The organism is Agrobacterium salinitolerans, assembly GCF_002008225.1.
GTDB classification, from domain to species: Bacteria; Pseudomonadota; Alphaproteobacteria; order Rhizobiales; family Rhizobiaceae; genus Agrobacterium; species Agrobacterium salinitolerans.
On sequence record NZ_MRDH01000005.1, the window covers coordinates 171,199 to 259,577 of the forward strand.

Sequence of the window (88,379 nt, forward strand, 5' to 3'; positions counted from 1 at the left end):
GGATGGCCAAGGCTGGGCTGCCCGTGATCTGCATCGAGACACGACACACCAAGGCGTTTCTCAAGGCCCATACGCCGAACAAGAGCGATCGCAACGATGCACGAGGCATCGCGCAGATGATGCGCGTCAATCTGTTCCGCCCTGTGCATGTGAAGACGCTGACAAGCCAGAAGCGCCGCGCCTTGCTGACAGCCCGCAAGATGCTTCAGGAGAAGGCGATCGCCATCGAGAACGACATCCGCGGGATTCTGCGCAACTTTGGGCTCAAAGTCGGTGCGGTCGGCACTTTCAAATTCGAGGATCGTATCCGTGAGCTTGTCGAAGGTGCGCCCGATCTCGTCGCCATCATAGAGCCGCTCTTGGCCGGAAGGGGGAAGCTGCGGGAGGAGTTCAAAAAGCTGGACCGCCAGGTGCTGAGAGAAGTGAAGGTGGACCCAGTGTGCAGGAGATTGATGACGGTTCCCGGCGTCGGCCCGATCGTGGCGCTGGCTTATACCTCGACAATCGATATCCCTGCCCGCTTCCGAAGCTCGCGTTCCGTCGGAGCCGTATTGGGGCTGACGCCGATTCTCAATCAATCTGGTGAGAGCCACCGAATAGGCCGGGTCTCGCGATGTGGCGATGCAATGATGCGAGGACTCCTCTACGAGGCCGCGCAGACCCTGCTGACGCGAGTGGCAAAATGGTCATGGCTCAAGGCGTGGGCAATGAGTGTCGCCAAACGACGCGGGGCCAGGAAGGCTATCGTTGCGCTGGCCCGCAGGCTTGGGGTGATCCTGCATCGGATGTGGAGCGACGAATCTGAGTTCCGTTGGTCACGAGAGGAGCTGGCGGCGGTATAAAAAATCTCCGAAACACGAAGTTCTGCCTGACGGCGGAAGACGTCCTTCGCGGACGATGGATGATGCGAGTCCGCTTTCTCTCTTAGTCCGGTGGTGTAGCGCACCATCAGGTTGCGTCAGAGCTTGAACCGCACCATTCTTCTGGTCCCATGGTGGGAGGGCTTAGGGGCCGATCCCGGAGAGAAGCGCGGGCCGCGAAAAGACGTCAAACGCCTCAATATTTGCAAGCTATGAAGTGCTTGACCTCAACACGCCGATTAGAGAAGAGAGATAGCCCACGGCGCCCCCCGGCGCCGTGTCCGTATCCGGCGTCCAGCCGGCCATGCTGTCTATCCTCGGCCTTTGTCATGGAACAGTTGTACGCCGGCCCGACAGCCGCGAGAGCGGGCGTCACCCGAATGGGACGAAACCCGCCAGGGGTTCGGTGAGCGATAGCGAATAGCACCGTCCGCCGCAGGCGGCTCGCCCGTCACGCACAAACCATCATCGCCGTGAATCAATCGACAGCGACCGATTCAAATATGTCGTTGGACGCAAAGTCTCGCCTGTCCGATTCTTGCATCATGATCGCACAGCCCTACCAGCTCTATGTCGAACGCACGGACGCCAGGAAGAACATGGCACGGTTCTATGCGATGTCGATCGAACCGACGCTGTTCGGTGAGATATGTGTCGTGCGCCGATGGGGCCGCATAGGTTCCGGCGGTCAGAGACTGGTCCATCATTTTGAGAGGGAAGAGGAAGCGGTCGGCCTCTTCCTTGAACTTCTGCGGCAGAAGCGGAGGCGCGGCTATGGTCCGAGATCGTATTTAACGCGATTGGCGACTGTCTAACCGATGGCGAAAGGATGTCCGGCGAAGCGATGCTTCGAGCCTGACGCGCCGGTCGACCCGGCGCGTCAGGCTCGGTGACATGGCGAAAGCCGCCCTCAGAAGGGCGGCTCAGCGTCGATTGCGCCCTCCTGTTCGGCCATGATGACCGCCAACTCGGCGCAGGCGAGTTCCAGCTCGACCTCGATCTCGCGGCGTTCGTCGGGATACACGGCATTTCGCAATTCGGCCCGCAGCTCTTCGATGTGTTGTTCCAGAAGCATTGTCGTCTCCTTGACGTTTGTGAAAGACGACGCGCGCGGTCATGGGGGCGTGGCGGGGTCAAGGATCGCGCCAGCGACCGGCGGAGCCGGCGAGTGGGGGAGCCGATTTTGTTGGAGCGCAGGGGACCGGAGCGGAGGCAAAATTGGGGGCACCGCTCGTCCTTGAGACCGGCATGCTCCCATGGCATCCTCGAACGGACTGAGCAGACATTTCCTCTCCGTATCGCACCCGAAGTCGAAGACGGGCTCGATGCCCGTCTTCGGATTATCTTACACCTGACCACGTGAATAACTGTGGAGATCCGGGCTTTCCGCGCCATTTGCCGTAGCGTGTCGATGACAGCGCCGATCGGCAATGGCAGGGATTCTATATCTGACACGATGCGGAGAAGAATATGACGACTACAAACGAAATCGCCGACAAGATCGCAAGCGAGCATGGGCTGACCAAGGTTCAGGGCAAGGCCATCGTCGAGGCGGTAATCGCCTCTATTACCGCAGCCGCGGTTGCCGGCAACGAAACGTCGCTGCCCGGCTTCGGCAAGTTTAAAGTGAAGGAGACGCCTGAGCGCGAAGCGCGTAACCCGGCGACAGGTGCGACGATCAAGGTGGCCGCTGCCAAGAAGCTGGCGTTCACGCCGGCCAAGGCTCTCAAGGACGCGCTGAACAAGTAGCCTGGTCGGCCAGGCAAAAAAATAGCCCGGCGCTGTGCCGGGCTATTTTCGTTTTCGGTGTGCGTTAGCGAGCGGGTGTCCCGTTGATAAGATCCTGAATGATCGTGTCGCTGACGGCGTGATGCGCTTCGCGGCCATGATCGTCCAAGAGCTTGTGAAGAATGCCCGACGCCAAGGGTATGAAGTCGAAACCGCGTGCGATTGCCGCGGTCCGCAGTAGCGACAGTGTTTCGAACTCTCGGACGTTCGTCCCCAGCCAGAGTTCGAGGTCCTCGCCTTCGTCATCAGGAAATGCCCGAAGAAAAAACGTCTGAAGCGGGCGGTCGTATCCGATAATGGCATCCGGGTCAGCGTAGTGGGATGCAGTTCGGGTTGCAGTAATCTTATAGCGGCTCATGGCGGCCTCCTTCGAATTTGGGGAGGCCGGCCCCGATGTCGGGGCCGGCAGTCCGGTTCAGGTCGGGCTGTTCCAGAGGATGACCTTCTTGCCGGGCTCACCGCCGGGCGCCGGAGCAACGTTTCCGAAAATCACGCCGATCTCGGGTGCTTCGATCTTCGTGGAGATGTATTCCTCGCCGGTCTGGCGGGAGATACGGTTCCAGCCTGCGCCGATCTCGAAGCCGGTCTTGCGGTGGATGATGCGGTAGTCAGGGGCTTCTTCGCTCGCCTTGCTGGCGTTCGGGACAAGGGCGATCGGGGCGTTGACCCGGATGGTGGCGAAGACGCCTTCGAGAGTGCCGTCGGTCTTTTCGGTGAGGGTTGCGATCGTGGTAGCCATGGGATTGTCTCCTTCGTTGCATCGGGACCATTCCCGATGGCGCCCGAAGAAGGGGCTGCGCCGCAGGCGTCACCGAAGCTTTAGCGGAGGGGAACCCCCTTGCGGGGTTGACGCTGATCGCGGCCGGTCCCTTAGAAAGGCGACATAGAGAACGGGAATGGTCCTTGATTGCGGCGTCGGCAGGAGACCTCGCCTTGGCTGCACTCGGCGGACCCGCAGAGTGCCGAGCTTTTCGCTTGCGTCGGTGGGTGTTCGGGTCAACGGATGCTGGCCGCCAATTATCTGACGCGACGCCAGAGGTCAGCACCGTCCTGATCCCATAGTCATTGTCAGAAATGGCTTCGCTCGGTGTTGCGCTTGAATTGCCGAACACCGTAGCGCGACTACAGCTCGGTTGAAGTGAGGTCACAACACCGGTTTGATTGCCGGGCGTCGTTCCCGCGCGGTGATGGTCAGGAAAATGAGACCAGCCAAAAACACCCGCCAGTCGGAGAGTTGCCTCTTGAGCCGGCCTCCGACATTAATGGCGCCGACGATGTAGTCGCCGGAGATGTGCCGGATGATGACCGTTTCGATCGCCGCTCAATCGAGGCGGTTGACCCGACCGGATCTGCCGCGTGCTTCTGCGAACAGCCTGGCGATCTTCACCATGAAGGGTTTGCTGAAGCGGCCGAGAATGTCCTGGCCCGGCTCGATGTACCAGGAGCGTTCGACGATGTCGTAATTGTATTCGTCGGCCATGATCCAGCACTGCTTCAGATCGCTCAAGCCCGCACGCTTGCGCTCGATCTCCGGGATCTCCAGGGCGGCCCGACCCGTCTGCGGCGGCTGCGTGGTGATGGCGAGAAGGGCCAGATGGGTATTCCCATCGGAGGCGCTTCGGATGGCGATGACGACGCAGACCGGGCGCTGTTTGCGGCCTTCGGTCTCGCCGCGCTGCTGCTGCCAGGCCCAGAGATATGGATAGGAGATGACTTCGCCGGGCCGGAATTCATGGCTCATCGTCGTAGCCTTCGCCGCGCGCCAGCCGGTCGATCGCTTCATCGAACAGTTCCGCATGCTCGGCGGGCATGTCGGAGATATGATAGGCGCGGCGGGGGTCGCCGCCCGCACGCATACGCTCGTAGTGCTCGTAACTCATCAGCACAAAGCGAGGCTTCTTGTGGCGGGTGAGCATGACCGGTTCGCGGCTTGCCGCATCGGTAATATCGCCGATCTGTTTGTTGAGGTCGCCTGTGGTAAACTGCTTCATCGCTGCTGGTCTCCGCTGGACTTCCCTATATTCCATGTTTTCCATATTTTCAAGGAAAACGGCGCTCACGCGCCGTCTCCTGACGCCTGCCAGACCGGGATTCCGAGGCGACGTGCCTTGTCGGCGAGATTGCCGGTGATGCCGTTTCCGGGAAAGACGATCAAACCGGCGGGCATGACCGACAGCATCTCGTCGTTGCGCCGGAAAGGCGCGGCTTTGGCGTGCCTGGTCCAGTTGGGCTTGAAGGCGATCTGCGTGACCTTGCGGGCCTCCGCCCAGCAGGCGGCGATGCGCTCGGCGCCCTTTGGCGAGCCGCCGTGCAAGAGCACCATGTCGGGATGCTTGGAATAAGCTTGGTCAAGCTTGGCCCAGATCCGCTCATGATCGTTGTAGTCCATGCCGCCGGCGAAGGCGATCTTGGTGCCGGCGGGGATCAGCACCTCGGTTTCGGCGCGCCGACGGGCGGAGAGGAAGTCGCGGCTGTCGATCATCGCCGCCGTCATGTTGGAGTGGTTGACCTTGGAGCCGGTGCGTGGCCGCCAGGACGAACCCGTCTGCGCCTCGAACAGGTCGGCCGCATAATCACGCATGAACTCGAAGGCGTTGCGGCGCTCCAGGAGCGTGATGCCCTCGGAGATGAGGCGTTCGAGCTCGACACTCTTCACCTCCGAGCCATCCTGCTCGCGCTGGCCGGTGCGCTGTGCCTCCTCGTTGCGATCGAGTTCGCGCTGGATGCGCTCACCGGCGCGATGGAAGAGATTGGGGATCGACCAGAACAGGTCTTCGAGATCGGGTTCCAGCCGGGTGTCGCCAAGCATTTCTGCGAGGGCGTCGAAGATGGTGGTGATCGAAGACTGGACCTGGGGCTCCTCCGGCAGTGGCCGCGGATCGGGCTCGTCCTGAAAGGGACGATAGCCGAAGACCTGCATCTCGTAGATGAAGCGATCAGTCGGGGAGGACGTGTGGTGGGGCTCGAAGGTGTCGTCGGGTTGAAGGATCAGGTCCATGATGGTCTCCGTCGGTTTGGGCCGCGCCTCTCGCGGCCTGACGGCGAACCCGATCACGCGGGCCGAGGCCGGAACCGCAAGCGGAGCGCAGCGGCCCAGCGAAGCGCCGGGCGGCGGAGGGAGGGTTTCTTGATCCGCGAGGAATGACGGACCGCACCCGCGGTCTGGCAGGGGAAGAAACCCGACCGACCCGCTGAAGGCCCGGAGGCTCGCGTGGTAAGGGTCGCCTCTCGGCAGGCCCGCGGGCGCGCGTCCATCCTGTGAGACCGATGGACCCGCCCTTCGCCAGTGCCGCCGTCCCCTCCCCAAGCCTTTGCGCCCGGCTTCAAGAGTGCAGGAATGCCATCGCGTCTTCCGGGACGAGTTGCGCCTTAAGGCTTGCGGTCAGCCGGTCCGGCCCCAGCCAGCGGAGATCCTCGTTGAAGTCGCCGAGCTCCGGCGACAGCACCAGCGGCAGGATTCCCTCTTCCTGTGCCCAGCGGCTCAAGCCCTTGATCCCATGCCGGCCGGCGGCATCCGCGTCGGCGGCGATATAGATGCGTCGGCATCCCGGGGGCAAGCGGAGGCCGGCAAGGTGATTGGCCGTGAGCGCCGCCACCATCGGCATGCCGGGCATCACGTGTGAGAGCGACAGCATGGTCTCAAGCCCCTCGCCTGCCGCCATCACCGGGACAGGTGCATTGACCGGAAAGCAGAAGCGGACGCCGTTCCCGAGGAGCCCGCCAAGTGCGCGGCGCGGATCGTCGACCTTCGCCTTGCCGTCGCCCTCGGGATCGAGCCAGCTGCGATGCACGCCGGTGATGGCCCCGGCACGGTCAGTCACGGCGGCAATCAGGGCCGGATAACTAGTGGCCCGGGCGGCCACGAGATCGCGATAGTAGCACGACGGATGGAAACGGAGAGCCGCATGGCCGGATGCCCTCAGGATACCGCGCTCGCGCAGATAGGCATCGGCCAATGTGCCGGCCAGCGGCTGTGTCATTCGAAAGAGGCGCCTGGCCCGCTCAGACGCCGGCCGCTCGACCGTCGCGGAATTTTGGGCGTCTCTCCTGAGAGACGAGACCGGCTCCGGTCGAGGCAGGCTGAGAAAACGGCGCACTTCCTCGGCGACGTCCCGGAAGTCGACCAGACCGCAGGTCTCGCGGATGAGATCAAGCAGATCGCCAAACTGCCCTGTCGCCGCATCCGTCCATCGGCCGGCGCGAGGACCGGCCAGATGCACGTAGAGCGACCGGCCCTTGTTGTTATCGACATCGCCCACGAGCCAGTAGTTGCCAGCACGGCGGCCGGCGGAGAGATAGTGGCGGCAGACCGCTTCCGAGTCTTGCGCGAGACGGTCTGCCAGATCCGAGGCAGCTAGCATGGCAGACCTCCCTCATGACCGGCGCGCGATATCGACAAGGCGATGGCGCTCGATCAGCTTCGACAGGATTTCCGCACTCTCATCTGTGACAGGCACGAAGAAGCGCAGCTTCCAATTGATCATCTCGGAGAACAGGCCGACCGACCGCAACCAGTCGCGCATCCCATCCGTGAAGCCAGTCAGTTCGACGCGGTATTCGTTCATGACACGCACCCGGCGCAGCGTCATGTCGCCGGCAAGCCCGACGATAGAGGAACCGTCGACAAGCGATGGCCACGCCTGGTCGGCGCTCAGCACTTTCGTCTGATCGATCCCGAAGTTGCGGCAAAGGCCGGCGAGCCGATCCGGAGCGATGACCCGGCCGACGATCCGCTCGCCGTCATCCGTCTGCAGACGCCGCACGCGGCAAAAGTCCTGGGGCAGCAATTTCCAGATCGGCAGCAACAACCCGCTAACGATGTGCATCGTCGACGTCGAGAATTCCGGCACCGCGGCGGCTTCGGTATCCCACGCGATGGCGAACGCTTGTTCGTCAACCCCCTCCCAATTGGTCTCCTCAAGTTGCCGGACTTCGAAGCGCAGCTCGTCCATCGGCCGGATTAGCGACACACGCGGCTGAATGGAGCCGTCGTCCAGCATGATCGAGCGGGTCGGGACCATCACCGCCGGCCGGCCCGACTTGCCATTGACCATCAACTTGGCGCGCGGTTCCTGCTGCACAAGCTTCTGAACCTCCTCGAGCTGCATCGGCGCATTGCGATCGCGGCGTTCGATGGTCAGCAGGTGCGACTGCGCGCCGGTGACGGGATGGGTGTAGATCAGCTGGCGCTGGGTGACCGTCAGGCTGTCGGCGGTGATCGTCTCCAGGCCCTTGTCATAGATGTCGGCAGCAATCGCGCCTTCGATGCGGGCGGCGAGCAGTTGCTCGAAAGCCTCGAACAGCACGTTCTGCATGGTGATCGTCAGTGCCAGCATGCGATTGAGGAAGGTCTGGATCGGCGGCAGCTCGTCCTTCAATCCGCCCTCCTCCGATGTCAGTGACAAGCCGGTGATGGTTTCGAACGTTTCCAATGAGCAGCCTTCGATCCTGCCGACATGCAGCAAGCCGTAGAATTGCCGCAGCGCGTCCCGGGCATATTGAGACTCGAGATTGTCCTCGGACCGGAACATGCCCTGCCCGCCGGTCTGGCGTTGACCACGGGTGATGGCGCCAAGCGTGTCGAGACGCCGGGCGATCGTCGAGAGGAAACGCCGTTCTGCCTTGACGTTCGTCGCGATCATCCGAAATCGCGGCGGCTGCTTCTGGTTGGTGCGATGACTGCGCCCGAGACCCTGGATCGCCACGTCGGCGCGCCATCCGGCTTCCAGAAGGTTATGCAAGCGCAGGCGCTGATTTTTGGCGGCTAGATCCGCATGATAGGATCGCCCTGTCCCGCCAGCGTCGCTGAAAACGAGAATGCCCTTCTCGTCGTCCATGAAGGCACGCGCCTCGTCGAGATTGGCGCTGCCAGGCCGGTTCTGAACGGCATAGCGGGCGATCGCGCTGTTGTCCTCGCAGCGGACGATGCGACGCGAGCGACCGGTGATCTCGGCCACCTTCTCGGTACCGAAGTGCTGGACGATCTGGTCGAGGGCCGTCGGGATCGCCGGCAGGCTGCCGAGCGTTTCGACCAGCTCGTCACGGCGACGCTCGGCTTCCCGGCAGATGACAGGGTTGCCGTTCGCGTCATGAACCGGCCGCGAGCTGAGATTGCCCTCGGCGTCGGAAAATTCCTCGAAGAGCTGCACCGGGAAGGAATGCATGAGGTAATCGATGACATATTCCCGCGGCGTCACGTCGACCTGGAGATCGCCCCATTCCTCAGTTGGGATCTGTGCCAGCCGGCGCTCGGTTAGTGCCGCCCCCGTCGAGACGAGCTGGACGATAGCGGCATGCCCATCCTCCAGGTCTGCTGCAGTCACTTTGAGAAGAGCAGGCGTCTTCATCGAGGTCAGGAGATGATTGAAGAAGCGCTGTTTGGAGCTTTCGAAGGCCGAGCGCGCGGCAGCCTTGGCATTTTTGTTCAGCGTGACGGATTTGCCGGCCGCGCTGATCGCACCAGTGATGCCGGAGGCTTCCATCGCGGCATCGAGATGGTTGTGGATTACCTGGAATGCTTCCGCATACGAGTCGTAGATGCGGATCTGTTCCTCGGTCAGTTCGTGTTCTAGAATCTCGTATTCGACACCTTCGAAGGAGAGCGAGCGCGATGCATAGAGGCCCATGGCCTTCAGGTCTCTCGCCAGAACTTCCATCGCAGCGACACCGCCATCTTCGATCGCGCCAATGAACTCGGAACGGGTCGGAAAGGGAAAGTCACTGCTACCCCAGAGGCCGAGGCGTTCGGCATAGGCGAGCGCCTCCACTTCCGACGCGCCGGTGGCCGAGACATAGACGACGCGGGCATCGGGAAGAGCGCGTTGCAGCCGGAGCCCCGCCCTGCCCTGCTGCGATGCCGCTTTGTCGCCGCGCTCGGTCTTGCCGCCGGCGGCGTTGGCCATGGCATGACCTTCATCGAAAATGATAACGCCATCGAAGCTTCTTGCATTCCCAGTCGCGGCTTCTCCGCTCCCCGCCTCTTGACCGAGCCAGTCGACGATCTGCTGCACGCGTGAGCGTCGGCCCTCACGCTCATCGGTACGAAGCGTTGCAAAGGTGGTGAAGAGGATACCTTCTTCCAGCTTGATCGGCTTGCCCTGCCGGAAGCGCGACAGGGGGGTGACCAAGAGCTTCTCTTGGCCCAACGCGCTCCAGTCGCGCTGAGCATCTTCGATCAGCTTGTCGGATTTTGAGATCCAGACATGGCGTCTGCGGCCTTTTAGCCAGTTGTCGAGAATAATCCCGGCGGCTTGGCGACCTTTACCGGCGCCTGTTCCGTCGCCTAGGAACCACCCGCGTCGAAAACGAACAGCGTTTTCCGCGTCGGATGCGACCGCCTTGAGATTGTCAAAGGAGGTGTCGACGCTCCAGTGCCCGGCAAGATAGCCGGAATGGGCTTCACCGGCATAGATGACGCATTCGAGTTGGGCGGCGGAAAGATCGCCGCTTACGACGATGCACTTCGGCAGATGTGGACGATAGCTTGGCTTTGGTGCTGCCACCGAGGCCATCGCGAGAGACTCGACCAGCGTGTCCGGATGCGGTTTTGCGTCAGGGATGTGGATCGACTGGAGCCGGTAGGTTTCGTAGATGCCGTCAGCAGCGCTCGCCTCATCCTTCGGCTGAGCGTCCCGCAGCTCGTAGGAGAGTTCGATGATCTCGTCATCGAAGGCCGCCGAACCGCCCGCAGCTGCCGGCTGCGCCTGCGCGGTGGCCGGGCGTTGCGACGAGGCGACTGCTAGGTAGGCGCGAAGACCACCGTTGGAGCGTTCACCGGTGGGGTTTCGCGCCGGAGAAGGCTGGCGGGGTGCAAGATCGGTGATCCAACCTAGCAACTGGTCGAGATCGTGTGCTGTACCACTCGAAGTTACGAACGTTGACGGATCCTCTGCCGGGATCTTATCGATGACGGTGAGGCGCGTTTCCATCGTCGTTCCATGACGCGCATAGATGCTGCCGTCGATCGCCGCGGTGAACAGCACCGTGCCCTGCCCCTGCAGTCGAACGAAGGCGTCGCGCCACGCGGGATTGTCGGGAGAAAAGCTTGCGCCGGTGATCGTGACCAGCCGGCCACCGGGAGCGAGGCGAGCGAAGGCGGAGGAAAGATGTCGCCAGGCGGCGTCGGCGACACGACCTTCGACGTGGACGCAAGCCGAGAAGGGCGGGTTCATCAAAACGACGCTCGGTCGGATGGAACGTTCGAGGTAATCGTCGACATGCGCGGCGTCGTGCTGCGATACGGGAACGCCGGGGAAGAGCTGCTGCAACAACGAGCGCCGAGCAGCCGCAAATTCGTTGAGCACCAGGCGGGCTCCTGCCAGTTCGGCAAAAATCGCCATAAGGCCGGTTCCAGCCGACGGTTCGAGAACCGTGTCAGCAGGCATGATACCGGCAGCACGAGATGTGACATAGGCAAGCGGGATCGGCGTCGAGAACTGCTGCAGGGCCTGGCTCTCCTCGGATCGGCGCGTGTGGGTCGGCAGGAGCCGCGCCACCTTTGTCAACATCGCGAGCGTCGATTGGGGCGAATGGGTGCGGGAAACGATCGCTGGCCCGAACTTGCGCAGGAACAGGATTTGGGCGGCTTCGGTCGCCTCATAGGCATCCTTCCAGAGCCAGAGACCCTCGGCGTCACTGCCGCCGAAAACTTCGGTCATGATCTGTCGCAGGTCACCTGAAATGACGACTTTGCCTTGCTCCAAAAGCGAGGCGATCCGACCGGCAGCTTCTATAAGTTCGTTATCGCGGCTTTTGGTCTCAAGGCGCGAAGGGGCGGAAACAGTTTGAGGATGCGAGATGATGTTCATCGAAGAATGCTCCAAGAGAGAGGAAAGAACAGCGGAGCCCAACGTCCTGCCGAAGGTTCGGAGGAGCGAAATCGGGCAGCCAAGGTTGGATCGAGGATCGCCAGCTAAAACTCTCAGCGATTGTCAGCGGATTAGGCTGCAGGGCTCGCAATGAAGCCGGTTGGATCGTCGGGATCGGGCGGCAGGTAGGCGCCGTATGGATCGCCGTCGGCCAGATGGCCAAACGGCGTGAAGACATATTCGCCGCCGTTGCGGCCAACGGCACAGAGTACGTAACGCGGCTCGCGTGTAGACGCATCGAGGCATTCCATGAGAGCAAGATTGCCATCGGATGCGGCGCGCAGCAGCGTTTCGAAGTTTGTACGGGCACGATCGGGGATAGCCATTGAGTTCTCCAGACAAAATGACGCCCGGCGCTTGACCGGGCTCTAGGGTGACGAAGAGGGGCTCCGCAGACGCAACCGGGTCTGAGCCAGGCGAATGAACATGTCAGGAGGCACTCTCCAGCAGCTTCTTCGCTTTGCCTTCGAGTTCGAGACGCGTGTCCTGATTGGTCTTGGTGCGCGCCAGCGCGGTGATGCCTTGCACGAAGTCGAAGATCGACTCAGGGGGTCTCCCCTCCTCCGACAGCACCATCTCGATCACCTTGCCGGTCTCGCCTTTCGAGAAGCCTCGCCGACGCAGAAAGGTCTCGCGGTCGTCGTCCTTGCGCGCGACGACGCGCTCGCGTGCCGCCTTGATGCCGGCGATGAACGGAGCGGGTGAGGAATTGGCGAAGCTGGTCAGCGCGGGTGCTGCTTCATGCGCAAAACGCTGGGCCGCGAACTTCGAATGGCGGATGGTGATCTCCTCGAAATTTTCCGTGCCCCAGAGGTTTCTGTTGGCGCAAACTGCCCGCAGATAGAAAGAGGCAATGCCGAGTGTCTTCGATCCAACTTCCGAGTTCCAGGCATAGAAGCCGCGGAAATAGAGGTCGGGCTCGCCGTTCGGCAGTCGCCCTGCTTCGATCGGATGGGTGTCGTCCACCAGGAACAGGAAGACGTCGCGGTCGCTGGCATAAAGCGTCGTCGTATCCTTGGTAATGTCTACAAAGGGATTGTGGGTCATCGTTGCCCAATCCAACACGCCCGGCACTTTCCACATCGTGTCGCCGGTGCCATTGCCAGCGATCTTCATCACCGCTGAGACCAGTTCATGGTCCCAGATCCGACCGTATTCCGGTCCGGTGACAGCTCGCAGTTCGAGCCGGCCATCGTCCATCTCGAGCGTTTTTACCAGCTCGGCACGGTGATTGAGCAGGCCGTGCTGCAGGTTGATCGCCGCAAGCGGCGCCGGCAGTTGCCGCATATAGGTGGCCGGTGCGCCAACGAGGCTGCAGAGCTGGCCATAGCTCCAGTGGGTCGGAGAGATCGGTTGTCGCTGACCGGGAACGAGAAGTTCAAGCCGCTCCGCATTGTCGCGGGTTGCTTCGACACGGATCGCAGCACTTTCGATGGTGCGAGCATGGGCGCGCTCAGCGCGGGATCGAACGGTATCGTAGAGATCGGTGAGTGACAGGAAGCGTTCGTCGTCGGGTCGCGAGAACCATTCCGACGAAACGCGGCCGATCCGCTCACCGCGCGAGATATCGACCTTGAAGCCGGCGGAAGCCGGTTGGGCATTGGAAGCAAGTGAGGTCATTGCGTTGTCTCCATGAAACGGAAACCCGGCGCGATGGCCGGGCGAGGTTGAGGGAAGTGGGAAGAGGAAAGATCAATCGGACGTTAGCCGGTGGTGCGCCGACCGGATCGCCGAGAGCGCTGCCTGGAATTCGGCGCTTCCGAGCACGTCGGAAAAATCCATCGTGGTGGCGATGGAAACGCACGCGGCATGGACCTCGTCGTCGGTCACTGCCTCGGGTGTTAGACCCCTAAAACTCGGGTCCACCTCGAGCACTGCCGCGATTGCGTCGCGCACGCCACCCTCCCCCAGGCTAACTAGGACGTGCGAAGGCTTAGGTGCGTCAATGGGCTCTTCAGGATCCGGATCGCTCGCGAGAATGGCCTCTCCTCGCGCGATCGCCCAGGCAGCTCGGGCGAGCCAATCGGGCGACGGGGGGCGGGTCGCACTGATGTCGTCGAACAACATCTTCAACAGTCCGAGCAGGATCTCGAAATGTCGCGCCCGGCGCTGAACAGGTTCCTCGAACTGCTGCGGGATCTGGAGCGGCGGACCTGCATAGGCAGCTTGTGTGCCGTCCCAGATACCGGTGATATGAACTGGACCGGAGGAATCAAAATCCTTCTCGGCAATATCCCAGCTGTCGTCGTTGATGGCGGCACGGCACGCCGCGTCTAATGTGTCGGCCGTGTAAGTGCGGCGCCGGAAGATCGGAAGATGATAGGTGGTCTCGATGGTGAAGTCAGGCATGGGTGCCTCCTGAAACGAAAAAACCCGGCGCGATGGCCGGGCTGTTTGCATGGAAGACCCGACCGCAACGGCGATCCGGTCAAGCTGATGGGACGCTTTCGACGCTATTCGGCGGCTGCGAGATGCTTGCCGTCGATCCCGCTTTCGGTATCGCCAGTGTCATCGTCCGATGTTTCTGGCTGGTCGAGCAGGAAAGCCGGCAGGTCCTGAGCTTCCCCAGTCTCAGCATGATCGGAACCGACGGTCTCTCCGAGGGCATCGCTTTCGCTGATGCCGTCCTCGACCGTCATGCGAAGCGGTTCCGGTAGCCAGCCGCAGCCTGTCATTAGCCGTTCGGCCTCGCGGGCCATGTCGGTCTTCTTGAGATGGCCGATCAGTTCTGCCGACTGGTCGCCCTTGGCTTCTCGGACCGCCTGCAGGATCCGCGCCTTGGTGACGCGGCCGAGATAGTTTTCGGCTGTCGGCGTCCAGCCGGCTTCCACCATGTCGAAACCAATCGAGCGGGCCAATTGCTCTGCGTGGGCGATTGCACGGGTGCGCTTATTCCAGGGCTCGATCACCGCGTTGAGCGACAATGCGGCACAATGCGCGAACAGAGCCTCCCGGCTGACCTCGTCGAGCGTGATCAGGAAATCCCAGAGATCATTCGGATCCTTGGGAAGATCCTGGCCCCAGCCTTCGTGCCGCTGCTCGATCTCTTTCGCCCAGACCGTATCGCCGAGGCCGGGCGTCTGGGCGAAGCGAGCGCTCTGCAGCGTCACCTCCAGGCATGAATCCGAGCCGTACACGTAGAAGGTCTTCAGCGCGAAGGCATGCAGGACCGCAATGAAGGCGATGACAGGATCGTTCGCGAGCGTATTGCGCAAGGCCACCGTGCGCGCCGCTGTCAGATCGAGAACCAGGCGATCAGGAAGCGGTTTGATCGTTTCGTCCTCGTCGTACGGTTGGGTAGCCTCGCCGCCTGCATTCCCAGTTGCCGGAAACCCGCCGCCATGATCGTCACGTTCGTGACCGACATCAGCCGAGGGATGAGCTTCATCCTTCGGTTCGTCCTCGGGCCGCACGAAGCCACGCTCTATCTTGAGCTCCCCGCCGGCGCCGAGCGAGACGAAGACACCGCCGCGGGCGACCTCCTGCGGATCGAACACATACGGGCGATCGTTCAGGCGGTCGAGCTCGCTGCCGAGTTCCTCGAGCTTTTGTTCGGTCGCTTCCGAGTACTCGTCTGCCTCCGAATATTCTGCGTCGAGCTTATCGTATTCGGCACGCGTGGCATCATAGCGAGCCAGTTCGTCTTCCGTCATTTCCGCCTGCTCGCCGTAGAAGCGGCGCAGGCCGGACGTGTGACCGTAGGGAAAGTCGAAGGCCGCTTCGACCCACTTCCAGCCTTCGTTCAAGCGGATCGTCTCGGCGTCGGCCTTCAGCTTTTCCATCACAAGCTGCTCAACCAGCGCCGGGTCCTGCAGCCATCCGCCCTGATCCTGGTCGAACAGATCACGCATGGTGACGCCTCCCGCCGCCTCGTAAGCTTCGATGCCGATATAGACGACGCGGCGGTCGCTGGCGCGGATCGCAGTTTCGGTCAGCAGCCGGCGAATGTAATAAGGCTCCCGGCTATGGGAGCGCGAGACCGTGTCCCAGACCTGCTCCTGGCGAACACGGTCGTTCGTGATCGAAAACGCCATGATCTGTTCGAGCGTCATCTCGTCCTCGGCATACAGATCGAGAAGCCGCGGCGAGACGGAAGCCAGCCGCAGGCGCTGCCTGACCGTCGCCACAGAAACGAAGAAACGCGCGGCGATCTCCTCCTCACCAAGCCCCTGCTCGCGCAGGGTCTGGAAGGCGCGGAACTGATCGAGCGGATGCAGGGATACGCGCTGGACGTTTTCGGCGAGCGAATCCTCGACTTCGAGCGTTTCGCCCTTGCTGACGATGCAGGGAACGCCTGCCGTCTTGGCCAGGCGCTTCTGCGCAACGAGGCGCTCGAGGGCGCGATACCGGCGCCCGCCGGCCGGAATGCGGTAGATGCCGGTCTCGTTGCCTTCGCCGTCCAGCTCGGGACGGACGTTGAGGCTGGTGAGCAACCCGCGATGGGCGATGTCTTCCGCCAGATCCTCGATAGAGACGCCCGCCTTGATCTTGCGGACGTTCTGCTGGCTCAGCACCAGCTTGTTGAAGGGAATATCCCGGGCTGCACTGAGGGTGATTTTCGATGTGGCCTGAGCCATGTCGTTTCTCCATGACGGACCGGCCGGAGCATCTCTCCAGCCTCCTAACCCGCCACAAATCCTCTGTCCCTCCTCTCCCTCTATTCCGCTGGTTTCGGCCGTAACGTAAATCACCTCTTCCCCTGATTGGGTTAGGTTGTCTATCCTTCTATTTTCCTCCGTGATGCGGATCGATCTGGCCAAGGCATTCTCTCCAAAGTGAAACGCCTCCTCTGTCGAAAACCCGCGCCAGTCGGCGCCTCGTTACTCTCCGCAGATAACGTCGCCCTCATCATCTTGATGACGGTGCTTGTCGTACGCTCCTTAACTGGGACGTTGGCACGGGCTGTGAGCTATAAACGCCGTATAGCGGCGCTCCGATGTCCTAAAGACAGCGATAAGCCGCGAAGGCTCGAAAAACGCCGGTCGACCGGTGGAGCGCTCGGCATGCGCGAGCCTGCAGGTAGGCGGCGTTTCCTGCCCCCTCTCATTCATCCAGAGGGCCGATGGCTGCAAGGGCGCGAGAAGAGCAGGAAAAATCGCCAGCCAGATCCGGCGGGCCTCCCTTGGGGCCAGACTGCTGCAAGCGCCAGATGCGTCAGGGATGCAAGCCTTTCGAAGGGAAAGACGGGCATGACGCCAGCTTCAGCGGAGCCGACAGCCTGGGCGGCCATGCCCGTCTGCTCACCTCATGTCCAACCGGAACCCTAACTTGCGAACTGACTATCGATAAGCGCACTGACTCGGTAGGTGATGCGCCGGCGAGGCAACGATCTTGCGCAGTGCCGGGGGCGGCGACCCAACCTGCATGTCACGGAAACACGGCGGGTTGATGAAGTTGATAAGATGCCCTATATAACTGTCAACCATCAACCTTGATCCGCTCCGGCGGAATGGAGAACCGGCCATGGCAGAAGCTCAGATCGCCGTCGGCATTCCGGAGGATATTAGAGCAGTAGTGGAACACGCGGCCGACCGCGAAGGCCTTCATCTCTCTGAATGGATTCGTCGCGCCCTGCTGCGCGAGGCTTCCGAACGGCCAACGACCCTAAATTGGCACTGGAGGAACATCCTCCTGCATCATTACCCTTCGGCATCCGTAAGTGAAGACATTGCAGGCCTTTTGCGTACCTACAGCGACGAAATATATCCCTCCAATTCCTTCCCAGGCAGTGGATTGAGCAACTTTGAAACGAAGACATTCGGGATCTATGGACTAGCACTCTTTTCGTCCCGGATTGACCAGGGTGCAATCTTGCTCAGTGCGGCTTTGATCGAAGGGTCGATGGGTCATTTCCGGCCTCTTCACGCTCGCACCCGGATCAACCGGCCCCGCTCGTGGCTGGACAGTCTGGTGGTCAGTTGCCGCGACCGGGCCACAGAGGTTCGGCAAGCCTTGCAATTCGAGTGGGAACCGACAGGTCGGGCCGCCGAACTTGCGCTCGATGCGTTCAAAACCTTGAGCGAATTGACGCAGACGAGTTGGGAGCTCCAAAGATTGTGCCAGACCGACCGTCCACGCGCATTCCACGAGTTGGCGCGCCATCTGGAACTTGCGACGCAACAGTTTGAATTGAATGCGCGGCTTGTCGCCGAGGTCGAGGCTATAGACGCCCCTTCGCCTGTGTCGGACCGGCTGAACGACGTCCAGACCAATCTTCTCAACCGAGCCGGCGGCGGCTTGTCGCTAACGGCGGCTGCCGACCGTCTCGGCATCTCGCGACAGGCGCTGCACAAACGGGCCAAGACTGGATCCGCACTTGCCCTCATGCAGGGAGACGAGCTCGTTCTGCCATTGGCGCAATGGGTCAGCACCGGAACGTCTCTGACCTGGATCGACGGCCTGCCCAAAGTCATCAAGCTGTTTAAGACAGCAGGTGGCTGGTCCGCGTTGCAATTCTTGATCGAACAGGATCCGAACCTTGGCACGACGCCGCGACTCGCGTTGATCGATGGAAGGGTGGATGACGTCGTCTCCGCAGCCGAGGCTTACCTGGGAATAGAGGGAGAGGCATAATCGTGATTGCCTCGCGCTTTGTGTCCGGTCTGCGTGCCGTCACGCTTCCGGCCGGCCACGGTCTTGTCCGCGTGCATCCGCTCGCTCGCGGACCGGTTTTCTTTGGACCGGCCCCCGGGAGCCGCCCTCAGAACCGCTTCGATGCGCCAGACCAGGAGTATCGGGTCCTTTATGCCGCTGAACACCTCGAGGGCGCCTTTGTCGAGACCGTATTGCGCCGGCCGGTCGGTCGGATCCTACGGCGTGCCAGCGTCGAGGAGCGCGGATGGAGCATTGTGCGGCCCTCACGGCCTCTTGCCCTTGCCAAGCTCTTCGACGACGGCCTGCAATTTCACCAGATCGATGCCAGCGAAATCAGCGCGGATAATTATGCTCCCTCGCGGGCACTAGCGCTCGCACTTCATACCGAATTCAGCGACCTCGATGGTCTCGCCTACCGGTCACGATACAATAATGGCGAGATCTGTTACGCAATCTTCGACCGCATAGCGCTGGGCGAGTTCGACGCGGAACCTGTCTCGCCTTTCGGAGACCACAAGGACAGGGTCGATGCGATGATGGAGCTTTATGGCGCCGTCTTCGACACCAGCCTGCCCATTCCACCAATCTAGGTCACGATCTCATGGCGTCCGAAATCTCTCGTAGGGCGACAAGGCGCGAAAGCCGCAAGGATTGCCAAAGGCGTGCTAAAGCAAAGCGCGCGCTAGACTGCACCGACGATGACAAGAGACACATAGTCTTCAAACTCTGGTCAGCGGAATAATCCTCGTCGAGCCATCTGAAAGTCGTCATAGGCGGAAGGCCAAGGGATCGCCGACAAGCCGTTCGCCGGTCACAAAATCGGACGAAGTCGTGCTGCTTCCGCTGTCACGATCACACGCTTTTCGGTTGCGACGGTTGCCCGTGGATAAAGCAGGCTGATCGATTCTTCCTCCAATGAATCCAAGATCGATATCGCCATCTCTGGCACTTCAGCGACCGTTGTCGTCGTGTTGCTGAACCCCGGGGCTGCGCATTCCGCTCCTGCTTCTTGACCGGCCGTTGAGATATTCAGCCTCCAAGAGCGCTCCAGACATCCTTGTATGAAGGTTCTTCTTCAGGCTTTCTGCGAAAACCAAGGGCCTCGACATAGTCGAGGTCACGTTGAGGTGCTCGAGCGCCAAGCTCGATCAGTACCAGCCGTTTCGCGAGGAGGTGTTGGACATCAATCGCTTTCGCACCGAGTCCAGAAACGGGAGCGCCGATTGCTGCAAGAGCTGCACCAATGGAAGAATGTCGGTGGCGGGGCTGGACGAGCACCTTTCCTAAAAAGGTAGCCAGATCGATGGATACATCCTCATAGCGCACATTGCATTTCGATTCCGGTAACGTTTGGATCGGTCTACCGGGATTTCGGCGGAGGACCTCCCGTAAAAGCGCCTGGCCTGGAGCTATTGCGAAAGGTCGATGGCGGACGTTTCTTGGATAGATCAGGTAATATCCATCACGGTGTGCAGCGGTCAGCGCCCTGACCTGGTGGTTCGTCCCGAAATTTTCCGAATGGCGATAAATATTTGTGACGAACGGATGCTCCTTGTCTTCCATCTTTCCTTGAACGACGGCGGCGCTGACAATGGGATGTCCGTCTTCCTGTCCCAGATAAGCAACGATGATGAAGTCGGCTCCAGTATTTGGCTCGACGACCGTCTTCTCCGTTTCCAGCACTCCGATCTCGATCGGAAACGAAGCGTCGTATCCGAGCGCCGATGCCATTTTCCTCGCCTCGCTCTTTGCGGCCGACTTTAAGCCTGCAACCACATCGACATTGAAATTCGCCTCCTCTGGTTCGGCGGGCAAATGGGTGATGACGTCATGCTCCACCTTGTGTCCCATCCAGTAGAGGATAGCGGCGGTATTCGGCTGCCACGAAGCGACCCGCCCGGCCGCGTCGAGAGTTTCGCCCATTATGTCAACGGGGCTCTTGCCATGAGGCTCGATGGCAAACCAGCGCCCAATCGTCGCCATGATGGCGGCACTCGGCTCGGCCGAAAACAATGCATACTGGTCCTCCTCACGCAGGTGAAGAATGGACTGGACGCGCTCCTTGAATTCGACCTCGTTGACCTGCCAGCGGCGTGGGATGTTCAGCGCTGTGGCAAGCGCCTCCGCGAAATGCCGACACCTTATCTTTGCTGCAATCTGACGGAGTATCGCCTTGCTCGCGTCGGAGAGCTCTTCGTGAATGCCGTTCCCAACGCCCCAGCTGTTGAGTTCCCTGGCCAGCGTCGTCAATAAGTAGCCTAGCGCTTCAAGTTCATCCTGTGAGGGTAATCCGGGTCTCGGTTTCGGATAGCGTACCCTGCGCTTGGCTTCCCTTAGTTGCTGGGCGGTCAGGCGTTGTTCAATCGCAACGAGTTCTAAAATTTCGTCCATCGGCAGGGGTCCCTTGTGTTGCGGCCTGTCTAAATGCGCGGGACAAGCGCCGCTAGCTTGGAGATCCTGTTCCGATGAAGACGGTCAACTGAGTGTTAATTCGGCCTTGAACCTGACGCGCCAACACAAAGTCGACACGATCGCGCGGGCAAACAGGCGATGTGAAAACTATTGCAACCAAGAGTTATTTATAGGAGATTGTTCTTTAGGGGCTTTGGGGAACAAAAATGCGTGTATTACTTGCGGCATTGATGTTGATTTGCGGCGGCTGCGCTGCTCTTCCCAGTAAAACTGATCTCGACAGCTTCGGTACGGCGACTTCGAACAGTGCAAACACGGTCGCGGCTGCGGTGGCGGCCAGCAGCCAGGTGGCTTCCGATCAGGATGAACAGTTGCAGGCTATGAACTATGTTCGCGGCCGCGCGTATGCGTTGGTCGAGGTGCCGCAGTCGACACGCGTCAAACGGCTAGACCCCGATCAACTCGCAATACGGCTGGCCGCACTCAGAGATCTCCAGGGCTATGCGAAGGCGGTCGCGAAAGCTGCCGATCAGGGCACAGTCGATCAGCTCGAAGCAGCGGCCGAGAAACTCACGACTTCGGTAGCGATGCTCGCCACCGTCGTTAGGGGCGCCCCGGTGGTGGCACCCGCGATCAAACTCGCCGGTCGCGCCGCGACCTATGCAGTTTCAGACAGCTACGTGCGGGAGGTCCTCGGAATTATCCAAAAAACAGATCCCGTCGTGAAGGAACTTGTTGACCTCCTACAGACGGATCTTGGTCCGATGCAGACCGATCTGCAAGTTCAGGCCGCCGGCTACGCAGGACTTCGGGATCAGCAGCTCGCAGTCCTGCGCCAAGATCCGCGCGTGAGCAGGGCCGCGCTCTATGACGCCTACATGAAGGCACGCGCTGACATCAAAGGACGCTACGCGCTGAGCGAAGCTGCAGCTCCGATAACGGAGTTGTTGCAGTCGATATACGACACCCACCATGCCCTGGCGACCGGGGCAGGCGATGTCGGGCTCACGATCAAGCGGCTGAGCGCGCTCGCCCAAGATAGCGCCGCGGTCATTCAAGCAGTGAAGAAGGATTCTGGAGAATGACGCCCGCCGAGGAATTTGATGCCGCCGCACAAACTGCTCAACAGACGCTAGCGCAGTTTCCGCCGAACAAGATCGAGCAGCCTGGCACAATCAGCGAATGGATTGCCAAGCTCAATCCGACACTCTGGAGCGCCGCAGCTGGGGTAAACGCCGCCAAAATCGCAAGAGACATCGCCGCGTCCCTACAGGTTCTGATAGCCACCAAATCTCTGTCCAACGACAGCGAAAAGGCCGAGTTTGCCAATTCGATCCTCGTCCTCCAATCCGCCTACATGGATGCGAGGAACAAGGCTTTGGTTTCGACTTCAGCCCGATATGTCATTACAACGCAGCTTCGCAACCAGACGGCGACGTTGAACAAGGCGTATAAGAAGGTGACCGCGAGCACCGCCGCGATGAACCAAGTCGGTGGTTTGTTAGACGGGTTGTCATCGCTGATCACCGCTTTGAAATAAAATCCGGGTAGGTGTTTTTCTAAAGAGTGGGAAAAGGGAATGGCCAAAAAGACGACTCACAACGACAGTGCGAAGACGCAGTCCGCTGCAAAAGCCGGCCGTTCAAGACAGGTGGCTACGGCAATATCGCAAGATGTTGCGAATATTCCGTCACTCAGCAGCTTGGCGTTCGCTCAGGCGACCCCGTTCATCACCGCCGCAGCCGGCGCCCTTGTCGACCCGATGCTAGCAAAGCTTCTGTCCCGCTTCACCCTGACCGAAGTTTCCCAGATGGCAGAAATGGGACCTAAGGTCGCCAACCTCGTTGAACACGTCCTGCCGCTGTTTCCAATCGATCGCCTCAGTACCCGCGTCAGCGCGGCACTGCCGACGGTCCTCGATCAACTTCGCAAATTGCCGATCACCGTCTAGACCGCACTTGATCCGCGCTTGCAGCTCGCCGTGATCAATCGGATGACCGGCAAGCGCGGACTTGCCCTGACCTCGACCGCCGGTGACGAAGTTGCTGTCATCGCCCGCGTGTCGTCCGTGGACGAATGGACCGATCTCGAAGATGTCATCCCCGGCGCTACACTGGGACAGTCTCAAGATAAGTCGTGGATCGTCACCGGCCGCTTACCAATCGATCGTGTTGAACACGTTCGAAACGCAGACACCATCCTTAGTCTCAAGGCCTCGCAGCCGCTAAGGCCCGCGCTCGCACATACGCTGGCGGCAATGGACCTTCTGCCGCAATTGCTTCCAACAGCAACCAATCCTCAGGGCGGACAAGGCGTCGTGATCGGGATCGTCGATTTCGGCTGCGATTTTGTCCATGCCAATTTCCGAAATCCGGATGGCTCGACGCGTGTCTCGATGATTTGGAACCAGGGCGCTGTCGCACAGCCGGGAAGCCCGTTCGGATATGGCCGCCTCCATGACCGGGCAGCGATCGACGCTGCGCTGCTGCGGCCCGATCCATTTGATGCGCTTGGCTACGGACCACGGCCGGATAATGCCGGGCAAAGCGGCAGCCATGGGACCCATGTCATGGATATCGCCGCGGGCAATGGCAACGGATCGAAGCAGCCAGGGGTCGCGCCCGCGGCGGAGATCATCTTTGTAGAAGCCGACAGCACCGATATCGCCTGGGACGGCCCCAATGTCGTCAATCAATCGTTCGGGGACTCGGTTCAACTGTTGGAAGCTGTGCATTTTATCTTCGAGCAGGCCGGCGACCGTCCATGCGTGGTAAATCTCAGTCTCGGAACCAACGGTGGCCCGCACGACGGGTCGTCACTTGTCGAGCAGGGCCTTGATGCCCTGATTAATGAACGGCCGAATCGGGCGGTCGTGATTGCAGCGAGCAATTCGCAGACTGACAACATCCACATTTCCGGCATCGTTGCGGGAGACACGGCGCTCGATGTCGTAATGCAACAGGTCAACGCCGGCGGCGGTGAGGTCGAATTCTGGTACTCCGGAGAGCGCCGTCTGGAAGTGACATTGATTGCGGATGACGGGACACAATTCGGACCTGTACAGCCCAATGACACGCTGCCGATCGGCGCTGGAAATCAACTCTCGATCTTTATCAGCAACCGCCTCGACGACCCGAACAACCACGACAACGTCATAGCGCTCTGGATCGCCGAGGGCTTGTCCGATGGCGATTGGACTATCCGCCTGCGGTCACTCGATGGTGATAATGCAGAATTCCATGGATGGATCGAACGCGATGACTTAACCCAGGCATCATTTGCCGGCGCCGTTCCGACCCATACCCTTGGATCGATCTCGACTGGGAGGGCATCGATCGTCGTAGGATCCTATGACGCTCACAAGCAGTCGCTCCCACTCTCAAGCTTCTCGAGCTCCGGTCCTACTCGCGATGGCCGCGAAAAGCCCGAGGTTTCGGCACCTGGTCATGCAGTCTTGGCCGCACGCTCCCGGACGGGCAATGGCGTCGTTCGTAAATCCGGAACAAGCATGGCGGCACCCGCAATCACGGGACTGATCGCACTAACTTTTGCGGAGGCAGCCCGCAAAGGCGAAGAGATCTCGATTGATGAGCTGAGAAAACGTCTGGTGGCCACGGCAAAATTGCAGGGTAAAACAGCAGGTTGGGACCCGCGATACGGCCACGGGCGCGCAAATAGCGGCATAATGGCGTAGCTTGGAGCCGCAAGAAGCTCGACGGACGGAGGCTTCTTGTTAAATTGCTGGGGAAAGCATATATTCTACTGGTCACAGGTGCTCGAACGATGAACCTTAAGTCACTTCGCAAGCTAGAAACTCTACCGCCATCGCTGCAGGCTCGCCCTCGCAACGGCGACGAGAACGTGCTCGCCGTCGTGAAGCTGCGCACGGGTTTCAAGGCTCCGCACTATATCGTACCTCGTGCAACATTTGGCGATCGTATGGTGTCTGCCCAGGTCCGCGTCGCTGATCTCGACCGACTTGAAGCCGATCCCGCTGTCGAGTCCATGTCGCTTTCCCGTTCCCTGCCCGTTATCGAATAAAATTCGACTGATGCATGACAGAGATGCTGTGACCCGCAAGGGCGAGGGGGAAACGTGCGAATTCTCGATGACCAGACCAAGAAGGCCGTCGAGCAGGCGATCTCAGACAATCGCGAGCGGCTGGAGCTGATTTCCGGGTTTGTCGACGCCGCTCCAGGTTTTCCGGTCGTCAACGGACAGATCGTGCGTGAACCCGCGATTATTGTTTACGTCGCCCACAAGAAGCCGGAAAGCTATCTCGATCCCACTGAGAAAGCGCCGCGTCAACTTGGCGCCTATCGTGTGTCGGTCATGCAAGCGGATCCCGAACTGCAGCTTAATAAGAAGGCTGAGTTCGAGCCTTTGGCCACAGCCCTTGCCGAAGCGTCCACATCGTCACTGACCTACGAGAAACTGCCCGACAATCCAATCGACCACATCTTCGAGATTGACCAGCCGTTCGTCTGCCACGTTGGTCCGGATGCCGGCTGGCCCACGCTCAAACCGTTTCTCGAAGCGACCGAGAAGACCTTGAGTGTGGCGATGTATGATTTCAACGCCGAATACATCGCACGGACTTTCATCGACACGATCAAGAGCCGCGGCATCAAGGCGATCCTAACCTGGGATAACAGCATGCGGCCGGAGGAGACGGCCATCCGCGGCAAGCTCAAAGTTGCTCTCAAAGAAGAACTAGACGGCTGGGTGGTCAAATGCGGCGCGAATTACCGCTTCGCAACGGCCTATCATGAAAAAGTCGCGGTTCGTGACTCGAAGGCCTTCTGGCTTTCGAGCGGTAACTGGTCCTTGCGCAGCCAGCCGGAAATTGATCCGATCGCCGATCCGAAGTCGGCGAAGGGAATGTACTCGAGAGGCAATCGCGAATGGCATGTGATCGTTGAAAACGACGGCCTGTCTCAGCTCTTCGAGCGCTACATCACCTATGACAGAGATGAAAGCGAGCGTGAAGCCAAAGGCGGAGATGCAACGGCCCTCGATGAGCGCGACACCTTCTCGATGCCCGATCTCTTTGTCTCGGTGGAAGATATGATTGGCGGCCTCGAACTGGCTGCAGCAATTGTCGAACCGCTTGCCCCGTCTATCCTTCCATCTTCACCGCGAAGCGTTCCCGTCCAGCCGGTGCTTACGCCGGACAACTACCTGGAGCGAGTAACAGAACTTCTGTCGAGTGCGCAGCGTTCGCTATATCTCCAGTTTGCCTACATTCACTATAGCGCCACCGCGCGTGACAAGCGATTCACAGACCTACTCTTAATGCTCGCCGACCTCAGTTATCGCCCGGGGCTCGACATGCGCATTATTCTGGGTCGAGATGGCGCCGCCAACTGGATACGCAAACTGGCCGAAAACGGCTTTAATGACAAGGTTTTTCGCCTTCAGGGCAGCGTTCACAACAAGGGCATCATTGTCGATGGCGCGATCGTACTGGTCAGCAGCACCAATTGGTCCTCTGACGGCGTTCTGCGCAATCGTGACGCGGGCCTGATCATCCATGATGCAGAGGTTGCCCAGTATTATCAGTCTGTTTTTGTTGATGATTGGAATGAGCGCGCACGGGCTTATCTGGCCGACGACCCGCCTGTTCTGATTGCCTCCCCAGGCGGCGAGCCGCCACCGGGGATGGTTCGCACAACTTGGCGGGACTATTACGGTTGAAGCAATTTATGTTCGCCATTATGCCGATTTCCGCTGGGGGCCATTCGCCCGCAATTGCGCCATCAGCATCGGACCGATCGCAAACTCGCCACGTTCTGCGCGTCGCGTCAGATCCCGCAGATAACCGCCGGCCGAATTGATCTGCCCTCCCCTCTCGAGGATACAGGCGATCACCGTCGCGGCATTTTCGGGGCCAAGCACCACGGCAGCCTCCTCGTAGGCAGACGGGCTTACCCCAAGCATGGATCGAACGACGACAGCAGCTTGCATGAGGTCACGCCAGGTCTGGACCCTGCCACCGGTCGCATAATCGGGAATTTGCGGGCAGGCTTGAAGCACCAAACCGAGGGGGAAACTTTTCACCGACGTCGCCGCAGTCACGAGCGGGACAGTCTGCTGCACCGTTTGGCGGGCGCCAACACGATCTGGATCTGGACTTCCTGCCACGGCTGTCGGCTGCGGATCTTGCTCCGCCCTTGCCCCCTGCTTCGTTTCGAAAGCTGGTTCAGATTCAAGGATAGAGTCTGGTTTTGAATTCTGTATGTGCCGCTCACTTTGATTGGGATTGCCGCCTAGTTTTTGGCTTTTCAACTGCATTTCCAAGCGATTGAGTGTTTCTTCGCGGAGCATTTCGAGTTCATCGAGAACATCTTCGAGCAAAGCCGGTGGAGCCGTCCGCGGCAACCGCTCCAAGATACCCTGCATGTGGCCCAGAATTGCGAGCCAGCCTTCGCTCGGATCATTTTCATTGGCTGCCTCGACGAGCTTCGTGATGTCGCGCCGGCAAAGCGTCAGACGCTCGCGCAATCGCTGCACACGCAGTCGCTCTGCAATCACTTCAGCTGCCAAAGCTTCGATCTCGTCCGCCCTTGCCAAGAGCGGTGCAAGCGAAAAGCCAAACGCTTCGCTGATTACCCCTCCCCTCCCCTTGTGGGCATAGCGCTTTCCGTTTGGACTATCTTTGCGGATAAGAAGACCTGCTTCGATCAGCGCAGCCAGATGCCGACGGATTGTTTGCTCCGCCATCCCGTGTGCTCGTAACGATAGCTGCGCATTCGAGGGAAAAACAATAAGACCCGTCTCTTCGCAGAGCTCATTCTTCGGATAGAAGCTCAAGAGGGCGTTCAACACCGCGAGTGCCCGGTCTGTAACGCCGAGCTTTGGCCTGGCTTCACAAAGGGCGCGGTAAATCTTCCACTTGTCGACCGCCTTTTCAGCTTCAATATCTCGCGATGCCATCTGGCTTGCCAACATGCCAAACGTCATCGATCGCCGCCCGAAGGGCGTCGTTACACTTCCATTCTCCATTTCTTTCCACCTTCATTCAGGCAAAAGAAATCCGCTCATCAAAACGATGCCAAAGACTCTTGACTAGGATTCGTGGAAATGCGATTCTCGATCTTGCTTAAGGAATTGAGAGAGGCGTCCACGACGGTAACGTTTTGGGGGCCTTTTTCTTTTTGCGACTGCTCCTTGTGTTTTCCTGTCTCGACCGATTGCCCTACTCCGGGCGACGGACCTGATTGTCGAAATCGCGCAGCAGGTCCGGCATCCGATTGGCCAGCCACTGCGCAAAAGCGTCTTCTGTCTTCGAAATGGTGATCGTCGTTCCCGATGGAGCGCTCTTCATCCGACCAAACAGCCGGTCTCCAAGAGTAAGCTCGACGATTTGTCCCTGGGGTTTCGAGGGCGCGCCGATGGCAGCCGAGGTAGCAAGCGCGATGCGTCCGGCGCCATCAGCCTTCCTGAAGGCTTCGGTCGTCAGGACCTTCCGCACAACCTCGATCTTGGTGTCGTCTTTCAACAGATCGGCAAACGCCGTCCATTTCGGACGGCCGACGGCCTTCGCGCGGCCGATCGCATAAATGATATCGCTCGGAATAACTGACGTCACGCGGAAGAGATGTGACACGGCGGCTTCCGACAATCCGAGCACGGGACATATCGCTCGATGTGAAAGCCCAGCTTCCTTGAGCTGCACAGCCCACATGGCAAGTTCAATCCACGTGAGGTTTTCACGCACACCATTTTCAAGTGCCTGCTCTTCGATGAGCTGCCGATCCGACAAATCACGAACATACGCCTTGATCTTGATCAGTTCAGGCCGGTCGGCCTCGGCCATGATTGCCTTGATCGCGCCAAGGCGCCGATGTCCATAGGCGAGTTGGTAATGGTCCGGCTTCGTGGGGTGGGGACGAACCAACACCGGGATCTTCTGCCCTTCGGTGAGGATGGAGAGCTTCAAGATCTCAAGCTCGGACTCCGCATCGTCATCATTGTCGAAACGGTCTTGATAGGGCGATCGATCGACTTTTCCTGGATCGAGCGACAAGATACTGTCTTCCGTCAAATGGCTGAGGGCTCTTCCGACATTGGAAATAACAGGCGACGAATGCCGGCGCGAGAGTCCAACCCTCTCGGGCGTTTCTGTCTCCACGGACTCAACACGGTTTTCGGCCTCTTCAGCCATTCGACGAAGGATGCTTTTCTTCATTTCTCACGACCCCACACACGATGAGCCAATTGCAGGATTTCAAAATTGACCCGGTCAGCGCTTTCAAGTGCGCGTTTGAGAGCTTCCCGGCCGACTTCGCCGGCTTCCAGTTCGTAGAGGCTTTTCTTGGCGACAGCTGCCCCGGCGATTGCCGTTGATTCCAGAGCTTCTGCAACGAGAACATCGTCACCAAAAAGTCGCCGCATCACTCCAGCCATGTACTTCTGCGGTCCATCGTTCGGATTGACGCGCGTGAGCAGAAACCGAAAAAAATCGTGTTCAAAACGGGCGCCGAATTGCTCGAGAACCTCGGAGAGATCCGAGATCATGATCAGGAACTGATTACATGATGCGACGTCGAGCATCGCGGGGTGGACAGTGACGACCAGCGCGGTGGCGGCGTAAAGCGCCGCAAGTGTCGAATAGCCGAGTGACGGCGGCGTATCGAGAATCACAAAATCGTAGCGATCGTCAACGCTGGCGATGGCCCTGCTCATCCGCTCGAAGAAAAGGCCGAGCTCATCTCGCGTCTTTGACGTCAGGAATGTTGGCGTGTCGAATTCGAAGTCCATCAGTTCGAGGTTGCCGGGGACGAGATCGATCCCCGGGAAGTAGGTCGGCCGGATCGCCTCGGAAAACGGCCGCCTTTCATTGTCGTATCGGATCGCCGCATAGGCCGTCTCATTGGCGCCAAGATCGAATTCTGGCTGAATGCCAAAAAGCGCGGTCATCGAGGCTTGCGGATCGAGATCGACACAAAGAACGCGGTAACCTTGAAGGCCCAGGAAATGAGCAAGATGGATCGACGTCGTTGTTTTCGAGCTTCCGCCTTTGAAGTTGACAGTCGCAATAACCTGTAGCTTCTCGCCCTCGCGCCGGAAAGGTAACAGCTCATTCGCTTCGTCAGGGCGAAGTGCAGCGAGGAAACTGCGCAGTTCCCTGACCTGTTCGACCGTGTAGCTGCGTCGGTTGTTATCCGCCCGATCAGGCTGGGGCCCCTTCCCTTCGAGGGTCAACTGACGAAGTGTGCTCTCGGGAACATCCAGGAGACGAGCCAGATCGACGGTGGAGAATGTACGGGAAAATGATTTTCTTGCTTCCGGAGGATAGGCGGCTTCGCGCATGTCACGAAGCTCGGCTGAAAGCTTCGACGTATAGGCCTCTATTTTGGAGGCTGTGTCCTTGACGCTCTTTGATGCGGCCTGCGGCATCCAATCCTCTTGACGGTTATCTTCACTTTAAAAGATCGTTTCCGTCAGTGATGCCATGGAGCATCCGATTCCACAAGGCGTTTTTAGTTAACCACTCGTTAACGCCGCCCGCCGCCGGGCACATCAAAAGCGATTCTGCGCCGGACTCGAAAACTTTACAATTGTAAAGCCCGCGCGGTGGGGACACCCAGAAACTTTACAGTTGTAAAGCCACCTCGTTGCCGAAACGAACAGGGACACTGGGAATCACGAACCAGGTTGTAGACGAAATTTTATTCGCTTGATGGGAATTGTCGATGCTGAAATGATCTCTCCAATGGAGGCCTTCATGACAGTCATCTATATCCACGGCGTTAAAGTGCGTGACGAACGGCAAGGGATCGAACTGGGGAAATCGTTCCGACGGTGGCTTCAGCCCAAACTGGAGGTCGATGGCGCTACCATTGGCTACGAGCCCGTCTACTGGGGCAATAAGGCCGCGAAATTCAGGTGCGATCTGCAATCCCGGCCGCAGACAGCTCTACTGGGGATGGGGGCGGCTGATGGCTATGCCGGCCTCGGATCACTCCGCAGCGCCGGGCCGCAATCGCCACTCGATCGACTCGTCCCGGCTCCGCAGCAGGGCCCTGTGATCGGCGGACCGCAAGGCTCGCTGCCAAACGTCGCACCACCTCTGGCGTCAATTGCGAGATCGAGACGCGCCGATTTTCTTGCTGATCTCTACCTTGCAATTTACCCAGTGCGATCGGGCAGCGATCCGGTTGCAGACGAGCCTGACCTTGGTTCATTGGCCGACGCTGCTGCAAGTGTTGCCGATGCCTGGGACGCTGTCGCAGCTCGAAATCGGACTGACGATGCCCGCATTACCGAAATGATGACGCTGGTCGAGCAACGGCTAAACGGGCCCAATCTTATAGGCATGGGAGGGGCGGTGAACTGGTTGTCAAGAGCAGGTGAAACAATGCGGCGTGCGGCAAGCTGGCCTTTTGACGCCGTCTCGACCGCCTTTGCCGAGCTGCGTCCGACGGTCAATGAATTTGTCGCGTATTTCATTGGCGATGTGCTGACCTACCTCAACGAGCGCGGTACCGCCGAAAATCCGGGCGAGGTTCCACTCGCGGTGCTGCGGGCATTGCGGCTGGCGCAAAATCGAAAGAAGGAAACAGGCGAGAAGATCGTCGCCGTTACCCACTCGATGGGTGGTCAGCTCTTCTACGACGCGATCACCTATTTCGCGAAAGCTGATCCCCTCCTCCAAGATCTGGAAGTTGATCACTGGATATCGTGCGGCTCCCAGGTTTCGTTTTTTGCTGAGCTTCAGCTCCTTCATGGCCAACCCGACCGCTCGTCGCCCGGAAAGCTGGATCGGCCTGATCGCGTCAAAGCCTGGACCAATTTTTACGACACCAATGACTTGGTCGGCTTCGTCATGTCTCCGGTCTTCAACGGAGTGGAGGATCAGGCTTACGACACTGGTTACGGTCTCGCCTTTGCGCATACCGGGTTTCTGGCCCGCCCAAGCTTTTTCCAGGCCATCCACGACGTCCTCTGAGAACGAAATTGAAAGTGACGGAAATTTCACATGCTGCGTATTGACCCAGAAAAGCCTGGTCGTTGGATCGAAAGCGACGCTGTCGACAACGGCGCCCATGTCATGATCGTCGGCATCAGCGCCTACCCGCATCTTGCAGGTGGCGACGCGGTGGAGCTTGCGTCAGACAACGGAGGCCTTGGACAGTTGGAGCTGTCTGCGCTGACCAGTGCGAAGTTGTTTGCTGCGTTGAAGTCAATGGGGTCGATCGCCGGCTGCAGGATCAAGAGTTGCAGGCTCGCGCTAGCGCCGTCAGAAGCCGAGGTGTCTGAGGTCGATGCCTTGACAGACGGCCACTATGCCAGTGCTTGTTTCGAGCCATCGCGGGCGCTGGTTATCGACTGGGCGCGAGACATTCGTCGTGACGGCCGGAAACAAAGCGAAAACGTTGCGTTGTTCTTTTTTTCCGGACATGGCGTCGAACATCTTGGCTCCCCTGCCCTTTTGTCCAGCGACATCCTCAATCCGGACGATCCCAACCGCGCAGATCTGGCTATCTCCCACGACGGTCTGGTTCGCGCCATCAAGACCTACGGGATTGATCGTGGCCTTTTTTTGATCGACGCCTGCCGGAACGCGCCAGAAATCGCGAAGCGGCTCCACATTGTTGGAAGTGAAATACTTCAGCCGGATCCAGATCAGCCCAAATCGCCCGAGGCGATGCTTAGTCTATTGTCGACGCGCCAGCTGTTCCAATCCTACCAGGTGCGCGGCGCAGGCCAGACGATTTTCGGCCAAGCGTTGCTGGAAGCTCTGGACGGAGTTCCACCAGACTACCGCCCATATGACGACACGAGTGATCCGCTCACGCTTCGCTTCGGCAGACTGGAAAGCCATGTCAAGCAACGCGTTCGCGAGCTTCTGCTTGAGCAGACAACAACAAGGTTGCAGCCGGTAACGCCGGCAGGCGACCCTTATGACGGAGAAATGCTTGTCGCCGTCAAGGCACTTCCTGCTGACGGGGCATCTGCCGGAGAACCGTCCGCCGCGAACCGCAGCGTCGAAAATCTTATCGCATCGCGTTCGGCGAACCTGACCGACGAATACGTTCTAACCTCCGAAAGGACCATTTCGGCAATTCGGCAATCCTCGCAAACCAAAGGTCTTCCAGATCTCTCAAACTTTGACATTATGGATCAGATATTAGGCGACGATGACGTTGCTGATACTTGGATCGACAGTGTGCGGGTGTTGAACATCGCATCAGGAAGTGTAACCGATGCCAGCGCGGTCACTGTCACGCAGGCCTGGACCAACGCCTATGAAACCTCCGTCAGCGCATGGATCGATCTCACGATCGCACCAGGGGCAGGCGATGTCGTATGGATCAGCACGACCCGATCTTCGGGTTCAGAATTGTCGGTTGCCATTCCTCGTGATCTGCTGGTAGCTACTCCAATACGCCTTGATATCGATATGCAGGTTCAAGCGGACGAAGGGTGGGTCGTCGAAGGCTTGAGCGCTCGACTTGGCCCTCCTTGCACGGAAGATCATATATGGACGCAGCTGGAAGATATACAGAACGCGGAGATTCTGACTGACCTCGGCAGCGCCGGCCGGATGGCGGTGCGCCGTGATATACTGGGCGAGACACTGCGCGAAAAGCGCCAATCTCCGGTCGCAGCAGCCATAGCGGGTTCGGTACTCCTGCGAAGCGGCCACCTCGAAGATCTACATGATTGGCCCCGTAATCTTGCCGATTGGTATGAATGGCTCCCGGATGGTGCCCTCCTCTGGGCGGAAGCGCTCATCCGCCGTTATCCGATGGACCGGGCGCGAGAAACGCGTGCCGGTTCAGTTGCAGACCTCGCGAACACAGCGGCGTATGCTGAAGCGCGGCGATATTTTTCAAAACTCGGCGAGCGTGGTGTGCCCGTGCTGAGCGCCAATATGTCTCTCGCGATCGGCCAATTGCCATTTTGGCAGAGGCTTCTGGAAAGCGATGCATTGGAAGCACGCGACAGACACGCGCTAGCGAGGAGCTGCCACGTGATCGAGAGCGCCGCGGAAGCTTTCATCTCAGGCGGACTGTTTACCGGTTTCTCCCAGTCACAGCGGATTTTGCCGCCTGGATGGTTGCTAGGACGCCGGCAGCGGCGGCGATACCGTTAGGGAGGCGTTTGGCTAGGCTTTGCGGACTGTACACCCCATGGGAAAACTGAGACGCTGGAATCCGTCCACGAGGGGCGGCGTATAGGTCACTTTCAGGAGATGGGCCGGGACGACCATCTCTGAAGACAGCAACGCCTCAAGATCGGTTGGCCAAAGTGAATAATGATGCTGCTTCCCACTGGATGTCTCCCAAATCTCGCCCTCCTGTCGCAGGACGTTTAATGCGCCGACATAAATAGCTTCAACGAACGTTCGATCGTCTCTTGCTTTCGTCGCTATCGTCACTGCGACCTCATGACCCTTGCCCGGCAAGGCGTAAAAATCTGCTCTGGCAGCAGCGAGAACGTCGGCGATAAACCCGAAACTCGATTTAAGGGGAGGGTGGCGTTGCAGCGCGAACAATTCGCTGAAATACCCCTCCTTGATGTCTTCGCGCAGTTCACCTTTCCCATTGAAGAAGATTTCAAAGAGCATCCCGTCCAGCAACGCTTTACGCTTCTCTGGCGGATACGATGAAGTCCGACTTGCAAAATCACTGATGAATGCGACAGCGCCGTGTGCGTTACCGCATGCCGCCTGGTAGATATTGCGGCCGATCACGAACAGATTGTTCTTGTTGATTTTCGACGTCGTTGTGGCGGTCAACAGGTCGATCGCCGGGTTTTGTGTATAGTAGTTGTGTGAGCGAAGTGCCGTAATGATCTCATGCGATTTCTTCGAGGCATCGATAACGAATAGACCATCGGCGAGCGCGGAGCCATCATACTCGTCAACAAGCTTGGTGACGCTCAGGTTGAAATAAAATTCGTCCGAGAGCGACGTGTGCTCCCAAGACGTCTGCTTGCCCATTGTCGCCGCGGCAATCTCGTTTCTAACGCGCTTGAACATCGTCTCGATCGACGTGTCGGGTATGTCGATATGCTGCAACAGCGCGGCTGTATAAGTGCCATTCCTACCTGTCCCGTCTGATGCGACTTCGCCCGGTGATGTTGCAAAGCCGATGATCGTACCTTTGGGAGCGTAGACTGACGCCAGCCCTCGCGCACCCGGCGCACGGTCCCACCGTCGCTCCCAGGGGTTCTTTCGGCACGCATCAAGGATGATGATCTTGGTCGAGGCCTTGGATTTGGCCATTTTGCTGACGACTAGATCAAGAGACAACGAACTGTGCTGGGCGTCCTCCTCGGTTTCCATGTCGGTATCGTTCGCAAGGAGGTAGTTGACCCCTTCGATTTGCATCCCATGACCAGCAAAGAAAAACAGGCCGACGTCGCTTTCATCCAGCGCGACGCGAAACTTCTTGAGCTCTTTTTTCATTCTGAGCGAGGACGCATCGGTCGCGATGATGGTCTCGAAACCATAGGCGCGCAGCTTCTGTGCCAGATCCATGGCGTCGTTAACGGGGTTAGCCAAGCCATTCCCATCAGGATAATTCGCGTTGCCGATTAAAAGTGCAGTCATTTTTCGCGCCAATTTATCAGCCTCCTTGGGCTTAACATGGTTAATAAAGCATTTTCAGCCACAGCGTGTCCCCAACCGCTGCGGAACTGATCCACCAGGGGAATAGCTGCAAATCGCGGCACTTCATGTGTGTGCTAATCGATTATGATGCAGGCATCGAAACGACGAAACATCGTCTTGAATTCGCTCCCTGCCTTTCCGAGATAACTCCGATACTTGATCGGCCTATGCGCGGTGACGAAAAAATCATCCGGAGTTAAAGGAGACGGGCCGCCCGACCGCTCCTCCTTGTCGCATTATTGTAGTAGCTCGAAGCCTGCTGTACCGATCGATGGCGCGACTGTTCCATTGCTTCGGGGAGGGGGATGCCGCGATTCGCGGCTTCCGTCAGATAGCCCGACCGTAGGCCATGCGCCGAAAACTCCCCAGGCTCCAACCCGGCCATTTTGGCTCGCTGCTTGAGAATGGCATTGATCGACTGCGGGTCGAGCGCCCGCTTCGAAACAGTATTCCACCTGCCAATCGCTCGAAACACGCTGCCCTTTTCAATGCCTGCGACTGCCATCCAGGCATTGAGCGCCTCCACAGGCTGGCCCGTCAGGTAGACGATCTCATCTTGTTCGCCGGTGGCTGTTTTCGTCCGGCCGAGATGGATAGCGAGAGAGGGGAGGGGAGGGCTGTCGGGCACTTCGATGGGAGCCTCGACGGTTAGTTGCTCGACGCGCAATGAGGCAATCTCACTGCGTCGACGACCACCCGAGGCAAAGGCGACCATCAGTATCGCCCTATCACGAACGTCGCGCAGATTGTTATCTGCGCAAGTCGCCAGCAATTTTTGAAGGATATCGCCGGTCACCGCCCTGGCGCTTTTACGACGGCGCGTTCGTGGAACGGCACGAACCGCCAACCGGATCGCCTGTTTGAGGGCAGGGGAGGCGAAAGCGCCGTTAAGACCGCGCCATTTGGTGAGCGTGGACCAACTGGCCAGCCTGCGACGCACCGTATCAGGCGCGTGCGGACCGATGGATTTTAAAAAACCCTGGTGCCTGAGATTCTCGTCAACATCGACGGGCATGCCGTGGTTGGGGTCGCCTGCACGCTTTTCCGGATCCCACAAATGATGGGCGACGAATTTGAGCAATAGTGCCTCGGGTGCTGGCCATGGTAACGACTGTCCGGTCGCGGCCAGGCCCCAGGCTTCAAGATAGGCGAGGTCGGAGGTCAGCGCTCTTAGCGTATTGTCGCCCATTCCCTGGTTGACGAGATGGCGTAGCGTTTCAACGTCCTCATCGGTCAATAGCTCAGCGAGCTCGTCGCGACGCTCAAGTGGCAGGACGGCGGCGATAGTGTCGAGCTCTTCGGCGCGGCGTTCGACGGCGTTTAGCGATGTTTTTGCCACGGGCGCTCCAAAAAACCGGATTCATGCGGCCTTGATGACCGATGTTAACAGCGATTTTCAGTGATTTGCGCCGCGAAATCAACTACCATCGATAAGGGTTACTTATCGATGGTTACACGACCAACTCTCGGCTATACGAAGTATTGCATCCGAAGGCCTCAATAGCTTTCGTTTAAGAACATATTAACCATAATTTCAATGGCTTGCAGTGCCCACGGTTTCGACATCCTTCGGTTCGGCGGTCAAGATCGTGGCAAGCGCCAATGCAGGTGCAGATCTGCATATTGCAAGCGGAATAAATTTTTCGGATCGTGGCGGAATGACAGACGATCAGAAATCACTCTCCGATATCAAGATGAAGCCCACCACAGTCATCATGCTCAACCAGCATGGTTATGAAACGTTGGAGGAAATGGCTCATCTCTCGAGCGCTGAAATCCTGCGAATGCCCGGTATGGGTGGTAGCGATTGGCGCAAGCTCGCGGCAGCATTGGATCGGGGGCCAATTTCTCAACTCTCTCGGCGAAAGAAAGTCTAGTTGGCGTTTGCCACGAGACTTAGGCACTTGCCTTCGTCCGCCATTGCGGATGCGGCCGAAGCTGAGGAGATTATTGGCCTGCGCATGGCCTTTACGGCTCACGTGTCTATTATCAATCTTCCGTATCGCTCAATTTTCGATGCAGCGCCAGCGCGTCTGGACTGGGAAGAGCAGGTTCGTCGCCGTCGTCGACAGCAAGCACCATGCGGATTCGCTCTTCTTCCGCAAGCCGTCTCGCTTCGTCGTAACCGTATTTGCAGATGTTGAACGTCCGAGAGATAGCTTTACGGCGTCTTTTTGTTGCAGAGGCGTTTCCATGATCCTCAACCTGCACCTCAATCCGGGCGATCCATGCGCCGTCTTTATAATGTTTACCGGGCTGGACGTAATAGACGCCAGGCAGATTGCTTCCTCCAGAACGGTTCTTGCGCACCTGCATGCGCATGTCCCTGTTCGTCAAAGGCGGCACGACGCTTAAAACCGCATCTCGATAGGCCTTGGCGACAATTAGTGCCTGTTCATTCCCGCCATAGGTGCCATCACTGAATGTCATCTGAAACGTTTTGCCGCCACGGGAAAAGTTTACCCTCCAGGCATTCTGGCCATGTCGGTCGGCGTCAACCCGGTTGATCGCGTACATTTCGTCTTCGTGGTACTGCGGCGATGCCTCGGAAGACTCGGAGGACTGTATGTTTTTCGTCAAATGGCCACTGCTCATTCTATTGATTATCTATCGGGAAGTTCCAATGCATCATGCCTGCTGGAGGCCGGTGTACCAAACACTGTTCACTCGAAAGTAATCCACGGAACACCTTCAACCAGACGGCCGCCATGTGCACAAGCATCGCTCACGCGGGCAATCTTCTTGCCCTGAATGCTAGCAACTGATGACCCGCCCGTGATTTTATCCGACATGGTCGGCACACCGGTGCAGAGCAGGCTATCTCCAACGGTCGCAACAGGCACGCCATCGACCGTGACGAACGTTTGTTGTGTCGATATCACTGGCCCACCGATATGTGGTTCTGGATCAACCATTGGGCAGGAGTGCATATGGCCTTTGCGAACGACGGGACTGGACATTACTTAGTTCCACCTTGCCTATTTGGGCGGCATTTTCCACTTTGACGACCCCGCGTTAGCGCGCTCTTCTGGTGTCGTGGGCATCATCCCTGCCTTCTCCGGAGTCCAATCAGGGTCTTCAATCCAATAACGAAGTGGCAGCTCTTTTTGCACTTCACCCAGTTCGTAAATACGACGAGGATATATCAGGTCACCGTAGCTGACCTCGTTTTCAGAGTTGCTGACAGTTACCTGAAGGAGATAGGTTTTGCTTTTCTCTGTTGGTGTTTGGTTCGGGTCAAGCGAAAGAATGAAGCTCTCGTTTTTCGGAGCGAGGCCGTAGTCTCTCAAGTCCATTTGCAGAGAGCTGCCAGTTGGCGATTTCATTTCCGCGAACAGGCTTTTTCCGTTCGAGTCAAAATCTTCAGGCTTGGAAGGAATTTTGATTTGGACAGTCGGCTGCCAACCTTTTTCCTCGAGGGTAGCGATCAAAGTTGCGATGTAATCGCCCATCTCACTCAAAGAACGCGGCTGGTCAAATGGTCGAAACGCGAGCCCATCAATACGACCAGCTCTCTGGGTTACTTGAAGAGTGCGTCCGGGAGGCAAATCGAAGCTTTGTGCTCCTTCAAGAACCCGTAAGGCAATCCAGTTATCGTCGAAAAAGATTGGCATCCAATCGGTTAGATAATCTACGTCGATTACATAGCCCTGCGGCTCCCTCGGCCCCATTTTCAGATTGTTACGTTCGATTAAATCTCGGACGGTCATTCCCATTCCGACCTCAATTTTGTGAGGCTCACTTCTGGATGGATCGGTCGGACTAGACATAAGGTAACCTCCGAAAGCAACAATCATGACAACAAACAGCAAGGCTGAAATCTTCTTCATAACTTTTGGTCACCATGTCCAACCCTGCTGGGAAGCTAGTCTGCTCATAAGGTCTTTATAATATCCGACTCTGTGATCACGGTTCGAAATCGAACCTTGGAATGGAATGACGTTAGGATCGCCGCAGGTTGTCGATAGCGGAATGTCGTAAAGATTCTGGCTGGCATTGTATCCCGAGCCAAAAAGGCTGTTCGCTCTACCCTTCGCCCATTTCGAGACGCTATTCCCCATCTCCATCATTGAGAAGGTTTTCCGATATCGATCGTATACCGGTTGAACAACCTCTCTTTGCTCGTATTCGGCCATTCTGTCCGATGCAGTTTTCAGATCCGGTGGTTTTTGGTCTAGAGCTTCGAAGGATTTCTTAAGCCCGTCAGGTATTGGTTTTCCCTCAGCTGCATAGCACTTTTTCATATCCTCATAACCGTGCCGAGCCCTATATGCCGCCTTTGGATATATATCGCCAAATATTTCTTTGTTCGCATCTCCGAGAGCCTGATACATATTGTACCAGGGGTCTAAACCAGTGGGTGTGGCTTTTAGCTTCCGATTTCAATCGAAGCGCTAAGCGAGAAATTCGGCACCGAAATATCCTCTTACGATTTCACTCCGGAGTAGGGGAGGGCTCACCTAAAGCCCTGATGCCTTGGTCAGATTCACGCGGAAGCGATCCCGCCGCCGCTGATATCTGCGGGTCATCTCTGCCGACGCATGACCGAGCTGTTTCTGGACGTAACGCTCGTCGACTTCAGCGGAAGAGGCCAAGCCCGCGCGAAGGGAATGGCCTGAAAACTTGAAGGCGCGTTCAAGTTCGCTGAGATCCCCTCGAACGCCCGCGGCCATCGCGGACCTTTTCACAAGCCGAGCGACTTCCTTGTCGTTCAGCCGCTCTGACCCGACTGCCTTCCCTTGCCCTGTCACACGGCGAAACAGAGGGCCATGAGCCAGCTTGGCGAACTTGATCCAGGTCTCGATTGCGGCGACCGGGCAGGTCGTATCGGTCGAGCCGCGACCGACCTCGACTTCTCGCCATCCGGTTTTGCCGCGCAGCGTAATAAGCATGCCCTTGTCGAGGATCTCGATCCAACCGCGACCGTCCTCAGTCTGGTCGGCCTTCAGGTCGAGGCCGACGATCTCGGAGCGCCGAAGGCCGCCAGCAAAGCCGATGAGCAACATTGCCCGATCCCGCAGGCCGCGCAGGGAGCCGCGATCGAGCGTCTCGACCATGGCTATGATATCCTCAGCCATGACCGCTTCCTTTTGGACCGGTGGCTTGGCGTGGCTGTTGCGTATGCCGGCCATTACGGTTGCGATATGCCTGTCTTTGCGATCGAGCGAGAGACCGCGCTGGGCATAGTTCCAACTGAGGGAGGAGAGGCGTCGCTCAATGGTCGAGACAGAGTTGGCCTTGGTGCTTCGGTCAACCGTGCCGGAAGCACAGGCTGTGATGTATAGCCCGACGGTTTGTGGATGCGGAGGGAGCGGAGCAAGATTGGACCGCCGGCACCAAGCAGCAAAATGCTTCCAGTCGGAGGCATAAGCCTTGCGCGTATTTGCGGAACTGGCCGCTTCAACATAACCCCGGGCGCGATCAGCAAGGCTTGCAAGATGGGCGGGCGTCTGATCCTGAGCAGCGAGGGAGGGGAGGGGACTTTCACCTGACACCTCTGGCGGGGAAACATCGCCGCCGGAGGCTGTGCTGAGAGACGGCGCTGAGGTCTCCTCGACGTCAATTTCGGTGTTTTGCTCGATGATTTGGGCCATTCTTTATATAAAGAGCAAGACGTCCGATAATGCAAGATTATCGGACGTTATTTGGCGACGACAAGCTGTGCGGTTTAAGTCAATATTGGTGGCACAAACCGCGCACTTGTACTATGCTGCGGAGCATGGACTCGATCACCACAGCGCAACTTCCATCAACGACATGGTCGGCTCACCTGCCGGGCTGGACTTTGGCACATGGCCGTGACATCGACGCAATTGATGCCGCATTCGCCGCCGGTATCGCGCTGAAATCCCTCGACGATTTGATACGCGCCGATCCTCCCTGGCTCGGCAGCTGGCGCGATCGCCTGGCCCTTAAATCAGCCGCTGTCGCGGCCCGCATGCTCGGTCGGAATGAAGACGAGGATGCGCTGCGCGATGCCGTTTTGCTGACACCTGCGAATGGGGATCCGGGACCGGCCGGAAAGCTCTTTCTAGCCACACGAATGCTGGCACGTCGAACAGCCATGCCGGGTACTGCGTTCGTCGGGGAATTAGCCGAGCTTCTGTCTATCCGATGGGACACGGATCTGTCCTCGATCGCGGATCTCGCCGATGCAGCAATCCAGTCAGCACGCGCAGCCCCCCTTTCTATTGCCGATCTGGTATCCGCGATCATGGCGCTTCGTCCGGACGCGGAGGTCCTGGCTCTGGCTTTGGCAGACACCGTTCTGGCCCGGAAGCTGAAATGGGCGAGACCCGTGCCCCTGTTGCTACCTGTACGGTTCGGGTCTGCATTCCGCACCATCGGCGGAAGAGGCCGAGTGCGGCCGGGTGAGCCAGCTTATCCGAAGGCAATCTGCTTGGCGGTGGTCAGCAGCGTCGAGGCGGCGCTCCAATCTGCCGCCGACATTGATCGCCGTGCCGCTCGGTTGATGGCAGCAGTGCCGAAGGTGAGGACCAAGGGGGGCAAGGCGGTTATCCAAAAGCTACTCAATGAAGACGCGATTCCGGCCTCGGCGCCGGGCTGCAATCTGTCACGCTGGGCAGCCACTCGACTGTTTGAGCGACTGGAGAGTTTCGAGGCTGTACGAGAAGTTTCCGGCCGCTCATCATTCCGCATGTACGGGTTATGACGATGGCAAGATCCTCGGAAACTCAAACCAAAAGACGGCTATCGCGTGATCGAAGGCAGGACGTTCTTTTTGATCGCGAGCTTGAGGATTTGCCGTCGGAGTTGCGGTGGCGAGAATGGATGCTGCGGGTCGAGGCGGTAATCTTTGCTTCGGCTGAACCAGTCAGCCGGGAGATGCTGGCAGCCGTGGTTGGCAGGGACTGCAGCGTTGATTTGCTGATCGACGACCTTTCCAATGAGCTTAGAGACCGACCATACGAATTGGTTTCGGTCGCGGGTGGATGGCAGCATCGCACCCGACCACGGTTTGCTGAGACAATTCGCATTTCGACCGCACCGGCGAGAGCGATTGCAGCACCGCTCTCCGAGACCGAGACAATGGTGTTGACTGCGGTGGGATATTTTCAGCCGATCACCCGGGCTGAATTGTCGGAGATTTTTGGCAAGGAGGTCAGTCGTGACACGATCGCCGGCCTGCGAGATGCGGGCTTTATCGTTTCAGGCCCTAGAAGTCCGACACCCGGTGCGCCCTATACCTATGTGACAACGAGCCGATTTTTGTCGGTGTTTGGATTTCAGACTCTGCGTGACCTTCCCAACATCGAGGCACTTGAGGATGCTGGACTTCTGAGCAGCCGGATTGCGTCGAATGCTGCCAACAGAGATCTCGCCGACCTCACTTCCGGCGGACAGGACGACGCAGACACCGATTGACGCCATTCCTCCGTTTATCGACGTTTATGATGGCCTAGAACGCGCTCGCCAGACTCTGCATGATCTGGTTCGGCAACCCTCAACGTATTTTCGATCGGGCACGGCCTGCCGAGGAGATAGCCTTGGCCTATGTCGCATCCGAGATCTTGTAGGCGACGGAGTTGGGTTTCGTCTTCGATGCCCTCGGCGGTGATCTTCACCCCAAGCCCGATCCCGAGTGCGATGATCGCGCGGACGACCTTCTCCTGCCGGTCGCTGTCTTCGAATGTCGCCACGAAGCTTCTGTCGATCTTGATCTTATTGAACTTGTAGCTTGATAGCTGCGAGAGGCTGGAATAGCCGGTTCCGAAATCATCCAGTGCGATATTGATGCCGGATTTTACAAGATCGTCGAGAACACCGCGGGCCGTTTCGGCGTCGTTAATGAGCGCGCTTTCGGTGACTTCGATTTCCAGTCGATGGACAGGTAATCCGACCTCGCCGAGAATCTTAAGGAGGCGAAGTCCAAGCAGGCGATCACTCAGTTGGACCGGAGAAATATTGAACGACAGAACAGTGTGAGCGGCCCACGACAGAGCATCCTGGCAGGCGATACGGAACAATTGCTCAGTGAGTTCGACAATCAATCCGGCGTCCTCGGCCAGCGGAATGAATTCGCACGGCGGCACGAATTTTCCCGGTGAAGTCTCCCAACGCGCAAGAGCTTCGTATCCGACGATTTGTTGAGTCTTCAGGTCCACGAGAGGCTGATAATAGGGGCGGATTTTCTTCAGTTTCAAAGCCTGTTTTAAATCCGCTTCCATCTGGATCCGCTGGATCAACTCCTCCTGCATTGCCGGCAAGAACGCCTTTACGACGTTGCGGCCCGTCTTCTTTGCCGCGTACATTGCGCAATCGGAATATTGAATCGCTTCTGTCAGTGTCCTGCTATCTTCAGGGATGCGGGCAAAACCGACGCTCGATCCTATATCGACGGTGGCGCCATTTATTGTGATTGGTTTGCTGATTGCAGCGACCATGCGTTTTCCGACGGCCGTCAGATCCTGGTTGCCCTTTCGCTCAATAACCACGACAAATTCGTCACCTCCCAATCGATAGACATTGTCGTCGGGGAAAATGGAGGTCAGTCGTTCGGCCACGACTTTCAGGACGCGATCTCCCTGATCGTGCCCGAGAAGATCATTGACCTTCTTGAAGCCGTCAAGATCAATGCTAAAGATCGCAGTCCCGTCTTTGCACGGTATGATCTGCGGATTCAGGAGGGTGGAGGCCAAGTATCGCCTGTTGGGTAACTCTGTCAGGGGATCATGGCAGGCAATCCAGTCGACATTTTTCTCAGCCGTCAGGCGTCGCTGGATCTCTCGGGACATGTCCTTGATGCGAAGCACCGAATAGATCAGACCGAGAGCCCCAGCTATGTTCAACGCGGTGAATATCTCGTCGAGATCATAGTGCTCATGTGTGCGAAAATATGTATCAAGCGCTTCATGCGCGTTAAAAAAAAGCGCCACTGCGTAGATTATCGCAAACGCGAAGAGCCAGACCATTGCCTCCCATTTGGCACGGTTTGAATGCATTGACGGCATGAGGATCCCCCTGGAGTCCATAAATGGCGTCATGCCGGTACTATGGGAATGCATCTTCCCCGTTGAATTACTACATTAGTGGATATGCGTTGAAGCGGCGTTAAGACATCTCGCCTCCAACGTGCGCTGAAACCGCGCTAAGCTGCCAGCGCGTCCGCAGGCGCGAACATAGCATTCAGATTGAGAAAACAGATCATGCCCGATACGTGGGTAATGATACCTTCGCAACAGGACCGGTCGAAGGAGCCGGCAATATCCGGCGTCGGCTGTAACTGATCGGCGGTGACAGACAGCATATCTGTCACCTGATCGACCACCAGTCCCATCGGCTTACCGCTCACCTCGACCACGACGATGGCGCTTCTCTCCGTTGTCTCACCCGAACGCATGCCAAGCTTACGCGACAGATCGATCGTCGGAATGACGGTCCCGCGCAGATTGATGATCCCAACTATCTCCGGCGAGGAATGTGGCAGAGGTGTCGAGGCCGCCCATCCGCGAATTTCGCGAACGGAGGTGGTTTCGATGCAGAATGTCTGCTCCCCGAGCTGGAAAGCGATAATGTCGAGCGTCGTTTGACCGTTGATATTGCGCGAAAGGTTGGACATCAAAACTCCTCCCAGCTGTCGTTCTTGATGGCAGCGTTCCCGTGAAACGCATTTGATACTTTCGCCAACATCTGTCGGGCTGGCGAAGCAACAGGGCGAGAGGCAGTCAATACCGGTGTTGGCATTGAGCGTCGTGAATTCGTGCCTGCGCCGATATTGAATTGCGACAGCAACTGGAAGAGCGCGTCTGCTTCCTTTGCAAGGCTGTGGGCGGCGGCGGATGTTTCTTCGACCATGGCAGCATTTTGCTGGGTGCCCTGATCAATCGTGTTGACGGCGGTGTTAATCTCCTTCAGCCCCGTAGCCTGCTCCCTTGACGCTTCGACAATTGCGACGACATTCGTATCGACTTGAGCGACCTGCCCGACGATCTCCTCCAATACCTTTCCGGTCTCGCCGACAAGCGCGACACCGCTCCTGACATGCCCATTGGAGGTGCCGATAAGCCCCTTGATCTCTTTGGCGGCCTTGGCTGAGCGCTGCGCAAGCTCGCGAACTTCCTGGGCGACGACGGCAAAACCCTTGCCCGCGTCGCCTGCGCGTGCGGCTTCAACGCCGGCATTCAGGGCTAGAAGATTGGTCTGGAAGGCGATTTCGTCGATTACACCGATGATATTGGCGATCTCGGACGCAGACGACTCTATCTTGCCCATCGCATCGACAGCCTGGCGAACAACAAGGCCAGAGCGCTCGGCATTCTCCTTCGTCTTGCGGACAAGCCCTCCCGCTTCCTGCGCACGATGGCTTGAATCGGAAACAGTCGTCGTTATTTCCTCGAGTGCCGCCGCGGTTTCCTCGACGGATGCAGCTTGCTGTTCCGTCCGGCGCGACAAGTCATCAGAGGCAGATCGGATTTCCTGGGACGCGGCCGCTATGGCGCCTGCGTTTTGCGATACCGCTTCCATGGCTGAGCGCAGTTTTGCGGCCGCAATGTTGAAATCCGTGCGGAGTTTCTCAAGCGTCGGCAAAAACGGCGTCGATAATTGTGGCGTCAGGTCGCCTTCCGCGACGCTCTGCAGCGCCGCTGCAAGCTGGTCTACATTTTCCACGCGAGCCGTGACATCGGTCGCGAATTTAACCACCTTGAAGACCTTCCCATTCATGTCGAAGATCGGATTATAGGAAGCCTGGATATGCACCTTTTTGCCACCCTTGCCGATCCGCAAGAACTCGTCAGCGACAAACTCTCCCCGCGCTAAACGGGCCCAGAAGTGACGGTATTCATCGCTAGCGGCATACGCCTTGTCGCAGAACATTGAATGATGCTTGCTCCGGATCTCGGCCAACTCGTAGCCGAGGACAGTCAGAAAATTCTGATTGGCTGTGAGAATTTCGCCTGTGGGCGTGAATTCGATGACGGCCTGAGACCGCGACAGGGCATCGAGCTTGCCTGCATCCTCGGCAGACTTCAGTTTCTGCTCGGTGATGTCTGTCGCGAACTTTACGACCTTATAGGGTTTCCCGCCCCGTGACACAGGATTATAGGACGCTTCGATCCAGACTTCCCTGCCGCCCTTTCCGATCCGTTTGTACTGGCGGCGATCGAATCTGCCGGCGGCAAGTTCGTTCCAGAATTGCTGGTACTCGGCGCTGGCGGCCTCGGTCGGGTCAACGAACATACGGTGATGCTGACCGGTGATTTCGTGCAGCTCGTAACCGAGCGCGGCGCAGAAGTTTTCGTTTGCCGTCAGGATTTTTCCGGTGAGGTCGAACTCGATCACTGCTTGAGACTTGCTCATTGCAGCCAACACGGCCTTGGCATCGGAAGAGAAACTCAAAGACATCATTCTCAAGACACTCCTTGTCTGCCGCAAGCGTGTATGCCTCATCCATTTTGATTTCGGGCAATTGGGCCAGGGCAAGTCGAACACGGTACTATCAGGGCAAGGTGAACTTTATAGGGATGCGTTCGTCCTGACGCCCCCAGTTTTAGGGGCGAATTCTTACCAAATCCTGAACCTCAGCATCCGCAATTGAGCTTTCGCCCATTAATTATGCGGTTTGCTCAATATTTGGCTCGTAGCTTATGAGGAAAGCGCTGTCGTGAAGGCACACAACCATGCTCACGCGGTTGCGAATTTGCTTTGCGGTTGAAGGCGCAGCAATACTAATGAATCAAGCCGCGGCGGATCGCCTCTGCGATGGCGTGAACACGGTTGTCTGCACCAAGTTTTCGGATAGCCGTCTTGATATAGCTATTGACTGTATCGGGCGTATAGCCGCTTGCTTTCGCGATATCATCGGTGGTTTTGCCGAGACTCGCATATCGCAGACAGGCAATTTCACCATCGATCAGCTTCAGTGTTTGCGCAGAAAACCTTTCCATAATCGGACGCGTAATGACACGGTGCGTCACCTCAGCCTGTTCCTTAAGGAAGCTGATTTCATCCTGATCGAATGGCGTCGTTCTCGAAAAAGTTGTAGCTCCGAATAGAACATCGCCCCGTCGTATCGGAAACAGTGTCCGGTTCAAAACCGCAAAGGTGCGGGTGAGGTATATCAGTCGCGGCGGCGGAGCCGACTGCTCATAGACCTTTTCTTCAATGATGACGTCTGTCGCCGCCAGGGACGCGCGAACGAAAGGATCGGTTTTGAGAAGGTTGTCGCCGTAATATGCATCCAGGAAGGCTGGCGGCAGGTCGGTGTCGATCGAGTGTCCGCTACCGAAACGGTATCCGTTCAAATCCAGTCCCGACACAGCAAAAAAGTCGAATGGCACCGCCTTGCGGAGCCTTTGAATAAATGGATGCTGGCTAACATAGCGCCGAGTTGGCACCGATCTCAGATCGACGGCGTCGTTCACAAACTCTTCATGGGCACGCGCGCGCGAAACTGGCAAATGAGATCTCCTAGACGTAGAGACTCCAGTTTCTGGAGTGGAGGCGTTAATTTTCAGTAAACGCACGACGGCCGGAGCATATGCTGGCATCTGTTCTGCTATACCAGGGCCTAGAGTACACGGACGGATATTGAAGTTTTCAACATTGGCAACGGACGATCGCGGTTGCGTCCCTTCTGCGGGACGTCGGCCTCGTCGAAGCTAGGTTCATCTGCTGAGCTGTTGTGAGGAAGTGCGTAAGATCGACAATTGGCCGGCGATCGCCTGCAGTCGGACGCCCCTGTTTAGGCGTAAGCGCATCTGAAAGCATTCGGGTTAGAAGAGCGAGGCCGCTATCGTTTGTGACCTGAGATGTGGGCATCCTACCAACTCCAGGAACATGCCACCGGCCTATGTCGCCTTCGTTCGAGCGGCATACAAGTTTCTCGAAGCATCGGACTCGAAATGACGCGGACAAGCCGGTCAATAGCCTCCGCCGATGGACACCGGTATTTTGAGGGATTTCCAAAAACCGCCGAACAAGCAGACCGTCGATCGGCAATCCGGCAATCAAATCGGAGCCAAAGATTTGATGGATGCATTGGTCAAGCTTCCTCACTGCCGGGCACAGGTAGATGGTTGATGCGTAACGGAGGTCGTAACCACAGCGGGAACAATAATGGTGCGGCCTAAGCTCGCTCTGTTCAAAGGCCGCCACGGGCTGGTTGCAGGCGGTGCATCGATCTCGCAGCCTGCTTTTGTGTTTTTCGCAAGTAAGTCGGGTTGCCAGCCGCCACTCTCTTCTAAAGTATGGATGCTCGTCCGTAGCAAGGCAGCGCGGGCAAAATTGTAGCCAAGTTGATCCGGATCGTTGGTGAATTTTGTGGAGGGGTAAGAATAGCTGCCTCGGTATACCGTCCGGCAGCGTCATAGCGGCGAGCTGGTCAGATGCGATGTCTGCATATTCATGCAACTGGTCTGCCAAGGTAATCGAGAGATTCAAATCAAGCCTGGCCGACCACATTCCGGGCGTGAGGCCAAGTACCCGGGCGAAAGCGCGCCCTGGCACGCCGTTGGCGTAGGCAAGCCTGTGTAGCCAACTCGACAACAGCTCGTCGCGCTGTGGCGTAACCGTGATGGGCCAGCCTGCCGAAATCACATGGCGATAGCGCTCGCGGATTTCGATGAGCGGAGCATTGGTTTCTCTCTCATTCAAATCAGTTGCTTTCGCAACGCCGCGTTGCGTCTATGCGAAATTGGGATGTAGCCAAGTTCATCGATACCGGCTTTGGTGATGCGTTCTGCCCCCGAGCGGAGCGCTGCCACGGCAGCTTTGGTAACAACGGCAACAATCTCTCCGATCAAGCCTTCCGATAGATTGAAAATTCGTCGAGCCAATTTTTCATCCGACAGATCGGAGGCTTTCGCGAGCGGCAGTGCCGCTTCGAGGCTGTCCAAGAGCATCAGATAGCTCTCGTCGTATTGCCATCTTGGAATTGCAATCAGGTCGAAGCGCGTTGCCATCTCGCTTGTGGCGTTGACGAAATCGTAGATGGCGACCTCGCCGATGAGAACGGGAGAGATATCGTATTGCCGGCCAATCCGCCGGAGAAAGGCAAACACTCCTTCGACGTCGCGGGATCGTCCCCGAAGAGCATTGTGGAACTCGTCAAATATCAACACCCTGGGTTTGATGCTCGCCAGCAAGTGATCCAACTGCTCCGCCTTCCGGCTTACATTCCAGATGTCGCCACCAGGCGCATGAAAGGCCTGAAGGATACTGGCGTAGAAATGGCCGAGTCCGGCTCCCTCGCGCGTTTGAACGATCCACACCCTTTGGCTCAACGAGGCGCGCAGGTGTTCGACCGCGAAACGTTCCGCGATCATAGTCTTCCCATTCGCATACGGGCCGACGAGCATTAGCCCCTGGGTTCGCAGCGAGACGGGTCGGGCTAGCAAGTCGGCCAGTCGTTGATGGCTGTATCTCGCGATTTCATGGCCTATCCACCTCGGGGCCCGCATATAGGCTACGCGCTCGTCATCTCTCAGATCGAGGATGGGACGTACATGGTCAAATAAATGATCAGACATGCCGCTCACCAGTCTTCCACCGGCAACCGGTTCTTCTGCCGCACTGGGTGATTTCTGTGGGCCGGAGTCTCTTCGGAGCCGTTTGTCGAATAGGGCTTTTGGGCTGAAGCCGCATGTGCCCTGCGAACGGCGTCGCGCTTCTCCCGTTTTGAGAGTTTGGCGGCGTCGGCGATGGCAGAGATTTCACGGCGCAGGGCCACCTTATCTATGCTTGAGCGGAGATTGGCAGCTCGCAACTGCGCGCGATCAGCGTCATGTTCCCAGAGCGTCATCGGCTCAAAGCTGCCATCGCGTCGCTCGACGGCTCGAAACGATCGGGTTTCCGGATCACGAACATAGATATGGCTGATATCACGGGGATCGTATCGAACCTCAAGCTTCCCGAGTCGGTCGCGATCTGGAACGAGGGGGGCGAGCCAAGGCGCATAGTAATGCAAGGCAAACATGCTGATGCCCTGCTGAGACAATTGCCGCTCCGCGCATGGTAGGAACGACAAAAGTACTCGATCTGGGTCGTCTGATCGCTCGGGCAATCCCGGGCTACGGTTTCGCCACTCCGCGATCGGCACTTTCAGCGTTTTGGAATTTTCTTGTTGGTTATGATCGAGGATCGCCAGCGCTATACAGCGCTCCAATTCGGGGAAGCTTAGGCATGCACGCCGTTCCGACGGATATCCGTCGCGATCTGCCACGGAGCGCCCTGACGAACCGGGATAGGTGGACAGCACACCCCGTTGAGTTTGCCCAACAATCGCTCGACGACACCGCCTTGATGGACTCTGCCGCGGTCCCTATGGCGAATGCGAATGCCGTAATCGTCGCAGCCCAGCTGAAACGCATTGCCCTTAAACTCCTTGGCCGAGTCGGTGAGTAGAAGCTTTGGGCGGCCGAACATTGGCCAAGCGTGGTCGATAGAACGAGAAGCGAGCCATCCATCTTTCCGGCAGATCGCCTGCGCTAGGCATAATGCAACAGACAAGACAGATGGCTTCTCCAAGGTAAGGCAGAAGCCGAGAATTGCGCGGGTAGAGACATCGGTGACTACCGTCAGATACGGACGACCGATGAAAAGCCCGCCATTGTTGATGACCTCCACGAAATTGATGTCTGTCGGGGTATGGTCGATCTGGCAGACATCAAGCGGGTTCGGCGCGTGAATATAGCCTGGCCGCGGCTTGAGCCGCATCAGATGCTTTGGATTGGCCGATCGCTTTTTGGCGATCTCTTCGGTCGAAAACAACGAGGGGATGCGGCGGGAAATCGTTACGTAGGAGGGAGCTGTGAGCCCCGCCTCCTCACATCGGGCGCGGATCTCGGCAACGACCGGCGCAAGAGGCGGCGCTTCGAGTATCATCCACTGGTCGCGCAACGTCGTGCGGATAATCTCTTCCGCCGTTTCCGATAGCCGCTTGCGTCGCTCGGAAGGCAGCCGAGGCAGCAATGCTGTTATTCTTCGCTCAGCCTGATATCGGGCCAAGAGATTATAGATTTGTCGGGTCGTCAGGTGAAGCTCAGCCGCCGCCCTGACAATCGCGTCTTTCTTGGCTCGTCCCGCATCCAAGATCCGGTCAAGCTCTCGGGCGGTCCGGCATGCCTTCAACCAGTCTGCCTGGGAAGGGCCAGAGCCGATTCCACGATTTTGAAATGGCTTTGGCATCACAGCCCCATCGAAATCGTTAGCAACAATCGGGGCTAGTTTTGCGCGCTAACTCTAACAGGCGTATGACGTTCTGCCGTTTGAAATCGCAAAGTAAAAGCGACAGCCGGTATCGCGCTCACCCGTCTCGACGAGCGGATTGCCCGCTCGCCGGTTGGCGCTGGCTGGATTGAGCGCACCCACTTCGCCGATGCCTGCGCTTCCTTGTGGATCGACGGCGAGCTCGTCCATCTGGAAGACCTCGTTCTCCATGACGCCACCCGCGATATTCGCACGCCGACCCACGAGCTGACCATCGCCCGCGACGTCCTGCGCACCCGCCGGCGGATCGCCGGCCAATCCCTGGATTGGGCGCTCTCAGCCGATGGCATCCGCTCGCTGCGGAAAACCTCGGAGATCGGGTCGTGCGGCGGGGACGAGGTGACGCCGGCCGGAGTTATTCGGCCGGCGGTCGCGATCGACGCGGAAGGGGAGGGGGATGATGGTGACGACGTGAAAGATCTGCCAGGCGTCGACTATGCCGCGATCGATGCGATCCTCGCGCGCTCTGACGCCGCGATCGAACGGGCCAAAAAGCCCGCCCGGGCTCCGGCCGATCCGCTGGTCTATGATCTCGACTGGGACGAGGACGCGCGGCTCGATGAATGGCGCGGCGTCCTGTGGCAGGTGCAAGACCTGCCAGCGGTGCTGCGGGCCATCGTTGCTCTCGATGCCTGGAACGAACTTTCTGTGCTTCAGCACGCGTCCTGGCTAGGCCGGCTATTTGCCGCCTCCATCCTGCGGCAAGCTGGCATCACGTCAGGTGCCCACCTCGCTGCCATCAACCTCGGCCTGAAAACCATCCCCGTCGATCGCCGCCGTCATCGCCACCGCGAAACCCGGCTGCTGGCGATTGCCCACGGCCTCATCGCCACCGCCGAAATCGGCCTCAAGGAGCATGACCGGCTGGCGCTCGCTCGGCAAATGATGGAACGCAAATTGGCGGGAAGACGAACGTCTTCAAAGCTGCCGGAGCTGGTCGAACTCGTCATGGCGAAGCCATTGGTGTCGGCCGAGATGGTGGCGAAGACGCTGGACGTCACGCCGCAGGCGGCGCGGCGGATCGTTTTGGAACTCGGCTTGCGGGAGATGACGGGCAGGGGGAGGTTTCGGGCGTGGGGGATATTATAAACCGAAACAGATCGCGAAACGGATGGCGCTTACTTTCTTCCAACCGCCTTCCCAAGTTAGAGTTAGTAGGAAACCTCATTATGCTCGCACGAAGACCCATCCCCCTTTGGTCTTCCATGAGCGCGCAAGACCCTGACCTACAAGCCTACCTGCTGCGCGATTGACGTCCCATACGAGTTCATCAATGGCCTCCGCAAGTTCTACGGCGCTACGCGGTTGGATTTCATGCAACGCGCTCATAACAGCATCCTCGATTTCGGGATTGTAGACCGGTTCACTGTTTCCTTTTTCAAACCGATCACACCACAGAATGTGCCCGCGCCAAACGATAAAGTGGCTTTCGCATCCTCCTTCACGCCAAATTGACGGAAAAAGCGTAAGTCCTTCGCCGCGCATGTCAAAGCGCCATGCCTTGTCGGCGCGACTGTCGAGATTGATTACCAGAGTCTCGCCGCACCCGTCAGGGCACGCCATCACGATCGATCTGGGCCGCACGCGAAATACCATGGATGTGTCACCTGGAGCGAGAAGTGCTGCTTCAGCCTGATCTCTGTACTCTGCATTGCCGACCATCCTAACCATTCGTGCTGGGTCTGTCATTTGTCGCTCCCATCTTGGCGTTTTGGCCGGACCGGCAAATGCCAGGTTGGGCCCTTGGCAAGCGCGCCCATAGGTGAGCAAACCACACAGTTCGGCTGCACGGCGACTGCCATCTCCTTTACTCGGCCTCGAATTCCATCATAAACCTGATATCGAGGCTTGATCGGAACCGGTGTGACAGCTCCAAGCAACATGGTGATTGCAAGTGAGCTTACGGTCGAGTTGATGGACAGCACCGCGGGTTGGGGTTCGTGGATGCCTTGGACATATGGGTCCGCCGCGCGTTGTTCTGGTGACAGCATTTCGCGCCGGATTGCCTCGCTGTCGAGCGCGCCTGAGCAAGTCAGGCAGGGAAGGCCAGGGGCGAGCATCTGCACGCGTCCAGTGATGTGGCTGACGGCTCCGTTCGACGCAGTGATGCTCACCCCCATATCGATAACCGGCACCAGATACTGATAGGCGGCTTGATTGACGACCGCCCGGCTTGCGTGAGAGTCGGTGCACAAAAGGACGAAATCGAAGGTACTGATGAGCTTCGCTACCTCCTCATCGACTATGTCAGCCTGAAGCGGGGTCACCGTGGCATCAGGGTTAATCGCGCGGATCATCCTGGCCGCGACCTCAACCTTCGGCTGGCCAACGTCCGAGGGAACGGAGCCGACGAGACGGTTCAGGTTGGTCTCCTCGACCAGGTCGGGATCGATCACCGTGACCTGAGTCGCCCCGAGATGGGCGAGATGCTGGCACTCGAGCGATCCGGTCCCACCCGCTCCGACCACTCCGAAGTGGAGGCGGCGCAGCAGCCGTTGCCCTGGGGCTCCGAATGCCCTGACCTGCCGATCGTCGCGTTCCTGATCGGAGACGTCCTGCATGGGCGAATGGAGCAAGAGCCTATCTCCCACTTCCCATACGTCGATCTCATCTTCCTTTCCGAGGGGGCGGGCGCGGCATCCATGTGGCCCGATCACCAACGAGACATGTGGCATTGGTGCCGCTCGCCGGACATAATACGAATTCAGTTCGGTCTCACCCGCATCGTCGATGGGCGAGAAATGCGGATGGTCAGAGCTGGCGGGATGCGTATGGATCGAGACAACGGCCATGCCGGTGACCCGGCTGCGATTTGCAACGTCGATGAGGAAAGACGATTTCAGGACAGCAGATACGCAGGTGCGGTGCTCATATGCGTCTTCCGGCACGATGCTGGCGTCGGCGACAACCCACGTGTCGCTACGTGCATCATGATGGGCATATGCGATTGCGCAGCTTTCCAGACCATTGGCGTTGAGCAACGTCGACGCCAGGTTGGAATAGAGAGGCGAAGGAAAGCGAACACGGCTCATTGGACCTGCCTCATACGATCAATAATTACGTTCATCCAAGTCGACAGCGTGTCGCGATTAGGGTTCCACGGTCCTGTGAGATGCCACGAGAACCACAGTGCTGGCTCGACGGTCTCCGGGACGGGAGTTGGCGCGGAGTTCTGCGGCGGGCCTCCATGCGCGAGAAGAAGATCAGAATCCGCCCAGAAGCAGTCGAGCTGCGCAAAGGGATATCCGGGCGGGACGATGAAGCGGATGGTGGTCGACGACTTCGACCACCCCTCCGGCAGGCGGACGCCAGGCACCGTGACGAGCGTGGTGCCGCTCGGCAGCTGCCGGGTCTGAACGTCGCCGAAGCGCTCCCGCAGCTGGTCCAGCTGCATGTCGAGAACGCCGGGCATCAGCCGAAGTTCGCCTTAGGGACTGACGAGAAGCGGCGGACACCATGCTTCGGGACGAGGCTAACTACCTCGTCATCGGCAATGATGCGGTCCGGATCGTCGCCCTCACCCTCCAGAGAAAGGTCATGCTGCGGATCCCAGTCGGGCACCATCGACTTGATCTGCGCGCCGGTAAGCTTCTTCTTATCGGTCTCATAGAGCTTGCCGTTGACGAAGAAAGTGTAGGTGACCTTGTTGGGCGCCGTGATGAATTTCTCAACTCCGTCTGCGGCGAGATCCACGTCGGTGCCCTGTTCGATCAGCTTGTCCTTGCCGCCACGCACTTCCAGGAATACCGCTTCATCGTCGTTGATGCCGGCGAGCGCACGGAGCACCGCTTCAGGGATGAGAGAACGGCCCCAGACGATGCGCGCCTCGTTGAGCTTGACGCGGTAGAGCGGATCGGTGCTGAAAGCGATGAAGCGGAAGGCGGCCCGATCGCGCAGATCGACCTCCTCATCCGCCCGGACGTCTTCGAAGTCGCCTTCGGTGGTGATCACAAACAGTGAGTGACCATCGATGTCGTTGATGCCGGCCTTCTTGAGGATCTGGCGACCGAGGGGAACCGGATCATCGAGGATAAGCGGGTGGAAATCGACGCTGTCGACGGCGAGCGAAACGCGGTAGCGACCGGGGCGCAGGGGGCGATCTTCCTGCACGGCGAGTGCGACATCGTCGATGTCGGGGGGTTCGATAAGAGACATAGTTCGTTGTTTCCTGTGGACCTTGGCCTGATTGCGTCGGTCTCACAGGGTCAATCGAAGGGCCCTACGAAAAGAGGAACCCCTGTCGTAAACTTTTTTTAAGAACTTGCCTGAGGGGCTGGACAGATGAAGAAGTGCCTGCAGCGGGGGCACTGAAAGTCACTTCTCTTGGCCGGGAAAAGGCCGTCTTCGATGGACCGGATCGCGTCTTGCGCCGTCGCAATACGGTTCGCGCGCTTGGCCGCTGTCTGTTCGATCTGTCCTGCATTGCCGTCCATCACGTGGAAGGTCTCGAAGGAGAAGCTGTGGCCGAAATTGACGCGCGCCGCTTCGAGCAGGAGCGTGTGTGCGATCTTATCTTGCTCCGTCATGGAACGCTTGCCTGACCGGACTGTCAGGAACTCGCGCGAACCCGCGTCTCCCTTTACGAAATCCGGAGCGATGGCGATCTGACGGTTGGCCAACACGAGCCCAAACGGCGCCGCCTTCGAGACGGAGGCAAGAACCGGAAGAAGATTGCCCATCATCCTGTCGACAAGGGCTCGATACTGTTTCTCGAAAGGGTGACCGACAAGTTTCGTTGAATTCCAAGCGGTCTCGAAGACACCGCGCATAGCATTGATCGTCAATGGAATATCGGCGGAGCGGGCCGCTGCGACGACCGCGAGAATACATCCATGAGCCTGCAAATAGGCGGACCTCTCGGCCGAGCCGCCGAGCTTGGCGACCTTATCATAAAAGAATCGCCTTCCGCACTGGTCGAAAGAATCGATGTCTGCGGCATTCAATCCCTCGGGAAAGCCGAAATCGTTGATCGGTTCCTGCGTCGGAGCCGGGAAGAGACGGGCTACCGGCGCGACCTGCCTTCCGCTCTGGATCGATAGTCCCTCTACGAATATCGAGGCATTTGAAGTTTTGCCTCCCGACCTAGCTGGGCGATAGAGCTTGAGATGTGTCTTCGCGCGCGACATCGCCACGAAAAACAAGCACTCCTCCTCGGCATCGTGAGCGTTCGTTTCAGGGTTCTCCGTTACCATACCGACAGGTGGCGGACATGCGTCGGCACGGTTGGGTGCAGGGACAGACCCTCGTTTAAGCCGGGGCAGGTGCACGGCCTCGAATTCCAGACCTTTGCTGGCGTGGATCGTCATCAACTGGACGCCATCCACGTCATGCATTTCGTCCGGCAGACGCCGCAGTTCCCGATCGTCCGACAGCAGCACGAGATGCCTGACACGTTCGAGGCCGCGGACGATCGGCAGCTTACCGCCTACAAGCGGCATGGTCCTGAGGGCCTCGATCAGCTGGCGGACCGCGACGCGGCGAAGATCGTCAGACGGATTTTGGCCCGCTAGCACCGTTCTGACGTAGTCGCTTCGATCAAACAGGTATTCCATCAAGGCAAGCCAAGGCGTCGTGCCGTGTCCGAACCCGTCCAGATGGCTTGCCAGGAGAGCAAGGCGGCGGATGGTGTCGGGGGTGACACAAGCAAGCGTTGATATCTGGTTAAAGAGCGCCTTAACCGAAACCTGACGAGACTTGGCTTCCTCGATTACGCGCGACAGCTCAAGCGGCGCGATGCCGTACTCGGGGAAGGTACCCACCCTGAACAACGTAGAGCCATCCTGGACGATCAGCGACAGCAGTGACAGCATGTCTCGCACTTCGGGTCGCTCGAAAAGCGGACCCAAGTATAGCACGGGCACGCCTCGAGCCTCGAGTTCCGCTGCCATCTCGGCCAGTATGCCGTTGGTACGCGCAATTATTGCCTGACTTCTGAGGGAAACACCCGCTTTTTCAAGTTCGCGTATATTTCCGGCGAGCACGTCGATCTCGTCCTGGGGATCGGTTCCGACGAAAATTTCCGGCGTTCCGCCTAACTCGGTTCTCTTTGCGCTTATGTCGAGCGGGAGGGAGTAGGAAGACACGATCATCCTATTTCCGAAAGCTTTGAACTGGGAGAGGATCGGATTGGTGGATCGGTAGTTTACCTTCAACTGCCCCAGTTCGCCGCTGGGATAGTCCCTACGGAAGCGCGCCATGTTACGGCTCGACGCCCCGCGAAACCTGTAGATCGACTGCCTGGCGTCTCCGACGACCCAGAGGCGGTTTCCGTCACCGACGATGCCCTTCACCATCATGGCACTTGCGCGGTTGATATCCTGGTATTCGTCGACATGAATCCACTTGTATCTGTCCGCGAGCTCACGACGGAAATCATCGTCGGTCCTCATTCTGACGGCGGGAAGTCGGATGAGATCACCGTAGTCAACCGCCCGCATCGAATCGAGTATCGCCTGGTAGTGCTTGTAAACAAGGGCGACTTCGCAACACTTGGCAGCCGCCTTGACGGCATCGGCATCGGCGCGGGCCGCCTCGCGCATCATGTTTTCGGCCAGGACTTCGTATTCCTCCGGCCCAATCAGTTCATCCTTCGCCCTTGAAATCGAGCGCAGGATGTCTCTCAGCGCCGATGCAGGGTCGAACAGGTTCTGCATGTGGACGATCGGCAGGGCCGGAAGTGTCTCTTCCAGCAGGTTAATCGCCTCGCTCGTGTCGACCAGTTTCGGATCGGGCGGAAGGTTGAATCGGGTGTGGTGTTTGCGCAGGAGTTCAAGCCCGAATGAATGAAATGTTCCACTCCAGATATTGACCGCGCTTGCCCCGACCGCATGCTCGACCCGCTCGGCAAGCTCCTCCGCCGCTTTGTTGGAAAATGTCAGCGCCAGTATGTCATCGGCCTTAGCGTGTTCCTGTGCAAGCAGCCATACGATGCGCTCGACCATGGTTTTGGTTTTCCCGGTTCCGGGTCCGGCCTCGAGGAGGAAAGGCGATCCAAGGTGATGGGCTGCCTCCTCCTGGGAGGGGTCAAGCGGTTCCGGAGGTCGGGGCGCTTTCGGTGGTTTCTCGGCGGCCTCCGGCAGCAGCAGAGAGTCGGCCAGCTGTTGATAGACCGTTTCCAGTCTTATCCCGAGGCTCGTGGCGATATCCCTGGCGCGTTTTCCCTCGTGAAAAAGCCGTCTCGCGAGCGCACGGGGTAGAAGGAACTCGCGGGCGAAGGCGTTTGCCTGGGCTTCGCGCCGTTCCTTTTTGCTATAGGCTTCGACACGTTGCAAAGGGTCGCCGGCGCCTGGCGCGCTGTAGCCGCGCTCAATTTTGATCTCGGCCTCGAGATGTATAACGAAATGCGCGATCTCGTGGGCGATGACCTCGGCCTCGAAGCTTTGGTCGAGATCGTTTGCCACATATATCGCCAGATAGCGACGCTTCAGGACTCCGATACCGCCCATGAGGTTCGTGTCGTTTGGTCCTACCTTCTCGACCGTCAAACTTTGATCGTCAAGCGCGAGCCGTATGACCTCGCTTGCGGCGAGCTGTTTGAGCCCCGGGTCGACCTTGCGTCTTAATTGGTTCGCGGCGCGTCGGACGGAATTGATATTCTCCATGACGTCATTCCGAAAGGTTCCGCCAATGGTGTTTGGCGGTTTCTGACAGCGACGACGATTCGATAGCCTCCAAGAAGCTGATCTTGTCCCGCTTGACCGGGGCGTGGTCCGAACGGAAATCCGAAGCGAGCGTCGTTTGGTCTTGGTCGAGGAACTGCAGTATTTCCCTCACGGTAGACTTGGTCTCCTTAGCAAGCTGGCGAACCAACAGGAGAGGTATCGTTGATGCCCGGATTGCCCGCTCCTCTAATGCGGTCATCAGCGAAAGAGAGAGTCCGCAACGGCTCACAATTCCCTTGAGGTCCGCGGGAGACAGATGCTCAAATGGATTCACAATTCGGCCCGCGCCCGTTGGCGTCCACAAATGAGATATGTCAGGCACGTAACCACTGTCGTGGCACGGGCCATCACGGCCGTCGTCCGCCGTAAGCCAGTCTTCGTAGAACTGCAGTATGTCTTCCCGATGCTTCGGATGGAGCTCGATCATGGCCACGACATCGTCGTCAGCCAAATCCTCCTTGTCCATCAGTGCGATCAGGATGTCTTCCAGTTGTTGGGATTCATCACTCATATCTATTCCTCGTCTCCCGAGGCTCTTTTCCGGGCGTTTGCCAGGAGCTCACCTATCCTTCGGGAGCTCACGTTGAGTTTCTTGGCGGCGGTCATCTCGTTCGGATCGTTCGATTTCTGCTGAAGGCCTTCCACGTAGACCGCATTCACAGCGGCTCGCTCCCGCTCGGTCAACCGTGCCATCACGGCAGCCACTCGCGCTGCGGCTTCGGCACGCGGCATGGAATGCCCGGCGTTTCTGTATCCAGCGTTATCGATCCAATCCCGCGCTGACCGCTCTCCCACTTCGAAGTCCGTTTCGTTACGTTCAACACTTTCCCGGCGCTTCAGCTTTCTGATCTCATCGACGCTCTTCCGGAACACAGACGTTCCGAAAAAGGCCTCAAGAACATCGGCATTATTGGTACCAGAAAAGACAAGCTCATGGAGCCAATCGCATACTTCCTGCGCTACGTCGCTAGCCTGTTGCTTCGACAAACCCGAGGCCCGTCTTAACGCGAGGCCCTTCGCTCGGCTCACAAGCTCGTTCCAAAGTTCGAAATACCAAGATTCTTCGCGGTTAGGTCGCAAGTTCCGCATTATGTAGACCAGAGCGGCGCTCGAAATATTCGCCTTCGCTTTGGCAAGCCCTCCGCGAGGTTTTCGTAGCAGCTCCCTGAGCTCGTCGACCAACTCGGTTGGCCTGTACAGCGGTGTTCCATCGTCTTGCGCCAAGGTTAATGGTTGTAGATCAGGATCGTCTTGGTAGCCGTCGCTTGTCATTCAACATTCACTCATCGTTCGGCGCAGAGAAAAGCGGAACCCATCCGATCAAAATAAAGCGAATCGGATGCTGGATTTTCCGAGAGTAATCTGATTCCTCTCGCTCGGCGATTGTGCCGAACTGGATTTCTCAGGTGGCTCTTTGTGGATCTAAGGTGCACCGACGCGAAGAGTCTTCGGGCATAAACTTGTGATAGCACCCGTTTACTGTGCCAGCAGAAACTGCTGGCCAGCGCTATCGCCTCGTTGAAATTAATCTTTGCAACGTTTAAGAGCTCTCACGCACTTTTATGCGAAAAGTTTGCAAGTATGCGGAGCCAACGTGCCCCCGTATCTTGACGAGGGATTTGCATGCTGGACCACCATAGCCTCGCCGAACTCGTCGATTCACTGGAGCGGCTCCTCGTCGTAACGTTTGCTGGCCTATGCCTATGGTTTGGCTGGAGACTTGTGTGCCCTACACGCTCCATGAACGGTCTTTCTTCTCCACGCATCACTTGGCAGTCGATGCTCGGACGTGCTGCCCTCGGCCTTTTCGCAGTTTATTTCATTGGATTCGGAAGCTTTCTGCTCGTCACTGTTTTCGCTTCCCAACAAATGAGAAGCCCTCGGAATGATGCCGCGCAAGTTTCGGTACCGAAGGCCCCATGAGCCGTTCCACAAACTGCTATCTTCTCGGCGCTGGCTGAGGAACGTTCTCCAGCTGTACTATGCGTTTTTGCGCGTCAGCTAGATTGTTGCGCAGTTCTATGATTGCATCATCAGCACTTTCGGCTCGCTCTCGCATCTCCGTTTGAGCAGACTGCACAAACTGCTGCGCCGCGCTATAAAGTGACCAGCCTGAATAGAGAAGACTCACTGCTGCGGCGACACCTGCTACAGAGTAGATCCGAAGAAGGCGCTTTGCGTCGTCGGCGTACTTCCTTAGTTTGGCGATCTCATCTCCGATTGCGTTTTGGGGGGGGCCGCCCCCAGTCGCCTCATCGAGGTAGTGATCAATGCTCTTCCGTCGATTTTTCGATCCTGGAAAGGGAGGTTGGTTGTCGATCTTCGGAGGCAACCAAGCGGGTGGCGCCCGCAGCGGATCGTTCAGCCAACTGAGCTTCGTAAACTCAAAATACACTAGACCCTCACCCGCGCGGATGAAGTATTCGCGGGTCGTGAAGTTGTGTATCGGGATTGAGAGCCGGCCCGAAAACCCGGGATCTACCAAGGGCCCTGTACCGACAAGGAGGCCGCGATAGACATCGCGAATCATCAAATTAAATCGGGCGCCGATGTAAGCCGGCATATGAAACTCTGGTTCGAGCGTAACGAAACAAACAGAATTCGGCGCAATTCGAACATGGTCTCGAACTTCTTCGACCTCCTTGTCTCGATCATTTGGATCATTCGACAGCACAAAGCGTTCAATATTGCCCTGCTCGTCTCTGTATCTACATGGGCCCTTCGCAGCAACCAGATAGGTCGCCGGCTTTTCTAAGCGTGTAGCGTCGAACGGCTGAATCATACCCGCGACGATGCCGTAAGTCGCCAAGTGCCCGGCATTGAGCAAGGCCGGAGGAATATCTGGATAAGGATCGAACGTCTTCAGCGACTCAACTCGCTCCGGTAGTTCAGCACCTCCGCCCGCGACCAACAACTCGAGTGCACGAACCTCTCGATGAAATTCTTTAAGAGAAACTTCCATTAGGCGCTTCGCTTAAGTCGAACGTGGTCGCTTCTTTTGGTCACATCAGGCCCGTATCCCAGGTAGTCAATCGATTGACCAATGCGTCGCTCAATATCCTCGACGAAACGTGTCGAGCGTTCACTCGTACCAGCGCTGCGCCAGCTTGGATCAACATAGTCCATATGGTTCATAAAAATGCGATGCGGTCGGTTGCTGATAATCGCGTCCTTGACCACTTGCTCATCAAATCGGGCTATCCGTCTCACTCGATGCGTTGCCGAGGTCAATTCGCGATAATCCGGATCAAGCTCCGCCTCCTTTGCAAGACTTGGCCAATCAATCTCGTTGGGTAGAGGGCCGGAGTTACCTCCGACGCGAATAGGAAAACTCCGCAGTGTCATCACTACGTCATCCACGTCATGTGGCGCCAAACCTGCCTCGGAAACGAATGCGGCCGCGCTCGTATCCCGGCTGGTTGCGAACGGGAAGTCACGTGTCCGCCACAAGGAAAGCCCGAACCCTTGCGTTCCCTCCAAAACCACCCGTTCTCCCGCTGCTAAAAGATTACGGAGGGAAGCCGCAGTGTTTTCCTCGATGTACGCCTGTAGTTCCGGCTCATGCCTCGCCAGTCGATGAAATTTGGCACGCGACAGGCGCTCACGTAAGGAGGCACCTGTGCCAGAAGCTGTAGAGCCAATGGTCTCAACCAGCGCCTCGTCGCGCTCGACCTGTTTGTGTTGTTCTGTGACAAGTGAGGCGTTGGCATCAATCCGCAATCTACGCGGTGAGACACCCAGAAGTTGGATCTCCTTCAGCAAGAGCGCCATGTCGATGAGACTTCCGGCCGGTAGAAAGATCATAGCTTCAGTCGAGATCGCCGCAGCGGGTAGTTGGCGAAGCGTAACCAAATGACCCGCGCTGTCCATTGCTGTATGGCCGGAATTGGGGCCACCGACGCGAACAACTGCCGCAGCGGATTGGCTGCGAACAATGAATTGGGCAACTTTGCCTTTCCCCTCGGAACCAAATTGGCCGCCTACAACAACTGACACAGGCATGCTAATGACCTCTCCTGATTTGTTCGAACACTACAACACTTGCCTTAGCTTCGAAAGGCGAAGCTCGTGCAATGCGGTAGCGGAGGAATTCAAAAAGTGAATGACGATATGACGACCTCGGTCACAATTCGGCGGGAGGCAGGTCCGACCATGCTGCTCGGATCCGGCAGCTATTTCGATTACGCACATCCCGAAGCGGATGGCCTGACAATCGAGGACTACGCGTACGGCCTAGCATTCACCGGCCGCTTTTCGGGCCAGTGCGTGAACAAACGCACAGGGCAGCGAGTGTTCTATTCTGTGGCTCAGCACTGCGAAATCTTGAGTAGGTTGGTCCCGGCCGAGCTGGCTTACGCGGCTTTGATGCACGAAAGTGGAGAAGTCGTTTGCGGAGACTTGACCTCGCCCCTTAAGTCGATGCTACCGTGTTACAAAATAATCGAAAAGTCCTGTGCCGCTGCAATCGAACGACGCTTTCGTGTGGCGGCCGAAGACATCGCTGCGATCAAACCTTACGATGTTCGGCTTTGGGCGAGTGAGCGCGAGCAACTATTGAATTGGGATGGACGGCCTTGGGGGGCTTCCGACAGAACGGTGCCCTTTGACTTCCTCATTGAACCAAAGGATCCGTATATCGCTGCGAAGGATTTTCTGAACCGCTTCTCGGAGCTGGCACCTTCTGGATTTGAAATGGCTGCTTCTTGACAGCCTACAATCTGCTCCGTGTAAACGCTGCGGGTGTAGCCTAGTGTTGGCTGCTTTTCTTTGAGATGCTGAAGGCCAAATTGGCCAAATTGTTGACGATACGATAGATTTTAGCCGTTCGAGCAAGTGGGTCGCAGGTTCATATCCCTTCAAGAGCAATACGATTTGAATCCTCACTCCAACACGCCTCCGCTCACTCTTCTCGATAGCTGGCTCGTCCCCATCAAGTTTCCGAAACGGACGGCAGTAAGTTCCGGATTGGACGAGGTTGCAATCCGAATTGGACGCATGTAAACTCCGACCTGAACGCATTGCAATCCTAGAATTTGGTAGCGATCAGGAGGAAAAATAGATTGAAAGGGGAAAGTCCTTCTGACCTCCTTTATCCGAGAGGTGCAGCCGAGCGAATTAGGGTCGCGCTCAAAGATACGCCAGTCGTACTTGTGAACGGACCGCGGCAGTGTGGCAAGACGACGTTGGCTCGAACCCTGCTCCAGACAGATCGTCCGTATTTCACGTTAGATGACGAAACGACCTTACTATCAGCAAAGACCGATCCAGTCGGCTTCGTTCGTCAGATTGATACCGCCATCATAGACGAGGTGCAGCGTGCACCGGAGTTGCTGCGTGCCATAAAACAGGCTGTAGACAACGATCGGCGGCCTGGGCGATTTTTGTTAACCGGCTCAGCAAACATTCTCGCACTCCCGACGATTTCCGATAGTTTGGCCGGGCGGATGGAAGTCGTTACCTTGTTGCCCCTAGCTCAGTCCGAAATTCGACGCAACCAGTCGAACTTCCTCGATTCCGCTTTTGCCGGAACGGTCATAGCGCCTCGCAATCCAACGGTCGGAAACGACCTGATGGAGCGAGTGCTCATCGGCGGATATCCTGAGATGGTCGGTCGTGGCGATCCCCGCCGTCGATCCGCATGGGCTAGAGAATACATACGAGCCATCGTTGAACGAGATGTGCGCGAAATTGCCGACGTCGAACGCCTGGACCAAATGCCGCAGCTTCTGCGGGCGCTCGCGCATCATTCGGGAAAGTTGCTCAATTTCACCCAATTGGCCGGCCAGGTCGGCATCGATGACAAGACCGCCCGGCGATATATCGGACTCTTCGAACAGCTGTTCCTAGTTCGTCGCATCGAGCCCTGGTTTCGAAACCCTTTGAAGCGTCTTGTTAAGACACCAAAGCTCCTGTTTCTCGATAGCGGGCTCTTAGCTTCGTTTGTCGGAATGACGATCGATCGAATTTCAAGTGACCGAGGACTATTTGGTTCATTGCTGGAAACGTTTGTCGCTGGCGAAATCCTCCGGCTTGCGACCTGGAGCGAAGTCAAATTAACCTGCCATCACTATCGGGATAAGGATCAGGACGAAGTAGATATCCTTCTCGAAGACGAAGCTGGCAATATGGTTGGAATTGAAGTCAAGGCCGCGGCAACGGTGACCGCAGCAGATTTCAAAGGCTTACGCAAAGTAGCCGTGGCCACCGGACGCACCTTTAAGGCAGGCTGGGTGCTGTACGACGGCGACAAGATCCTGCCATTTGGTGATAATCTTGCGGCGATACCGCTATCTTGTCTCTGGGGCGATTAAAGTAAGGGGAGGATTTAAGTTCGATTCCCTGTCAAGGCGATGGAAGGTTCGACATTGGTTGCAAAGGAGCCATAATCTCTGCCAATGTGACTTGTAAAAAGGATTGGAAACCGCCGTTCGTCAGTCTAAGCCAATATCTGTTGCGGACGAGTTAGCATCTCTGGGCGTAACACGGTGTCGAGCGTTTCCTTCGCCATCAAGCCACGTTCAAGGACGATTTCGTAGACTCCGCGTCCCGATCGATGAGCTTCCAACGCAACCTCCGTCGCGTTGCTATAACCGATATAGGGGTTAAGGGCTGTAATGAGGCCGATCGACTGCTCGACATTGTCTCTGAGACGGTCACGGTTGGCGGTGATGCCGCGCACGCAGTTTTCTTCCAACGTCCGGCAGGCTTCGGTCAGATGGCGGATGGAGTTATCAAGGCTGTAGAAGATGATCGGCTCAAAAGCATTGAGTTGAAGCTGGCCCGCTTCCGCGGCCATCGTCACCGTGACGTCATTGCCTATCACTTCGAATGCCACCTGATTGACGACCTCAGGGACGACCGGGTTGACCTTGCCTGGCATGATCGACGAGCCCGCCTGACGCGCCGGCAGATTGATCTCGCCGAAACCGGCCCGCGGTCCTGAGGACAACAGTCGAAGGTCATTGCAAACTTTCGACAGTTTTACGGCCACACGTTTCAACACGCCAGACAGCTGAACAAAGGCGCCGCAATCCTGCGTGGCTTCAACTAGATCTGGGGCGGTGATCAGATCGATGCCGATGATGCTGGACAGATGTTCGCGTACCTTGGTTGCATAGTCCGGGTGGGCGGTGATGCCGGTTCCGATTGCCGTTGCGCCAAGATTGATTTCACGGATCAACAAAGCCGCTTCCGACAAGCGGGCTTCATCTTCCAGCAGCATGACGGCATATGTTCCGAACTCTTGACCCAAGGTCATCGGAACGGCGTCCTGCAACTGTGTCCGACCCATTTTCAGGACATCGGCAAATTCCGAGGCCTTGTCGGCGAATGCCATACGTAAGCCAGCCATCGCGCCGAGAAGACGCCCGATCCCGGCCAGGCACGCGAGCTTCAATGCGGTGGGGTAAACGTCATTGGTCGACTGGCTAAGGTTGACATGTTCATTGGGGTGAAGATGAGCATAGTCACCACGGCGATGCCCCAGGATTTCAAGCGCCCTGTTGGCGATCACCTCGTTGGCATTCATGTTCGTGGAAGTGCCGGCACCGCCTTGAATAAGATCGACGACAAACTGATCGAGAAGTGCGCCGCTCCGAATTTCCTGACATGCCTGGATGATGGCTTCAGCCTGTTCTCGGCCAAGGATATTGAGGTCGGAATTGGCTCGTGCAGCTGCTTCCTTGATGGCCGCAAGGGCGCAGACCAGATCCGGAGCATCTGACAGACGCCTGCGGGAAATTGGAAAATTCTCAACCGCCCTCAACGTGTGAATGCCATAATAGGCCTCGACCGGAACAGAACAGTGTCCGATCAGATCATGTTCGGTGCGCATTGGAAGAGACGTGATCATTGGTTTCTCAAGTCAGGGCGGTTGGATGTGATGCGGATGGTCTGTTAGCGAAGGCGCTGCGGGGTAGCATCTGCCGGGATCAGGGGAACGTAGCTTTCTCCGGCCAGTTGCTCCTGATGCTCGCGTTTTGCTACAGCAATAAGTTCCGGGTCGGTCAGAGCACGCACGGCAGATGCAGCAAGCACTTTGCCTGCCTGCAACATGCCCTTATGGGCATAACCCGAGGTACCCTGCGACACCATCTGCCAGGTATGTGGAGGGGTGCCGTAAGCTTCGGTCGCCACGTAGACCTGGCCGGTCGGAACAAGCCAGCTGACGTCGCCGACATCGGTCGAACCATGCAGGAAGGTCGGTACTTCTTCGAAGGCGTTCAGGTCCTCCGATAGGATTTTGGCGCGCTTGGCAATCCGGGCCTGAACTTCACTCGAAAACGTCTTCTGAATGCTTCCGGCAAAATCCTTTTCGCTGTTCGAAAAGCTGGCAACGCCTAATTTTTCGAACTCCTGATGCATCATCCGCGCCAGCGTGACATTCGGCACAAGATCAGCCGACGCCGCGTCAAAGGTGACTTCCAGCTGGGTGCCTGTCATCAGCGCTGCACCGCGTGCAACATCCGTTACCCGTTCGGTGATGTCACGGACCTGATCCATGCGCGGTGCACGCACCTTGTAAAGCACCTGTGCCTGCGACTGCACCACATTTGGCGCGCGTCCACCGGTGTCGGTGATGGCATAGTGAATGCGGCCATCTTGAAGAATGTGTTCGCGCAGATAGTTACAGCCGACATTGGTCAGTTCGACTGCGTCCAGCGCGGAGCGCCCGAGATGCGGTTCGAAACCGGCATGGGCACTGGTGCCACGGAAGGTGAAATACAGCTGATTGGTCGCCAGCATGCGGGCATTGTAAGCGAGATTTTCATCCCACGGATGCCAGGTGAATGCTACGTCGACGTCCGAGAACAGGCCTTCGCGGGCCATGTAGGCCTTGCCACCACCACCTTCTTCGGCCGGGCAGCCATAATAACGGATCGTGCCTTTCAGGCCCAGTTCGTCCTTGCAGGCCTTGAGCGCCAGAATGGCGGCAAGTGCGCCGGTGCCCAGCAGGTTGTGGCCGCAACCATGGCCGTTGCCACCTGCAGCGATAGGGTCGTGGCTGGTAACACCGCTCTTCTGGCTGAGACCGGTCAGCGCATCAAATTCGCCGAGTATTGCAACGACCGGCTGGCCTTCGCCATAGCTAGCAACGAAGGCGGTTTCGATGTTGCCGGCATTGCGCGTGACATCAAAGCCAGCCTTTTCAAGTTCATCGGCCAGAAGGGCTGCAGAGCGTGTCTCTTCGTATCGGATTTCAGCGAAAGACCAGATCGCATCGGATACGGATTTGAGATTGTCGGATTGGGACGCGACGGTCCGTTCAATAATGTCGAGGTATGTCATGTTATTCCTTCAGGCGGTCTGTTCGACAGGCTTTTTGCCGTGCACGGCGGGAAAGGTGGTGGCGATGAGGCAGACCAGAACTGCGCACGCGACAATCACCGAGAACGCGATCCCGTAATTCTGATTGGTGGCCGAGAGGACGGCACCGATCAGCATCGGGGATGCAAACGAACCAAGCTGGGCGAGCGAATTGATCAAGCCTGTTGCTGTTCCGACGGTGTTCTGCGGGAAGTGCTTCATGATGCTGACGAAGACGCTGATCGAGATCGCATTGAGGAAGACGTTTGAAACCGAGAGATAGGCAAAGGCGAGCGGAATGGATTCCTCATTGGCCATCAGGTAGATGAAGATCGCAGACACGGCCGAACCGATGCAGATTAGGTACTTTTCCTTCTGGTGGAAAAAGCGGTCGAGCAACCAGCCGCAGGTCAGGAAGGAAATGAATCCGAGTGCTGGTGGGATCATCGAATAGGCGCCCATCTGCACCATGCTCATGCCCTTGACCTTCACCCAGTAGGACGGCAGCCAGGACTGCAGACCCCAGAAGACGATGTTGGTGAAGAAATAGACGAGCGTGATTTTCCAGGTCAGCGAGTTTTTCAACAACGCACCAATGCGTTTCTTTTCTGAAACCTTTTCAACCTTCGCCTGGGCGACGGACTGGTCGTTTGCTGGCTTCATGACGAAGAAAAGCGCGATCGACATGCAGATGCCGACGCCGCCCAGCACATAAAACATCACCTGCCAGCTATGGGCAGCAATCAGCGCGGTAATGACGATGGAGCCGACGGCAAAACCAACCGAAGCGCCGGACTGCAGCACCGACTTGGCGCGCGCCATTTGCGACTTTTCAAAATGTTCGGTGATTGCCACGGAGCCGCCCGCGGGAAAGACGGCCTCACCGGCGCCAGTCATGGCGCGTGTCGCAGCAAGCCCCACGGCATTGTGGACGGCACCCGACGCGGCCGTTCCCAGCGACCAGACTGCAACGGCGGAACTGAGCACGCGCCGTGCCCCGAAGCGGTCCACCAGATAGCCGCCAATCAGCTGCGTCATCGAATAGGCCAGGAAAAAGGCGCTGATGATCATACCCTGATGATCTGCGGAGAGGCCGAACTCCTCACTGATCGGAATGATCGCGATATTGATGGCGGTCTTGTCGATGAAGCCCACGACCCAGCACAGGAACAGCATTCCTATGATGACATGTCGACGCTGTATTTTTGAAAACATGACAGAAGTTCCCTTTTATTGACTTTCTGTCTTTGTCGCATTGCCACGGAGAAAATCGATGTTTATTTCTCTATAATACTACAGAATAATATGTGCATATCACCATGAGGTTGCCGTGGAAATTGTCCTGTCGTCCAGTCCGGAACTGAGCAGGATGCAGCACGAGGGCGTGCTGCGTTTCAAAGATGTCGATGTGTTAACAGAGCAGACAACGTCTCTGCTGTCCCACACTGTTGAGCGAAGTGGCGACACGCTTCGCGTGGTGGTGGACCACTCGTATTTCACAGCGAAACGCACGATTTTCGAGGTTTCCGCCCCGGACAGCGAACAGGTCACTAGCCGCGTTGTTGCCGCCGTTCAGGAGGCGGTCATAGGCGTGCAGACCAAAACCGTGGAAATGCTGGCATCTGTCAATGCCGCAGTGATTAACTCCCTGGACGATCAGGAAATCGTCCATAGCGTCCTTGCTGAGGTAATGAATGTGCTACCGCACGCGGACGCCGGCGTCTTTCGGTTGTTTGACGAAGAAAGCGGTTACCTTATTCCGGTGTCACATCAAGGGCTGCCGGATGACTATACGCATTATCGCCTGCAGCCGAACGAATCCGTTTCGGGCGAAGTCTTCGTAACCGGCGTCCATGCCATTCATAATGGAAGGCAAAATATCATTGATGCCCACCGCGTGATGAGCCCCGAAAGCCAGTCTTTCATGGAGCGATCGCGGATTGCTAACGCATTGCTTTGCGTGCCCGTTGCCGCGGAAGGCAAGCGCCTTGGCACATTGACGACATTATGTTTTTCCCCTCGTGGTACCTTCTCGCCTTTTGACAGTACCGTTCTGGAATCATTGGCTGCTCAGGTTGCCGTCGCATATCAGCGTTCGCTCGCCTATAAAAACGCTGTCGCGACATCGAAGCGACTTGAAAAAATGCGGAGCGACCTGGCAAGCAAGAATGCCGAGCTCGACCGTGCCGTGGAGTTGCACGATAAGCTTTTGCGTATTTTCTCCACCAGTGGAAGTCTGGTGGAGCGGCTGGATCTGGTTGCGGGCTTGTTTGGCGTCGAGTTTCGATTCGAGAACGTGCTCGGTGTTGACTATCTAACCAGCGGCTGGACAGACACCCGCGGCAGTCTCGAGCAGATCGTTCAAGTCGCTGAAGCACCTGTGGGTTTCTTTCATTTCCGCCCCGTTTGCGACGTGCCCTTTCAAAGGGCACTTTTTGGCACGCTATCTGCCTTCGTGGCGTTGGATTTTGTCCGGGACATGTCGAGACTTGATGTCCTGAACGCAAGCAGGAGATCATATTTTGAGGATCTCCTAAAAGGTGTCGACAGTCACGGCCGCCTCGAACATTTCGGGTTCCGGCTGGAGCGCTTCCATCAGATTATGGTTGCGAAAGTCTTGGCTCCAGATTCACCTGATGCTCGCCTGTCTTTGCATAGGTCTCAAACAAATCTGCAGAACGCGATCAAGCTGTCGAACGTGCTTATTTTTCATCAGGACGATCAGATTATCATGGTCTTCTCCGCGTCCACTGCGGCTGCGCTTGCAAGAAATCTCGCCTCAATGAAGGACAGAGTGTTGCTCCTTAATATTCAAGTGGGGGCAAGCGAGATTTACGACCTGACCGGATTCCACTCGACGGCCAAAGCTCAGGCTCAAAAAGCTGCGGATTGCCTCGCGCGGCGCGGACAATCTGGAATATTGTTGCATCAGAATATGGGAATCGAAGCTCTGCTGAGTGGGCGCGACCGGCATGAAATCATTGACTTTGCTCACGAGGTTCTCGCTCCGCTTCTCCATGATCGGAAACACGATTTTTTATATGAAACCCTACGAACCTATGTGCAGGAGGGAAAATCTGCTGCTCGAGCAGCTAGCTGTCTGAAGATACACAACAATACGCTGTATCAGCGACTTGCCAGAATTGAAACGCTGACCGGCCGGAAGATTTCAGATGCAGAGGACTTCACGCTTTTAAGCGTTGCATGCCAGCTTTACTCAACTTACTCCGGTTAAACTTTTCGGTGGAACGGCTGAAATTGTTGCGAGCCGCTGGCCATCTAATGGAAAGAGGCAATCGGAAATGGGGCATTTCTGCCAGCCGAACCGCGGGTTCCAGTTCCATAATTTAACTAACGCTACAGCACACCTCCGCTTGCTTGAAGCGATTGGATTTTCAATGGCTTAGCGGACTAACTCGAGGGTCGACGGTTCTGATCTCTTCAATAGCGTAATTGGAAAGGCAACGAGCTCGTCGCGTTACCAGTTTCTAAAACCAATTCATATAACATTTGGTTTCCATTCAATGATATGAGTAGCGTATGAATCGGGAGAAGCGCCAGAAACGGCTGGATGTCGCCTTGGGTAGGATGCTCAAGAACGCGGAAGATGCGCTCGAGCGGGCTGCTCGCCAGGGCAATATGCACCCCACAGACCTTCGATGCCTGTCGTTGCTTGCATCATCACCTGCGCCAATGAGTCCAAGGGATATCGTTTCGAGGCTTGGACTTACGTCCGGCTCTGGAACGGCGCTGTTCGACAGGCTGGAAAGACTGGGCTTTACTCGAAGAATTCCCAATTGCGATGACCGGCGTAGTGTCTTGATCGAGTTGGACCGCACCGCTGCCAGTGAACCTTTGGCGTTGTTGGTTGAACTGCGCGACAGGTACAGGAAAGTCACCCAGCGATTTTCAGATGAAAAGCTCGATGTAATATCGGAATATCTCGAGGAGGTCTCGAAGCTCACGCCGTTTTCCGACGGGTCTCAGTTCTGATATTTGTCAACGGCCGCGCAGATACGGCGGAAATTTTCAAGCGAAGTTGTTGGACGGCTACAGGGCGCCTGACAAGTTCGGCGGGCAAACGGCTGTGCCGCTGCCCACCGATGCTGCTGCCGGCATATCGGTCACGACGCTTTAGACCGAACATCGGGCAGAAGGCAAAATTCAAAGAGCGGCGACGGTGGTAACGTTATTTCCTGTGTTCCACAAATCTTCCACACCACTTGCGCTATCGACGGCGCCGCTCTCGATTAACCTATCGATATCGCCGTCTAAGTAACCCGCCTGACGAAGCAGTGCCACTGTCTGTTCTCCCAAAAGAGGGGGAGGGGCCTCAAGGTCTACTTTGTCGACAGCTGACGAAACAGGAAAATCTGGCGCGTCAAACGTGAAGGAAGCAAAGGGTAAAGAGGTGTATTTCGGAGGGTTGTTCGCCTGCTCTGCGTCAAGCACCGCGTCGCCAGGAAGAACCTCTGTAAATCCGACACCGGCAACCGTCAGCGCTGCCGCCAGTGCTGAATAGGTTCTTGCGCCTACAGCCTTCGTCACGATGTCTTCAACAATTGGTCTTTGCTTTCGTCGTTGCCTCAGCGTGGCAAGTTCAGGGTCGGTCTCCAATCCTGCGGCAAAACTGAATTTTCGCCAGTGTTCGTCATTAAGCATGACCAGATAGATCCACCGTCCATCGGAGGTCTCATACGCACCGTAGCCAGGCATGCTGAATTCCGGAGAGGGCTCCTGTTCGGGTCGTCCGGTAATCTGGGACTTTAACTGGATACCGACAAGCTCTCTTGCCGCAATGTGTAGTCCGGTCTCATAAAGACCCAGCTCGATGTTTCGGCGCTCTGGTGATGCGTTGGCATCGAGAAGGGCAGAAAGCACGCCGATCACCGCGTAGCAGCCAGCAAACTGGTCGTGATAGGACGGGCCCAGTCGAGCAGGCTTTCCTGTAGGCCGGTTGGCAAACATCACCCCGGTTGCCGCTTCGGCGATGGGGTTTGATGCGATTTCTTCCGACTGTGGCCCCTGACCATAGCCTTTGATGTGGCAAAATACGATGCCGGGCTTTATTGCTTCACAATCTTTGAAAGTGACGCGCATTTTTTTTGCTGCGCTTGGCGACAGGTTATGCAGAACGACGTCGGCGGTGGCGACAAGTTCACGGAAAATGCGCGCACCCTCTTCAGTCTGCATGTTCAGGCAGATGCTTTTTTTTCCTCTGTTGTAAGCAATGTAAGTCCCGCTCGGTCCGCCTCGGACGAGTTTGCGCGTTGTTTCTCCCCCTGGCGGCTCAATCTTTATGACGCTTGCCCCCAGCTGCTGAAGTATATGCGTTGCAAAAGGAGCTGCGATCATGCTGCCGAGCTCCAGTACGGTTCTGCCTGCTAATATGCCACTCATGATGTCCTCCCGATGCAATTCGCATAATAATGCATTTTATATTGTATGCAAGTCGTGGAATCCGCCGCTGCGGTTGCGTCGACCTATTGCGCACTTAATGCAATGTAATATCTGTATAAAATCAGTTTTAAGCGATTGATGTGATCGCTATCATCGATGCAATATGTCTTGATCATCAAGCAAATGCTGCGGTGCATAATGCATTTTATGTTGACCGGTTTGCGGCCGTCGCATACGCTTCAGTTGGAAAGATGGTTGGTTTAATTCGATGGGGAGGATCGAAATGTTGCCAGGTATCACTCGACTGCTTTTAACCGCTGGCGCGCTTGCTGTGTCGCTGGCGAGCTCTGGAGCTGCGTTAGCTCAGGAGAAGGGAATAGATCCCGAAAAGAAGATCGTCACCGTTGGGGCATTTACCCCGGTGACGGGGCCCGTTCCCTTCTATTCCGTATTGACCCACGCTGCAGACGCATATTTCAAGCATCTCAACGAGAACGGCGGGGTCAAGGGCTGGACGGTCAACTACATTACCTACGATGATGGTTACGATCCGGCACGCAGTGTCGCGGTCAGCCGCAAACTCGTTGAGGAGGATGGTGCTTTTGCATTGTCCGCGCCTGTGGGGACTGCGACCAATGTCGCTGCAATTCCTTACGCGAAGGAAAAGAAGGTGCCGATGATCGGACCGATCGGCGGTGCGAGCGCGTTCTTTGTAGAACCGAACGTATTTCCACTCTTGCCGGACTATGGTTGGTCGGCGGCGTCGAACCTCGATTACGCCGTGAAGGATCTCGGTCTTAAGAAAATTGCGCTCCTTTGGGAGAACGACGAGCTCGGCAAATCTGCTAAACGCGGCTTCGACCTCTATATGAAAGAACTCGGGCTTGAACCCGCGGAATCGGTTCCGTTCGATGTGAAGACAACGAGTTTCAGCCCTCATATCAGGCGTGTCGCCAATTCCGGTGCTGAGGCGGTCATCCTGTTCGGCTCCAACGCCAATCTTGCTGCGGCACTCAAGGCGGCGGACCTGCAGGCACTCGATGTGAAATGGTTTGCTCCCTTCTTCACTGCCGATCCATCAACGGTGAAGTTGGCTGGAGACCTCTTGAATGGAACATATTTCTCCTCGTGGTTGCTGCCTGTCAGCAGCGATGAAGCAGAGGTGAAGGCTTATCGCGAATCCGTGGCGAAATATTACCCGAACGATCCTGTCGGCGTTTTCGGCCTGAATGGCTGGAGCAACGCTGCCCTGTTTGCAAAGGGCTTCGAAGCTTTGCTCGACAGCGGAAAACTATTGACCGGCGAAAACCTCATCGCGGCTCTCGAAACACTTGACAACGCTTCTGTGGGCGGAGCGCAAGGCGTATCGTTCAAGGCTGGAGATCATCGCGGTACACGCCAGGAAGGCATCATCCAGGCGAAGGACGGGAAATTCGAACTCGTGCGCGAGTTTCGTCCCTATCCAACGGCCGTCTTCGACGCTCCCGCTCAATAAGCTCCGTGTCTCAAAGCATCTCCCGCCTGGTCGGGCGGGAGAAACCTGTAAGAAACATTGGAGCGTTTGATGAATATACCAATTAGTGCCCCTGCTCGTCTTGATGGGCGTGTCGCCCTCATAACGGGCGCAACCGGCGGGATTGGCAAGGCCACCGCCTACGCGCTCGCACAGGCGGGTGCTACCGTAGTTGCAACCGACATTGCCGAGCACGCAGAATTTGACAATTCTGCTATCGAATATGCGAAGTACGATGTGACTTCGGCTTCGCAAACGAAGTCTGTGATCGCCGATATTATGGCGCGTTACGGTCAACTCGACATTCTGATCCTTTGTGCCGGCACAATCACCCATCGCCCTCTGACGGAATCGACCGATGACGAATGGCGCGCAATGCTTGACGTCAATCTTATGGGCGTCGTCAATCCTGTTCGTGAAATCTATCCCATAATGGCCAGCGCTGGCGGAGGTAAGATCGTTGCACTTGGGTCTATCGCGGCAAAGATAGGGGGCGTGGCATCGGGCCCTGCCTATGTTGCCGCCAAATCCGCTGTCCACGGACTGATGAAATGGGTGGCAAAAGCTGGAGCTTCAAAAGGTGTCTATGCGAGCGTCATCGCACCTGGGCCGGTCGAGACACCAATGTGGAACACGGTCACCCAGCGTGCCGCACCTTCTGCCAATGGCAATGTGCCGCTTGGACGATACGGCCAGCCCGAAGATATCGCCCAAGCCATACTCTTCCTTTGTTCGCCAGCATCGAACTGGATCACCGGAACGGTGCTCGATGTGAATGGCGGCATGCTGATGGATTGAACCATGACAGATAATTTCACGATAGGTTTCGTCGGGCTGGGCGTCATGGGTGGCGCTATGTGTCGCAACGTAGCACTCAAGCATCCCGGCCGCGTCATCGCGTTCGATATGAACGACGAGGCATTCTCCATATTGGATGGCACGAATGCTGAACGAGCAGCGTCGATCGCTGCGGTCAGTGCTCACTCAGATTTTATACTTCTATCGCTGCCGGGCGGGCCACAGGTAAAGGCCGTGGCTGACGAGGTTGGAAGACATGGGCGATTCGGTGCCACGATCGTCGATCTTTCGACCACGCCCGTCGCGCTTGCCAGACAAATCGCGGATGAGCTCAGCCAGTTGGGGTTGAACTTCGTTGACGCGCCTGTGGCGCGAACGCGCGAGGCAGCCCAGCGCGGCGAGCTCAGCATCATGGTTGGTGCAACAAAAGACGTGTTCGGCAAGGTCAAGCCCATCCTCGAATATATGGCAACCGATATTACCCATGGTGGAGAGGTCGGTGCCGGGCAGGTGCTCAAGCTCGTCAACAACATGCTTGTCTTTGAACATGTCGTGACACTTGCAGAGATGATCGTGCTGGGCGAACGTGCGGGCGTGAACGCTGAAACCCTTCTCGACGCTGTCTCGAAGGGGTCCGGCGACAGCTTCGTGCTGCGCAATCATGGCCGAAAGGCAATGTTGCCGCGGCAATTCCCTGAACGTTCTTTCCCGCCTGAATATGTCTTGAAGGACATCGATTACGTTTTCCAGCTCGCCGCCGAGACGGGCGTGCCGCTCAAGGCGGCGGAGACCGTGCGACGCTATTATGAAATGGCCATCGAGAAAGGGCTTGGCGGCCAATATTTTCCAGGCGTGATCCGGCTTGTCGAAGATGGAAGCATGTCCGAGGTGCCGGCATGAACGGCGTCTACAGCTTTATTCTCGATCTTTTTCCACTGGTGTGGTCGGGCATCGTCACCGGCTGTCTTTACGCACTCGGTGCGTTGGGTCTTGTGATGATCTTCAAAAGCTCACGGGTGGTAAATTTCTCCCACGGCAACATCGCGGGGCTTGCTGCCTTCCTGATCTACGGATTCTCCAGCGGCACTCTCTTGAGCCTTTCCTGGGGGAGTGCCGTGCTGCTCGCTGTCCTGATCGTTGTCGCCATTGCATTCCTTAGTTACGCAATCATTGCACCGATCATGGGGGCGTCCGACCTCACTGCGACGATTACCACGCTTGGGATTGGCCTTATCGCGCAAGGCGTGACGCTTCTCATGTTCGGCGCGGATATTGTGCCGCTCGAGCTGCCGCTTCCACGGTTCAGTGCCGCGATCCTCGGTCTTCGCATCACCGGATACGACCTTACCGTCCTGGCCGTTGCAGTCGTTACGATTGTCACCCTCTTTCTCGTAATTGACTACACCAAGCTGGGTGTTGCTTTTCGCGCGATATCGGCAAATCCCGTTGCTGCGGAGATTTGCGGTCTCAACCTGCGCTCAATTCACCTCTTTGCGTGGATCGTTTCTGCGGTGCTCGGTGTCATCGGCGCGCTTTTGATCGTACCGACAACGTTTCTGAGTTCGACCACGGTGGCAACGTTCATGCTGCAGGCATTCGCAGCTGCGGTCCTGGGGGGCTTCGGGAGCTTGCCTGGAGCGCTTGCTGGCGGGGTATTGATCGGCATCCTCATGAACCTTTTCACATTCTACGTGTCGCCCGAGTTCACCAACACGTTTCTCCTTGTGGTCATTCTGGGTGCCCTGAACCTCTTTCCAAATGGACTTTTTGCCAGAGCAGGAGGCAGCCGTGTCTGACACTACCGCGACACTCCACGCGCAGCGTGGACATTCAACGGCATTTCGGGCGATGGTGACAGAAGTACAGCTCGATGCACTGATCCTTTTCGTTTTGCTGGTTCTGCCGCTGATAATTTCCGGTTCATGGCGATATGCCCTTGGCCTTTGCTTTGCCAACAGCATCGGCGTGCTGGCGGTCAGCGTCTTGGTTCGCTATGGTGGAGAGGTTTCCATCGGTCACAGCTTCTTTGCTGCCCTCGGTGCCTACTCCGTTGCGATTTTGGAAGCGCATTTGGGGATGCCGCTTGCCGTTTCTCTTCCCGTCGCCATCGTTGCCGGCACGCTCTTTGGTGTCCTCTTCGCCTGGCCATCGCGTCGACTTTCGGGGATATACCTTGCGGTTTCCACCATGGCCCTGGCGCTTGCCTTGCCCGAGATCATCATAAGTGCTGACCGCTGGACGGGTGGTTTCGAAGGGCTCTACGTCTCGAAGCCGTTTCTTCCAGGCCTGCCGGTCGAACCGCAACGCTATTATGTTACGCTGATTGCGCTTGCCTGCATCGTCTATGCGTTGGTGCAGCTACGACGGTCCAGACAGGGACGTGCTCTGTTACTTGCAAGGACACATCCCGCCGCGGCAGAAGCCTTCGGGACACGGCCAGCTTGGGCCAGGGTGAGTGTCCTGGGGATCAGTGGCGGTATTGCCGCGATCTCGGGTGCGATGCTCGCCTTCGCGAGCTCTGCCGTCTCGCCAACGGGCTACACATTCTGGTCGTCTATCTTCCTGCTCGTCGGATCCGTGGTCAGCTTCTATGGGCTCACCTTGACCCGGGCTTTGATTGGCGGCGCCTTCCTCACGCTTGTGCCGCAGGTTCTGGCAGGTTCGGGGGCCTGGATCCCTGTCTTTTACGGTGTTGCTCTTATTGGCGTCGTTCTTCTCGGGCATTTCTCACCGAAGATCGCGCAACGGGTGGCAAGAAGCCGGGAGGGGACGTGATGGATGCACATAGCAAGTTGCTCAAGGGAAACTCGATATCGCTCTCTTTTGGTGGCATCAATGTTCTGAAGGGGTTGGATGTCGAGTTCAGGTCGGGGGAAATTACCGGTTTGATTGGACCGAATGGCGCCGGAAAGACGAGCCTTTTCAACTGCCTGACCGGTGCCTATCAGCCTCAGGGTGGTTCCATCACATATGACGGCCGGCCGCTTGATGGCTTGTCTCCTGCAGCCAGAGCCTCGCGAGGCGTCGTTCGCAGCTTCCAGACCGTTGCCCTGTGCCCCGACCTGACCGTTACCGAAAATGTGATGATCGGACTTGCGAGGAATTATCACGCCGGGTGGGCGAGCGTCTTTCTACCGCTCGCAGGTGGCCGACGAGAAACCGCCGAGATGAAGCAGGCGGCATTGGAAACCTTGTCGAGCCTCGGGCTTGCCGAAGCCGCTGGCCTCTTTCCTCAGCAACTGCCGCCAGGCATGCAGCGTCTTGTGGAAATTGCCCGGGCCATAGTTGGCAAGCCATCGGTCTTGCTTCTCGACGAACCTGCCGCCGGGCTCAACAATGCGGAGACACGGGATCTCACACGAACTTTGAAGAGCATCGCATCTCCCGATCTGGTCATGGTCGTTGTGGAGCATGACATGGATCTCGTCATGTCGCTTTGCGACAGGATCTACGTGATCAACTTCGGCGAGGTCGTCACATGCGGGGCCCCCGATGCCGTGCGCACCAATGAAAGAGTTGTCTCAGTTTATCTCGGGAGCGACGATGACTAGCCTGCTATCTGTCAATAACCTCTCCGTTTTCTATGGAGCAGGCGCTCAGGCCGTAGAGAACGTCAGTTTTGACGTTCAGCCCGCCAAGGTTACTGCACTTCTTGGGGCGAACGGCGCAGGCAAATCGTCGATCATGAAGGCGATTGCAGGACTGGTTCCCTTTCGCGGCAGCATCGTCTATGAAGGGGAACACATCGACAAGCTGACGACACGGGAGCGGGTTCGACGCGGGATTGTCTACGTGCCGGAGCGACGCGAAATCGTCGGAGATCTCAGTGTACGTGAAAACCTGATTTTGGGCGGATATCAGATAGCCGCCTCGGAGAGGCGACGGCGGATGGACGCCATCCTTGAGCTCTTCCCCGAAATAGCGGGCAAACTCAGTGGCGGTGCCTGGCGCTTGAGTGGCGGCGAGCAGCAGATGCTGGCAATCGGCAGGGGATTGATGTCTGGGCCGAGACTGCTGTTGCTGGATGAACCCTCCCTAGGTCTGGCGCCACTCCTTGTGAGACGTGTCTTTGAGAGGCTTGGCGCGATCCGTGGTGACGGAGATCTGGCAATCGTTCTCGTCGAACAGAACCTTAGAATGACAATGCGTCTATGTGACGATCTGCACTTTCTCCGCAGCGGGCGTTTGGTCGGCTACCGACGTGCCGAAGAGCTTCAAGACAGTGCGGCGCGCCAGCAGGCCATCGACACATATCTTGGCGCGACATCGGTCTCAGAGGGTGAACATGACAAAGCATATGCCTGACATTGAAGCTGTAACCGCTAACGGGCGATCGTGGGAAATTCATGCGATACGCTACGGCACAAACCAGCGCCGTACGCGCGGGGACAATTTCATCCTCGAGAAGCATCCGGCCGACCAAATGCCGATGGATTTTTATTGCTGGATCCTTCGCTCATCGGAAATCGTGATCGTTGTTGACACAGGCATGGACCTAGAAAAGGCCGCCAGACACGGACATGACATAACTCATAGCCCCGTCGACGTCTGGCGCTCGCTCGGCATTGATCCTTCTTTAGTCGGGACGGTCATCCTGACGCACGCACATTACGACCATCTCGGTCACCTCGATGCGTTTAAAAATGCCCATTTCCATATGCAGGCCGAGGAAATGGACTACGTCACAGGACCGTGGATGCAGAGGCCATGGTTTCGTCGTGCCTATGAGGCTGACGAGATTTCGCGCCTTGTCCACCTGCTTCACTCAGACCGATTGACTCTACACGGACGCGATCAACAAATTGCTGACGGGGTGTCGGTACACTGGGTTGGCGGCCATTGCGCTGGACAGGAAATCGTTCGGGTCCGTACCGACCGTGGCTTCGTTGTTCTCGCATCCGATGCTTTGCACTATTATGAGGAATACGAGCGCGGCATTCCTTTTTCCGTGGCGTTCAATCTATCGGACATGATTGCCGGACATGAACGTATTCGGGAACTCGCCGACAGCGATGATCATGTCGTTCCAGCGCATGATCCACGGATTGCCGAAATCTATCGCGCGTCTACCGATCAACCAGCCGCAACCGTCTTTCGGCTCGACCGACCTCCGTTAAATGAGGGGATAGCGCGATGATGAGATATTGCATTGTGCACCATCTCCGGGATAGTTCCAAAGGGACACTCGGTCATGAAAGGCATGCGCGTGAAATTTCGTACGAAAGAAGAATTCGTCGCCGATTTCCTGAGAGAAGGCATCATCTCAGGCCGTTTTGCTCGGGGTTCCAAGCTCAAACAGGCGGAGCTGGCGCAACTGATTGGAACGAGCATCACGCCGGTGCGCGAGGCAATCAAGCTTCTAGAGGCGGAAGGTTTCGTGCTTGGGGATTCTCATCGCGGGGCGATTGTCGCGCCCTTCGATATGGATGCGACCGAAGAGATCGTGGACCTGCGCGTCACGTTGGAATCGAAGCTTGCTCTGGCAGCCATGAAACGGTTGACGCCACAAACCATGGAAGATTTACGCAATTTGCAGGGTCAGATCGAGGAGGCCGCAAGCAGAGGCGACCGCGAAGCCGTGCGCGTAATCAACTATCGTTTTCACGAAGCGATCTACATGGCATCGGAACTGCCTCAGACCTTGCAATTTGTCCGAACACTCTGGGCACGCTATCCTTTCGACCTCATCAACAAGCTGGAAAACCGTATCGATCGGGCCTCGGCCGAACATCGAGAAATGCTCAGCGCGATCATCGTACGAGACGAGGCGGCCATGCTGACGGCACTTCGGTCACACATCAGGGCTGGGTGGGACGAATTCAAGGCCAGTTATTCCACGTAGGGCGTCTGTTCGACCGGACCTATTGCGAACTCTCGCCCTTGACTAGCCTTAAACATGGAATGTCAGTTCAGGAGTACTGCAATGGCCGCTGATACAGTTCTGCTCGTCATGGATATGATCAATGACCTCATCCATCCAGATGGAATGGGTGCGAAGACTTATGGCGTGAAGTGCCGTGAGAGGAACGTCTACGAAAACACGAAATCGATAATCCGGCGCGCACGTACGTCCGGGTTGCCTGTCGGTTATGTCAGGGTTGGCTTTTCTCCGGACTATCGTGAATGCCCGCCGAATTCTCCGGTCTTCTCCAAGGCGCGTGACAATGGCTTCTTTAAACTTGGATCCTGGGGCACCGAGGTCTATGACGAGTTCCAGCCGCAGGACGGCGATATTGACATCGTCAAACATCGCGTCAGCCCGTTCTATGGCACCAGGTTGCCTCCATTGCTCAGTGCCATGGGCGTGAAACGCCTTCTTTTAACGGGTGTGTCGACCAATGGCGTCGTGCAGGCCGCGGCCCGAGAGGGGCATGACAGGGATTTCGAGTGTGTTGTGCTCGAAGACTGCTGCGCTGGTGCGACAGATGAAGAACATGACTATGCGTTGGCTGGCGTGCGCCGCTTCGCGGACGTTTCTACTTCAGTAGCTGTCGCGATCTAAGCATAAAACGCAATTTAGCGCCTTCGTTGCTTCCGGAAACTTTCCGGGAGAGCGGAGGCGTTTGCGCGCTTAAATCATATACAAAACAACAACTTAAGTGAATTTTTAAACCGTTTTTCCGTTGACCTAAATAATATAAAATGCATTATCTTTCTTAGCGCGCCTCGTGAGTTGAGGGCAGGTGCAGTGACTTCTTTGGAGGAAGATATGAACGTTGAGGTTATCGACAAGTCGAAGCAGGATGTGGGAGGTGCTCCAGCGGAGGGTCGCATCACCGATGAGGCTGTTGCAGCCGCCCGTGGGATGATTGGCCTCCAGTTGCGGCCGGAAGGTCCATATCTGCAGGATGCGACACCTGACACGCTGCGAAACTGGTGCAACGGTATCGGCGATCTGAACCCGCTCTATCGTGAGCAGGAATATGGTCGTAACTCCCGTTACGGCGGCCAGGTCGCTCACCCCATGTTTCCGATGGCGTTTGGATGGGTTGGTCGCACGCGCTGGGGCTTACCGGGCGTCCACGGCTTTTATGCAGGAAATGACTGGGAACTGTTTCGCCATATCCGCCCGGGGGATCGGATCAGCGCCATCGAGCGTGTCGTTGGCGTTGAGGAGAAAGAGAGCAAGTTTTCCGGGCGTCTTGTCTTGCAATATGTCGAAGCAAGTTACAGCAACCAGCGTGGCGAACTTGTCGCACGGGCGCTCGGGACATGTACTCGCCATGAGCGAAAGGCAGCGCGGGATGCGGGAAAATACAAGGACATCGTGACCCACGAATACTCGGGCGAGGAGTTCGAACAAATTGATGAGGCGATCCTTCGTGAAGAAGCCCGCATTCGTGGCGCTAATGTCCGCTATTGGGAAGATGTCACCGAAGGCGAGCAACTTGACCCCATTGTCCGCGGACCGCTGTCTCTGATGGACACGATGGGTTTTCTTGTGGGTTGCGGTCGTGGCCATACCCATGGCGTCGTCTTCAAGGCAGCGATGAAGCATCCAGGCCATTTCTTCCGAAATCCTGAGGCAGGTGGCGGTATCGAATATACCGGTATTGGCCACCATCGTGAATCGACGGCGAAAGAGGTCGGGGTTCCAGGCGTATACGACTACGGTCCGCAGCGTTCATCCTGGATGTGTTCTCTTGTCACGAACTGGATGGGCGATGCCGCCTTCCTTAAGCGGGTCCGTACTGAGATGCGCCGGTTCAATACGATGGGAGACTCTACCTGGTGCAAGGGCAAGGTGACGCGCAAATACATCAAGGATCGCCACGCCCTTGTTGATATCGAGATATGGGGCGAGAACCAGCGCGGAGAGATAACCACGCCTGGTCTGGCAACGGTTATCCTGCCGAGCCGGGACCCTAACATTCCCGTTCACTTTGATGGGGGAAATCTCGATCTCGAGCTTCCGGTCGTCCGGTAAGGTCTGGAGGCAAAGATGGATACGTCGCTTCCGCTTTCGGGTATTCGATGCGTCGAACACTCAACCAGTGTCGCCGCAGCCTACGCTGGACGTCTTTTGGCGGCGATGGGGGCTGAGGTTATCCTGATCGAACCACAGGAGGGCTCGCCGTTAAGGCGCGAGCCCCCGTTCCTCGGGCCCAAAAGCGAAGAGAGTGCCGTCTTTGCATACCTTTGCGCCGGCAAGCGCTCTGTCATGATCGATCTCGATACGGAGTGCGGGAGGCGGGAACTGAGTGTCATGCTCGAGACCTCGGACATTCTGATCGAGGATATTGCCATGGCCGACAAAAGGCGAATGGGCGTCGATCCTGAAGTCGTCGCTGTAACTCTGCCGAACCTCGTTCATCTCTCGGTCCTGCCGTTCGGATCCTACGGGTCGAAATCTAATTGGGCCGGGAGCGAACTCAATCTCATCCATTCGTCAGGAGAAGGATTTCTTTTGCCGAATGGTCTTTCCGCCTCACTCTTTCCCGACCGGCCACCTTTGAAGATTGCGGGACATTTTGCCGCGATGCAGGGCGGTATTGCTGGTGCACTGAGCGCTCTTGCCGCGGTTTGGAGTGGGAAGGGGCAGTATGTCGATGTCTCCATTCAAGATGCCAATTTGGCTGTCGGCGCGTTTACTGTCCAGCGTTACGGAGACGGGTCCCTCGAGCACCGTCTGACGCGTTCTTTCCGTTACGGCGGGGTAATCGAGTGCCGGGACGGATATGTCGAACTGCTCACGCTCGAGCAGCGGCAGTGGCACGGGCTGGTCGAACTGATGGGATATCCCGAATGGGCTCAGGACGCTGCCCTCGAAGACGCCGTCATTCGCAGTCAACGGGGAGATCTCATCAATCAGGAAATTCGAAAATGGGCTGCGCGATATCCAGTCGATGAGATTGTTGCCGCCGCACAGCGCCTTGGCGTCCCTATGGCCCGATATAATACGCCGGAACAGATCCTTTCAGGGCAGCACGAAGAGGCGCGAGGTTTGTTCTCGTCGATTGAGCGCGCCGATGGTGGCGTGTGCCGAATTCAGTCGGCACCATTCCGATTTGGGCCAGATCCGCTTCCGGTAATATCCTGGCCCGCGATGCCAGAAGCGAACGTGGCTTCCACAAGCGAAAATGCCGCCGCTCCAAGTGAAAAGATGTTCTGGAAGGAGCAGGCATGAAACCTCTCGAAGGCGTAACAATTGCTGATTTCACGGTACATGCTGCCGGACCCTTTTGTACTCACATGCTTTCGCAACTTGGCGCTCGATGCATCAAGATCGAGAGCGCCTTGCGGCCAGATATTTTCCGCAAGCCGCATGCGGTTTATGGACGAAACGGGCCAGCAAGCTTCGACCAGGTGGCGTCGAACAAACTCTCTGTAAGACTGAACATGAAACATCCGGAAGGGGTTGCTCTGGCAAAAAGGCTGGTCGCAGTTTCGGACGTGGCAGCGGAAAGCTTTCGGGCGGGTGTGATGACTAGGCTGGGGCTCGGTTATGCTGCTCTGAAAGAAGTGAAGTGCGATATTGTGATGGTCTCTGTGTCTTCATCCGGACAGACGGGGCCAGATTCACACTTTGCAGGCTACGCGCCGCTTTTTGGTGCATGGGGCGGTCTTGGATACCTCTCCGGCTACAGTGACGGTCCGCCGATGGAAATGCGTCACGTCATGGACCATTCGGTGGGATTGAATGCTGCGCTCGCAACGGTCGCGGCACTTCATCAAAGGCGGCGAACGGGCCAAGGGTCTCATGTCGACGTTGCTGCTCGGGAGGTCGCATCGTCGCTTGTCGGGGACACCCTTATGTCGGTCTCTGCAGGAGGTCACGTCGAAAGGTTGGGCAACGACGACTACCGGATGTCTCCGCATGGGCTTTATCCAACAGACCAGCCAGACCGGTGGCTCAGTATTGCCGTCGCCAGCGAATGCCAATGGCGTGCGCTGGCGGAACATGCCGGGCTCGCACACCTTCTGGCAGATCCACGCTTTTCCAGTCCTGAGGCTCGTCATGCAAACCGGAGGGACCTGGACATCGCGCTCAAGGAATGGACTGTCTTGCAGGACGCAGACGCTTCTGCTTTCGCCCTTCAACGCCTCGGCGTCCCCGCCCATGTGTCCTTCAACACACGCGATCTTGTGCACGATCATCACCTGCGCGAGCGTGGAGCAATCGTTGATGTCGACGGGAATGAAGGAGAACGACGGGCTGCCGTCGGTTTCCCCGCCCGGTTTTCCGTAAGCGATCCTGCAACAATAGAGAGGGGGACCCCGAAACTCGGTGAGCATGAAAGCTTCGTCTATGGCGAGCTTCTCAGGATGTCCCAACGCGAAATCGACGGACTGATTGATCGGCATATCATTTTTTGAAAGAAGGGGAATTTAGATGTCAGCAGATCCGGCAGTCAGCATGGATGAGGCGGCGGTGGGGTCCGTCGGTCGTACTGAAAGACGTTTCGCCCTGATTGATCCAGACCGCGTTGCAGCACTTGCCAGCACACTCGATCTTCCATCGGCGCCCGGCGCTGGTGCCCCCCTCCCTGCCGCGTGGCACTGGATTTTCTTCAATCCTTTCGTTCGCCGAAGCGATGTGGGACACGATGGCCACCCGAAAAGAGGTGGATTTCTGCCTGATGTTGGGCTCCCGCGGCGCATGTGGGCAGGCGGACGATTGAGGTACCGTGCGCCCTTGCCAATTGGAGGCAAGGCCGAACGAATAAGTGAGATCATCAGCGTGACACCCAAGACTGGAAAGTTGGGACGGCTTGTTTTCGTTTCGGTCCGTCATCGGGTGATGTACGGAGAAACCCTCTGCATAGAGGAAGAACAGGATCTCGTTTATCGCGAGCCGCCACAGTTGGGTGCTTTGCCGCCCGCAGTTCAACGTGCAGCACAGGCTGCGCTATGGTCACGGCGTATAGAGCCAGATCCAGTCCTGCTCTTCAGATATTCCGCTTTGACATCCAACGGTCATAGAATTCACTACGACACCCCATATGCGCAGGAGGTGGAAGGGTATCCGGACCTCGTCGTGCACGGACCGTTGATTTCAACCCTGCTTCAGGAACTGGCACAAACCGTCAGGCCGGAACGGCGTCTTGTGCGGTTCGATTTCCGGGCCGTGTCTCCTCTGTTTGTGAGCGCTCCTTTTCATCTGGAAGGCGCCGAAACGGCAGACAAGGATGTCTTGGCGTTTTGGGCGAAGGGACCTGAGGACAATCTTGCGATGACGGCGGAGGCTGAGTTCGAATGACTGAAAGTGCGTCTGAAAATTCGTGTCAGACAGGCGTGGCCAGGACGTATCTTTTCGTTCCTGGCAATCGACCTGATCGGTTCGAGAAGGCAGAGGCTTCAGGAGCGGATCGGATCATTATCGACCTGGAAGACGCGGTGGCTCCAAGCGAAAAAGATGACGCTCGGATCGCCATGAGCCAATGGTTGAGAGGCGGGCATGCGAGCGTTGTCCGCGTCAACGGTGCCGATAGTTTCTGGTTTGACGCTGATCTTTCTGCGGTCGCGACTGTTTCGTCGGCCGAGGTCATGTTGCCAAAAGCGGATTTGGTATCTCTAAAGCAGGTTCTCCACTACCTTGTAGACCGTCCCGTGATTGCTCTGATCGAGACGGCGCAAGGTCTGCAGCAGGTGAACGAAATTGCGAGGATGAAGGGCGTGTCTCGCATAGCGTTCGGCAATATTGATTTCAGTACGGATGCGCGGCTCCCGGTGGCAAGTCCAGCGTTGGATCACGCGCGGTTCCAGATTGCGATGGCGTCACGTTGCGCAGGCTTGCCGTCGCCCATCGACGGCGTCACCGTCTCTTTAGACACCGATATCGATCTGCTCGCAGATCTCAGACGAGCAGTTGATTTCGGATTCGGAGGAAAGCTGTGCATCCATCCAAAACAGGTCGCTGCTGCAAACATTCTTTTGCGACCGAGCGCGGATGACATCACCTGGGCGAGGACCATTATGGCCGCCGCAGAAATGGCTGGAGATAATGTTACTCAGCTCGAGGGAAAGATGATCGACCGACCCGTTGTCCAGAGGGCAGCGCATATACTCAGACAGTCTTCTGCCGAAAAAACATGACGAAGGAACATCATGGTTTGTAAACCTTGAGCCTTGCTATGTGGCGACCAGGAGGTGGCCCTGCCATACCCCTTCCACGGCTTGATGGGGGTAAGCGGGTTAGATTCATTGGAGATGCCAAGACAACCAGCGGACCCAATGCGTGCAATACAGCCGCGAGAAAACACCCGGATGTCTTAAGCCGCGCGCGGCAACTTGTCGGGCGTGACCTGTTGATTTCCACTGAGAGCTGACCCGGCGCAGCCCGATATTTCCATTGAGAAGTGACCCATGTTTCAACCGTCCCTCGCA

General features: G+C 57.4%; 77 protein-coding genes and 2 pseudogenes (1 of these 79 running past the window's edge). 36 read left to right on the forward strand and 43 right to left on the reverse strand.

Features of this window, described 5'->3' with window-relative positions; translation table 11 throughout:
- Window positions 1-842, forward strand: the 3' portion of a protein-coding gene (locus BS627_RS03600; RefSeq protein ID WP_077981919.1) for an IS110 family RNA-guided transposase. It extends 196 nt beyond the left edge of the window; 842 of the gene's 1,038 nt are visible here — the last part of the coding sequence; its start codon lies off the left edge, out of view; it ends in the stop codon at window positions 840-842.
- A 635-nt stretch (window positions 843-1,477) separates the two neighbouring features.
- Window positions 1,478-1,675 carry a WGR domain-containing protein gene (locus BS627_RS03605; protein ID WP_338065689.1) on the forward strand — a complete coding sequence of 66 codons (198 nt, stop codon included), beginning with the start codon at window positions 1,478-1,480 and terminating at the stop codon, window positions 1,673-1,675.
- 95 nt (window positions 1,676-1,770) lie between these two features.
- Here BS627_RS03605 and BS627_RS24455 read toward each other — a convergent pair whose 3' ends face one another.
- Window positions 1,771-1,935 carry a hypothetical protein gene (locus BS627_RS24455; RefSeq protein WP_165691118.1) on the reverse strand — a complete coding sequence of 55 codons (165 nt, stop codon included), beginning with the start codon at window positions 1,933-1,935 and terminating at the stop codon, window positions 1,771-1,773.
- A 395-nt stretch (window positions 1,936-2,330) separates the two neighbouring features.
- On the opposite strand from BS627_RS24455, the gene BS627_RS03610 reads away from it, so the two are divergent.
- On the forward strand, window positions 2,331-2,609 hold the full coding sequence (locus tag BS627_RS03610; RefSeq protein ID WP_077981920.1) for an HU family DNA-binding protein: 279 nt from the start codon (window positions 2,331-2,333) through the stop codon (window positions 2,607-2,609).
- A 64-nt stretch (window positions 2,610-2,673) separates the two neighbouring features.
- Here BS627_RS03610 and BS627_RS03615 read toward each other — a convergent pair whose 3' ends face one another.
- From BS627_RS03615 to BS627_RS03665, 11 genes are all read right to left on the reverse strand, one after another.
- Window positions 2,674-3,006, reverse strand: coding sequence for a hypothetical protein (locus BS627_RS03615; protein ID WP_077981921.1), 333 nt, complete (start codon window positions 3,004-3,006; stop codon window positions 2,674-2,676).
- A 57-nt stretch (window positions 3,007-3,063) separates the two neighbouring features.
- Window positions 3,064-3,387: a DUF736 domain-containing protein gene (locus tag BS627_RS03620; RefSeq protein WP_077981922.1), complete on the reverse strand. Its 324-nt coding sequence runs from the start codon at window positions 3,385-3,387 to the stop codon at window positions 3,064-3,066.
- Between the two features lie 582 nt (window positions 3,388-3,969).
- Window positions 3,970-4,389, reverse strand: a complete 420-nt coding sequence (locus BS627_RS03625; protein ID WP_077981923.1) for a hypothetical protein — start codon at window positions 4,387-4,389, stop codon at window positions 3,970-3,972.
- Complete coding sequence (locus tag BS627_RS03630) at window positions 4,379-4,639, reverse strand: type II toxin-antitoxin system Phd/YefM family antitoxin (RefSeq protein WP_077982003.1); 261 nt, start codon at window positions 4,637-4,639, stop codon at window positions 4,379-4,381. Before BS627_RS03630 ends, BS627_RS03625 begins: the two co-directional genes overlap by 11 nt.
- A gap of 65 nt (window positions 4,640-4,704) precedes the next feature.
- Complete coding sequence (locus BS627_RS03635) at window positions 4,705-5,646, reverse strand: DUF2493 domain-containing protein (RefSeq protein WP_077981924.1); 942 nt, start codon at window positions 5,644-5,646, stop codon at window positions 4,705-4,707.
- A gap of 325 nt (window positions 5,647-5,971) precedes the next feature.
- Window positions 5,972-7,009, reverse strand: coding sequence for a DUF7146 domain-containing protein (locus BS627_RS03640; protein WP_077981925.1), 1,038 nt, complete (start codon window positions 7,007-7,009; stop codon window positions 5,972-5,974).
- Window positions 7,010-7,021: 12 nt separating this feature from the next.
- A complete protein-coding gene (locus BS627_RS03645; protein WP_077981926.1) occupies window positions 7,022-11,455 on the reverse strand; it encodes a strawberry notch-like NTP hydrolase domain-containing protein in 4,434 nt (1,477 codons plus the stop codon).
- Window positions 11,456-11,586: 131 nt separating this feature from the next.
- Window positions 11,587-11,841 (reverse strand): DUF6117 family protein, encoded by a 255-nt coding sequence (locus BS627_RS03650; protein WP_077981927.1) that lies wholly within the window; start codon window positions 11,839-11,841, stop codon window positions 11,587-11,589.
- A gap of 103 nt (window positions 11,842-11,944) precedes the next feature.
- Window positions 11,945-13,135: a DUF932 domain-containing protein gene (locus BS627_RS03655; protein ID WP_077981928.1), complete on the reverse strand. Its 1,191-nt coding sequence runs from the start codon at window positions 13,133-13,135 to the stop codon at window positions 11,945-11,947.
- A gap of 72 nt (window positions 13,136-13,207) precedes the next feature.
- Window positions 13,208-13,864 carry a hypothetical protein gene (locus BS627_RS03660; RefSeq protein WP_077981929.1) on the reverse strand — a complete coding sequence of 219 codons (657 nt, stop codon included), beginning with the start codon at window positions 13,862-13,864 and terminating at the stop codon, window positions 13,208-13,210.
- 104 nt (window positions 13,865-13,968) lie between these two features.
- Window positions 13,969-16,092 carry a ParB N-terminal domain-containing protein gene (locus BS627_RS03665; protein ID WP_077981930.1) on the reverse strand — a complete coding sequence of 708 codons (2,124 nt, stop codon included), beginning with the start codon at window positions 16,090-16,092 and terminating at the stop codon, window positions 13,969-13,971.
- 886 nt (window positions 16,093-16,978) lie between these two features.
- Here BS627_RS03665 and BS627_RS24795 point away from each other — a divergent pair.
- Together BS627_RS24795 and BS627_RS03675 are read left to right on the forward strand one after the other, a co-directional pair.
- Window positions 16,979-18,088, forward strand: coding sequence for a hypothetical protein (locus BS627_RS24795; protein ID WP_245306986.1), 1,110 nt, complete (start codon window positions 16,979-16,981; stop codon window positions 18,086-18,088).
- A gap of 2 nt (window positions 18,089-18,090) precedes the next feature.
- Window positions 18,091-18,699: an RES family NAD+ phosphorylase gene (locus BS627_RS03675; RefSeq protein WP_245306988.1), complete on the forward strand. Its 609-nt coding sequence runs from the start codon at window positions 18,091-18,093 to the stop codon at window positions 18,697-18,699.
- Window positions 18,700-19,138: 439 nt separating this feature from the next.
- Here BS627_RS03675 and BS627_RS03680 read toward each other — a convergent pair whose 3' ends face one another.
- Complete coding sequence (locus BS627_RS03680; RefSeq protein WP_077981931.1) at window positions 19,139-20,500, reverse strand: hypothetical protein; 1,362 nt, start codon at window positions 20,498-20,500, stop codon at window positions 19,139-19,141.
- A 227-nt stretch (window positions 20,501-20,727) separates the two neighbouring features.
- Between BS627_RS03680 and BS627_RS03685 the strand changes: the two genes are divergently transcribed.
- The 6 genes from BS627_RS03685 (at window position 20,728) to BS627_RS03710 (ending at window position 26,218) form a co-directional block, all read left to right on the forward strand.
- Window positions 20,728-21,606: a hypothetical protein gene (locus BS627_RS03685; protein ID WP_077981932.1), complete on the forward strand. Its 879-nt coding sequence runs from the start codon at window positions 20,728-20,730 to the stop codon at window positions 21,604-21,606.
- The gene (locus BS627_RS03690; protein ID WP_077981933.1) at window positions 21,603-22,061 is read left to right on the forward strand and encodes a hypothetical protein; all 459 of its coding nucleotides are present in this window, start codon (window positions 21,603-21,605) and stop codon (window positions 22,059-22,061) included. Before BS627_RS03685 ends, BS627_RS03690 begins: the two co-directional genes overlap by 4 nt.
- A gap of 39 nt (window positions 22,062-22,100) precedes the next feature.
- Window positions 22,101-22,472 (forward strand): hypothetical protein, encoded by a 372-nt coding sequence (locus BS627_RS03695; RefSeq protein WP_077981934.1) that lies wholly within the window; start codon window positions 22,101-22,103, stop codon window positions 22,470-22,472.
- 18 nt (window positions 22,473-22,490) lie between these two features.
- A complete protein-coding gene (locus BS627_RS03700) occupies window positions 22,491-24,215 on the forward strand; it encodes a S8 family serine peptidase (protein WP_077981935.1) in 1,725 nt (574 codons plus the stop codon).
- Window positions 24,216-24,304: 89 nt separating this feature from the next.
- The gene (locus tag BS627_RS03705; protein ID WP_077981936.1) at window positions 24,305-24,562 is read left to right on the forward strand and encodes a hypothetical protein; all 258 of its coding nucleotides are present in this window, start codon (window positions 24,305-24,307) and stop codon (window positions 24,560-24,562) included.
- A gap of 54 nt (window positions 24,563-24,616) precedes the next feature.
- On the forward strand, window positions 24,617-26,218 hold the full coding sequence (locus BS627_RS03710) for a phospholipase D-like domain-containing protein (protein ID WP_077981937.1): 1,602 nt from the start codon (window positions 24,617-24,619) through the stop codon (window positions 26,216-26,218).
- A gap of 18 nt (window positions 26,219-26,236) precedes the next feature.
- Here BS627_RS03710 and repC read toward each other — a convergent pair whose 3' ends face one another.
- The 3 genes from repC to repA all read right to left on the reverse strand — a co-directional run bounded on the left by repC (window position 26,237) and on the right by repA (window position 29,923).
- Window positions 26,237-27,526, reverse strand: coding sequence for a plasmid replication protein RepC (gene repC, locus BS627_RS03715; RefSeq protein ID WP_077981938.1), 1,290 nt, complete (start codon window positions 27,524-27,526; stop codon window positions 26,237-26,239).
- Between the two features lie 193 nt (window positions 27,527-27,719).
- Window positions 27,720-28,712 (reverse strand): plasmid partitioning protein RepB, encoded by a 993-nt coding sequence (repB, locus tag BS627_RS03720; protein WP_077981939.1) that lies wholly within the window; start codon window positions 28,710-28,712, stop codon window positions 27,720-27,722.
- Window positions 28,709-29,923, reverse strand: a complete 1,215-nt coding sequence (gene repA, locus BS627_RS03725) for a plasmid partitioning protein RepA (protein WP_077981940.1) — start codon at window positions 29,921-29,923, stop codon at window positions 28,709-28,711. The genes repB and repA overlap by 4 nt, the downstream gene beginning before the upstream one ends.
- A 328-nt stretch (window positions 29,924-30,251) precedes the next feature.
- On the opposite strand from repA, the gene BS627_RS03730 reads away from it, so the two are divergent.
- Both BS627_RS03730 and BS627_RS03735 read left to right on the forward strand, forming a co-directional pair.
- Complete coding sequence (locus BS627_RS03730) at window positions 30,252-31,475, forward strand: hypothetical protein (RefSeq protein WP_131829400.1); 1,224 nt, start codon at window positions 30,252-30,254, stop codon at window positions 31,473-31,475.
- 30 nt (window positions 31,476-31,505) lie between these two features.
- Window positions 31,506-33,626, forward strand: a complete 2,121-nt coding sequence (locus tag BS627_RS03735; RefSeq protein WP_077981942.1) for a caspase family protein — start codon at window positions 31,506-31,508, stop codon at window positions 33,624-33,626.
- 12 nt (window positions 33,627-33,638) lie between these two features.
- Here the strand turns inward: BS627_RS03735 and BS627_RS03740 are convergent, their stop codons facing one another.
- Both BS627_RS03740 and BS627_RS03745 read right to left on the reverse strand, forming a co-directional pair.
- A complete protein-coding gene (locus BS627_RS03740; RefSeq protein ID WP_077981943.1) occupies window positions 33,639-35,087 on the reverse strand; it encodes a caspase family protein in 1,449 nt (482 codons plus the stop codon).
- Window positions 35,088-35,343: 256 nt separating this feature from the next.
- Window positions 35,344-36,486 (reverse strand): site-specific integrase, encoded by a 1,143-nt coding sequence (locus tag BS627_RS03745; protein ID WP_165691119.1) that lies wholly within the window; start codon window positions 36,484-36,486, stop codon window positions 35,344-35,346.
- A gap of 250 nt (window positions 36,487-36,736) precedes the next feature.
- On the opposite strand from BS627_RS03745, the gene BS627_RS03750 reads away from it, so the two are divergent.
- A complete protein-coding gene (locus tag BS627_RS03750) occupies window positions 36,737-37,024 on the forward strand; it encodes a helix-hairpin-helix domain-containing protein (protein WP_338065686.1) in 288 nt (95 codons plus the stop codon).
- A 112-nt stretch (window positions 37,025-37,136) separates the two neighbouring features.
- Here the strand turns inward: BS627_RS03750 and BS627_RS03755 are convergent, their stop codons facing one another.
- The 5 genes from BS627_RS03755 to BS627_RS03775 form a co-directional block, all read right to left on the reverse strand.
- Complete coding sequence (locus BS627_RS03755) at window positions 37,137-37,664, reverse strand: AP2 domain-containing protein (protein WP_077981944.1); 528 nt, start codon at window positions 37,662-37,664, stop codon at window positions 37,137-37,139.
- Between the two features lie 146 nt (window positions 37,665-37,810).
- The gene (locus tag BS627_RS03760) at window positions 37,811-38,107 is read right to left on the reverse strand and encodes a PAAR domain-containing protein (protein ID WP_077981945.1); all 297 of its coding nucleotides are present in this window, start codon (window positions 38,105-38,107) and stop codon (window positions 37,811-37,813) included.
- Between the two features lie 18 nt (window positions 38,108-38,125).
- Window positions 38,126-38,977 carry a hypothetical protein gene (locus BS627_RS03765; protein ID WP_077981946.1) on the reverse strand — a complete coding sequence of 284 codons (852 nt, stop codon included), beginning with the start codon at window positions 38,975-38,977 and terminating at the stop codon, window positions 38,126-38,128.
- Window positions 38,978-38,986: 9 nt separating this feature from the next.
- Entirely contained in the window at window positions 38,987-39,481 is a 495-nt protein-coding gene (locus BS627_RS03770) for a DUF2515 family protein (protein ID WP_077981947.1), read from the reverse strand.
- Window positions 39,482-39,607: 126 nt separating this feature from the next.
- A complete protein-coding gene (locus BS627_RS03775) occupies window positions 39,608-40,741 on the reverse strand; it encodes a site-specific integrase (protein WP_077981948.1) in 1,134 nt (377 codons plus the stop codon).
- A 125-nt stretch (window positions 40,742-40,866) separates the two neighbouring features.
- Between BS627_RS03775 and BS627_RS03780 the strand changes: the two genes are divergently transcribed.
- A complete protein-coding gene (locus BS627_RS03780; protein WP_077982008.1) occupies window positions 40,867-41,820 on the forward strand; it encodes a DUF1403 family protein in 954 nt (317 codons plus the stop codon).
- 2 nt (window positions 41,821-41,822) lie between these two features.
- Window positions 41,823-42,533 carry an SMC-Scp complex subunit ScpB gene (gene scpB, locus BS627_RS03785; protein ID WP_420836194.1) on the forward strand — a complete coding sequence of 237 codons (711 nt, stop codon included), beginning with the start codon at window positions 41,823-41,825 and terminating at the stop codon, window positions 42,531-42,533.
- Between the two features lie 14 nt (window positions 42,534-42,547).
- Here the strand turns inward: scpB and BS627_RS03790 are convergent, their stop codons facing one another.
- The 7 genes and pseudogenes from BS627_RS03790 to BS627_RS03820 form a co-directional block, all read right to left on the reverse strand.
- Entirely contained in the window at window positions 42,548-44,119 is a 1,572-nt protein-coding gene (locus BS627_RS03790) for a putative bifunctional diguanylate cyclase/phosphodiesterase (RefSeq protein ID WP_077982009.1), read from the reverse strand.
- A gap of 137 nt (window positions 44,120-44,256) precedes the next feature.
- Entirely contained in the window at window positions 44,257-44,727 is a 471-nt protein-coding gene (locus BS627_RS03795) for a chemotaxis protein CheW (RefSeq protein WP_077981950.1), read from the reverse strand.
- Complete coding sequence (locus BS627_RS03800) at window positions 44,727-46,514, reverse strand: methyl-accepting chemotaxis protein (RefSeq protein ID WP_077981952.1); 1,788 nt, start codon at window positions 46,512-46,514, stop codon at window positions 44,727-44,729. The genes BS627_RS03795 and BS627_RS03800 overlap by 1 nt, the downstream gene beginning before the upstream one ends.
- A gap of 320 nt (window positions 46,515-46,834) precedes the next feature.
- Window positions 46,835-47,566, reverse strand: coding sequence for a helix-turn-helix transcriptional regulator (locus tag BS627_RS03805; protein WP_245306990.1), 732 nt, complete (start codon window positions 47,564-47,566; stop codon window positions 46,835-46,837).
- Between the two features lie 139 nt (window positions 47,567-47,705).
- The gene (locus BS627_RS03810; protein WP_245306999.1) at window positions 47,706-48,704 is read right to left on the reverse strand and encodes a TniQ family protein; all 999 of its coding nucleotides are present in this window, start codon (window positions 48,702-48,704) and stop codon (window positions 47,706-47,708) included.
- A 53-nt stretch (window positions 48,705-48,757) separates the two neighbouring features.
- Window positions 48,758-49,636: a TniB family NTP-binding protein gene (locus BS627_RS03815; protein WP_077981954.1), complete on the reverse strand. Its 879-nt coding sequence runs from the start codon at window positions 49,634-49,636 to the stop codon at window positions 48,758-48,760.
- A gap of 5 nt (window positions 49,637-49,641) precedes the next feature.
- Window positions 49,642-51,293: pseudogene (locus BS627_RS03820) on the reverse strand (Mu transposase C-terminal domain-containing protein).
- Between the two features lie 105 nt (window positions 51,294-51,398).
- Between BS627_RS03820 and BS627_RS03825 the strand changes: the two are divergent.
- Window positions 51,399-52,463 (forward strand): annotated as a pseudogene (locus BS627_RS03825) (RHE_PE00001 family protein); the annotation flags it as partial.
- A 78-nt stretch (window positions 52,464-52,541) separates the two neighbouring features.
- Here BS627_RS03825 and BS627_RS03830 read toward each other — a convergent pair.
- The 9 genes from BS627_RS03830 to BS627_RS03870 form a co-directional block, all read right to left on the reverse strand.
- A complete protein-coding gene (locus BS627_RS03830; protein ID WP_131829401.1) occupies window positions 52,542-53,063 on the reverse strand; it encodes a ubiquitination-like system serine protease family protein in 522 nt (173 codons plus the stop codon).
- Entirely contained in the window at window positions 53,060-54,406 is a 1,347-nt protein-coding gene (locus BS627_RS03835; RefSeq protein WP_077981957.1) for a HesA/MoeB/ThiF family protein, read from the reverse strand. The genes BS627_RS03830 and BS627_RS03835 overlap by 4 nt, the downstream gene beginning before the upstream one ends.
- A complete protein-coding gene (locus BS627_RS03840; RefSeq protein WP_077981958.1) occupies window positions 54,403-54,786 on the reverse strand; it encodes an E2/UBC family protein in 384 nt (127 codons plus the stop codon). Before BS627_RS03840 ends, BS627_RS03835 begins: the two co-directional genes overlap by 4 nt.
- Window positions 54,786-55,529 (reverse strand): multiubiquitin domain-containing protein, encoded by a 744-nt coding sequence (locus BS627_RS03845; RefSeq protein WP_077981959.1) that lies wholly within the window; start codon window positions 55,527-55,529, stop codon window positions 54,786-54,788. The genes BS627_RS03840 and BS627_RS03845 overlap by 1 nt, the downstream gene beginning before the upstream one ends.
- A gap of 98 nt (window positions 55,530-55,627) precedes the next feature.
- Entirely contained in the window at window positions 55,628-58,975 is a 3,348-nt protein-coding gene (locus tag BS627_RS03850) for a UvrD-helicase domain-containing protein (RefSeq protein ID WP_077981960.1), read from the reverse strand.
- Window positions 58,976-58,979: 4 nt separating this feature from the next.
- A complete protein-coding gene (locus tag BS627_RS03855) occupies window positions 58,980-59,546 on the reverse strand; it encodes a hypothetical protein (protein ID WP_077981961.1) in 567 nt (188 codons plus the stop codon).
- Window positions 59,547-59,548: 2 nt separating this feature from the next.
- Window positions 59,549-60,307, reverse strand: coding sequence for a sigma-70 RNA polymerase sigma factor region 4 domain-containing protein (locus BS627_RS03860; RefSeq protein WP_077981962.1), 759 nt, complete (start codon window positions 60,305-60,307; stop codon window positions 59,549-59,551).
- Window positions 60,308-60,974: 667 nt separating this feature from the next.
- Window positions 60,975-61,997 (reverse strand): dCTP deaminase/dUTPase family protein, encoded by a 1,023-nt coding sequence (locus BS627_RS03865; RefSeq protein ID WP_077981963.1) that lies wholly within the window; start codon window positions 61,995-61,997, stop codon window positions 60,975-60,977.
- A complete protein-coding gene (locus BS627_RS03870) occupies window positions 61,997-63,037 on the reverse strand; it encodes an adenylosuccinate synthetase (RefSeq protein ID WP_077981964.1) in 1,041 nt (346 codons plus the stop codon). Before BS627_RS03870 ends, BS627_RS03865 begins: the two co-directional genes overlap by 1 nt.
- Window positions 63,038-63,133: 96 nt before the next feature.
- Here BS627_RS03870 and BS627_RS03875 point away from each other — a divergent pair, with 96 nt between their 5' ends.
- A complete protein-coding gene (locus BS627_RS03875) occupies window positions 63,134-63,742 on the forward strand; it encodes a hypothetical protein (RefSeq protein WP_245306992.1) in 609 nt (202 codons plus the stop codon).
- A 353-nt stretch (window positions 63,743-64,095) separates the two neighbouring features.
- Window positions 64,096-65,346: an ATP-binding protein gene (locus BS627_RS03880; protein ID WP_077981966.1), complete on the forward strand. Its 1,251-nt coding sequence runs from the start codon at window positions 64,096-64,098 to the stop codon at window positions 65,344-65,346.
- Between the two features lie 125 nt (window positions 65,347-65,471).
- On the opposite strand, the gene aspA is transcribed toward BS627_RS03880, so the two are convergent.
- Genes aspA through BS627_RS03895 form a run of 3 tightly spaced genes read right to left on the reverse strand, consistent with a single transcriptional unit; the run spans window position 65,472 to window position 69,556 of the window.
- Entirely contained in the window at window positions 65,472-66,887 is a 1,416-nt protein-coding gene (gene aspA / locus BS627_RS03885; RefSeq protein ID WP_077981967.1) for an aspartate ammonia-lyase, read from the reverse strand.
- A 44-nt stretch (window positions 66,888-66,931) separates the two neighbouring features.
- Window positions 66,932-68,323: an amidohydrolase gene (locus tag BS627_RS03890; RefSeq protein WP_077981968.1), complete on the reverse strand. Its 1,392-nt coding sequence runs from the start codon at window positions 68,321-68,323 to the stop codon at window positions 66,932-66,934.
- Between the two features lie 9 nt (window positions 68,324-68,332).
- Window positions 68,333-69,556 (reverse strand): MFS transporter, encoded by a 1,224-nt coding sequence (locus tag BS627_RS03895; RefSeq protein WP_077981969.1) that lies wholly within the window; start codon window positions 69,554-69,556, stop codon window positions 68,333-68,335.
- 115 nt (window positions 69,557-69,671) lie between these two features.
- On the opposite strand from BS627_RS03895, the gene BS627_RS03900 reads away from it, so the two are divergent.
- Window positions 69,672-71,576, forward strand: a complete 1,905-nt coding sequence (locus BS627_RS03900) for a helix-turn-helix domain-containing protein (protein WP_131829402.1) — start codon at window positions 69,672-69,674, stop codon at window positions 71,574-71,576.
- 305 nt (window positions 71,577-71,881) lie between these two features.
- Complete coding sequence (locus tag BS627_RS03905; RefSeq protein WP_077981971.1) at window positions 71,882-72,334, forward strand: MarR family winged helix-turn-helix transcriptional regulator; 453 nt, start codon at window positions 71,882-71,884, stop codon at window positions 72,332-72,334.
- Window positions 72,335-72,505: 171 nt separating this feature from the next.
- On the opposite strand, the gene BS627_RS03910 is transcribed toward BS627_RS03905, so the two are convergent.
- Window positions 72,506-73,741, reverse strand: coding sequence for a CaiB/BaiF CoA transferase family protein (locus BS627_RS03910; RefSeq protein ID WP_077981972.1), 1,236 nt, complete (start codon window positions 73,739-73,741; stop codon window positions 72,506-72,508).
- 283 nt (window positions 73,742-74,024) lie between these two features.
- Between BS627_RS03910 and BS627_RS03915 the strand changes: the two genes are divergently transcribed.
- From BS627_RS03915 to BS627_RS03985, 15 genes are all read left to right on the forward strand, one after another.
- Window positions 74,025-75,236, forward strand: a complete 1,212-nt coding sequence (locus tag BS627_RS03915; RefSeq protein WP_077981973.1) for an ABC transporter substrate-binding protein — start codon at window positions 74,025-74,027, stop codon at window positions 75,234-75,236.
- A 69-nt stretch (window positions 75,237-75,305) separates the two neighbouring features.
- The gene (locus tag BS627_RS03920; RefSeq protein WP_022557630.1) at window positions 75,306-76,052 is read left to right on the forward strand and encodes an SDR family NAD(P)-dependent oxidoreductase; all 747 of its coding nucleotides are present in this window, start codon (window positions 75,306-75,308) and stop codon (window positions 76,050-76,052) included.
- Window positions 76,053-76,055: 3 nt separating this feature from the next.
- Complete coding sequence (locus BS627_RS03925; protein ID WP_077981975.1) at window positions 76,056-76,952, forward strand: NAD(P)-dependent oxidoreductase; 897 nt, start codon at window positions 76,056-76,058, stop codon at window positions 76,950-76,952.
- Complete coding sequence (locus BS627_RS03930) at window positions 76,949-77,848, forward strand: branched-chain amino acid ABC transporter permease (protein WP_077981976.1); 900 nt, start codon at window positions 76,949-76,951, stop codon at window positions 77,846-77,848. Before BS627_RS03925 ends, BS627_RS03930 begins: the two co-directional genes overlap by 4 nt.
- Entirely contained in the window at window positions 77,841-78,827 is a 987-nt protein-coding gene (locus tag BS627_RS03935; protein WP_077981977.1) for a branched-chain amino acid ABC transporter permease, read from the forward strand. The genes BS627_RS03930 and BS627_RS03935 overlap by 8 nt, the downstream gene beginning before the upstream one ends.
- Window positions 78,827-79,603 carry an ABC transporter ATP-binding protein gene (locus BS627_RS03940; RefSeq protein ID WP_077982011.1) on the forward strand — a complete coding sequence of 259 codons (777 nt, stop codon included), beginning with the start codon at window positions 78,827-78,829 and terminating at the stop codon, window positions 79,601-79,603. The genes BS627_RS03935 and BS627_RS03940 overlap by 1 nt, the downstream gene beginning before the upstream one ends.
- The gene (locus BS627_RS03945; protein ID WP_077981978.1) at window positions 79,596-80,357 is read left to right on the forward strand and encodes an ABC transporter ATP-binding protein; all 762 of its coding nucleotides are present in this window, start codon (window positions 79,596-79,598) and stop codon (window positions 80,355-80,357) included. Before BS627_RS03940 ends, BS627_RS03945 begins: the two co-directional genes overlap by 8 nt.
- On the forward strand, window positions 80,338-81,189 hold the full coding sequence (locus BS627_RS03950; protein ID WP_245306994.1) for an N-acyl homoserine lactonase family protein: 852 nt from the start codon (window positions 80,338-80,340) through the stop codon (window positions 81,187-81,189). Before BS627_RS03945 ends, BS627_RS03950 begins: the two co-directional genes overlap by 20 nt.
- A 54-nt stretch (window positions 81,190-81,243) precedes the next feature.
- Window positions 81,244-81,894 carry a GntR family transcriptional regulator gene (locus BS627_RS03955; protein WP_022557637.1) on the forward strand — a complete coding sequence of 217 codons (651 nt, stop codon included), beginning with the start codon at window positions 81,244-81,246 and terminating at the stop codon, window positions 81,892-81,894.
- Window positions 81,895-81,975: 81 nt separating this feature from the next.
- The gene (locus BS627_RS03960; RefSeq protein ID WP_077982012.1) at window positions 81,976-82,554 is read left to right on the forward strand and encodes a cysteine hydrolase family protein; all 579 of its coding nucleotides are present in this window, start codon (window positions 81,976-81,978) and stop codon (window positions 82,552-82,554) included.
- A 207-nt stretch (window positions 82,555-82,761) separates the two neighbouring features.
- A complete protein-coding gene (locus BS627_RS03965) occupies window positions 82,762-83,979 on the forward strand; it encodes an FAS1-like dehydratase domain-containing protein (protein ID WP_022557639.1) in 1,218 nt (405 codons plus the stop codon).
- Between the two features lie 15 nt (window positions 83,980-83,994).
- Entirely contained in the window at window positions 83,995-85,179 is a 1,185-nt protein-coding gene (locus tag BS627_RS03970) for a CaiB/BaiF CoA transferase family protein (protein WP_077981980.1), read from the forward strand.
- Window positions 85,176-86,369: a CaiB/BaiF CoA transferase family protein gene (locus BS627_RS03975; RefSeq protein ID WP_077981981.1), complete on the forward strand. Its 1,194-nt coding sequence runs from the start codon at window positions 85,176-85,178 to the stop codon at window positions 86,367-86,369. The genes BS627_RS03970 and BS627_RS03975 overlap by 4 nt, the downstream gene beginning before the upstream one ends.
- Window positions 86,370-86,385: 16 nt before the next feature.
- On the forward strand, window positions 86,386-87,252 hold the full coding sequence (locus BS627_RS03980) for an HTD2 family dehydratase (protein WP_022557642.1): 867 nt from the start codon (window positions 86,386-86,388) through the stop codon (window positions 87,250-87,252).
- Complete coding sequence (locus BS627_RS03985) at window positions 87,249-88,088, forward strand: HpcH/HpaI aldolase/citrate lyase family protein (RefSeq protein ID WP_077981982.1); 840 nt, start codon at window positions 87,249-87,251, stop codon at window positions 88,086-88,088. Before BS627_RS03980 ends, BS627_RS03985 begins: the two co-directional genes overlap by 4 nt.
- Window positions 88,089-88,379 lie beyond the last annotated feature (291 nt).

What these genes read in the sequence shown, in the direction of transcription:
- BS627_RS03605 (WP_338065689.1), top strand. Translation starts at nt 1,478, where the DNA reads ATGTCGATCGAACCGACGCTGTTCGGTGAGATATGTGTCGTGCGCCGA.
- BS627_RS24455 (WP_165691118.1), bottom strand. Translation starts at nt 1,935, where the DNA reads ATGCTTCTGGAACAACACATCGAAGAGCTGCGGGCCGAATTGCGAAAT.
- BS627_RS03610 (WP_077981920.1), top strand. Translation starts at nt 2,331, where the DNA reads ATGACGACTACAAACGAAATCGCCGACAAGATCGCAAGCGAGCATGGG.
- BS627_RS03615 (WP_077981921.1), bottom strand. Translation starts at nt 3,006, where the DNA reads ATGAGCCGCTATAAGATTACTGCAACCCGAACTGCATCCCACTACGCT.
- BS627_RS03620 (WP_077981922.1), bottom strand. Translation starts at nt 3,387, where the DNA reads ATGGCTACCACGATCGCAACCCTCACCGAAAAGACCGACGGCACTCTC.
- BS627_RS03625 (WP_077981923.1), bottom strand. Translation starts at nt 4,389, where the DNA reads ATGAGCCATGAATTCCGGCCCGGCGAAGTCATCTCCTATCCATATCTC.
- BS627_RS03630 (WP_077982003.1), bottom strand. Translation starts at nt 4,639, where the DNA reads ATGAAGCAGTTTACCACAGGCGACCTCAACAAACAGATCGGCGATATT.
- BS627_RS03635 (WP_077981924.1), bottom strand. Translation starts at nt 5,646, where the DNA reads ATGGACCTGATCCTTCAACCCGACGACACCTTCGAGCCCCACCACACG.
- BS627_RS03640 (WP_077981925.1), bottom strand. Translation starts at nt 7,009, where the DNA reads ATGCTAGCTGCCTCGGATCTGGCAGACCGTCTCGCGCAAGACTCGGAA.
- BS627_RS03645 (WP_077981926.1), bottom strand. Translation starts at nt 11,455, where the DNA reads ATGAACATCATCTCGCATCCTCAAACTGTTTCCGCCCCTTCGCGCCTT.
- BS627_RS03650 (WP_077981927.1), bottom strand. Translation starts at nt 11,841, where the DNA reads ATGGCTATCCCCGATCGTGCCCGTACAAACTTCGAAACGCTGCTGCGC.
- BS627_RS03655 (WP_077981928.1), bottom strand. Translation starts at nt 13,135, where the DNA reads ATGACCTCACTTGCTTCCAATGCCCAACCGGCTTCCGCCGGCTTCAAG.
- BS627_RS03660 (WP_077981929.1), bottom strand. Translation starts at nt 13,864, where the DNA reads ATGCCTGACTTCACCATCGAGACCACCTATCATCTTCCGATCTTCCGG.
- BS627_RS03665 (WP_077981930.1), bottom strand. Translation starts at nt 16,092, where the DNA reads ATGGCTCAGGCCACATCGAAAATCACCCTCAGTGCAGCCCGGGATATT.
- BS627_RS24795 (WP_245306986.1), top strand. Translation starts at nt 16,979, where the DNA reads ATGGCAGAAGCTCAGATCGCCGTCGGCATTCCGGAGGATATTAGAGCA.
- BS627_RS03680 (WP_077981931.1), bottom strand. Translation starts at nt 20,500, where the DNA reads ATGGACGAAATTTTAGAACTCGTTGCGATTGAACAACGCCTGACCGCC.
- BS627_RS03685 (WP_077981932.1), top strand. Translation starts at nt 20,728, where the DNA reads ATGCGTGTATTACTTGCGGCATTGATGTTGATTTGCGGCGGCTGCGCT.
- BS627_RS03690 (WP_077981933.1), top strand. Translation starts at nt 21,603, where the DNA reads ATGACGCCCGCCGAGGAATTTGATGCCGCCGCACAAACTGCTCAACAG.
- BS627_RS03695 (WP_077981934.1), top strand. Translation starts at nt 22,101, where the DNA reads ATGGCCAAAAAGACGACTCACAACGACAGTGCGAAGACGCAGTCCGCT.
- BS627_RS03705 (WP_077981936.1), top strand. Translation starts at nt 24,305, where the DNA reads ATGAACCTTAAGTCACTTCGCAAGCTAGAAACTCTACCGCCATCGCTG.
- repC (WP_077981938.1), bottom strand. Translation starts at nt 27,526, where the DNA reads ATGGAGAATGGAAGTGTAACGACGCCCTTCGGGCGGCGATCGATGACG.
- repB (WP_077981939.1), bottom strand. Translation starts at nt 28,712, where the DNA reads ATGAAGAAAAGCATCCTTCGTCGAATGGCTGAAGAGGCCGAAAACCGT.
- repA (WP_077981940.1), bottom strand. Translation starts at nt 29,923, where the DNA reads ATGCCGCAGGCCGCATCAAAGAGCGTCAAGGACACAGCCTCCAAAATA.
- BS627_RS03730 (WP_131829400.1), top strand. Translation starts at nt 30,252, where the DNA reads ATGACAGTCATCTATATCCACGGCGTTAAAGTGCGTGACGAACGGCAA.
- BS627_RS03735 (WP_077981942.1), top strand. Translation starts at nt 31,506, where the DNA reads ATGCTGCGTATTGACCCAGAAAAGCCTGGTCGTTGGATCGAAAGCGAC.
- BS627_RS03740 (WP_077981943.1), bottom strand. Translation starts at nt 35,087, where the DNA reads ATGACTGCACTTTTAATCGGCAACGCGAATTATCCTGATGGGAATGGC.
- BS627_RS03755 (WP_077981944.1), bottom strand. Translation starts at nt 37,664, where the DNA reads ATGTACGCGATCAACCGGGTTGACGCCGACCGACATGGCCAGAATGCC.
- BS627_RS03760 (WP_077981945.1), bottom strand. Translation starts at nt 38,107, where the DNA reads ATGTCCAGTCCCGTCGTTCGCAAAGGCCATATGCACTCCTGCCCAATG.
- BS627_RS03765 (WP_077981946.1), bottom strand. Translation starts at nt 38,977, where the DNA reads ATGAAGAAGATTTCAGCCTTGCTGTTTGTTGTCATGATTGTTGCTTTC.
- BS627_RS03770 (WP_077981947.1), bottom strand. Translation starts at nt 39,481, where the DNA reads ATGTATCAGGCTCTCGGAGATGCGAACAAAGAAATATTTGGCGATATA.
- BS627_RS03775 (WP_077981948.1), bottom strand. Translation starts at nt 40,741, where the DNA reads ATGGCCCAAATCATCGAGCAAAACACCGAAATTGACGTCGAGGAGACC.
- BS627_RS03780 (WP_077982008.1), top strand. Translation starts at nt 40,867, where the DNA reads ATGGACTCGATCACCACAGCGCAACTTCCATCAACGACATGGTCGGCT.
- scpB (WP_420836194.1), top strand. Translation starts at nt 41,823, where the DNA reads ATGGCAAGATCCTCGGAAACTCAAACCAAAAGACGGCTATCGCGTGAT.
- BS627_RS03790 (WP_077982009.1), bottom strand. Translation starts at nt 44,119, where the DNA reads ATGCCGTCAATGCATTCAAACCGTGCCAAATGGGAGGCAATGGTCTGG.
- BS627_RS03795 (WP_077981950.1), bottom strand. Translation starts at nt 44,727, where the DNA reads ATGTCCAACCTTTCGCGCAATATCAACGGTCAAACGACGCTCGACATT.
- BS627_RS03800 (WP_077981952.1), bottom strand. Translation starts at nt 46,514, where the DNA reads ATGATGTCTTTGAGTTTCTCTTCCGATGCCAAGGCCGTGTTGGCTGCA.
- BS627_RS03815 (WP_077981954.1), bottom strand. Translation starts at nt 49,636, where the DNA reads ATGTCTGATCATTTATTTGACCATGTACGTCCCATCCTCGATCTGAGA.
- BS627_RS03830 (WP_131829401.1), bottom strand. Translation starts at nt 53,063, where the DNA reads ATGACAGACCCAGCACGAATGGTTAGGATGGTCGGCAATGCAGAGTAC.
- BS627_RS03835 (WP_077981957.1), bottom strand. Translation starts at nt 54,406, where the DNA reads ATGAGCCGTGTTCGCTTTCCTTCGCCTCTCTATTCCAACCTGGCGTCG.
- BS627_RS03840 (WP_077981958.1), bottom strand. Translation starts at nt 54,786, where the DNA reads ATGCCCGGCGTTCTCGACATGCAGCTGGACCAGCTGCGGGAGCGCTTC.
- BS627_RS03845 (WP_077981959.1), bottom strand. Translation starts at nt 55,529, where the DNA reads ATGTCTCTTATCGAACCCCCCGACATCGACGATGTCGCACTCGCCGTG.
- BS627_RS03850 (WP_077981960.1), bottom strand. Translation starts at nt 58,975, where the DNA reads ATGGAGAATATCAATTCCGTCCGACGCGCCGCGAACCAATTAAGACGC.
- BS627_RS03855 (WP_077981961.1), bottom strand. Translation starts at nt 59,546, where the DNA reads ATGAGTGATGAATCCCAACAACTGGAAGACATCCTGATCGCACTGATG.
- BS627_RS03860 (WP_077981962.1), bottom strand. Translation starts at nt 60,307, where the DNA reads ATGACAAGCGACGGCTACCAAGACGATCCTGATCTACAACCATTAACC.
- BS627_RS03865 (WP_077981963.1), bottom strand. Translation starts at nt 61,997, where the DNA reads ATGGAAGTTTCTCTTAAAGAATTTCATCGAGAGGTTCGTGCACTCGAG.
- BS627_RS03870 (WP_077981964.1), bottom strand. Translation starts at nt 63,037, where the DNA reads ATGCCTGTGTCAGTTGTTGTAGGCGGCCAATTTGGTTCCGAGGGGAAA.
- aspA (WP_077981967.1), bottom strand. Translation starts at nt 66,887, where the DNA reads ATGATCACGTCTCTTCCAATGCGCACCGAACATGATCTGATCGGACAC.
- BS627_RS03890 (WP_077981968.1), bottom strand. Translation starts at nt 68,323, where the DNA reads ATGACATACCTCGACATTATTGAACGGACCGTCGCGTCCCAATCCGAC.
- BS627_RS03895 (WP_077981969.1), bottom strand. Translation starts at nt 69,556, where the DNA reads ATGTTTTCAAAAATACAGCGTCGACATGTCATCATAGGAATGCTGTTC.
- BS627_RS03905 (WP_077981971.1), top strand. Translation starts at nt 71,882, where the DNA reads ATGAATCGGGAGAAGCGCCAGAAACGGCTGGATGTCGCCTTGGGTAGG.
- BS627_RS03910 (WP_077981972.1), bottom strand. Translation starts at nt 73,741, where the DNA reads ATGAGTGGCATATTAGCAGGCAGAACCGTACTGGAGCTCGGCAGCATG.
- BS627_RS03915 (WP_077981973.1), top strand. Translation starts at nt 74,025, where the DNA reads ATGTTGCCAGGTATCACTCGACTGCTTTTAACCGCTGGCGCGCTTGCT.
- BS627_RS03920 (WP_022557630.1), top strand. Translation starts at nt 75,306, where the DNA reads ATGAATATACCAATTAGTGCCCCTGCTCGTCTTGATGGGCGTGTCGCC.
- BS627_RS03925 (WP_077981975.1), top strand. Translation starts at nt 76,056, where the DNA reads ATGACAGATAATTTCACGATAGGTTTCGTCGGGCTGGGCGTCATGGGT.
- BS627_RS03930 (WP_077981976.1), top strand. Translation starts at nt 76,949, where the DNA reads ATGAACGGCGTCTACAGCTTTATTCTCGATCTTTTTCCACTGGTGTGG.
- BS627_RS03940 (WP_077982011.1), top strand. Translation starts at nt 78,827, where the DNA reads ATGGATGCACATAGCAAGTTGCTCAAGGGAAACTCGATATCGCTCTCT.
- BS627_RS03945 (WP_077981978.1), top strand. Translation starts at nt 79,596, where the DNA reads ATGACTAGCCTGCTATCTGTCAATAACCTCTCCGTTTTCTATGGAGCA.
- BS627_RS03950 (WP_245306994.1), top strand. Translation starts at nt 80,338, where the DNA reads ATGACAAAGCATATGCCTGACATTGAAGCTGTAACCGCTAACGGGCGA.
- BS627_RS03955 (WP_022557637.1), top strand. Translation starts at nt 81,244, where the DNA reads ATGAAAGGCATGCGCGTGAAATTTCGTACGAAAGAAGAATTCGTCGCC.
- BS627_RS03960 (WP_077982012.1), top strand. Translation starts at nt 81,976, where the DNA reads ATGGCCGCTGATACAGTTCTGCTCGTCATGGATATGATCAATGACCTC.
- BS627_RS03965 (WP_022557639.1), top strand. Translation starts at nt 82,762, where the DNA reads ATGAACGTTGAGGTTATCGACAAGTCGAAGCAGGATGTGGGAGGTGCT.
- BS627_RS03970 (WP_077981980.1), top strand. Translation starts at nt 83,995, where the DNA reads ATGGATACGTCGCTTCCGCTTTCGGGTATTCGATGCGTCGAACACTCA.
- BS627_RS03975 (WP_077981981.1), top strand. Translation starts at nt 85,176, where the DNA reads ATGAAACCTCTCGAAGGCGTAACAATTGCTGATTTCACGGTACATGCT.
- BS627_RS03980 (WP_022557642.1), top strand. Translation starts at nt 86,386, where the DNA reads ATGTCAGCAGATCCGGCAGTCAGCATGGATGAGGCGGCGGTGGGGTCC.
- BS627_RS03985 (WP_077981982.1), top strand. Translation starts at nt 87,249, where the DNA reads ATGACTGAAAGTGCGTCTGAAAATTCGTGTCAGACAGGCGTGGCCAGG.